Source organism: Pseudomonas japonica, assembly GCF_900188455.1.
Taxonomy (GTDB): Bacteria; Pseudomonadota; Gammaproteobacteria; order Pseudomonadales; family Pseudomonadaceae; genus Aquipseudomonas; species Aquipseudomonas japonica.
Window position 1 is genome coordinate 1 of sequence record NZ_FZOL01000020.1, and the last position, 113,514, is coordinate 113,514.

The window sequence follows — 113,514 nt, forward strand, 5'->3', positions numbered from 1 at the left end:
GGCAAGGCCCTGGCCGAGCTGGAAGACAACTTCCGCTACAACGATGCCGTGATCCGTAACCTGGTCATCCGTCGTGACGAAGCCGTTACCGGCCAGTCCGAGATGCTGAAGGCTGAAGAAAACCGCAGCGAGCGCCGTGAGCGTCGTGACCGTCCTGAGCATGCTGACAGCGCCGAAGGCGATGACAGCAACGACAGCGACAACAGCGATAACGCTGACGAGTAATCCACGGACCTTTTGAGGAGCCTATTACATGGCACGTTTCTTCCGTCGTCGTAAATTCTGCCGCTTCACTGCTGAAGACGTGAAAGAGATCGATTACAAAGATCTCAACACCCTGAAAGCTTACGTATCCGAAACCGGCAAGATCGTTCCAAGCCGTATCACTGGTACCAAAGCTCGTTATCAGCGTCAGCTGGCTACCGCTATCAAGCGCGCCCGCTTCCTGGCCCTGCTGCCCTACACCGACAGCCACGGCCGCTGAGACCGGGTCGTCGACAAGTAGCAAAGGATAAATTGCATGCGGGCCCTGGCTGATTTCATCATGCGCGGTCGCGTGCAGGCCACTCTGGTAGTGGTCGGTTGTGCGGCATTGCCGCTGCTGTTCTGGTTGAGTGCCGCCGCCGGGAGCCTGGTGTTCCTGCGGCGCGGTTTCAAGGATGCCTCCGGGGTCCTTGCCTGGGCTTTGCTGCCGGCTTTGGCCTGGTGGTTCTTCGGCGAGCCGCGCACCTTGATGGTGTTGCTGGGTACGCTGGGCCTGGCTGCGCTGTTGCGCGCCGGGCAGTCCTGGAACCGGGTGCTGTTGTCCAGCATCGCCCTGGGCCTGGTGTATGGCGCTGTTCTGGGTTCGGTGTTCCGCGAACCGATCGACATGCTCGCGCAAGAGATCGCCAAGATCCTTCCGCAGATGCTCGACGGGATCTACCAGAAGTTCACGGTAGAAGAGCGGGGCCGCCTGGAAGGGCTGATCGCACCGGTGCTCACCGGCCTGATCGCGGCCTTGTTGCAGGCCGTCAGTGTGCTGGCCCTGATGTTGGGTCGCTACTGGCAGGCAGCTTTGTATAACCCGGGAGGCTTCGGTCGCGAGTTTCGCGCCGTGAGACTGCCGCTGGCGGCGGCGCTGGTGCTGCTGGTGCTGATCCTGGTCGGACCGAACTTCGGTACCGAACTGGCGATGCTGACACCGCTGTGCACCATCCCGCTGGTCTTCGCCGGACTGGCCGTGCTGCACGGCCTGGTGGCGCAAGGGCGACTGGCGAAGTTCTGGCTGGTCGGGTTGTACGTGACGCTGCTGCTGTTCATGCAGCTGATTTATCCGTTGCTCGTGGTTCTGGCCATTGTCGACAGCCTGATTGATTTTCGCGGACGCGGGGCGTCCAAGGACGCCGATAACGGCTCCGCGAACGGTGAAGGTTAAAAGTTAAGAGGTTTATACCAAATGGAACTGATCCTGCTGGAAAAAGTCGCCAACCTGGGCAACCTGGGCGACAAAGTTAAAGTCAAGTCGGGCTACGGTCGTAACTTCCTGCTGCCATTCGGCAAGGCTGTCTCCGCTACCGCCGCCAACCTGGCTGCGTTCGAAGAGCGTCGTGCCGAGCTGGAAAAAGCAGCTGCCGACAAGAAAGCTTCGGCTGAAAGCCGCGCTGCTCAACTGGCTGAACTGGAAGTCACCATCACCGCTACCGCTGGCGATGAAGGCAAACTGTTCGGTTCGATCGGCACCCACGACATCGCTGACGCCCTGACCGCCTCCGGCGTCGAAGTGGCCAAGGCTGAAGTTCGTCTGCCGAACGGCACCATCCGTCAGGTTGGCGAATACGACGTAGCCGTGCACCTGCACAGCGACGTTGAAGCCACCGTACGCGTGGTCGTCGTCGCAGCCTAAGCTGTATCAACCTGCTGGCCCCCTCGGGGGCAGCCGGTTAACATCGGGCACGATCCTGCATTGCAGGTCGTGCCCTTTGTCTTTTTCAACACCCAGATTTCCAGGTGGCCATGAACGAGATAACCGCCCCAGAGCAATACGATCTGCAAACCGCCGCGCTGAAGGTGCCGCCGCATTCCATCGAGGCCGAACAGGCCGTGCTCGGTGGTCTGATGCTGGACAACAACGCCTGGGAGCGGGTGCTCGATCAAGTCTCCGACGGCGATTTCTATCGGCATGACCACCGCCTGATCTTCCGCGCCATCCACAAGCTGGTCGACCAGAACATCCCGTTCGACGTGGTGACCCTTCACGAACAGCTGGACAAGGAAGGCCTCAGCTCGCAGATCGGCGGCCTCGGCTACCTCGGCGAGCTGGCGAAGAACACCCCGTCGGTGGCCAACATCAAGGCCTATGCGCAGATCATTCGCGAGCGCTCGACCCTGCGCCAGCTGATCAGCATCAGCAACGACATCGCCGACAGCGCTTTCAACCCGCAGGGGCGCAACGCCGAGGAAATCCTCGACGAGGCCGAACGGCAGATCTTCCAGATCGCCGAAGCGCGGCCCAAGACCGGTGGCCCGGTGGGGGTCAACGAACTGCTGACCAAGGCCATCGACCGGATCGACACGCTGTTCAACTCCGACAGCGAGATCACTGGCCTGTCCACCGGCTACACCGACCTCGACGAGAAGACCAGCGGCCTGCAGCCGGCCGACCTGATCATCGTCGCGGGCCGTCCGTCCATGGGCAAGACCACCTTCGCCATGAACCTGGTGGAAAACGCCGTCCTGCGCAGCGACAAGGCGGTGCTGGTGTACTCCCTGGAGATGCCAGGCGAATCGCTGATCATGCGTATGCTCTCGTCCCTCGGGCGCATCGACCAGACCAAGGTGCGTTCCGGCCAGCTCGACGACGACGACTGGCCGCGCCTGACCTCGGCGGTCAACCTGCTCAACGACCGCAAGCTGTTCATCGACGATACCGCCGGCATCAGCCCGTCGGAGATGCGCGCGCGGACCCGGCGCCTGGTGCGTGAGCACGGCGAGATCGGCATGATCATGATCGACTACCTGCAGTTGATGCAGATCCCGGGCTCCAGCGGCGACAACCGGACCAACGAGATTTCCGAGATCTCCCGCTCGCTCAAGGCCCTGGCCAAGGAATTCAACTGCCCGGTCATCGCCCTGTCGCAGCTCAACCGCTCCCTCGAACAGCGCCCCAACAAGCGTCCGGTGAACTCCGACTTGCGGGAATCCGGAGCGATCGAGCAGGACGCCGACGTGATCATGTTCGTCTATCGCGACGAGGTGTATCACCCGGAGACCGAGCACAAGGGCATTGCCGAGATCATCATCGGCAAGCAGCGGAACGGCCCGATCGGCTTCATCCGCCTGGCCTTCATCGGCAAGTACACACGCTTCGAGAACCTCGCCCCGGGCAGCTACAACTTCGACGACGACGAGTAATGAACGCGTGCGACCAATTCCGACCTTCAGCGTCGGAATTGGTCAATTTTTGTGCTATTCTCCGCGCCCGTGATTTTCCTGCCCCCCAAAAAAACCGGTCACTGACATGCAAGCAGCCAAACCACTCTTCGACTATCCCAAGTACTGGGCCGAATGCTTCGGACCAGCGCCGTTCCTGCCGATGAGCAGGGAGGAGATGGATCAGCTCGGCTGGGACTCCTGCGACATCATCATCGTGACCGGCGACGCCTACGTCGACCATCCGTCGTTCGGCATGGCCATCATCGGCCGTCTGCTCGAAGCCCAGGGCTTCCGCGTCGGGATCATCGCCCAGCCGAACTGGCAGTCGAAAGACGACTTCATGAAGCTCGGCGAGCCGAACCTGTTCTTCGGCGTCGCCGCCGGCAACATGGACTCGATGATCAACCGTTACACCGCGGACAAGAAGATCCGTTCCGACGACGCCTACACGCCCGGCGGCCTGGCCGGCAAGCGCCCGGATCGCGCCAGCCTGGTCTACAGCCAGCGCTGCAAGGAAGCCTACAAGCATGTGCCGATCGTCCTCGGCGGCATCGAGGCTTCGCTGCGCCGCATCGCGCACTATGACTACTGGCAGGACAAGGTGCGCCACTCGATCCTGATCGACGCCTGCGCCGACATCCTTCTCTACGGCAACGCCGAGCGCGCCGTGGTGGACATCGCCCAGCGCCTGGCCGCCGGCGAGCGCATCGAGGAAATCACCGATATCCGCGGCACCGCCTTCATTCGCCGCGACACCCCGCAGGGCTGGTACGAGATCGACTCGACCCGCATCGACCGTCCGGGCAAGGTCGACAAGATCATCAACCCCTACGTCAACACCCAGGACACCCAGGCCTGCGCCATCGAGCAGCAGAAGGGCGAGGTCGAGGACCCCAACGAGGCCAAGGTGGTCCAGATCCTCGAAAGTCCGCGGATGACCCGGGAAAAGAGCGTGATCCGCCTGCCGTCGTTCGAGAAAGTGCGCAACGACGCGGTGCTCTACGCTCATGCCAACCGCGTGCTGCACCTGGAAACCAACCCGGGTAACGCACGGGCCATGGTACAGAAGCACGGAGAAGTCGACGTCTGGTTCAACCCGCCGCCCATTCCGATGACCACCGAGGAAATGGACTACGTGTTCGGCATGCCCTACGCGCGGATCCCGCATCCGGCCTACGGCAAGGAGCGGATTCCAGCGTACGAGATGATCCGTTTCTCGGTGAACATCATGCGTGGCTGTTTTGGCGGCTGTACCTTCTGCTCGATCACCGAGCACGAGGGCCGGATCATCCAGAACCGTTCCCACGAGTCGATCATTCGCGAGATCGAGGAAATCCGTGACAAGGTCCCGGGTTTCACCGGCGTCATTTCCGACCTCGGCGGACCGACCGCGAACATGTACCGGATCGCCTGCAAGAGCACGGAAATCGAAACCCACTGCCGCAAGCCGTCCTGCGTGTTCCCGGGTATCTGCCCGAACTTGAACACCGACCACTCGTCGCTGATCAAGCTGTACCGCAGCGCCCGTGCCCTGCCGGGAGTGAAGAAGATCCTGATCGCCTCGGGCCTGCGCTACGACCTCGCCGTGGAGTCGCCGGAGTACGTCCGCGAACTGGTCACGCATCACGTTGGCGGCTACCTCAAGATTGCCCCGGAGCACACCGAGGAAGGCCCGCTGAACCAGATGATGAAGCCTGGTATCGGCAGCTATGACCGCTTCAAGCGCATGTTCGAGAAGTACTCGAAGGAGGCGGGCAAGGAGCAGTACCTGATCCCGTACTTCATCGCCGCGCACCCGGGCACCACCGACGAAGACATGATGAACCTGGCCCTGTGGCTCAAGGGCAACGGCTTCCGTGCCGACCAGGTGCAGGCGTTCTACCCGTCGCCGATGGCCTCGGCCACGGCCATGTACCACTCGGGCAAGAACCCGCTGCGCAAGGTCACCTACAAGAGCGAGGGGGTGACCATCGTCAAGAGCGAGGAGCAGCGTCGCCTGCACAAGGCCTTCCTGCGCTATCACGATCCGAAGGGCTGGCCGATGCTGCGCGAGGCCCTGCAGCGCATGGGCCGTGCCGACCTGATCGGTCCTGGCAAGAATCAGCTGATCCCGCTGCACCAGCCGGACACCGACAGCTACCAGAGCGCCCGGCGCAAGAACTCGACCCCGTCGGGCAGCCACAAGGTGGCCAAGGAACAGAAGATCCTCACCCAGCACACCGGTCTGCCACCGCGCGCGAGCAATGGCGCCAAGCCATGGGACAAGCGCGAGGAAGCCAAGGCCGCCGCCTTCGCCCGCAACCAGGAAGCGGCCAAGGCACGCAAGGACGCCGCCAAGGGTGGCAAAGGCAAGGGCAAGACCAAGCGCCAGCCGGTGTTGCCGCGCTAAGCCCCATGACGGGGCTTGTGCCCCGTCATGACTCCCTCCTCGCACCACCTCAGTGCGTCGCCGGCGAAACCCGTAGGAGCGTGGCTTGCCCGCGAAGGACCGCATCGCGGTCCCCGATGACCCTGCAATGGGGACCGCTGCGCGGTCCTTCGCGGGCAAGCCACGCTCCTACAGGGGCACGCATGAGGCCTGCTTGCTGGCATAAGTCTTGCCGCGTTTGCGCGCATGACTTCCCTGTGAGCACGCCGATGCCCGACCTGCTGGATGCCCTGAACCCAAGCGCCACGACCTGGCATGAAATGCTCGCCGTCGATGGCCGCGTGCGTCCGCACTGGCGGGAGCTGCTTGCCCATCTGCAACGCAGCGGTGCGCAGCAACTGAGCCAGCGCCAGTCCCTGCTCAACCGCCAACTGCGGGAAAACGGCGTCACCTACAACATCTACGCCGACCCGGATGGCGCCGACCGCCCCTGGGAACTGGACCTGCTGCCGCAGGTGATCCCCACGGCGGAATGGGCCGAGCTGGCCCGCGGCATCGCTCAGCGCGCACGCCTGCTGAACGCGCTGCTGGCGGATATCTACGGTCCGCAGCGACTGATCGGCGAAGGGCTGCTGCCCGCGGAGCTGATCTTCGGACACAACAACTTCCTCTGGCCTTGCCAGGGCCTGCAGGTGCCGGAGCAGACCTGGCTGCATCTCTACGCGGCCGACCTGGCGCGAGGGCCGGATGGCCGCTGGTGGGTGACCGCCGACCGCACCCAGGCACCGTCCGGCGCGGGGTACGCCCTGGAAAACCGCACCGTGGTGTCCCGCGCCTTTCCCGAGCTTTACCGGGATCTGCATGTGCAGCATCTGGCCGGTTTCTTCCGCACCTTGCAGCAGAGCCTGGCGCGCCTGGCGCCGAGCGGGCGGGAAGCGCCGCTGGTGGTGCTGCTGACGCCCGGGCGTTTCAACGAAAGCTGGTTCGAGCACCTGTTTCTCGCCCGCCAGCTGGGCTATCCGCTGGTGGAGGGCAGCGACCTGACGGTGCGTGATGGCACGGTCTACCTCAAGACCCTCGGCGGCCTGCGCCGGGTCCACGCGATCCTGCGCCGGCTCGACGACGATTTCTGCGATCCCCTGGAACTGCGCACCGACTCGGCACTGGGTGTGCCTGGCCTGCTGGATGCTGTGCGCCAGGGCCGAGTGCTGGTGGCCAATGCCCTGGGCAGCGGGGTGCTGGAGTCGCCGGGTCTGCCAGGCTTTTTGCCGGCGATCAGTCGACGCCTGCTGGGTGAGGAACTGATCCTGCCGTCCATCGCCAGTTGGTGGTGCGGCGAACCGGCGGCGCTGGAGCAGGCGCTGGAAAAGATGCCGGACCTGCTGTTCAAACCGGCGTTCCCTTCGCAGAGCTTCCAGCCCCTGCTGGGCCGCGACCTTGACGCGGCCCAGCGGCAGGCGCTGGCCGCGCGGCTGAGGGCACGGCCCTACGCCTACGTCGCCCAGGAGTTGGCGCAACTGTCCCAGGCACCGGTATGGCAGGGCGATGGCCTGAAGGACCGACCGGTGGGCATGCGCGTCTATGCCGTGGCCAGTGCCGATGGCTGGCGCGTGCTGCCGGGCGGCCTGACCCGGGTGGCGGCGCAGGCCGATGCCGAGGTGGTCTCGATGCAGCGCGGCGGTGCCAGCAAGGACACCTGGGTCCTCGGCGAACACGCCGCCCGCGGCGAGCAATGGCAGGCCAGTCGCCGGCTCGGCGTGGCCGACCTGGTCCGTGCCGACCCCTATCTGCCCTCGCGGGTAGTGGAAAACCTGTTCTGGTTCGGTCGTTACTGCGAGCGCTGCGATGCCAGTGCGCGCTTGCTGCGGATTCTCCTGGGGCGCTACCTCGATGGCGACTCGCCGCAGGCGCTGGACGCGGCGGTGCGCCTGGCCGAGGAACTGTCCCTGCTGCCCGCGGAGGGGAGCCTGGACACGCGCCTGCGCATGGCCTTGCTCGACCCTGCCTGGAGTTTCAGCCTGCGGGCCAGTCTGCAGCGCTTGCAATGGGCGGCGGGGCAGGTGCGGGGCAAGTTGTCGCGGGAGAACTGGCAGGCCCTGAGCGAATTGCAGCGCGAGGCGCAGCGCCTGGACGACCTATCCGCGGACTTCAGCGAACTGCTGGATTTTCTCGACCGCCTGATCCTGTCCCTGGCGGCCCTGTCCGGCTTCGCCCTCGACGACATGACCCGCGACGAGGGCTGGCGCTTTCTCCTGACCGGCCGCCGGATCGAACGCCTGCACGCCTTGAGCAGCAGTCTCGCTGGTTTTCTGCGGGACCCGGCGGCGACCGACCAGGCCGGCCTGGAGTGGTTGCTGGAGCTGGCCAACAGCAGCATCACCTACCGTTCCCGCTACCTGGCGGTGGCGCAGTTGGTGCCGGTACTGGACCTGCTTCTGCTGGATGAGCAGAACCCCCATGGCGTGCTGTTCCAGTTGCGCTCGCTGTTGCGTTCGCTGGAGCGCCTGCAGAGCCCGGCGGAGAGCGAACTGCTCGGGCTGGCGGAGCGTCTCAGGCATTTCGACCTGCGCAGCCTGGAGCATCCGCTGTTCGGCGAGGCCAGCCTGAGCGCGGTGCTCGACGGGCTGGCGACGATGCTGGAGCGGATCGCCGAAGACGCCGAAGCCGCGGCGCAACGCCTGGCGTTGCGCCATTTCGCCCATGTCGATGTCAGCCAGCAGACGGTGTCCGCCTGATGAGTGCGCGTTACCAGATTCTTCACGATACCCATTATCGCTACGCCAGCCCGGTGTCGCTGGCCCAGCAACTGGTCCACCTGTGGCCACGGGATTGCCCCTGGCAGCGTTGCGAGGAGCGGCTGCTGGAGGTGACGCCGACGCCGACCCGGCGCCGCGACGAACAGGATGTGTTCGGCAATCCCCTGACCCGGCTGGGCCTGGACTATCAGCATGACGAACTGCGGGTCAGTACCCGGGTACGCATCGAGGTCGTGTCGCGTGCGCTGCCGTCGCTATCGGCTTCGCCGGCCTGGGAGCAGGCGCGGGATGCCCTGGCCTACTCGCGACAGACGCTGGCGGCGGCGCTGCTCGACGCCAGTCGCTATCGCTTCGAATCGCCGTTCGTGCGCCTGAAAAGACGCTTCGTGGAGTTTTCCGAACCCTGTTTCGCCGCCGGTGTGCCGTTGCTGGAGGCGGTGCGGGCGCTGATGGAGAAGATCTTTCGCGAGTTCACCTTCGATGCCGGGGCGACCCAGGTCGCTACACCGCTGGTGGAGGTACTGGAGCGGCGTCGCGGGGTCTGCCAGGACTTCGCCCACCTGATGCTGGCCTGCCTGCGTTCGCGGGGGCTGGCGGCGCGCTATGTCAGCGGCTATCTGCTGACCCGGCCACCGCCCGGGCAGGCCCGGCTGATCGGGGCCGATGCCTCGCATGCATGGATCTCGGTGTTCTGCCCGCGCCACGGCTGGGTGGATTTCGATCCCACCAACAACCTGCTGCCGGCGCTGGAGCACATCACCCTTGGCTGGGGTCGCGACTTCGCCGATGTCTCGCCGCTGCGCGGAGTGATCCTCGGCGGCGGCAGTCACGACCCGGAGGTTCGGGTGACGGTGTTGCCGCTGGATCAGCTGGGCGGCTGATCCTTCCATTTGGGCGCTGCCAGCGGCTGCCAGGCGTCCAGGGCATCGAGCAGGGCATCCGGCGCGGCGTCGACCTGCAGCATCGCGCGGTGATGCGGGCGGACGAAGCCCTCGTCGACCACATGGTCGAGAAAACCGGTGAGTTTTTCGTAGAAGCCGTTCACCTCCAGCAGGCCCAGTGGCTTGCCGTGGTAGCCGAGCTGGCCCCAGGTCCACACTTCGAAGAGTTCTTCCAGGGTGCCGAGGCCACCAGGCAGGGCGATGAAGGCATCGGCCAGTTCGGCCATGCGCGCCTTGCGCGCGTGCATGCCGTCGACCACTTCCAGGCGGGTCAGGCCGGGATGGGCGATCTCGGCGCGTTGCAGGCTGACCGGGATGATCCCGATCACTTCACCGCCGGCGGCCAGCGCGGCATCGGCGACGATGCCCATCAGGCCCACGGCGCCACCGCCGTAGACCAGGGTCAGGCCGCGCCGGGCGATGGCTTGGCCGAGGGCGACGGCGGCTTCGCGGTAGACCGGGCTGACGCCGTTGCTGGCACCACAGAACACACAAACGGAACGTAGAGACATGTCTTTCTCCAGGTCGAAAACGGCCACAGGGTACGGACATGGGGCGGGTCTTCCAAGCCCTCTGTCACTCCGGACGGGAGAACTCGCAGGCGGTTCCGCTGGCGCCGCAGGCATAGGCGGCGAGCAGGCTTTGCATGAAATTACTTAGGGACATGTCGGACTACTCCTAAATGAGAGGTTGTCTCATCGTCCTACATGCGGGCATGATGTGGCACGTTGTTTGTATTGATGAATGCCATAGAAGAATTTCACTGCCCGATCAGGGTCTTATCCTTGACCCACATCAGCAGCGCGAAGCGCGGGATGGGGCAGTCTGATTTCAATAAAAAACCTGTCATGGAGATTCACGATGTTTGCCAAATTCGTTGCCGTGTCCCTGCTGACCGTTGCCAGTGCCCAGGTAATGGCCGCCGACTGCAAGGTCACTGTCGAGTCCACCGACCAGATGACCTTCAACACCAAGGAAATCGCCATCGACAAGAGCTGCAAGCAGTTCACCGTCGAGCTGAAGCATGTCGGCAAGCTGCCGAAGAACGTCATGGGCCACAACCTGGTGATCACCAAGGCTGCCGATGAGCAGGCCGTTGCCACCGCCGGCATGGGCAAGGGCGTTGCCGCCGACTACCTGGATGCCAGCGATGCCCGCATCGTCGCCCACACCAAGCTGATCGGTGGTGGCGAGTCCGACTCGGTGAGCTTCGACGTGTCCAAGCTGGCCGCCGGTGAATCCTACGGCTTCTTCTGCTCCTTCCCAGGCCATATCGCCATGATGAAGGGCACCATCGTTCTGAAGTAATCGCTGCGATTGGTCAGCTCCCACGAGGTCCGGCGTAAACCGGCCTCATGGGGGCTTGCCAGCGATGCTTTTCTTTCTTACGGCGCGAACGGCATTTCCCGCTTGTGCTGCGTCTTTTCGTACGTCCGCTTGATGATTTCGAACGCTTCCTCGCTCACTGGCTCGCCATGCAGGAACGCATCGATCTGCGCGTAGGTCATGCCATGCGAAGCCTCGTCCGGCTTGCCCGGGGCCAGGTCTTCGAGGTCGGCGGTCGGCACCTTCTCCACCAGTGATTCCGGGGCGCCGAAGCTGCGCGCGATGGCTCGTACCTGATTCTTCACCAGGCCGCTCAGGGGGGCCAGGTCGCAGGAGCCGTCACCGAACTTGGTGAAGAACCCCATCACCGCCTCGGCGGCATGGTCGGTGCCGATCACCAGGCCGGCGCGAGCGCCGGCGATGGTGTACTGGGCCACCATGCGCATGCGCGCCTTGGTGTTGCCGACGACGAAATCGACCATGGCCGGCTTGCCATCTTCCAGTGCCTTGACCTCGGCCGCCAGGGCGCGCACCGCCGGGGCGATGTTGACTGTGTGGCACTCGTCCGGCTGGATGAAATCGATGCAGGCCTGGGCATCGTGTTCGTCGTGCTGTACGTGGTAGGGCAGGCGCACGGCGATGAACCGGTACTGCTCGTCACCGCTCTGCTGGCGCAGTTCGTTGATCGCCCGCTGGGCCAGCAGTGCCGCGGTCAGCGAATCGACGCCGCCACTGATGCCCAGGACCAGGGTCTTGAGCCCGGCATTCTTCAGGCACTGCTGGATGAAGGCGACGCGCCGGGTGACTTCGGCGTCGAGCTCGGCGCGGTCGGCGAACGGCGGCTGGACCTTGAGCTGCTGCGCGATCTCTCGCTGGACGGCTTGCATGGGTTACTCCTCGCTGGGAACTTGGAAAACGTGACGCAGGTAAGAGACGAAATTCGGGTCGCGGCACTGGGTCTTGGCGGCCTCGTCGGAGATCTTCGCCACCGGCTGGCCGTTACAGTCGGTCATTTTAAGCACGATGCTCATCGGCGCCACTCCGGGGATGTCGCAGGTGAGGTTGGTGCCGATGCCGAAGCTGACATTGATGCGTCCGCGCAGCGCCCGGAAGATTTCCAGTGAGCGGGTCAGGTTGAGACCATCGGAAAACACCAGGGTCTTGGTCATCGGGTCGATTCCGAGCTTGCGGTAGTGGGCGATGGCCTTTTCCGCCCAGATGACCGGATCGCCGGAGTCGTGGCGCAGGCCGTCGAACAGCTTGGCGAAGTACAGATCGAAATCGCGCAGGAAGGCATCCATGGTGATGCAGTCGGTCAGGGCGATGCCGAGCAGGCCGCGGTATTCGCGGACCCAGCAGTCGAGGGCGGCGATCTGGCTGTCGATCAGGCGCGGGCCGAGCTGCTGGTGGGCCATGATCCATTCATGGGCCATGGTGCCCAGCGGCTTGATATCCAGTTTCCATGCCAGGTGCACGTTGCTGGTGCCGACGAAGCGTGCCGGAAACTCGGCCGCGAGCACCTTGACCACGGTTTCCTGGACGCCGTAGGAAAAGCGCCGGCGGGTGCCGAAGTCGGCCACCTGCAGCTCGGCCAGCTCATCGTCGCTGGCATTGGCCCGCAGCCAGTCGAACTTGCGCAGCAGCTGTTCGCGGGCCTGCTCCAGGCGCACCTGTGGATAACGATTGCGGTTGCGCACCTCGCTGATGATGGCCAGCAGCGGCACCTCGAACAGGATCACATGCAGCCAGGGACCGTGCAGGCGCAGGTAGAACTGGTCGTTTTCGATACCCATCTTCAGGTAGCGCAGGTTGAAGCGGAACAGGCCGAGAAAGCGCAGGAAGTCCGGCTTCATGAAGCTGATCTTCTCGAGAAAGCCCAGTTGCTCGTCGCTGATGTTCATGTCGGCGAGGCGCTCGACCTCGGCACGGATCTGCCCCAGATAGGGGCGCAGGTCTTCCCCGTTGCGGCAGCGGAATTCCCATTCGACGTCGACGTTGGGGTAGTTGTGCAGCACGGCCTGCATCATCGTCAGCTTGTAGAAGTCGGTGTCCAGCAGGCTCTGCACGATGCGGTCGGCGAAGGCGCTTTCGCTCATATAAGGCTCCAGTTCCGGCGGGTGCCATCAAGGCTGTTCATTGTGCCAGCGTTTCTGCTCCGGGGTGGCTCGCGTCTCGCGAGTCATTCGGTAGCAGACTACATATAGCGGCGATTTCTCCAACGCGGTCTAGCCTCTTATGGTGCTTGCTGTAGCAGTCGCGCACCACGGATGTGCAGTTCCGTTACGCATGCTGTTACAGGTCGGTTGCACGTAAACACGCATCGGGGTTGCAATGATGGCATGTCTTGGTTGCGCCTTCCTCAAGCGGAAGGTGGCGCTTTATGTCTGGTTCGTGGTTGCACGACCCGGAAAGAATGACCATGGCCGCCTGCCGGCGAACCCTGGTGCGAGTTTTTTTCGAATGAAAAACCTATGGCACGGCCCTTGCTCGGAGCAAATGGCTGAAACAAGTTGCTGAAGTCGTAGTGCCAATCAAAAAAACATCAGGAGCACCACCACATGTCGCAGACGTTTTACAAGAAAGGCTTTCTCGCTCTCGCCGTAGCCACGGCGCTGGGCGTTTCTTCGTATGTCCAGGCCGATCTGAAGATCGGCGTCGCGGGCCCGATGACCGGTGCCAACGCAGCGTTCGGCGAACAGTACATGAAGGGTGCCCAGGCCGCGGCCGATGTGATCAACGCCAAGGGTGGGGTGAACGGCGAGAAGATCGTCCTGGTCAAGGGCGACGATGCCTGCGAGCCGAAGCAGGCCGTGGCGGTGGCCAACCGTCTGGTGGACCAGGACAAGGTAGCGGGCGTGGTAGGCCACTTCTGCTCGTCTTCGACCATCCCGGCGTCCGAGGTCTATGACGAAGCGGGCGTGATCGCCATCACCCCAGGCTCGACCAACCCGCAGGTCACCGAGCGTGGCCTCGGCGCCATGTTCCGCATGTGCGGGCGTGACGACCAGCAGGGCATCGTCGCCGGCGACTACATCGTCGACGTGCTCAAGGGCAAGAAGGTCGTGGTTCTCCACGACAAGGACACCTACGGCCAGGGCCTCGCCGACGCGACCAAGGCACAGCTGGAGAAACGCGGCGTGAAGCCGGTGCTGTACGAAGGCCTGACCCGTGGCGAGAAGGACTTCAGCGCGGTGGTCACCAAGATTCGCGCCGCCGGTGCCGACGTCGTCTACTTCGGCGGCCTGCATCCGGAAGCCGGTCCGCTGGTGCGCCAACTGCGCGAGCAGGGCCTGAAGGACATTCCGTTCATGTCCGATGACGGTATCGTCACCGACGAACTGGTGGCCACCGCTGGCGGTGCGCAGTACACCAACGGCGTGTACATGACCTTCGGCGCCGACCCGCGCCTGCTGCCGGACAGCAAGGAAGTCGTGGAGCAGTTCCGCAAGGGCGGCACCGAGCCGGAAGGCTACACCCTGTATGCCTATGCCTCGGTCCAGGCCCTGGCCGCCGCCTTCGAGGGCGCCAAGTCGAACAAGGGCGAAGACGCCGCCAAGTGGCTCAAGGCCAACCCGGTGAAAACCGTGATGGGCGAGAAGAAGTGGGACGGCAAGGGCGACCTGACCGTCTCCGACTACGTGGTCTACCAGTGGGACGCCAACGGCAAATATCACCAACTGGAAAAACAAAAATAACAATGGCATTCGGCCCGGGCTGCCAACGCCCGGGCCGTTGCCCGGTTCTGCTGTCCCTTCTCGTAGATCTGCACAATCCTGCGCTGCGAGGGCCGCTTCATCCGGGGCCCGCCGTAGTCGGCGCTTGTGCAATCTCAAATACGTGAGATTGCGTTATGGATGGAATTTTCCTGCAGCAACTGATCAATGGACTGACCCTCGGGTCCGTCTATGGTCTGATCGCCATCGGCTACACAATGGTCTATGGCATCATCGGCATGATCAACTTCGCGCACGGCGAGGTGTATATGATCTCCGCTTACCTGGCGGCGATCAGCCTGGCATTGCTGGCCTATTTCGGTATTGAGTCCTTTCCGCTGCTGATGCTGGGAACGCTGTTGTTCACCATCGTCGTCACCGGGGTCTACGGCTTCACCATCGAACGCATCGCCTACAAGCCCCTGCGCAACTCCACCCGCCTGGCACCGCTGATCAGCGCCATCGGTATCTCGCTGATCCTGCAGAACTACGCGCAGATCAGCCAGGGCGCCCGCCAGCAAGGCGTGCCGACCCTGCTCGAAGGTGCGTGGCGCTTCGAAGTCGGCACCGGCTTCGTGCAACTGACCTACACCAAGATCTTCATCCTCATCGCCGCGTTCGCCGGCATGGCCCTGCTCACCTACGTGATCAAGTACACCAAGCTCGGCCGCATGTGCCGCGCCACCCAGCAGGACCGCAAGATGGCCTCGATCCTGGGGATCAACACCGACCGGGTGATTTCCTACGTGTTCGTCATCGGTGCGGTGATGGCCGCGCTGGCCGGCGTGCTGATCACCATGAACTACGGCACCTTCGACTTCTACGCGGGCTTCATCATCGGCATCAAGGCGTTCACCGCCGCGGTGCTCGGCGGCATCGGCTCGCTGCCCGGGGCCATGCTCGGGGGGATCGTGCTGGGTATCTCCGAATCGCTGTTCGCCGGCCTGGTCAACTCCGACTACAAGGACGTGTTCAGCTTCTCGCTGCTGGTGCTGATCCTGATCTTCCGTCCCCAGGGCCTGCTGGGTCGCCCGCTCGTGGCTAAGGTGTGAACATGTCCACTGCCAAAACTGCTTCTTCCGGTTTCGATATCAAACGCACCCTGCTGGAAACCATCGTCGCCGGCCTGCTCGCCCTGATCGTGTTCGGCCCGGTGGTGGGCGTGGTCCTCGATGGCTACGATTTCAACGCCGAGCCGACCCGCGTCGCCTGGCTGGTCGGCGGAGTGATGGCGGGGCGCCTGGTCATCAGCCTGTTCCTGCAGACCGCCGCCGGCCAGCGCATGCTCAGCGGCTTCGAAAGCGGTGGCTCGGGTGTCCACGTGCGGGCGCCGGACTACAAGTCGCGCCTGCGCTACATCATCCCGGCGCTGATCGTCATCGCCATCGTCTTCCCGATCTTCGCCAACAAGTACCTGCTGACGGTGGTCATCCTCGGCCTGATCTACGTGCTGCTGGGCCTCGGGTTGAACATCGTGGTGGGCCTGGCCGGTCTGCTCGACCTCGGTTACGTGGCGTTCTACGCCATTGGCGCCTACGGCCTGGCGCTGGGCTACCAGTACCTCGGCCTGGGCTTCTGGACGGTGCTGCCGCTGGCGGCCATCGCGGCGGCGCTGGCGGGGTGCATACTCGGCTTCCCGGTGTTGCGCATGCACGGCGACTACCTGGCGATCGTGACCCTGGGCTTCGGTGAAATCATCCGCTTGGTGCTGAACAACTGGCTGTCCTTCACCGGCGGTCCGAACGGCATGCCGGTGCCGTCGCCGACCATCTTCGGCCTGGAGTTCGGCCGTCGGGCCAAGGACGGCGGGGTGCCGATCCACGAGTTCTTCGGCTTCGATTACAACCCCAACCTCAAGTTCGTGTTCATCTACGCGGTGCTGTTCCTCGTCGTGCTGGCGGTGCTGTACATCAAGCACCGGCTGACCCGCATGCCGGTCGGCCGGGCCTGGGAAGCGCTGCGCGAGGACGAGATCGCCTGTCGTTCCATGGGCCTCAACCATGTGCTGGTGAAACTCTCGGCATTCACCCTGGGTGCGTCCACCGCCGGCCTGGCCGGGGTGTTCTTCGCCAGCTACCAGGGCTTCGTCAACCCGTCGTCGTTCACCTTCTTCGAGTCGGCGCTGATCCTTGCCATCGTGGTTCTGGGCGGCATGGGCTCGACCGTCGGCGTGGTGATCGCCGCGTTCGTCCTGACCGTGGCGCCGGAACTGCTGCGCAGCTTCTCCGAGTACCGCGTGCTGCTGTTCGGCGTGCTCATGGTGGTGATGATGATCTGGCGACCGCGCGGGCTGATCCGTATCAGCCGTGCCGGTGTAGTCCCGCGTAAAGGAGTGGCGCCATGAGCGACGACGTGATTCTGTCTGTGGATAACCTGATGATGCAGTTCGGCGGGATCAAGGCGCTGAGCGACGTCAGCCTGAAGGTCAAACGCAACGACATCTTCGCCCTGATCGGCCCCAACGGCGCCGGCAAGACCACCGTGTTCAACTGCCTCACCGGGTTCTACAAGGCCAGTGGAGGCAAGATCGAACTGAACGTGCGCGGTTCGCGCACCAACGTGATCCAGCTGCTCGGCGAACGCTTCCAGTTCGGTGACTTCCTCTCGCCGGGTCGTTTCGCCAGCCGTCTGCGCTACAAGATGTTCGGCGGTACCCACCTGGTCAACCGCGCGGGTCTGGCGCGGACCTTCCAGAACATCCGCCTGTTCCGGGAAATGTCCGTGGTGGAGAACCTGCTGGTGGCCCAGCACATGTGGGTCAACCGCAACCTGCTGGCTGGCGTGCTCAACACCAAGGCCTACCGCAAGGCGGAAAGCGACGCCCTCGACCATGCCTTCTACTGGCTGGAAGTGGTGGACCTGGTGGACTGCGCCAACCGCCTCGCCGGCGAGCTGTCGTATGGTCAGCAGCGCCGCCTGGAAATCGCCCGGGCCATGTGCACGCGGCCGAAGATCATCTGCCTCGACGAGCCGGCCGCCGGTCTCAACCCGCAGGAGACCGAGGCCCTGAGCCGGATGATTCGCGTGCTGCGCGACGAGCACGACATCACCGTGGTGCTGATCGAACACGACATGGGCATGGTCATGAGCATTTCCGACCATATCGTGGTGCTCGACCACGGCAACGTCATCGCCGAAGGCAAGCCGCAGGACATCCGCAACAACCCGACCGTGATCGCCGCCTACCTGGGTGCTGACGAAGAGGAGCTGGTATGAGCGCACCCATTCTCGAACTGCAGGATCTGGACGTGTTCTACGGACCGATCCAGGCACTGAAGAAAGTCTCGATGCACATCGAAGAGGGCGAGACGGTCAGCCTGATCGGCGCCAACGGCGCCGGCAAGTCGACCCTGCTGATGTCGATCTTCGGCCAGCCGCGGGCGGCGGGCGGGAAGATCCTCTATCGCGGCACCGATATCACTCACAAGTCCTCGCACTACATTGCCTCCAACGGCATCGCCCAGTCGCCGGAAGGACGGCGGGTGTTCCCCGACATGAGCGTCGAGGAAAACCTGATGATGGGCACCATCCCCATCGGCGACCAGCATGCCGACGAGGACATGCAGCGCATGTACGAGCTGTTCCCGCGGCTCAAGGAACGGCGCAACCAGCGGGCCATGACCATGTCCGGCGGCGAGCAGCAGATGCTCGCCATCGCCCGGGCGCTGATGAGCCGACCGAAGCTGCTGCTGCTGGACGAGCCGTCGCTGGGGCTGGCGCCGATCGTGGTCAAGCAGATCTTCTCCACCCTGCGCGAGCTGGCGCAGAGCGGCATGACCATCTTCCTCGTCGAGCAGAACGCCAACCATGCGCTGAAGCTGTCGGACCGGGCTTATGTGATGGTCAACGGGCAGATCCGCATGACCGGCACGGGGCAGGAGTTGCTGGTGAACGAGGAGGTGCGCAACGCCTATCTGGGCGGGCACTGATAGCCATTGGGGGCCGCTTTGCGGCCCTTCGCGCCGAACCGTCGCGAAGGACCGCAAAGCGGTCCCAAGCTCCATGGGAGCTCCCTCGACTTATCCCCAGTCGGACCCTGTCTTACCGCCTCGACGCTGCACAAGAATCCCCACCGCTCCCTGCTCACCCCTGCGATCCTCGCCTGCGTCCGCTGTTGATCACAGGGTTGTCCACAGAAATGTGGAAAAGTTAGCGAAAGTGCTGCTTGCGATGCGGCAGAAAGTCGCTGTAAGCAGTTGTTTTTCGTAGTGTTGAAGTTGTCCACGGATGATGTGGAAGCGATTGTGGGTAACTTGGTGGTATTTGTCTGGAGCCCTTGTAGAACGTGGCTTGCAGAGTGTTGTTCAATTTTTGAACAGCAACTTTGAAAGACCCGCTTTGCGTATTTGTCAAGTTTGAAGTTGTGCAATGAAGCGCATTTCAAAGAGCATTGAAAGCCTGTGGATAACTCTGTGGGCAAGCATTGGAAAGACACGGCCAGGCAGCGAAATTACAGGCGTTGCGCCAGTACCAGGATTATCCCCAGGCCGGCGACAGCCGATGAACGCGTGCATTGGCGGCATGGCCAGGTCAGTTCCACGCGGTGGGTCGTTCAAGGCTGTGAACAACTCCCCCTGCCGCTGTTATACAGTTGCCCCCCATCGGCGTGGAAAGCCCTGTGGATAAGGTGCGCATACCCTGCTCTGGGCCTTGTTAATCAAGGCTTTGCGAGGTTTGTTCGTTTTTTGTACAGCGGCGCGAAGACTTGCCGTCCCCCCGTGTGCCGGGCATGCTGCAAGGCTTGCCTTTCCTCTTGCCTGTGGGCAAGTCCATCCAAGGAGAACCCCATGACTTCCACCGTATTCATCACCGGTGCCACTTCCGGCTTCGGCGAAGCCTGCGCCCGTCGTTTCGCCGAGGCGGGCTGGTCGCTGGTGCTGACCGGTCGTCGCCAGGAACGTCTCGACGCGCTGTGCGCGGAGCTGGCGCAGAAGACCGAGGTCCACGGCCTGGTCGTGGACGTGCGCGATCGCAAGGCGATGGAGCAGGCGATCGCCAGCCTGCCGCCGTCTTTCGCCAAACTGCGCGGGCTGATCAACAACGCCGGCCTGGCCCTGGGCGCCGATCCCGCGCAGAAGTGCGACCTGGATGACTGGGACACCATGGTCGACACCAATATCAAGGGCCTGATGTACAGCACCCGCCTGCTGCTGCCACGGCTGATCGCCTACGGGCGTGGCGCGAGCATCCTCAACGTCGGTTCGGTGGCGGGCAATTACCCGTACCCGGGCAGCCATGTGTATGGCGGTACCAAGGCGTTCGTCGGGCAGTTCTCCCTGAGCCTGCGCTGCGACCTGCGCGGCACGGGGGTGCGCGTGACCAACATCGAGCCGGGGCTGTGCGAAAGCGAGTTCTCGCTGGTGCGCTTCGGTGGCGACCAGAGCCGTTATGACGCGACCTACGCGGGTGCGGAGGCGATCCAGCCGCAGGACATCGCCGAGACGGTGTTCTGGGTGCTGAACCAGCCGGCGCATATCAACATCAACAACCTGGAGTTGATGCCGGTGAGCCAGGATTGGGCGGGGTTCTCGATCGATCGGTCTGCCCAGAAGAATTGATCTGGCTGGGCGGCCATTTTCTCGTAGGAGCGTGGCTTGCCCGCGAAGGACCGCGTAGCGGTCCCCGATAGCGGTGAGGTCTGGGACCGCTGCGCGGTCCTTTCGCGGGCAAGCCACGCTCCTACGAGGGACGCGCGCAGGTCAGCAGGAGCGCTGCAGCCCCTCCAGACAGGTCGCCAGGTGATAGGGCGTGGTCGATGGCATATCGTCGCGACTCACCACCCCTTGGCCATCCCGGCACTCATGCCAGCCACCTTCATGCAGAAACTGTCGGCGCAATACCTCTAGCTGGGCAGGTATCTTCGCCGCGCCGTCCGCGCGCAGGGTCAGCGCCCGCAGGTACTCGGCCTGGGCCCAGATCCGCTGGGTGGCATCGCGCACATTGCCTTGCGGATCGAGCATCGCCAGCACCGCCCCGTCCTTCACCCCGCGCTCTTCGGCGAACGCGAACGCCCGTTGCAGCGACGCATGCAGCGCCGTGCCCTTGAGCAGCGGTGAGGTCTCCAGCAGATAGAACCATTCGAACTGATGCCCAGGTTCGAACCAGTTATCCACAGCCCCGCGCGGTTTCTCCAGCATCACCCCGTGGTCCGGGTCGATGAAGTGCGCCTGCATGGCGTCGCTCAAGGCGACCAGCGCGTCCCGCACTGCATCGTCCTCACGCACGGCGAGGGTGGCGAGGAACGCTTCGGCCAGGTGCATCAGCGGGTTCTGCAGGGGGCCGCTGCCCAGCGCCTGCCAGTCTTCGCCGAGGCTCGCTTCGTACAGGCCGTCCTCCGTGGCGAAACGCTCGGCGACCACGCTGAGGGCGGCATTCAGCGTCGATTCCACCAGGCTGTCGCGTGACTTCGCCCAGTAGTGGGCGCAGGCGAAGATGATGAAGGCGTGGGTGTAGAGGTCCTTGCGCCGGTCCAGCGGCTTGCCCTGGGCGTCGATGCTGTAGAACCAGCCGCCATGCTCGGCATCGTGGAAATGCCGTTGCAGCGAACGGAACAGCGCGGCGGCGCGCTCGCTGGCCCCTGGCTGCTCGATGCGGCTGCTGAACAGATACAACTGGCGTGCGCAGGCCATGGCCCGGTAGCGCTGCACCGGCAACGGCTGGTGCGTGGTCGCGAGGGCCTCGAACGGCAGGGCCATGTCCGGGTTCCAGCCGGGACCTTGCCACAGCGGCACGATGCGCTGGTCGAAATGGCGCTGGAGTTCAGCGAGCAGGGCGGGCTGGGCTGGGGAAAGTTCGGACATGGAAAAGGTTCGTCGCCGTCGTTGCGTTGGCGCGCATGGTAGCAGGAAATTTCCCCGTGGCACCGGGATCAGACCGGGTTGCCGAGCCCCTGCCAGTGCCGTGCGCCGACGAAGATGAAGCGCAGTTGCTGGGTGATCTTGGCCTGGGCGCTCAACTGCCCCGGGGCCAGCTCCGCTGGCGGGTCGATCAGTTCGGGCAGGGTGGCGAACACGGTCTTCACCACCAGGTCGGCCATCACCGCCAAGGCATCGGCGTCCAGGTGGTGCCAGCGGGTCATGCGCGCCAGGTCGGCGGCGAGGTCCGAGCTGATGCCTTCGCGCAGGCGGGCGATGGCCTGGCGTACCGGCTGCGAGCCACCGTACTGCTCGCGGGCGAGAAACAGGAACTGCGCGCGATTGGCCGTGACCACATCGAGAAAGATGCGCACCGAGGCGTCGGTGATGCCGCCCAGTTCGAATTCGTTGTGGCGGACCCTGCGGATGGTCTGGCGGAAGGTTTCGTTGACTTCGCGGACCAGGGCCAGGCCCAGTTGGTCCATGTCGTCGAAATGGCGATAGAAGCCGGTGGGCACGATACCCGCGGTGCGGGCCACTTCTCGCAGGCTGATGCTGCCGAAACCGCGACCGCTTTCCATCAGTTGGCGGGCGGCGTCCAGCAGGGCGTGGCGGGTCTGTTGCTTCTGTTCGGCGCGCGGCAGCATGGCGGTACGGTTCGTGTGAAACAGGCCTGCACTCTAATGGGCGGGGCCGGAAAAACAAAGCCCGGTCAGTTGACCGGGCCTCGGAGGGGAAGTGCTTGCGCGCGGGTAGCTGTTGTTTTGGCGCATAGGCATCAGCTCACCCGTTGTGCTTGTTCGATGGCGCGGTCGGAACCACCTTCGGCGACACGGTTGGCGCGGTCGATCAGACGGTCGGAACCACCTTCGGCAACACGGTTGGCACGTTCGATGGCACGGTCGGAACCACCTTCGGCAACGCGGTTGGCGCGGTCGATCAGACGGTCGGAACCACCTTCGGCAACGCGGTTGGCACGTTCGATGGCGCGGTCGGAACCACCTTCGGCAACACGGTTGGCACGTTCGATGGCACGGTCGGAGCCACCTTCGGCAACGCGGTTGGCACGTTCGATGGCGCGGTCAGAACCGCCTTCGGCAACGCGGTTGGCGCGTTCGATGACGCGGTCCGAACCACCTTCAGCCAGGGTATTGAGTGGCTGGGAAACCGTGGCGGCGCTGGAGCGGGCTTCGGCGGACAGGTGTTGATCGGCGGCCGGTACGGCGAAGGCGTTGGCGGCCAGGATGGACAGGGTCAGGCTGAGCAGCAGTTGGCGTTTCATGGTCCGTTTCTCCTTGGGGAGGCTGGGAAAGTGGGTACGAGGGCAATGCTACTCTTGGAAATTGGATAGAAAAGTTCATAAAGATAATGGTAACAATCAACGGGATTGATATATTCCGCCGGCCGCTCTAGACCGGGCCTTTCCCGAGTACGGAAGTCGGAATTGCAGCGCTGTTCGAGTGAAATGATCACGCCGCGTTGATGGAAAAAACTGGCGGACACGGCAGGAAAAATCCTCACGACCAGGTGGATCGGGTAAAACCCCTCGGCATTTCGCCAGTCCCAAGTACAAGTGCGTGGCTCACGCACACTGCCTGCCTTGCTGTCACTGGAGAATCGTGCAATGACGCGCCCCGCCAAAATCATCACCGGGACCCTGGCCAGCCTTGCGCTGGTCCTGGCGTTGCTGGTGATCTTCATCGCCACCTTCGACTGGAACCGGGCCCGACCTTTCCTCAACGACAAGGTGTCGCAAGCCCTGCAGCGTCCCTTCTCGATCAACGGCGATCTTGCCGTGCACTGGCGTCGCGAGCCCGAGGATGGGGGCTGGCGGGCCTGGGTGCCGTGGCCGCATTTCACCGCCGAGGACCTGACCCTGGGCAACCCCGAGTGGTTGAAGGAGCCGCGGATGGTCGCTCTGCGGCAGGTGGATTTCCGCCTGTCGCCGCTGCCGCTGCTGGCCCGGCGCATCGTCATTCCGCGTATCGACCTCAAGCAGCCCAGCGCCAGCCTCAAGCGCCTGGCCGATGGCCGGGCCAACTGGACCTTCGACTTCGGCCCCGCGGACGAGCAGGCCGAGCCGTCGCAGTGGGTGCTGGATATCGGTGCCATCGGCTTCGACCAGGGCCAGATCGCGTTCGATGACGCGACGCTGAAGACCAGCGTCCAGGTCCGCATCGACTCGCTCGGCAAGCCGATACCGTTCAGCGATATCGTCGGCAAGTCCACCGCCGAGCGGGTCCGCAAGGAAAATGCCGCGCCGCAGGACTACGCCTTTGCGCTCAAGGTCACCGGCAGTTACAAGGGCGAAGCCCTCAGCGGCGAGGGCAGGATCGGCGGTCTGCTGGCGCTGCAGGACGCCAGCCAGCCGTTCCCGGTGCAGGCGGACATGCGTATCGCCAAGACCCGCGCGATCATCGCCGGCACCCTGACCGACCCACGCAACCTTGGCGCCCTGGATCTGCGCCTGAAACTGTCCGGCGCCAGCCTCGGCAACCTGTACCCCTTGACCGGTGTGACCCTGCCGGACACCCCGCCCTACCAGACCGACGGCCATCTCTTCGCCAGGCTGCACGAGCCGGGTGGTGCGCTGTTTCGCTACGAGGGCTTCAACGGCAGGATCGGCGACAGCGACATCCATGGCGACCTGTCCTTCGTCGCCAGCCAGCCGCGGCCGAAGCTGAGCGGCAAGCTGGTGTCCAACCAATTGCTGTTCAAGGACCTCGCGCCGTTGATCGGTGCCGATTCCAATGCCCAGCAGAAGGCCCGTGGCGGCGCGGCCAGGCAGCCGGGGGACAAGGTCCTGCCGGTGGAAGAATTCCGTACCGAACGCTGGCGGGCGATGGACGCCGACGTCACCTTCGCCGGCAAGCGCATCGTGCAGAGCGCAGAGCTGCCGTTCACCGATCTCGCCAGCCATGTCCTGCTCGAAGACGGCCTGCTGCGTCTTGAGCCGCTGTCCTTCGGTGTCGCCGGAGGCAAGCTGGACATGCAGGTGCGTCTCGATGGCCGCAGTGCGCCGATGCAGGGCCGGGTGCGCCTGAGCGCGCGCAATCTGAAGCTCAAGCAACTGTTCCCCACCTTCGAACCGATGAAGACCAGCTTCGGTGCCCTCAATGGCGATGCCGACCTCAGCGGGCGCGGCAACTCGGTGGCGGCGCTGCTGGGGACGTCCAATGGCGAACTCAAGCTGCTGATCAACGATGGCGCGGTGAGTCGCGGCCTCATGGAGATCGCCGGCCTGAACGTGGGCAACTACGTGGTCGGCAAGCTGTTCGGCGACAACGAAGTGAAGATCAACTGCGCGGCCACCGATGTCGGGATCAAGGACGGCCTGGCGACGCCCCGGCTGTTCGTGTTCGATACCGAGAATGCAGTGATCAATGTGACCGGCACGGCGAACTTCGCGACCGAGCAGCTGGACCTGAAGATCAATCCCGAATCGAAGGGCCTGCGCCTGTTCTCGCTGCGTTCGCCGCTGTATGTGCGCGGGTCGTTCGCCAAGCCGTCGGCGGGTGTGCAGGCGGTGCCGCTGGCGTTGCGCGGGGCGGGGATGGTGGCGCTCGGGGTAGTGGCGGGGCCTGCGGTGGGGTTGCTGGCGCTGATCGCACCGAGCAGCGGGGATGAGCCGAATCGCTGTACGCCGTTGCTGGAGCAGATGCGGGCCGGCAAGGCGCCGAAGACCGTGAAATGAAAGGGGCTTACCAAAATCCCCCGTAGGAGCGCGGCTTGCCCGCGAAAGGACCGCGCCAGCGGTCCCGGACATCGGTGAAGCCGGGACCGCTGGCGCGGTCCTTTCGCGGTGGTTCGGCACTCCGACGAGCCGCGCTCCTACAGGGTCGAGGGGCGTTACAGGCCTTTCAACAGATCCGCCATATCATCCGCATGCTCTTCTTCCTGAGCCAGGATGTCCTCGAAGATGCGCCGCGTGGTCGGATCACTGTCGCCGATGAAGCGCACGATCTCGCGGTAGCTGTCGATGGCAATGCGTTCCGCCACCAGATCCTCCAGCACCATCTCCTTCAGGCTCTTCCCGGCCACGTACTGGGCATGGGAGTTCTTGCTCAGGTTGTCCGGGTTCAGGTCCGGCTCGCCCCCCAGTTGCACGATGCGTTCGGCCAGCTTGTCGGCGTGCTCCTGTTCCTGGTTGGCGTGTTCGAGGAACTCGGCCGCGGCGACGCTGGCCTTGATCCCGCTGGCCATGTAGTAGTGGCGCTTGTACCGCAGGGTGCAGACCCATTCGGTGGCCAGCGACTCGTTGAGCAGGCGCAGGATGGTCTGCCGGTCGGCGTTGTAGCCCTCGGTCACCGCGCCTTGCTCCACATGCTGGCGCGCGCGCTGGCGCAGGGTATTCACATCGGTCAACGTAACGTTGCTCATGACGGTCTCCAGGCTGAAAGACGGGGGCGCCGCGCACTGCCGGCGCGGGCGCTACATCAGGTACGAGTCGCCAGGCGGCGGGAAAGTTTTATCAACCCGACACTGCCTGTTGGTCTTTCTGCCGTTGCTCGCAGGTCTTGAAACCCTTGGCGTCGACATGCCCGGTGGCATCGAAGCGCACGTAGTAAGGCTGTTGATGACCTTCCTGGTTGAGGATGTAGTTGTTGCAGGTCCCGCCGTGGGGCAGGTCGATCACCGTCGACGGGCTGCCGCCGATGGCGATGACTTTCTGCATGGTCATGCCGTTTTCCACCTGCTTGACCAGCGGCTGGTCGCGGTAGGTGACGTAGTCCACCGGATTTTCCGGACGGCTGCCGCAACCGATCAGGGTGGCACCGGCCAGAACGGCGATCAGGGCATGCTTGTACATGGTCGTACTCCCTCGCAATGGGCCTTCGTGGCCCGATACGGCTTTGGAACCGCGCGGGACGGCGGGAGTTCGATTGCGATTGCCATCGTTTCGCTTGTAGGGTGATGGCCTGTCCATGGACCGGGGGTTGTCATGTCGCAAGCGCTTGCCACTCGTTACCCGCTGGTGTTGGTGCCGGGCATGCTCGGTTTCGTCCGGCTGCTGCTCTATCCCTACTGGTTCGGTATCTTCGCGGCGTTGCGCCGGGGCGGTGCGCAGGTGTTTCCGGTGCAGGTGTCGCCGCTGCACAGCTGCGAGGTACGTGGTGAGCAGTTGCTGCGCATCGTCGAGGAGCTGCGGCAGCGCACCGGCGCCGACAAGGTCAACCTGCTCGGTCATAGCCAGGGCGCGCTGACGGCCCGCTATGTGGCGGCGAAGCGCCCGGAGTGGGTGGCCTCGGTCACCTCCATCGCCGGGCCCAACCACGGCTCGGAACTGGCCGATTATTTCGCCCGGGAATATCCCGGCGACTCGCCGCGAGGGCGTTTGCTCAAGGCCCTGCTGCACGGCCTGGCGATATTGATGGGCTGGCTGGAGACCGGCTGGAAAGGCCCGGCGCTGCCCATCGACGTGCATGCCTCGCACCTGTCCCTGACCCGCGATGGCGTGGCCGCTTTCAACCAGCGCTATCCGCAGGGCCTGCCCGAGACCTGGGGCGGTGAAGGGCCCGCCGAGGTCAATGGCGTGCGCTACTACTCCTGGTCCGGCGTGCTCACGCCCGGCATCACCGACCGCGGGCGCAACCGCCTGGACGGCAGCAACCGTTTCTGTCGCCTGTTCGCCCGGACCTTCGTGATCGAGAAGGGCCAGTGCGACGGTATGGTCGGGCGCTACAGCTCGCACCTGGGCCAGGTGATCGGCGACGACTTTCCCCTCGATCACCTGGATATCGTCAACCAGTCCCTCGGCGCGGTGGGCAAGGGTGCGCAACCGGTGAAACTGTTCACCGAGCATGCGGCCCGACTCAAGGCCGCCGGCTGCTAGCGTCCGGCAGGATGTAAAAATTCTTGTCTAAACTCCGGTGACCGCTGCTCCCTCACGCAGCGCTCAGGAGAACTGCCATGAAGATGCTGCACGTGCCGTTGCTGTTGCTGGGAATGCTGATGGCGTCGCAGGGCTTTGCCGCCACCGCCCAGCAGGAAAAGATGAAGACCTGCAACGCCGACGCCACCGCCAAGGCGCTCAAGGGCGACGAGCGCAAGGCATTCATGAGCGATTGCCTGAAAGCCAAGCCGGCCGCGACCCAGCAGGACAAGATGAAGACCTGCAACGCCGACGCCACTGCCAAGGCGCTCAAGGGCGATGAACGCAAGACCTTCATGAGCGACTGCCTGAAGAAAAAATGACCGCCGCCGAACGCGGGTCATTGCCCTGGAGCAATGGCTCGTCGTCCGGTATCGCCCGCCCCTATGCCTGTCCGTCGAAGGCTGGCAGACTGCCGCCTTTGTCGTCTTTGGCTGTCTGAGGTTGTATGACTTTTACCCAGCGTCAGATCGTGCTGGCCAGTTGGATCATCATATTCGCCGGCTTGTTGCTGGTATTGCCGCTCAAATTGCTGCCGAGCCTGCTGGCCGGGTTGCTGGTGTTCGAGCTGGTGAACATGCTCACGCCGAAACTCCAGCACGTGATCGCCGGGCCGCGTGCGCGCTGGCTGGCGGTGGCGCTGCTGGGCACCCTGGTGGTCAGTACGCTGACCCTGGTCTTCGCCGGGGCGATCAGCTTCCTCCTGCACGAAGCGGAAAATCCCGGCGCATCGCTGGACCGCTTCATGCTGCTGGTGGACCAGGCCCGCGGCCAGTTGCCGCCGTTCGTCGATGCCTACCTGCCGGCCAGCGCCGCCGAGTTCAAGGTGGCCATCGGTGACTGGCTGAAGACTCACCTGGGCGAGCTGCAGCTGGTGGGCAAGGGTGCGGCGCACATGTTCGTCACCCTGCTGATCGGCATGATTCTCGGGGCCATCGTCGCCCTGCAGCGCATCCCTGACATCTCCCGGCGCAAGCCGCTGGCGGCGGCGCTGTTCGAGCGTCTGTCGCTGCTGGTCCAGGCGTTTCGCAACATCGTTTTCGCGCAGATCAAGATTTCCCTGCTCAACACCGTGTTCACCGGGGTGTTCCTCGCCGTGGTGCTGCCGATGTTCGGCGTGCACCTGCCGCTGACCAAGACCCTGATCGTGCTGACCTTCCTGCTCGGGCTGCTGCCGGTGATCGGCAACCTGATGTCCAACACCCTGATCACCATCGTCGGCCTGTCGCTGTCGATCTGGGTCGCGGCGGCGGCGCTGGGCTACCTGATCGTCATCCACAAGGTCGAGTACTTCCTCAATGCGCGGATCGTCGGCGGGCAGATCAGTGCCAAGGCGTGGGAGCTGCTGCTGGCGATGCTGGTGTTCGAAGCCGCGTTCGGCCTGCCGGGGGTGGTGGCGGGGCCGATCTATTACGCGTACCTGAAGAGTGAGTTGAAGCGGGCGGAGCTGGTGTGAGTTCGGTGCGGCCTGGGCCGGCTTCATCGCTGGCTTGCCAGCGATTAGCATAGGTATCTACACAACTCCGAAAGCCTGACAGGAAACTGCATCAGGGCCGCCAGGTGCCCGTCTTGAATCTTGCAGCGCCCTGAAGATCGAGCGCCGCCCGCGCGGCGCATCGCGGGCAATCGGAACGCCGCCCGGCCCGCTCCCACATCGGTTGCAACGTACCTATGTCTGACAGGCCATAGTTGTCTGCCTTGTTGGTTCGACTCGATACCGAGTCGAACCAACAGCCTCCCCGCGATGCATCGCCGAAGAAACAAAGGCTGACAACTCAAATCCAACAGGCCATGGCACGTTGCAAAAGATGTGGGAGCGGGCCGGGCGGCGTTCCGATTGCCCGCGATGCGCCGCGCGGGCGGCGCTCGATCTGGAGGGCGCTGCAGGACTCAAGACAGGCACCTGGCAGCCTTGACGCGGTTCCCCGGCAAGCCTTCAAAGATGTGTAGATACCCATGCAGCGATTAGGCACTCAACTGCAACACATCATCAGAATCTGTCAGCCGTAGCGTTTGCGCGCCTCGATCGCCAGCCCGCTGCCGATGCTGCCGAAGATGTTGCCTTCCACGTGCCGCGCGTTCGGCAGCATCGCCGCCACGCTCTGGCGCAGCGCCGGGATGCCGCTGGAACCGCCGGTGAAGAACACCGTGTCGACCTGGTCCACGCCCACGCCGGCCTTGAGCAGCAGCTCGTCGACGCTGCCACGGACCCGCTCCAGCAGGTTGTCGATGGACTGTTCGAACAGTGCGCGGGTCAGGTCGACGTTCAGCTCCTTCTCGATCCGGCCCAGGTCCACCAGGCGATTGTCGGCATGGGTCAGCTCGATCTTGGTCGCTTCCACTTCCATCGCCAGCCAGTGTCCGGCGCGCTGTTCGATCAGCTTGAACAGGCGGTCGATGCCCAGGGTGTCTTCGATGTCGTAGCGCATGCTGCCCAGGGCCAGCTGGGATTTCTGCGAGTACACCGAGTTGATGGTGTGCCAGGTCGCCAGGTTGAGGTGGTAGCTGGTCGGCATCAGCGCCTGGCTCTTCATCCGGCTGCCGTAGCCGAACAGCGGCATCACGCCCTGCAGGCTGAGCTGCTTGTCGAAGTCGGTCCCGCCGATGTGCACGCCGCCGGTGGCGAGGATGTCGTCCTGGCGGTCGTCGAGCATGTGTCGCTCGGGAGCCAGGCGGATCAGGGTGAAGTCCGAGGTACCGCCGCCGATGTCGACGATCAGTACCAGTTCCTCGCGCTCGATGCCCGACTCGTAGTCATAGGCGGCGGCGATCGGTTCGTACTGGAACGACACGTCCTTGAAGCCGATCTTCCTCGCCACCTCGGCCAGGGTGTCCTCGGCCTCCTGGTCGGCAGCCTGGTCGTCGTCGACGAAATGCACCGGGCGACCCAGCACCACCTGTTCGAAGTCGCGGCCGGCGTTGGCTTCGGCGCGTTTCTTCAGCTCGCCGATGAACATCCCCAGCAGGTCCTTGAACGGCAGGGCGGTACCCAGCACGCTGGTGTCGTGCTTGATCAGCTTGGAGCCGAGCAGGCTCTTCAGCGAGCGCATCAGGCGCCCCTCGTAACCTTCCAGGTATTCGTGCAGGGCCAGGCGACCGTAGACCGGACGGCGTTCCTCGATGTTGAAGAACACCACCGAAGGCAGGGTGATCTTGCCGTCTTCGAGGACGATCAGCGTCTCCTCGCCAGGGCGATGCCAACCGACGGTGGAGTTTGACGTGCCGAAGTCGATACCACAGGCACGGGCCGGGGATGCGTGAGTCATGGAAGCGGTTCCGGGGAAAAAGCGGCCGCGCAGTTTATGCCAGTGGCGGACAGAATCAAGACCGATTATCTGCTGCGCGACAAACCCCGGGGTACCTTGAAAGGCTATGCTTGACCCCTATCTTCACAGGCAGTGCATTCAACCGATGGTGATTCCTTAGATGGACTTCAAAGACTATTACAAGATACTGGGCGTGGAGCCGACGGCGGACGACAAGGCGATCAAGACCGCCTACCGCAAGCTGGCGCGCAAGTATCACCCGGACGTCAGCAAAGAGCGTGACGCCGAGAACAAGTTCAAGGAGGCCAACGAGGCCTACGAAGTGCTGGGCGATGCGGCCAAGCGCGCCGAATACGACGAGATCCGCAAATACGGTGGCCAGCACGGCCGGCCGTTCCAGGCCCCGCCTGGCTGGGAAAGTCGTGGTGGCGCGGGTGGTGGTGGCTTTGGCGCCGGCGGTGACTTCTCGGACTTCTTCAGTTCGATCTTCGGATCGGCCGGTCGCGGCAACGGCAATCCGTTCGGCCGCGCTCAACAGCAGCGCAGTGCCGGTCGGCGAGGTCAGGACGTGGAAATGGAACTGGCGGTGTTCCTTGAGGAAACCCTGGCCAACGAGTCGAAGCAGATCAGCTTCCAGGTCCCCCAGCACAACGCCCATGGCCAGCGCACCGGCGACACCACCAAGACCCTCAACGTCAAGATCCCCGCCGGGGTGACGGATGGCGAGCGCATCCGCCTCAAGGGCCAGGGCGCGCCGGGTGTCGGTGGCGGGGCGAACGGCGACCTGTACCTGGTGATCCGTTTCGCACCTCATCCGCTGTTCGATGTCGAAGGTCATGACCTGATCATCACCGTGCCGCTGGCACCGTGGGAAGCGGCGTTGGGCACCAAGGTGGAAATGCCGACCCTGACCGGCAAGGTCAACCTGACCATCCGTCCGGACAGCCAGAGCGGTCAGCGCCTGCGGATCAAGGGCATGGGCCTGGCCAACAAGCAGGGCCAGCGTGGCGACCTGTACGCGCAACTGAAGGTGGTGATGCCGACCCAGTCGGACGCGGCCACCCGTGAACTGTGGAACAAACTGTCGGAGAAGGCCGGGTTCAACCCGCGGACTCAGTGGAGTAAGTGACCATGAGTAGCACCCTGATCGTTCAGCTGGACATGCGCACCTTCTGTCAGGAGGCCGATCTGCCGGCCGACTGCGTGATCGAAATCGTCGAACACGGCATCGTTGAACCGTCGGGGCGAACACCCGAGGACTGGTTGTTCGACGTTCAGTCCCCGGTGCTGGCCAAGCGTGCGGCGCGGCTGCACGCGGAGCTGGAGCTGGAATGGGAAGGGGTGGCCCTGGCCCTGGAACTGCTGGAGGAAGTGCGCCAGTTGCGCAGCGAGAACGACATGTTGCGCCAGCGGTTGGGGCGGTTCGTCCAGTAAATCCGGAACACCGCGATCCCTGTGGGAGCTGGCTTGCCAGCTCCCACAGGGATCAGTGCAAATCATGGATCTCAGGCAGGCGGCAACGCTCCCGGATTCAGCACCAACTGCATGAAGGTCAAATCCAGCCAGCGGCCGAACTTCACCCCCACCTGCGGCATTTCCCCGGTCACCTTGAAGCCTAGCCGCTCATGCAGGCGGATCGACGCCGCGTTGCCGCTCTCGATCGCCGCCACCATCACATGCTTGCCCGCTTCCCGGGCGCGCACGATCAGGGCTTCCATCAGCTTCGGCCCCAAGCCGTTGCCGCGCTGGTCGGCGCGGATGTACACCGAATGCTCCACGGTATGACGAAAGCCCTCGAAGGCCCGCCAATCGCCGAATGACGCATACCCCACCACCTCACCGCCCGCATCCAGCGCGACGATGATCGGATAGCGCTGGGCCTGACGCCCGTCGAACCAGGCCTGACGATTGGCCAGGTCCACCGGCTGCTCGTTCCAGATTGCCGTGGTGTTGAGTACGGCGTCGTTGTAGATGTCGCGGATGCCCGGCAGGTCGGCGGGCACGGCGTCGCGGAGGGTGAAGGTCATGGTGCTCGGTCCGGAAAATCAGTGCAGGCGCCCAGATTAAATGGTTACCAGGTCGCGCACACCTTCGGCCTCCATGTTTTCGCCACGGCCCTGCTGGACGATCTCGCCACGGGACATCACTAGGTACTGGTCGGCCAGCTCGGCGGCGAAGTCGTAGAACTGCTCCACCAGCAGGATCGCCATGTCGCCGCGCGCCGCCAGCTTGCCGATCACCGCGCCGATCTCCTTGATCACCGAGGGCTGGATGCCTTCGGTGGGCTCGTCGAGGATCAGCAGGCGCGGGCGGCTGGCCAGGGCGCGGCCGATGGCCAGCTGTTGCTGCTGGCCGCCGGAGAGGTCGCCACCGCGGCGCTGCTTCATCTGCAGCAGCACCGGGAACAGCTCGTAGATGAACTCGGGCACCTGCTTCGCCTCGCTGGCGCCGAAGCGCGACAGGCCCATCAGCAGGTTTTCCTCAACGGTCAGGCGCGGGAAGATCTCACGGCCCTGGGGCACGTAGGCGATACCGGCCCGGACCCGCTGGTGCGGCTTGAGCTGGGTGATGGCCTGGCCTTCCCAACTGACGCTGCCTTCCCTGGCCGGGACCAGGCCCATCAGGCAGCGCAGCAGGGTGGTCTTGCCGACACCATTGCGCCCGAGCAGGCAAGTGACCTCGCCGACCTTCGCCTCGAAGGACAGGCCACGGAGGATATGGCTGCCGCCGTAGTACTGGTGCAGGGAATCGATTTTCAGCATGTCTTCATCCTTTGATTACGCTGCAGCGCAACGCTCTGTAGGAGCTGGCTTGCCTGCGAAAGGACCGCGCAGCGGTCCCGGATTTGCTCAGCCAACAAGATCTTGGGACCGCTGCGCGGTCCTTTCGCAGGCAAGCCAGCTCCTACACAGAGAGGGGGCGGCATCATCTTCCGAGGTAAACCTCGATCACCCGATCGTCCGCCTGCACCTGCTCCAGCGAACCCTCGGCCAGCACACTGCCCTGGTGCAGCACGGTGACATGGTCGGCAATGCTGCCGACAAAGCCCATGTCGTGTTCCACCACCATCAGCGAATGCTTGCCGGCCAGGCCCTTGAACAACTCGGCGGTGAACTCGGTCTCGGCGTCGGTCATGCCCGCCACCGGTTCGTCGAGCAGCAGCAATTGCGGGTCCTGCATCAGCAGCATGCCGATTTCCAGGAACTGCTTCTGGCCGTGGGACAACAGCCCCGCCGGGCGCTGGCGCGAGGCCTCCAGGCGAATGGTCGCCAGCACCTCGTCGATACGGTCGCGCTGCTCGCCGCTCAGCCGCGCGCCGAGGCAGGCCCACACCGATTTGTCGGTCTTCTGCGCCAGTTCCAGGTTCTCGAACACGGTCAGCGCCTCGAACACCGTGGGCTTCTGGAACTTGCGGCCGATCCCGGCCTGGGCGATCTGCACTTCGCTCAGGCGGGTCAGGTCGAGGGTGTCGCCGAACCAGGCCTTGCCGCTGGTGGGGCGGGTCTTGCCGGTGATGACGTCCATCATGGTGGTCTTGCCGGCGCCGTTGGGGCCGATGATGCAGCGCAGTTCGCCGACACCGATGTACAGGTTCAGCGCGGTGAGGGCCTTGAAACCGTCGAAGCTGACGTTGATGTCCTCCAGGGTCAGCACTGTGCCGTGGCGCGCGTCGAGACCGCTGCCGACCACCTGGCCAAGACCGATGGCATCGCGGCCGCTGCCCGCATCGAGAATGGGTTCGAGCATGAACTCGGGATGGATCGACGGCAGTCTCATTGTTCGCCCCTTTTCTTCAGCAGGCCGACCACGCCCTTGGGCAGGTACAGGGTGACGAGGATGAACAGCGCCCCGAGGAAGAACAGCCAGAACTCCGGAAACGCCACGGTGAACCAGCTCTTCATGCCGTTGACCAGGCCGGCGCCGAGCAGCGGGCCGATCAGCGTGCCGCGCCCGCCGAGGGCGACCCACACGGCGGCCTCGATGGAGTTGGTCGGCGACATCTCGCTGGGGTTGATGATGCCCACCTGCGGTACGTACAACGCCCCGGCCAGGCCGCACAGCACGGCGCTCAGGACCCAGACGAAGAGCTTGAAGCCGCGCGGGTCGTAGCCGCAGAACATCAGGCGGTTCTCGGCGTCGCGCAGGGCGGTGAGCACCCGGCCGAACTTGCTCCGCGCCAGACGCCAGCCCAGGTACAGGCTGCCCGCCAGCAGCGCCACGGTGAGCAGGAACAGCACCGCGCGGGTGCCCTGGGCGGTGATGTCGAAGCCGAGCAGGGTGCGGAAGTTGGTGAAGCCGTTGTTGCCGCCGAAACCGGTCTCGTTGCGGAAGAACAGGAGCATGCCGGCGAAGGTCAGGGCCTGGGTCATGATCGAGAAGTACACGCCCTTGATCCGCGAGCGGAAGGCGAAGTAGCCGAATGCCAGGGCCAGCAGCCCCGGAGCCAGCACCACCAGGCACAGCGCCCAGGCGAAGTGCTGGGTACCGGCCCAGTACCAGGGCAGTTCGCTCCACGACAGGAAGCTCATGAACGCCGGCAGGCCGTCGCCGGCGGCTTCGCGCATCAGGTACATGCCCATGGCGTAGCCGCCGAGGGCGAAGAACAGCCCGTGGCCGAGGGACAGCAGCCCGGCATAGCCCCAGACCAGGTCGAGAGCCAGGGCGACGATGGCGTAGCAGAGGATCTTGCCGACCAGGGTCAGGGTGTAGGCCGAGACCTGCAGGCTGTGCCCGTCGGGCAGCAGTGACAGCAGCGGCAGGGCGATCAGCACGGCCAGGACGACGGTGCCGATGGCCAGGGACAGTCGCGGTCCGGCTTTTTGCGTGGCGGTGACAAGCAGTGGCTGGTTCATCAGTCGATTACCCGTCCCTTGAGGGCGAACAGGCCTTGCGGACGCTTCTGGATGAACAGAATGATCAGCGCAAGGATGAGGATCTTGCCGAGTACCGCACCGATCTGCGGTTCCAGCAGCTTGTTGGCGATGCCCAGGCCGAACGCGGCCCACAGGCTGCCGGCGAGCTGGCCGACGCCGCCGAGCACCACCACCAGGAAGGAGTCGATGATGTAGCTCTGGCCGAGGTCGGGGCCGACGTTGCCGATCTGGCTCAGGGCCACGCCGCCGAGGCCGGCGATGCCCGAGCCGAGGCCGAAGGCGAGCATGTCCACGCGACCTGTCGGAACGCCGCAGCAGGCGGCCATGTTGCGGTTCTGGGTGACGGCGCGCACGTTGAGGCCCAGTCGGGTCTTGTTCAGCAGCAGCCAGGTCAGCAGCACGACGCACAGGGCGAAGCCGATGATCACGATGCGGCTCCACGGCAGCACCAGGTTCGGCAGCACCTGGATGCCACCGGACAGCCAGGCCGGGTTGGCCACTTCGACGTTCTGCGCGCCGAACAGCAGGCGGATGGCCTGGATCAGGATCAGGCTGATGCCCCAGGTTGCCAGCAGGGTTTCCAGGGGACGGCCGTACAGGTGGCGGATCACCGTGCGTTCCAGAATCATGCCGACCCCGGCGCTGACGGCGAAGGCCAGCGGCAGCGCGATCAGTGGATAGAACTCGATGGCGCCGGGGGCGTAGCGCTGCACCAGGACCTGGACCATGTAGGTGGTGTAGGCACCGAGCATGAGCATCTCGCCGTGGGCCATGTTGATCACCCCGAGCAGGCCGAAGGTGATCGCCAGGCCGAGGGCCGCCAGCAGCAGGATCGAGCCGAGGGACAGGCCGCTGAAGGCCTGGCCGAGCAGTTCGCCGACCAGCAGCTTGCGCTTGACCTGGCCCAGGCTGGTTTGCGCCGCAGTGCGCACGCCGGCGTCGCTTTCCACTGCCGGGTCGAGCAGGGCTTCGAGGCGGGTGCGGGCCATGGGGTCGCCGGTTTCGCCGAGCAGGCGCACGGCGGCCAGACGTACCGCCGGATCGCTGGCGGCCAGTTGCAGGTTGGCCAGGGCCAGGCCGAGCGCGGCGTGGACGGCGTCGTCGGTTTCCTGGGCGTACTGGCGGTCGAGGAAGGCGACCTGGGCCGGTTGCGCGCTCTTCTGCAGTTGCTGCGCGGCCCGCAGGCGCAGGCTGGCATCGGCGCCGAGCAACTGGTGGCTGGCCAGGGCGTTGTCCACCAGCCCGCGCAGACGGTTGTTCAGACGCAGCTTGCGGCTGTCGTCGGGGCTGATGCGGCCTTGCTGCAATGAGGTCAGCAGGGGCAGCCGGGCCGGATCGGGTTGCGCCGCCCAGTCCTGGAGCAGGCGGGCCTGGTCACTGGGCTGGGCGCTGGCGAAGTAGTCGGCTTCGCTGGCGTGTGCGGCCATGGGCAGCAGCAGGCACAGGCAGAGCAGGAGATGGTAGAGGGCCTTGGGCATGGTGCGGGGGTCCCTTCGAGGGATTGGATTCATTTGGGGACTGCTTTGCAGTCCTTCGCGGGCAAGCCACGCTCCTACAGTGGACGCGCGGTCATCCGGAGTACGCGGCCATCCGCGACGCGCGTCATCCGGGGGCACGATTTTCCGTAGGAGCGAGGCTTGCCCGCGAAGGACCGCAAAGCGGTCCCCGACGGTCTTGGATCAGTTGCCCTTCACCGCATAATCCGGCCGCTTGTCATTGCCCGGAATGAACGGACTCCACGGCTGTGCCCGCAGCGGCTGCTCGGTCTGCCAGACCACGCTGAACTGCCCGTCATCCTGGATCTCGCCGATCATCACCGGCTTGTGCAGGTGGTGGTTGGTCTTGTCCATGCTCAGGGTGAACCCCGACGGTGCCTTGAAGCTCTGTCCGCCGAGGGCTTCGCGGACCTTGTCGACATCGGTGCTGCCGGCTTTCTCGACCGCCTGTGCCCACATGTGGATGCCGACATAGGTGGCCTCCATCGGATCGTTGGTCACCGCCTTGTCCGCCCCCGGCAGGTTCTTCGCCTTGGCATAGGCCTTCCAGTCACTGACGAACTGGCTGTTGACCGGGTTCTCCACCGACTCGAAGTAGTTCCACGCGGCCAGGTGACCCACCAGCGGCTTGGTGTCGATGCCGCGCAGTTCTTCCTCGCCCACCGAGAAGGCCACCACCGGTACGTCGGTGGCTTTCAGGCCCTGGTTGGCCAGCTCCTTGTAGAACGGCACGTTGGAGTCGCCGTTGACCGTGGAGATGACCGCGGTCTTGCCGCCGGCGGAGAACTTCTTGATGTTGGCGACGATGGTCTGGTAATCGCTGTGGCCGAACGGGGTGTAGACCTCCTCGATGTCCTTGTCGGCCACGCCCTTGGAATGCAGGAAGGCGCGCAGGATCTTGTTGGTGGTGCGCGGGTAGACGTAGTCGGTGCCGAGGAGGAAATAGCGCTTGGCTGCGCCGCCGTCCTCGCTCATCAGGTATTCCACCGCCGGAATCGCCTGCTGGTTCGGCGCCGCGCCGGTGTAGAAGACGTTCGGCGACATCTCTTCACCCTCGTACTGCACCGGGTAGAACAGCAGCCCGTTGAGCTCCTCGAACACCGGCAGCACCGACTTGCGCGATACCGAGGTCCAGCAGCCGAACACCACCGCGACCTTGTCCTGGGTCAGCAACTGACGGCTCTTCTCGGCGAACAGCGGCCAGTTCGAGGCCGGGTCCACCACCACCGGCTCCAGCAGCTTGCCGTTGACCCCGCCCTTGGCGTTGATCTGCTCGATGGTCATCAGCGCCATGTCCTTGAGCGAAGTTTCCGAGATCGCCATGGTGCCCGACAGGGAATGCAGGATGCCGACCTTGATGGTCTCGGCGGCCTGGATGGTCCAGCTCAGGCCCATCGCGGCGATGGATGCGCTGAGGGTGAAGGCCTTGATCAGACTGCGACGCTTCATGGGTGCTCTCTCCGTTGAGTTCGTATTTGGCGGTAAGGCAAATGGCGACTACGGACAGGGAGATAGCAAAGGCTGTGCCTAATTGTGTACAGGCTCTGGCACAAGGGTTTCAGCAGATTGTGAGCGATGCATGCACCGCCCTGGAGCCCAGGACGGTGGCACGGTGCAGGCCACTGCGCACTGATGGTGCGCAATGGCCCGCAGGGCGGGAGATCAACCGCGCGAAGGGTCGATCTGACGGCGTGGCTGACGGCGGCTGCGGACGAACTGGTAAGTCACGGTGAGGATCACGAACCAGATCGGGGTCACGATCAGGGCCTGGCGGGTGTCGGCCTCGAAGCTCAGCAGCACCAGGATGAAGGCGAAGAACACCAGGCACGCCCAGCACATGAAACGGCCGCCGGGCATCTTGTATTTCGAGGCTTCGTGCAGGGCGCTGCGCTGTTTGCGGTAGGTCAGCCAGGACAGCAGGATCAGCGACCAGACGAACATGAACAGGATCGCCGAGACGGTGGTGACCAGGGTGAAGGCCTCCATCAGGTCAGGGATCACGTACATCAGCGCCGCGCCGAGGAGCAGGCAGGTGCAGGAGAAGTACAGGCCGTTGGCCGGGACATCGCGGCTGGACAGCTTCTCGAAGGACTTGGGCGCATCGCCTTCCTGGGCCAGGCCGAAGAGCATGCGGCTGGTGGAGAACACACCGCTGTTGGCCGAGGAGGCGGCCGAGGTCAGCACCACGAAGTTGATCACCGCCGCCGCGGCGGGCAGGCCGGCGAGGATGAACAGCTCGACGAACGGGCTCTTGTTCGGCACCACGTCACGCCAGGGGGTGACCGCCATGATGGCGATCAGGGCGAACACGTAGAACATGATGATGCGCAGCGGGATCGAGTTGATCGCCCGTGGCAGGGTGCGCTCCGGGTCCTTGGCTTCGGCGGCGGTGGTGCCCACCAGCTCGATGCCGACGAAGGCGAACACGGCGATCTGGAAACCGGCGAAGAAGCCCATCAGGCCGTGGGGGAACATGCCCTCGTCATTCCACAGGTTGCTCAGGCTGGCGGTGCTGCCGGCCGGCGACTGGAAGCCGCTGGACACCATGTACAGGCCGGTGCCGATGAGGCCGAGGATGGCGACGATCTTGATCATGGCGAACCAGAATTCGATCTCGCCGAACAGTTTCACGGTGATCAGGTTCAGCGACAGCAGCACGCCGACGCACATCAGCGCCGGTATCCACTGCGGCAGGTCGGGGAACCAGAACTGCGAGTAGGCGGCGATCGCGATCACGTCGGCGATGCCGGTGATGATCCAGCAGAACCAGTAGGTCCAGCCGGTGAAGTAGCCGGCCCAGGGGCCGAGCAGGTCGGCGGAGAAGTCGATGAAGGACTTGTAGTTGAGGTTCGACAGCAGCAGCTCGCCCATCGCCCGCATGACGAAGAACAGCATGAAGCCGATGATCATGTAGACGAAGATGATCGATGGGCCGGCGAGGCTGATGGTCTTGCCCGAGCCCATGAACAGGCCGGTACCGATGGCCCCGCCGATGGCGATCAGCTGGATGTGGCGGTTGGTGAGATTGCGTTGCAGGTGGTGTTCCTGCGGGTCCTTTGAGAGGTCTTGTTTCATTGCATGCATTCCATAAATTGCAGTCTTCTTGTACGTGAAGCGGCGGCTAGGCTACCACGGCAACCCGCGGGCTAGACGCGACAAGATGACTCGACTTTAGGGTAATGCTGTCTGGAACATCAGGAATCTGCGTTGCTCGCGTAGGAGCTGGCTTGCCTGCGAAAGGACCGCAGAGCGGTCCCGAAATCTTGCAGGTTGCGCCATTTGGGGACCGTTGCACGGTCCTTTCGCAGGCAAGCCAGCTCCTACAGGTCTTTCGCAGGCAAGCCAGCTCCTACAGGTCTTTCGCGGGCAAGAGGCGCTGGGTCAGGCCCGCGCCACCAGCATCCGCCGGCCAAACACCCGATCCAGCCCCCACACCACCAGCATCGACACGCCCACCAGCGGAAAGGCCACGCCGAGCACGATCATCACCAGCGTGGCCGTCTTCCAGCGCGGCAGGTCGTGGCGCAGTGGCGGCACGCCGAGGCCGCCCTCGGGACGGCGTTTCCACCACATCACCAGGCCGCTCACCGAGCCAAGCAGGACCATCAGGCAGATCAGCAGGATCAGCAACTGGTTGACCACGCCGAACATCTTGCCTTCATGCAGCATCACGCCCAGCTCCGTGGCCCTGGCCACCGGGCTGTAGTCCTGCCAGCGCACATCCACCAGGACCTTGCCGGTGTACTGGTCGACATGCAGGGTCGCGTCGTTGCGCGGGTCGTCGGCGAACACGGCGATGGTGAACACGCCGCTGCCGGTCTTCGGCAAGGTGATGCTGTAGCCCGGTTCGACGCCGCGCTCGTCGGCGATGTCCTCGACCCGCTGCAGGCTGACCTCCGGCGCCGCCGGGCCGCTGTCCATGGCCTGGTGGCCCTGGTGCTCGGCATGCGCGCCGGCGGACTCCGGCAGCGGCGTGTTTTCCACCGCCCAGGGCACGGTCTGCCGCGCCGCGCTGTTCAAGGTGCGGGCCTCCTGGTCCGAGGTGGGGACGTCGTTCCACATGGCTGCGGGAAAACGGTTCCACAGGTCGGCGTATTGCTTGCCCCAGAACCCGGTCCAGGTCATGCCACTGAGCAGCATCAGCAGCAGGACCAGCGAACCCCAGAAGCCACTGACCGCATGCAGGTCCCGCCACAGCACCCGCCCGCGCGCGCTCATGCGCGGCCAGAGCACCCCGGCCAGGCGCCCGCCCCGTGGCCACCAGAGGTACAGGCCGGAGACCACCAGGACGATGCCCCAGCCGGCCGCCAGTTCCACCACGCGGTCGCCGACGCTGCCGACCATCAGCTCGCCGTGCAGCGCGCGGACCACGGCCTGCAGGTTGCTCTTGGCATCCTGCGCGCCGAGCACCTGGCCGCTGTAGGGATCGACGAACACGTTCAGTTCCTGTCCGTCGCGCTTGACCACGAACTGCGCGCTGCGCTCGCGGGCGGCGGCGGGCAGGTACTGGGTGATGGTCGCGCCCGGATAGGCCGTCTGCACCTGGTGCAGCAGGTGATCGGCCGGATGCCGGTGATGACCCGCCTCGACCACCATCAGCGAGCGGTACATCAGTGGGTCCAGTTGTGGTTTGAACAGGTAGATGATCCCGGTGACCGCCAGCAGGATCATCACCGGGGCGACGAACAGCCCGGCGTAGAAGTGCCAGCGCCAGGCCAGGTTGTAGAAGGAAAACGATGGCTTGCTCATGCAACGCTCCCGAATGAGGGGCGCGGCCTGTGGCCGCGCCCGGGCTGGATCAGAAACTCAGGTCGACCTTGGTCCAGAAGGTCCGTCCCGGTTCGTTCACCGTTTCCGTGCCGGAGTAACCGAAGCCGGCGTTGCCCGCCAGGTTCAGGTGCTCGGCGTAGGCCTTGTCGAACAGGTTGTCGACGCCGGCGCTGAGTTTGAGGTTCTTGCTCACACGATAGGCGCCGTTGAGCGAGAACACGCCGAAGCCACCGGACTTGTCGAAGTCCTTGCCGACGATGTTGCCGTAGTTTTCCGACACCCGGTTCTGTGCCGAAACCAGGCGCCACAGGGCGCCGGCGCTCCAGTCGCTTTCGCTGTAGGTCAGGCCGAGGCGGCTTTCCAGCGGCGGCATCTGCGGCAGGGCCGAGCCATCGCTGCTGTTCTTGCCCCAGGCGTAGGCCAGGGTGGCGTCGGCCTTCCAGTTGGAGGTCAGCTGGTAGGCCACGCCCATCTCGCCGCCCATGATCCGCGCGTCGACGTTGTCGGCACGGGAGACGTTCGCCCCGGCGCGGTAGTCGTAGAGAATGTAGTCGCGAACCTGGCCGATGTAGCCGGAGGCCCAGGCTTCCAGGGTTTCGGTCTTGTACTGGATGCCGAAGTCGAGCTGGGTGGTCTTCTCCGGCTTGATCGCGTCGAAGGCGTTGACCGAGCCCTGCGGGCCGAAGGTCGGCGAGAACAGCTCCCAGTAGTCCGGGAAGCGCTGGGCGTGGCCCAGGCCGACATAGGTGGTGGCCGGGATATCGACCAGGTCGTGCTCGTAGCGCAGGAAACCGCTGGGCAGGGTGTCGGCGCGGGTGTCGCCGCGGGTGGGGTTGGGTCGCGACATCATTCCCGAACCGGTCCTCTGGCGGAAATCCTTCGCCGAGGCGCGATCCAGCCGCGCGCCGCTGATCAGGCGATCCTGGCTGTCCAGCTCCCAGGTCAGTTCGCCGAACACGCCGTAGTTGTGGAAATCGGCGTCCTTGTTCCACGGCTGGTTGCCGTAGGTGTTGACGCCCATGCCCATGCGCTGGCGGTGTTCGTTGCTCTGCGCATCGATGCCGCTGACCAGGGTCACGTCTTCCCAGCGCCAGGTGCCCTTGATCCGTGCACCCAGGGTCCGGCGATCGACGTTGCTGGCCATCGGGCCGGCCATCATCCCGGTGCCGGACGGCGTGCGCAGGCTGTAGTTGTCCATCACATGGTCGGCGTAGTTGTAGTAGACCTGCGCCTCGATCTTGTCGAAGACCTCGCCGAGGTTGGACTTCTCGAAGCGCAGGCCGAGGCTTTCGCGCTTGAACTGCGAGCCGTCCATGCCGCGCCCGGCATAGCGGGCCTCGCCATCGCCGCGCCCGGCGGTGAGTTCCAGCAGGGTGTCGCTGTCCGGGGTCCAGCCGACGGCGACATCGCCGTTCCACTTGTCCCACTTCGACGGCACGGTATCGCCGTGGCCGTCGTCGTAGTCATCGGAGCGCGACTGGTTGCCGACGAAGCGCACATAACCCTCGTGGCCGCCGGCGGCGGCATCCAGCAGCTTGTCGAAGCGGCCGTTGGAGCCGGCCAGCAGGCTGGCATTGACGCGGGTGCCGAGCTCGCCGAATTTCTCCGGCTCGCGCTCGAAGAGGATGGTCCCGGCGGAGGCGCCCGGCCCCCACTGCACGGTCTGCGGGCCCTTGATCACGGTGAGGCGATCGTAGGTTTCCGGCGAGATGTAGGAGGTCGGTGCGTCCATGCGGTTCGGACAGGCACCGAGCATCACGCCGCCATTGGTGAGGATGTTCAGGCGCGAGCCGAACATGCCGCGCAGCACCGGGTCGCCGTTGGTGCCGCCGGAGCGGATCGCCGAGAAGCCGGGGATGGTCTTCAGGTAGTCGGCGCCGTCGCTGGCCGGCACCGGCTGGCGCGGGTCCTTGGGATTGGTGACGATGGTCAGCGGCGAGCTCGGGGCAACCGCGGTGATCACCGTGGGGCTGAGTTCCGCCAGGTCGTGGTCATGGCCTTCGTGGCCGGTTTCCGCGGCCAGGGCGAGCGGGGTGAGCAGGCTGCCGCAGAGCAGCGCGATGGTCCCGCGCAGGGACAAACGATAGACAGGGGTGGAGCTGGACATAGGTTTTCCAACATCGATCGGTCATTGAGGTGCACGCGGACGCAGCACGAGGCCGCTCGCGGAGCACGGGTTGTCAGTGGGTCAGGCGATCGATGGGAAAGGCGGCGCGCGGCTGCGGGCACCGGGGAAGAAGGCCGGGCGCGGCGGGCCCTGGCGAGGATGGACGATGAACTGGCGGCTGGCCGGAGTGGCTTCGCTGCTGAGCAGGCTGAGCGGTTGCGGCAGGGCCGGGCAGTGGAAGAACAGGCTGCAATAGCCGCATTTTTCCCACATCACATGCTGCGAAGCGTCGCCGCCATGGTGGCTGTCGCCGTGATGGTCGCCGCCCATGTCCATGCCCATCGGCATGGACGCCATGTGCTCCATCGGCATCGACTGGGACACCAGCGGACCGATGAAGATCATCAGCATGGCGAACAGGCTCAGCCAGCCAGCGCGTCTGCTCCTGTTGTCAGGACGCGGTGGCCGGTGCCATGGGGTGCGGGCGAAGCTCATTGCGAGCGGTGTTCAGCGATCAGTGCTGGTGGACGCTGGTCCCTTCCGGCGGCTGCTTCTGCACCGCGACTTCCACGGTGACGTCGCCGGCCTTCTCGAAATGCAGGGTCAGCGGGAAGCGCTTGCCATCGGCGAGCAGGCTACGGTCCTTGGGCTGCATGATCATCACGTGGTAGGCGCTGGGGCTGAAGGTCACCTGGCCACCGGCGGGGACGACCACGTTCGGTACCTGTTGCATGCGCATCACGTCGCCCTTCATTACGTGTTCGTGCAGTTCGGAGCGGTCGCTGATCGGTGTGTCGACGCTGAGCAGGCGGTCGGCTTCGTTGCCCTTGTTGTCGATGACGAAGTACGCGGCGACGTTCGGCGCGTTCGGCGGCAACGCCAGCGACCAGGGGTGGGCGATATGCAGTTCGCCGACGTTGTATTCGTGGGCACTGGCGAAACTGGCGGGCAGCAGCAGGGCGGCCAGCAGCATGACGTTCTTGAACATGAAGGATCTCCGGTCGATTCAGATTGTGCGCGATAAGAGCGTAGGTGAATCAGACCGAAGGGGAGGCGCGTGGATTGAGCGAGGGCCAGAGTTGCCGCGGGCCGGGTTGGGCCGGTGGCTGCACGACGGGGATGGCGGCCAGGGCCGGGCTCGGCAGGAACAGGCGCGGCAGGTGGCCGGGCAGGGCCAGCACAGACGGGTTGCCGGAGCAGCACCAGCAATGCTGCATGACCGGGTGATCGTCGCTCTGCTGGCTGTCATCCAGCGTGCCGAGGGAGATGGCAATCAGTTTGGTGCCGCCGGTGGAGCAGAACGCCCCCCACAACAGTTGATCGGCGGGCGCCCTGGCGGCGCTGGCGGACATCGGCATCGCCAGCAGATTGAACAGCACTGCGAAGCAGGCGATCCACGCGTAGGCGAGCCGGTTGGAGGACATGGGGTGATCCGTGGGGATTCGAATGATGGCTATTTAGCCAGAAGCGGCGGGAGATGTAAAAAATGGGGGTGCGATGAAGTGCCGCAGGCTTTGTGTCGATCGTGACGGCCTCATCGCTGCATGGGTATCTACACAAGTGGCCGACACGAACCTTGTGGGAGCGAGCTTGCTCGCGAACGGCGGCGCAGCCGTCGCAAAATCTGAGTTCCGGGTCTGTCTGACAAACTCTGCACTCAGGTTTTGCGACCGCTTCGCGCCCGTTCGCGAGCAAGCTCGCTCCCACAATGACTTCGGCAGCTATCCAGATTGTGTAGATACCCATGCTCATCGCTGGCAAGCCAGCTCCCACAGGTACTGCGCTGTTCTAAAGGACAGTGGAGTACCTGTGGTGGCTTGCCAGCGATGAGGCCCTGGAGCCTTAAGACCTGGTCCGACCGAGCATCCCTCGTACCGCCTCCTGCAGATCCGCCGGCAGCACCACCATCTTGGCGTTGTCGCTCGCCGCCAGACTCTCCATGGCATTGATGTAGCGCTCGCCGAGCAGGTACATGGCCGGCGTCACATCGGTCCCCACCGCGTTCTTCACCAGGGTGATCGCCTGGGCCGACGCCTCGGCCAGGTTCACCTGCGCCGCCGCGTCCAGCTTGGCCGACTCCTGGCGTGCCTGGGCTTCGAGGATCGCCGCCTGCTTGGCGCCCTCGGCGCGGGTCACGTCGGCTTTTCGCTCACGCTCGGCGGCGGCCTGGCGCTCCATCGCCGCCTGCATGTTCGGCGACGGCTTGATGTCCTGGATCTCCACCGAGCGCACGGTGATGCCCCAGTCCTCGGTCTGCTCCGACATCGCCTCGCGCAGCCTGGCCTTGATCTGCTCGCGGCTGGACAGCGCTTCGTCCAGGTCCATGGCGCCGACGATGGCGCGCAGCGCGGTCATGGTCAGGCTGGTCACCGCGTAGGTGTAGTTCTCGACCCCGTACGAGGCTTTCTGCGGATCGACCACCTTGGCGAAGCACAGGGCATTGGCGACGATCACCGCGTTGTCGCGGGTGATGATTTCCTGCTGCTGCACGTCGAGGATGATGTCCTTGGTCGGCAGGCGGTAGGCCACGACGTCCATGTACGGGATGAGGATGTTCAGGCCCGGCTTGAGGGTGGTGTGGTAGCGCCCCAGGCGCTCGACGATCCATTCCTCGCCCTGGGGCACGATGCGCACGCCCTTGAACACCGTGACGAGGACGAACAGGGCGATGGTTGCGGTAATGATCAGACTGGTCATGACAGTTCCTTTGTTGAGGTTCCTGAAGCGGTTGGTCAGGCCCTGGCGACCCGCACGGTATTGCCCTCGATCGCGAGGATGCGGACCCGCTCGCCGGAGGCGATGTCGCCATTGGCGACGCAGATCCACTCTTCGTTGCCGAGGACCGGTTTCTGGAAGCGCACGCGGCCTTTCTGGAATTCCGAGACCGGCGCGACCAGCAGGCCGACTTCACCGATCACTTCGTCCGCGGTCCAGCGATTGTCGGCCTTGCGCGGCTTGAACACCTTGAACCAGAGGGCCACGGTCAGCGACGACAGCAGCACCCAGATGATCAGCTCGCTGGCCAGGCTCAGCCCCGGCCACAGCCCGGCGATCACCCCGACCGCCACGGCGCCGATGCCGAACCAGATGATGAAGAATGTGGGCAGCACCAGCTCCAGCAGGATCAGGGCAAAGCCCAGTACCAGCCAGATCCACCATTGCAGTTCCATAGTCGCAGCCTTGCGTGGAGGGGAAACAAGGCATTGGAAACGCTTGCCCGGGTATTGGCAATACCCGAGCGGATTACAGGGCGTTTCCCTGGTCCAGCGCGGCGAGCAGGGCGGCCGGGTCGCTGAAGTGGCGATCGACGTCGGGCAGCGCCGGGCGGGCGAGGACCAGGACCGGAATGCCGTGCTCGCGGGCCACCTGCAACTTGGGTTCGGTGGCGCCGCTGCCGCTGTTCTTGCTGATCAGCACGTCGATCCGGCGCCGGGCGAACAGCGCCCGTTCGTCGTCCAGGAGGAACGGCCCGCGGGCGCCGATCACTTCGCAGCGCTCGTTGCCGGGGCAGGCGTCGAGGGCGCGCAGGGTCCAGAACTGCTCAGGCGGGATCTCGTCGAGATGTTGCAGCGGCTCGCGGCCGAGGGTGAACAGCGGGCGGCGGAAGGGGCGCAGGGCGTCGATCAGTTCGCCCCAGTCGCGCACCTCGCGCCAGTCGTCGCGGGGTTGCGCGCGCCAGGCGGGGCGGCGCAGGGCCCAGCAGGTGACGCCGGCCAGGGTGGCGGCGCGGGCGGCGTTGGCGCTGATCCGCGCGGCGTAGGGATGGGTGGCGTCGATCAGCAGGTCGATGCCCTCGGCGCGCAGGAACCCGGCAAGACCCTCGGCGCCGCCAAACCCGCCGACCCGCACCTGGCAGGCCAGGTCGTCCGGCACCCGGCCGATCCCGGCCAGGCTGTAGACATGCCCGGGGCCGAGCTGGCGGGCGATGCGCAGGGCCTCGGCGACGCCGCCGAGCAGGAGGATGCGCCGGCTCATTGCACGCCCGCCCGGCCGACGATGCCGCCCTGGCGGTCGATGGCGAAGACTTCCACCTGAACCTGGGCCGGCACCACGCCGCGGGCAAAGGCCAGGGCATGGCCGCAGACGGCGTCGCCCAATGGCACCCCGGCGGCATGGGCCAGGGCCAGGGCCTGCTGGCTGGTGTTGGCGCCGATGATCGCCGCCTGCAGGGTGGCGTCGGCGCCCACCTGCGCGGCCCATTGCGCCAGTTGCGGCAGGTCGATGCTGGAGTGGCGGCTGTGCAGGTCCATATGCCCGGCGGCCAGCTTGCTGATCTTGCCGAAGCCGCCGCACAGGCTCAGGCGCGCCACCGGCACCTTGCGCAGGTGCTTGAGCACGGCGCCGACGAAGTCGCCCATCTCGATCAGGGCGATTTCCGGCAACTGATAGACCCGGCGCATGGTGTCTTCGCTGGCGTTGCCGGTGCAGGCGGCGATGTGTTCGTAGCCATTGGTCTTCGCCACGTCGATGCCCTGGTGGATCGAGGCGATATAGGCCGAGCAGGAAAACGGCCGGACGATGCCGCTGGTGCCGAGGATCGACAGGCCGCCGAGAATGCCCAGGCGTGGATTCATGGTCTTCAGCGCCAGGCTCTCGCCGTCGCGCACGTTCACCGTGACCTCGAAACCGCCGCCATAACCACAGTCCGCGGCGAGCTGCTGCAGGTGTTCGCTGATCATCCGCCGTGGCACCGGGTTGATCGCCGGCTCGCCGACCGCCAGCACCAGGCCGGGGCGGGTCACGGTGCCGACGCCTGCGCCGGCGACGAAACGCACGCCGGGCTCGTCCAGCAAGCGCACCCGGCTGTAGAGCAGGGCACCGTGGGTCACGTCGGGGTCGTCGCCGGCGTCCTTGAGGGTGCCGGCTTCGGCGCCCTGTTCGTGCAACCGGCAGAATTCCAGGCGCATCTGCACCTGCTTGCCCTTGGGCAGGGTGATCCGCACCGCGTCGTCGCGGTGCCCGGTCAGCAGCAGACTTGCGGCGGCGAGGCTGGTGGCGGTGGCGCAGCTGCCGGTGGTCAGGCCACTGCGCAGCGGGGCCGGTTGCTCGGCGCTTTCCTCACGCATCCTTGATGGCTTCCAGCAGGGTGATCGGCAGGGCCTGGCGCCAGGTGTCGAAAGCCCCCAGCGGCAGGGCCTGGGCCACATGGATGCGGGTCAGCTCGCCGCCGTGGCGTTCGCGCCAGTCCATCAGGCGGACTTCGCTCTGCAGGGTCACGGCATTGGCCACCAGGCGCCCGCCCGGGCGCAACTGCTCCCAGCAATGCTCCAGCACCCCGGGGACGGTGACGCCGCCACCGATGAAGATCGCGTCCGGCCGTTCCAGCCCGCCCAGGGCCTCCGGCGCCCGTCCGCGCACCAGTTGCAGGCCGGGTACGCCAAGGGCATCGCGGTTGAGTTCGATCAGTTGCTGACGGCCCTCGTCGGCTTCGATCGCCAGCGCCCGGCACGCCGGATGCGCGCGCATCCACTCGATCCCGATGGAGCCGCTGCCGGCGCCGACATCCCAGAGCAGTTCGCCCGGTTGCGGTGCGAGACGGGCGAGGGTGATGGCGCGGACATCGCGTTTGGTGATCTGTCCGTCATGGCGGAAGGCGCTGTCCGGCAGCCCGGCCAGCGGCGACAGGCGCGGCGCGCCAGGGTCGGCCAGGCATTCGATGGCGAGCAGGTTGAGGTCGGCGATGGCCTCGCCGCTCCAGGTCTCGGCGTGGCCCTGGACATTGCGCTCCGCCGGGCCGCCGAGGTGCTCCAGCACATGCAGGCGGCTGGGGCCGAAGCCGCGCTCGCGCAGCAACGCGGCGATCGCCGCCGGGCTGCCGCCGTCATTGCACAGCACCAGCAGGCGCTGGCCGCTGTACAGATGGGCGTTCAACTGCGCCAGCGGGCGCGCCACCACGGACACGATCGTCACGTCCTGCAGCGGCCAGCCGAGGCGGGCGGCGGCGAGGGCGCAGGACGATGGCGCGGAGATCACCGTCAGTTCGCTGGCCGGCAGTTGCCGCGCCAGGCTGGCGCCGACGCCGTAGAACATCGGATCGCCGCTGGCCAGCACGCACACCGGCTCGCCGCGCAAGGCCAGGACCGGGGCCAGGGAGAACGGGCTGGGCCAGACCAGGCGTTCGGCTTTCAGGCAATGCGGCAGCAGTTCGAGCTGACGCGGGCTGCCGAACACCCTGGCGGCGCCCAGCAAGGCGCGACGGGCCTGCTTGCCAAGGCCGCCGAAGCCGTCTTCGCCAATTCCAACCAGGGTCAACCAGGGCGCCATGCCGTTCCTCTTTTCCGGGGTAATCCGACCGGCAGGCTTGGCCCGCCGCCGGGCAAAGCAGGCATAATACCGCGCCTTCCCGACCACCAGCGCCTTTTGACGATTGACGGGTGACCCCCTTGAACCAGTCCCACCCCGCTCCAGCCATTCGCCCCTCGGCCTGCCCGGGGCTGTGGCGCATCGTCCAGGCCGTGGATGGCGGCATCTCGCGGATCAAGCTCGACGCCGGCCATCTCGAAGCCGACCAGGCGGAAGCGCTGGCCGCCGCCGCCGAGCGTTTCGCCGCTGGGGTGATCGAGGTCACCAACCGCAGCAACCTGCAGATCCGTGGCGTCGGTGATGACCACCGCGGGCTGGTCGCGCAGTTGCTGAGCGCCGGTCTCGGTCCGCGGGAAGCGGCGGGCGACGATGTGCGCAACCTGATGCTCAGTCCCGCCGCCGGCTTCGATCCGGCCATGCTCTTCGACACCCGCGCGCTGGGCGCGCGGATCCTCGACCTGCTGCAGAGCACTCCGCGTTTCCACGAGCTCTCGGCCAAGTTCGCCGTGCAACTGGACGGCGGCGAAGACCTGGCGATGCTCTGGCACCCCCACGATCTCTGGCTGTCGCCGCTGCGCCTGGACGACCAGTTGTGGCTGGCCTTCGGCCTGGCCGGCTGTCCCGGTCACGACGCGCCGCTGGGCGCGGTGCCGCTGGAGCAGGGCCTGGCGCTGGTGCGCGCGGTGCTGGAGCGCTTTCTCGATCTGGCCGACAGCGGCCAGTCGCGCATGCGCCAGTTGCTCGCCGAGCACGATCCGCAGACCTTCCTCGCCGGCCTGCCGCTGGCCCTGCGGCGTGACGCCGCGGTCCTCGGCTGGCGCCGCCCTGGACGTGACCTGGCCCGGCACCTGGGTGTCTATCCCCAGTCGCAGGCCGGACGGGTCGCGGTGGGCGCCATGGCGCCCCTGGGCCGCCTGAGTGCGCGGCAATTGCGTGGCATCGCCGTGCTCGCCCGCGAACTGGGTGACGGCAGCCTGCGCATGACCCCCTGGCAGAGCGTGCTGCTGCCCAACGTCGCCACCGCCCAGGCCGAGCGCGTGCTGGCCGGGCTCACCTGCCTCGGTCTGATCGGCGATGCCGCCGCGCCCCTGGCCGGGGTCGTCGCCTGCACCGGCTCCGCCGGCTGCGCCAAGGCCCAGGCCGACACCAAGGCCGACGCCGTGCGCCTGGCCGCCAGCCTGCGCCGTCGTGGTCCGGTGGCGGGTATCCACCTGAGCGGCTGCACGCGTTCCTGCGCCATGGCCCATACCGCGCCGAGCACGCTGCTGGCGGTCGGTCCCGGGCGCTATGACCTGTATTTTCACGACCCGGCGCAGCCGGGCCCCGGCACGCTCGCCGGGCGCAACCTGACATTGGAAGAAGCGGGCGCCAACCTGGACGTCCGCCACGGAGCAACCTCGATGATTGATTACATCCGCGACGGCCAGGAGATCTATCGCAACTCCTTCGCCATCATCCGCCAGGAGGCCCGCCTGGAGCGGATCCCGGCCGACCTGGAAAAGCTCGCGGTCCGGGTGATCCATGCCTGCGGCATGGTCGAGGTGGTCGACAAGCTGCGTTTCTCCGCCGGCGCCGGCAAGGCCGGGCGCGAGGCGCTGGCCGCCGGCGCGCCGATTCTCTGCGATGCGCGGATGGTCGCCGAAGGCATCACCCGCGCCCGCCTGCCGGCCAACAACGAAGTGATCTGCACCCTGCGCGACGACAGCGTCCCGGAGCTGGCGAAGGAACTGGGCAACACCCGCTCGGCCGTGGCCCTGGAGCTGTGGCGGCCGTATCTGGACGGCAGCGTGGTGGTGATCGGCAACGCCCCGACCGCGCTGTTCTATCTGCTGGAAATGCTCGACGCCGGCGCGCCGAAACCGGCACTGATCCTCGGCTTCCCGGTGGGCTTCGTCGGTGCCGCCGAGTCCAAGGCGATGCTCGCGGCGGACAGCCGTGGCGTGCCGTTCGTCATCGTCGAAGGCCGCCTGGGCGGCAGCGCCATGGCCGCCGCGGCGGTCAATGCCCTCGCCACGGAGGTGGAATGATGCAGGCTCGCGGACGTTTGCTCGGCCTGGGCGTCGGCCCCGGCGATCCCGAACTGATCACCGTCAAGGCCCTGCGCCTGCTGCGCGAAGCGCCGGTGGTGGGGTACTTCGTCGCCAAGGGCAAGCGCGGCAACGCCTTCGGCATCATCGAACAGCACCTGCAAAGCGAGCAGACCTTGCTGCCGCTGGTCTATCCGGTGACCACCGAGGCCCTGCCGGCACCGTTGTCCTACGAACAGGTGATCAGCGACTTCTACGACGAAGCCAGCGTGGCGGTCGCCGCGCACCTGGATGCCGGCCGCGATGTGGCGGTGATCTGCGAAGGCGATCCGTTCTTCTACGGCTCCTACATGTACCTGCACGACCGCCTCGCCGAGCGTTACGACGCCGAGGTGATTCCCGGCGTGTGTTCGATGCTCGGTGGTGCCTCGGTGCTCGGTGCGCCGCTGGTGTACCGCAACCAGAGCCTGTCGGTGCTTTCCGGCGTCTTGCCGCACGAGGAACTGAAACGCCGCCTGGCCAATGCCGACGCGGCGGTGATCATGAAGCTCGGACGCAATTTCCCCAAGGTCCGCCAGGTCCTTGCCGAGCTGGGGCTGGACGGTCGCGCGCTGTACGTCGAACGGGCGACCATGGCCAACCAGAAGATCGTCGCGCTGGATGAGGTCGACCCGCAGTCGTCGCCGTACTTCTCGCTGATCATCGTTCCCGGCGAAAGGTGGCAAGGCTGATGACCCGACGCGCTCCCGCCATTGTCGTGCTCGGCAAGGGCAGCCTGGACACCGCCCGGAAGATCCAGCGCTTCTATCCCGACGCCCTGATCCACGGCCTCGCCGGCCGGGTCGAGGACGTCGACCGCAGTTATGTGGAGTTCGCTGCCACGCTGCGCCAGCTTTATCAGCAGGACACGCCGATCATCGCCCTGTGTGCCGCCGGCATCGTCATTCGCAGCCTGGCCAGCGTGTTGCTGGAGAAGGGCGCCGAGCCGCCGGTGCTGGCGGTGGCCGAGGATGGCAGCGCGGTGGTCCCGCTGCTCGGCGGCCTGGGCGGGGTGAATGTCATGGCCCGGGAAATCGCTGCCGGGCTGGGTGTCGCCGCGGCGATCACCACCAGCGGCGAGCTGCGTTTCGGCACCTGCCTGCTCAATCCACCGAGCGGCTACGCGCTGGCCGATCTGGAACTGGGCAAGCGCTTCGTCTCCGACCTGCTGGCCGGGGAGAGCGTGCGTGTCGAAGGTGCCGCGCCCTGGCTGGAGGAGGCTCGTCTACCTCAGCGTGACGATGCGCGCCTGACCATTCGCGTCGGCTGCGCCGAGCGCGAGGCGGCGGCCAATGAATTGCTGATCCATCCGCGCTGTGTGCTGGTCGCCGTTTCCGCTGTCGTTCCGGCCCTGGCCGAGGCAGTACGCGGTGCATTGCACCAGCAGCAGATCGCCGAAGCCGCACTGGCCTGCCTGCTCGCCAGCGAAGAGGAAATGGCCGATCCGGCGCTGCATGCGGCGGCGGCGGAACTCGGTGTGCCGCTGCGCTTCGCCGCCGCGCAGACCTCGGTCAGCGCGCTGGCCGCCCAGGCGTTGCCGCAGTTGCTGGCCCCGCAGGTGGTGGGCGAGGGCCTTGCCATTGCCGTGGCTGCCGAGCCCATCGATCCGAAGCGGATCGGGCATGCCCGTGGCCGCGTCGCGGTGATCGGCCTCGGTCCCGGTGCGGCCGAACTGATGGCTCCGGCGGTCAAGGCCGAGCTGGCCCGGGCCGACGATGTGCTGGGCTATGAAACCTACGTGCGCATGGCCGGGCCGTTCCGCGCCGACCAGGTGCTGCACTGCACCGACAATCGCGAGGAACTGCAGCGTGCCCGGCATGCGTTCGAGCTGGCGGCGCAGGGGCGCTCGGTGATCGTGGTGTCGTCTGGCGATCCCGGGGTGTTCGCCATGGCCGCGGCGGTGCTGGAGGCGCTGGAGGCTTCCAGCGATCCGGCCTGGCATCGGGTCGAGCTGGAAATGCTCCCGGGCATCTCCGCCTCGCTGGCCACCGCGGCCCAGGCCGGCGCGCCGCTGGGTCACGATTTCTGCGTGATCTCGCTGTCGGACAACCTCAAGCCCTGGTCGATCATCGAAAAACGCCTCGACCTGGCGGCCCAGGCCGACCTGGCCCTGGCGTTCTACAACCCGATTTCCCGCGCGCGTCCGTGGCAACTGGGCCAGGCCCTGGACATCCTGCGCCGCCATCGTGCCGCCGCGACCCCGGTGGTTCTCGGCCGCGATATCGCCCGGCCGGGGCAGTCGCTGCGGGTGGTGACCCTGGGTGAACTGCGCCCGGAGATGGTCGACATGCGCACCATGGTCCTGGTCGGCTCCTCGACGACCCGGACCTTCCCCCGCCCCGACGGCGGCGAATGGGTCTACACCCCGCGCTGGTATCCACAGCCGGAGTGAGTGCTGAGGGGAAAGGTTTCGTTCCTGACCCCCTGGCAGTTGCAACGTACCTTTGGGCTCCCTCCAGCAGGAGGGAACAGCCAAGAAAAGGACTTTGCAATGACCTCTGACAACGACCAATCCCTGAGTATCAGCTCCGCCGCGGTGGTGGAAAGCTCGCTGATGGCCTTCGGTGCCGGCATGTCCGTACAGAACCGCCAGGACGCGAAGAACGCGGTGTTGTTCGCCACCCTGGCCGCCAATCGCCAGTTCGATCAACTTATCCACAGCGAGGAGTGGTTCGGCCTCTTCCTCAGCGTCATGCGGACCTGTGGCTGGACCGCGGTCCATCGCACCCACGAAAAGGAGACCTCCAGCGGGCAATCCCTGACGGTTTCCAACGTGGTGGTCGAGGCGGTGCAGGTGGCCGCGTCGGGCCTGATCCAGGGTAATCCCGTGGGCCAGGTATTCAGTACCCTGGCCGAGCAGGCGATCCAGGGCGTGAGCAAGGACGACAAGGCGCTGACCCTGTTCAAGCGCAACATCAAGCAGCGTTCCAATGTCGTGGTCGGCCTGGCCTCCTGCATCGAGACGGCGCAGGGCGAGGTGGTCATGGCCCTCGGTGCGATCCAGCGCTCGGTGCGCGATGAAGACCTCGACGTGCTGGTATTCGACTGGCATAGCGCTAGCACGACCTCCTACAAGGGCAGCGCGGCGCTTTCCTTCAACAACCAGCTGTACGACGGCCTGCGCGCCACGGTGGAGAAGAAGCTGGGCGACAAGGCTCGCAGTCAGATCCTCGACTACGAAATCTGACGCGCGTTCGGGGCGGCGGCTTGCAGGAGGAAAAGGACATGGATGTCGAAGGCTACACAATGTGGATCAGTGGCGGCAGCCTGGTGCTGGTCGCCCCCGGGGTCGCCGACCTGGAATGTCGCAACGCGCTCGCGTCGCTGCGCCACGCGCAGTCGCTGGCTGACGCCCTGATGGGGCCGCGTTTCGACGGGCACCGGCAATGGTACCGGGCCTATCGCAACGCCCTTGGCCGGCGCGGCTGGCGGGTGACCTACAGCTGCCAGAGCATCGAGAGCGCCGGCTATCGCACCTTGCTCGCGCCGACCCAGCCGTTGTTGCTGTGGCTGGTCAGCCAGCACCCGGAACTGGGGGATGTGCTGGACCTCGGCGTCGATGCGTTGAGTCTCGACCGGCAGGGGCTGCGGCAGTTGTCGCAGCATGCCCTGCAGGTGCTGGCAGCGCCCGCCGGTGGTACGCGGATCGTGCTGGAACTGGGCGTCTTGCGCCCCGGTTCGCAGTTGAGCCTGTGCAGTGTCGCCCTGGAAACCAGCCAGGCGCTCGACCCGGACTGGCTGAGAGTGCCGCTGGAGGGCATCCACCTGCGCGGCGATCTTTATTTTCAGAGCCTGACGGCCGAGTCCGCGCCGGAACTGCGGGAAGCCGGCAACGATGGCTTCGCCCGCCTGCGGCTGGTCGCCAGCGACCGTCAGACCCTTCATTGAGGCAGCAATCATCATGACCAACCAACCCCGAACGGCTGTGGTGGGCCACGCCCTGCTGTCGTTCTTTCCGGAAATCGACGCCAGCACCCGCGAGCAGGTGCAGACGGCCCTGCTGTTCGCCCAGCGGGCGACCGACGACGTGCTCGCCGACGGCCTGGTGGAGGACGGCTACGGCTACTACCGCAATCAGCTCAAGAGCCTGGGCTGGGATGCCACGCCACCGCCGCTGGCCTACGCCCCGGACCTGCTGCGTTGTCGGATGCTGGATGCGGCACTGGCGCAGATCGGCGCCGTGACCGACCCGCGGATGGCGGAGGTGACACGGTTTTCCATCGACAAGCTGCAGCACAGCAGCAAGGCCTTGCTGCGTTTCGAAAAGCGTTCGCTGGAGCGCTCGGCCTTCCAGTTGCTGCCCTGTCGGGTGAGCCAGCCGGGTTATGTGGATCTGGTGCTCTATCACCAGACCCTGGAGTCAGCGGACCGCTGCCGCGGCTTTCTGTTCTTCGAACGTGTCGTCACGGGTGCCAGGGCCGACCTGGTGCGTTTCAACCCGCGCCTGTTCGAGGCCACCTATGCCGCGCGGGTTCGCGAGCGCCTGACCCGGGCGCTGCTGGAGGATGTCCACGAGCTCTGACGCCGTGGCTCAGGACACCAGGTAACCCTTGATCCCGGTAAAGATGATCTGTGCCGCCAGGGCGCAGACGAACAGGCCCATCAGCCGGCTGACGATCTGCAGACCCTGGTCGCCGAGGATCTTCTCGATGCGGTTGGACAGGTACAGCACCAGGCCGACGGTGACGCTGGCCAGGGCGATACTGACGATCGCCAGCGCCTTGTCGTCCCAGTGCGGCTGGCTGACCCCCATCACCAGCAGGGCGCCGATGGTGCCGGGGCCGACGGTGAGGGGAATGGTCAGCGGCACGATGGTCACGTCCTGCTGCACGTTGTCGGTCTGCACCGCCGACTTGCCCTGGGCCATGCCCAGCGCCGAAATGAACAGCACGCTGCCGGCACCGATGCGGAATGCATCCGGGGTGATGCCGAACACGCCGAAGATCACGCGCCCGAACAGGTACAGCAGGACGCTGGCCACCAGCACGCCGGTCGCCACCTTCCAGGCCAGGTGCTTGCGCTCCTTGCTGGAGTAGCCGCGGGTCAGGCTGATGAAGCAGGACAGAACGAAAAACGGGCTGTAGAGCACGAGCATCTTCAGGTAAACGCTGAACAACTCATGGAGCATGGTCTGGGCTCGCGAAAGGACAAGGGCGGGAAGTGTATCAGTGTGACGCCGGTGCGCCTGCGGCGGCGCGTGCCTGTTCGCGACGGGCGATCCAGTGCTCGACCACTTCGCGCAGTTGCGACAGTTCCACCGGCTTGGACATGTGCCCATCCATGCCGGCCAGGCGCGCGCGCTCCTTGTGCTCGGCGAGGATATGCGCGGTCAGCGCCACCACCGGCGTGCGCGGGCGCTCCATGGTGGCCTCCCAGGCACGCAGTTGCTGGGTGGCGGAGAAGCCGTCGAGGATCGGCATTTCGCAGTCCATCAGCACCAGGTCGTACTGCCTGGCCTTCATTGCCTTGAGCGCTTCCTCACCGTTGCTGGCGGTGTCCGGCTCGATGCTGAGCTTGCCCAGCATGCCGCGAATGACCTTGGTGGAAATGCTGTTGTCCTCGGCGACGAGAATACGGAAATCCGCCGGCAGCTCGATCGGTACCGGTTTCGGCGCCGGCGCCAGGCCTGGCGGTGGCGCCTTGCTGCGCTGTGCCAGTTCTTCGGCGAGGGTGGTCTTGAGGGTGTAGCCGGCCACCGGCTTGGCGAGGATGCGTTTGACCCCGGCATTGCGCGCGATGATCTTGCTCGGCGCGTTGCTGATGCCGGTGAGCATGACCAGCAGGATGTCGTGGTTCAGGCTCGGGTCTTCCTTGATCTTCGCGGCCAGTTGCATGCCGGTCATGCCGGGCATGTTCTGATCCAGCAGCACCGCATCGAAGTAATCGCGCAGGTGCGCCTTGGTCCGCAGCAGGGCCAGCGCTTCCTTGCCCGACGGCACTGCACTGACGTTCATGCCCCAGGCGCCGCACTGCTGCACCAGGACCTTGCGACAGGTGTCGTTGTCGTCCACCACCAGGACCCGCGCACCGCGCAGCGAGGCGTCGAGGTCGGTGGCCGGCTGTTCCAGGCGCTGCGAGTCGAGGGGCAGGGTCAGCCACAGGGTGTTGCCCTGGCTGTGGCTGGTCTTGATGCCGAACTCGCCCTGCATCAGGTTGACCAGCTGCTTGGCGATGACCAGGCCGAGGTGGCCGCCGAGCTTGTTGCTCGACAGGAAGTGCTTGCTGTGCAGCTCGGCCTGCAGCAGGGCATCGCGCTCGGCTGGCTGCATGGCTTCGCCGCAGTCCTGCACGGCGATGCGCAGGCGCGGGCGGTCGCCGCGCTGGTCGAGGGCCACCACCAGCAGGATCTCGCCGTGGTCGGTCTTCTTCAGGGCATTGTCGAGCAGGCTGAGCATGGCCTGGCGCAGGCGGGTCGGGTCGCCGCTGATGACCCGCGGCACCTGGGGCTGGGTGAAGCTGATCAGTTCGATGTTCTGCTGCTCGGCCTTGGCCCGGAAGATACCCAGGCAATCCTCGATCAGGGCGTTGAGGTCGAACTGCACGTCGTCCAGCTCGATCTGCCCGGACTCCAGCTTGGAGATGTCGAGGATCTCGTTGATCAGGGTCAGCAGCTCGTTGCCGGCACTGTGGATGGTCTGCACGTAGTCGCGTTGCTTGACCGACAGCGGCGTGCCCAGGAGCAGTTCGGTCATGCCCAGCACGCCGTTCATCGGTGTGCGGATCTCATGGCTGATCTTGGCCAGGAACTCGGCTTTGGCGTTGATCTCGGCGTTGCTCGCCGCCTGCTCGCGGCTGGCGCTGAAGCGTGCCTCGCTGATGCTGCGCAGGCGTTCGCTGACCGACAGGTTGAGCAGCAGGCCGCTGAGCACGGTGAGGCCGAGCAGAATGAACAGCAGGGTCTGGGTCGGCGTGCGGGTGAGGCCGAGCAGGGCCGGCAGCACCACCAGGCAGCCGAGGTTGAAGATCAGCATGGCCAGGGCGAACAGGCGCGCCGGGGCGAAGCCCTTGTACCAGTGATAGCTGGCGACCCCGAGCATGCTCAGGCAACCCAGGGCCACCAGGGCGTAGGTCATCAGGTTCAGGGGCAGGGTTTCGACGAACAGCAGCAACAGCCCGCAGAACACCACCAGCAGCATTTGCCCCTGCAGCAGACGATTGACCCGCGAGGGGCCGAGGGGGGCGAAGAAGCGCTGGGTGAAGGACAGTCCGCAGAGGGTGGCGAGCATCACCGTGAGGTAGGCCGCCGGGGTCTGCGCGGCGTGCCAGAGGTTCCACGGGCCGCTGAGGTTGAGCAGGATCAGCGCGCTGAGCAGCATCAGCAGGTGATAGCCGGCCAGCCACAGGCTGCTGGCCGAGCGGGAATAGGCGAAACGGGTCAGGTTGTGCAGGACGAGCATGCCCAGGCAGCCGAACAGCAGACCGAACAGCAGCGCGCGGCGCTGGTCGGCGGCGGCCTCGACCGCGGGCAGCAGGCTGATGCCGGGGCGCAACTGGTGCTCGGACACCAGGCGCAGGTAAACGTCCAGCGCCACGGGGCTGGCGGGCAGGGAGAGGAGCTGGTCGTTGCTGCTCAGGGTCAGCAGGCCGCTGTCGCTGCGTCGCCCGTTGTGGGTCTGCTGCACCAGGTTGTTGCCGTCGAGTACGTAGAGGTCCAGGCGCGACAGGTCCGGGGCGAAGACGCGGATCACCTGTTCCTGCTGGCCGGGGGGCAGGCGGTAATGCAGCCAGAGCGCCTGGTTCGGGGCGGCGGCGTCGAGCTGGTTGAGATCGATGGGGCTGAACTGGTTGCGGTAGCGTTCGGAACGGATGTCGCCGAGTTGCAGATTGGCCTGGTTGTCGAGCAGAACGGCCCAGCCGCTGCCGGACTCGGCCATGGCCGGGGGCAGGCAGAACAGGGTCAGCAGGCTGACGAGGGTTCCAATGGCAATCCTGAGCCAACGCACGACTATATCCCTTCCTCGCGTGATGCCGGTGTACAACTATGCGCGGCGTGCCAAGGCGAAGGCAAGGCCCCGCCGGGGCCCTGCCGAGGTGCCGGGCGCCGCGCCACAGGGGCGCCGCGCTCCCGAACCCGCGGATTACTCCTGATGCTCGCCACGCTCACGGGCGATGGCGCGATAGCCGATGTCCTTGCGGTAGAACGCGCCGTCCCAGTCGAGCTCCGCGGCCAGGCGGTAGGCCTGCTGCTGTGCGGCTTCGACGGTATCGCCCAGGGCGGTGGCGCAGAGCACGCGACCACCGCTGGTGACGACCTGGCCGTCCTTCAGCGCGGTACCGGCATGGAACACCTTGCCCTGCAGCGCGGCGGCGGCCTGCAACCCCTTGATCGGTGCACCCTTGGCGTAGTCGCCCGGGTAACCGCCGGCGGCCAGCACCACGCCCAGGCTCGGGCGCGGGTCCCAAACGGCTTCGATCTTGTCCAGGGCCTTGGCCAGCGCGGCCTCGACCAGCAGCACCAGGCTCGATTCCAGACGCAGCATGACCGGCTGGGTTTCCGGGTCGCCGAAACGGCAGTTGAACTCGATGACCTTCGGGTTCCCGGCCTTGTCGATCATCAGACCAGCATAGAGGAAACCGGTGTAGACGTTGCCTTCGGCGGCCATGCCGCGCACGGTCGGGTAGATCACCAGGTCCATGACGCGCTGGTGCACGTCGGCGGTGACCACCGGTGCCGGGGAGTAGGCGCCCATGCCGCCGGTGTTCGGACCGGTATCGGCGTCGCCGACGCGCTTGTGGTCCTGGCTGGTGGCCATCGGCAGCACGTTGGCGCCGTCGACCATGACGATGAAGCTGGCTTCCTCGCCATCGAGGAACTCCTCGATGACCACGCGCGAACCGGCGTCCCCGAAGGCGTTGCCGGCGAGCATGTCGCGCACGGCGTCTTCGGCTTCGGCCAGGCTCATGGCGACGATCACGCCCTTGCCGGCGGCCAGGCCGTCGGCCTTGATCACGATCGGTGCGCCTTTTTCACGCAGATAGGCCAGGGCCGGCTCGATCTCGGTGAAGTTCTGGTAGTCGGCGGTCGGGATCTTGTGACGCGCCAGGAAGTCCTTGGTGAAGGCCTTGGAGCCTTCCAGCTGGGCGGCGCCGGCGGTCGGGCCGAAGCAGTCCAGGCCGCGCTTGCGGAACAGGTCGACGACACCGGCGACCAGCGGTGCTTCCGGGCCGACGATGGTCAGGGCGACGTTCTTCTCGGCGAAGTCGGCCAGTTGCTCCAGGGCCAGGACGTCGATGGCGACGTTCTCGCACTTGGCTTCAGTGGCGGTGCCGGCGTTGCCCGGGGCGACGAAGACTTTCTCGATGCGCGGGTCCTGGGCGACTTTCCAGGCCAGGGCGTGCTCGCGGCCGCCGCTGCCGATGATCAAAACGTTCATGTCAAAACCTCGATGACGCTAATTCTGTTGGGGGGCATGGGAAAAGGCCGGAGGGCAAGGTGCCCGGTCCGGCCTCATCGCTGGCAAGCCAGCTCCCACAGGGGGCGTATTAGTGGCGGAAGTGGCGCATGCCGGTGAAGACCATGGCGATGCCCGCTTCATCAGCGGCGGCGATGACTTCGGCATCGCGCATCGAACCACCTGGCTGGATGACCGCGGTGATACCCACTTTAGCTGCGTTGTCGATGCCGTCGCGGAACGGGAAGAAGGCGTCCGAGGCCATGACCGCGCCCTGCACCTGCAGGCCGGCGTGCTCGGCCTTGATCGCGGCGATGCGCGCGGAGTTGACGCGGCTCATCTGGCCGGCGCCGACACCGATGGTCTGGCGATTCTTGGCGTAGACGATGGCGTTGGACTTGACGAACTTGGCCACTTTCCAGGCGAAGATCAGGTCGTGGATTTCCTGCTCGCTCGGGGCGCGCTGGGTCACGACCTTGAGGTCGCCCTCGGTGATCATGCCGATGTCACGGCTCTGCACCAGCAGGCCGCCGGTGACGCGCTTGTAGTCCCAGGCCGCGGCACGTTCGGCCGACCATTCGCCGCAGGCCAGCAGGCGCACGTTGGCCTTGGCCGCGACTACGGCGCGGGCTTCCTCGCTGACGCTCGGGGCGATGATGACTTCGACGAACTGGCGCTCGACGATGGCGCGGGCGGTTTCGCCGTCCAGCTCGCGGTTGAAGGCGATGATGCCGCCGAACGCCGACTCGGTGTCGGTGGCGTAGGCCAGCTCGTAGGCCTGGCGAATGCCGCCTTCAGGGCTGACCGCGACGCCGCACGGGTTGGCGTGCTTGACGATGACGCAGGCCGGCTTGACGAAGCTCTTCACGCATTCCAGCGCGGCGTCGGTATCGGCCACGTTGTTGTACGACAGTTCCTTGCCCTGCAGCTGCACCGCGGTGGCGATACCGGTTTCCGACGGCTTGGCCTCGACATAGAACGCCGCGCTCTGGTGCGGGTTCTCGCCGTAGCGCATTTCCTGGGCCTTGATGAACTGGCTGTTGAAGGTGCGCGGGAATTCGCTGCGGCCTTCGGTGCTCAGGGTCTCGGCGGCCTGGTTGCCGGCCTTGAGGTTTTCCAGGACGCTGGCGTAGTCGCTGGCGTTGACCACGATGGCCACGTCCTTGTGGTTCTTGGCCGCGGAACGGACCATGGTCGGGCCGCCGATGTCGATGTTCTCGATGGCGGTCGGCAGGTCGCAACCCGGCTTGGAGATGGTGGCTTCGAATGGGTACAGGTTGACGGCGACCAGGTCGATCGGCTTGATCCCGTGCTCCTGCATGATGGCGTCGTCGGTGCCGCGACGGCCGAGGATGCCACCGTGGATTTTCGGATGCAGGGTCTTGACCCGGCCGTCCATCATTTCCGCGAAGCCGGTGTAGTCGGCGACTTCGACCGCGGCGACGCCGTTGTCCTGGAGCAGCTTGAAGGTGCCGCCGGTAGACAGGATCTCGACGCCAAGGCCTTGCAGCTCACGGGCGAATTCGAGGATCCCGGTCTTGTCGGAAACGCTGATCAGGGCACGGCGGATCGGCAGGCGGGTAGTCTGGTCGGTCATTTCAGATTCCATAACGCGGTGGAGTCAGCAAAAAAGGCGACCTCACGGTGGAGTCGCCTTTTCTGGTTGGGATTCATGCTTACAGCAGGTCGTACTGCTTGAGTTTCTTGCGCAGGGTGCCTCGGTTCAGCCCCAGCAGCTCGCTGGCCTTGGTCTGGTTGCCCTTGACGTAGTTCATCACGCTTTCGAGCAAGGGGGCCTCGACTTCCGAGAGCACCAGGTTGTACACGTCCGTGACAGCAGCGCCTTCGAGGTGGGCGAAATAGTTGTGCAGCGCCTTCTCCACGCTTCCGCGAAGGGTCTGGCCCTCTTCGCTGGGGGTATTGAGGTGCTGTTTCAGGTTGACGTTGTCGCTCACGGGCGTTGTTCCACTCACTAAAGTCTCGGTCATCGTCGTCATGCGGCCACCCCTTGTCCGTCCTCTGTCTCAAGGCTCTGTTGCCGTTCGCTGAAGAACAGGCGAACGTCGGCGCATTGCGCGTGTGTGTCTTCCAGACGATTGAACCGGGCGCGAAACTCCCTTGCCCCCGGTAACGTCGCCAGATACCAGCCAACGTGCTTGCGGGCGATGCGTACGCCCATTACATCGCCATAGAAGGCGTGCAGCGCTGCCAGGTGTTCCAGCAGAATCCGTTCCACCTCGCCCAGCGCCAGCGCCGGCAGCGTCTCGCCGGTGCGCAGGTAATGCTCGATCTCGCGAAAGATCCAGGGGCGCCCCTGGGCGGCACGTCCGATCAACAGGCCATCGACGCCGGTGCTGTCGAGCACCTGGCGGGCCTTTTGCGGCGAGGTGATGTCGCCATTGGCGAATACCGGGATCGACACCGCCTGCTTGATCGCAGCGATGGTGTCGTATTCGGCTTCGCCGGTGTACAGGTCGGCGCGGGTACGGCCATGCACGGCCAGCGCCTGGATCCCGGCCTGCTCGGCGATCTTCGCCACGGTCAGGCCGTTCTTGTTGTCGCGGTCCCAGCCAGTGCGGATCTTCAGGGTCACCGGCACCTCCACTGCGGCGACCACCGCGTGGAGGATTTCACTGACCAGCACTTCATCTTTCAATAAAGCAGAGCCTGCAGCCTTGTTGCAGACTTTTTTTGCCGGACAGCCCATGTTGATATCGATGATCTGCGCACCCAGCTCGACGTTGGCGCGGGCCGCCGCGGCGAGCATCTGCGCGTCGCCACCGGCGATCTGCACCGAGCGCGGCTCGGGGTCGCCTTCGTGGATCATGCGCAGCCGCGATTTGCGGCTGTTCCACAGGCTCATGTCGCTGCTGACCATTTCCGACACCACAAGACCCGCGCCCATCCGTCGGCAAAGCTGGCGAAAAGGCTGGTCCGTGACCCCGGCCATCGGGGCAAGGATCAGGTTGTTCTGCAGTTCGTATGGGCCGATGCGTACCGCCGACATAGGAGTTCCCTGTTGTGGGGCCGGATCATGAGAGTTCGAAAAAGGGTGGGCATGATACCCGCTCTCGATGACCGGATAAAGATGAATCTGGATAAAATCTGAACAGTTGCGCCTATGGGAGGGGCCGCAATCGACGTGTGCCCGACGCCGGAAAGCCGGCGTCGGGCAGCGGTGATCACTCGGGCGAGCGGAAGCTGAGGCTGTAGTTCACGGCCTTGGGCCCCGGATCGAGAATGTCCAGGGCGATGTGGATCGGGGTCTGGCTGGGCATCTCGGCCTTGCCGGCCAACTCGCCGCTGAGGTACTCGGCGGGCTTGAAGCGACGGCTGGCGATCAACTGGCCGTTGAGGTCGGCGAAACGCAGCTCCAGCAGCGGAAAAGGCTGCGAGAATGGCGCCCGGTTGTAGATGATCGCGTCCACCACCAGCGCCCCCTTGAAGTCGGGATGGCTGCGCACCACCAGGTTGCTGCTCTTGATCCTGGCGATATCGACCTTGGACGGCACTTCGCAGCCGAGGGTCGGGCAGAGCTCCTGGAACCACGGGCGGTACTGGTCCTGGCGGGCCAGTTCGTCGTAGTGGTACCAGATGTACTGGCCCGCCAGGGCGGCGGCGGCCAGCAGGATCAGCAGCAGCCAGAGCAGACGCTTGCCGAGGTTGCTGCGCGGCTTCTGCCAGTCCAGTTGCAGCGGGTCGTCGACCAGGTCGATCAGGGGTTCCTTGCGCGGCGACCGGGACGGTTCGGCGAGCGCCCCGAGCGCGGGGTCGCGACGCTCGTCGGCGGCGATGTCGTCCTGGTCATCGTCGTCGCGGGCCGACAGGCGGGGCGCGCCGTCGGTCGGATCATCGTCATCGGCGGCGAGGGGCGCCGAGCGCGTCGGCGGGACGTCGTCCTCCGCTGCCGTCAGGTCCAGGGACAGTGATGGCTCGGTGCGTTCGTCCGTCAGCGGTTCGTCGATCAGCGGCGTCGCGGTTTCCACCTCTTGCAGCGGCGGTTCGTCGAGCGTTGGTTCGTGGACCTCGGGTTCGCTGCCGGCAGCGCCGAACAGGCCATCTTCGAGCAGTTCGTCGGCGCGCGGGTCGTCGCGCTGGGCGCTGAGGCTGTCGTCGCGCCGCGGGGGCGCGTGAAAGTCCACGCTGGGCTGGATTTCACGCTGTTCGAGACGGGCCAGCTCACGGTCGAGGTCGAGCTGGTCGAGGTCCAGGTCGGCCAGTTCGACGTCGTTCCAGTGCTTCGTTGCCGCTGCCGGCGGCTCCGGCGCCACCTCCGGCACGGGCGGCGGGGCGGCGGGCGGCGCGATGGGCGCGGGCGCGGGATCAGCGGCGGGCGCCGGTTGCAGCGCGGCATTCTGCTCCAGCAACTGGCGGGCGGCGTTGAACACTTGCAGGCAATTGCCGCAGCGGACGACACCACGAGCCACGCTCAACTGATTGTGGCTGACGCGAAAGCTGGTCTGGCAATGCGGGCACTGGGTGACGAAACTGTCGGTCATGCGGCGGTCCGGAGGGGTGAGCTGAAAACTAGTCTAGTTAACGACGATGACCGCTGATGCGCACCCAGCCATCGCGGACGACGATCGGGTCGAGGTCGAAGTCCGCCGCGTAGGCCGCGGCCACTTCCTCGCCCTGTTCGGCGAGGATGCCGGACAGCGCCAGCAGGCCGCCCGGACGCACCAGGCCGCTGAGCTGCGGCGCCAGCGACACCAGCGGGCCGGCGAGGATATTGGCGACCAGCACGTCGGCCTGCATGGCCGGCATCTGCTCGGGCAGGTAGAGGTCGAAGTCCGCTTCGGCGATGCCGTTGCGTCCGGCATTGTCACGCGAGGCCTCCAGGGCCTGCACGTCGATATCGGTACCGGTGGCGCGGCGCGCGCCCAGCAGCAGCGCGGCGATGGCGAGGATGCCCGAGCCGCAGCCGAAGTCGAGCACGTTGGCCCCGCTCAGGTCCTGACCGTCCAGCCATTCCAGGCACAGCGCGGTGGTCGGGTGGGTGCCGGTGCCGAAGGCCAGGCCCGGGTCCAGCAGCAGGTTGACCGCGTCGGGTTCCGGCGCCGCATGCCAGCTCGGCACGATCCACAGGCGCCGGCCGAAACGCATCGGCTGGAAGTTGTCCATCCAGCTGCGCTCCCAGTCCTGGTCGGCGATGACCTCGGCGTGGTGCTCCGGCAGTTCGGCGCCGGTCAGCAATTGCAGGTGGGCGAACACCGCCTCGGGCTCGGCATCGGCCTCGAACAGCGCCAGCAGGTGAGTGTTGGACCACAGTGGCGTGGTGTTCAGGTCCGGTTCGAAGATCGGCTGGTCTTCGGCGTCCATGAAGGTCACGGAAACCGCGCCCACTTCCAGCAGGGCGTCTTCATAGGTTTCGGCCTGTTCCGGAGTGATGGCCAGACGAACTTGTAACCAGGGCATGGAGGTACCTTCACCAAGGAGATTCAGCGCAGTGCTGCGAAAGCCCGCCAGTGTACGCCAGCCGGGCGGCAAAGTGGATAACGAACGCCTGGCGTCCCGGCGCTAACTATCTATCACCCGTGCCCGGCCTGCCTCGCTCACCCTCGACGGCCTCATTCAACAAGGAGTCAGATGATGAGCATCGATCTAATCGACGGGCCAGGGCGCTTGTCGCTGCTGGAGCTGACGCGCTGGGAGCTGTGGATACGCCGGTTCTTCGACGGGCAACCGTTCTTCGAACCGTTCGCCCGTGAACGCCTGATGGTGCATCTGCGTACCTACTACCCCCATGAAGACGTGGCGCCCTCGTTTCCCGAGTCGCTGCTGCAGGCGTTGCTGCAACGGCTGGTCGACGGCCAGTTGCCGTCGTTCGAGGAGCAGCGGCAGGGTTCCGCGGAGCGCTTGGCGGACGAGTTGCCCGCGACGGCTGACCCGGAGCAGGCCGAAGAGCGCCGGCAGACCCTCGTGCAGATCATCGAGGGCGTGGTTTCGGGCCTGGTCAGCGACTACTGCCAGTCCTTGCAGCGGCAGTGGCAGCGGCGTCCGGCCGGGCTCGACGGCGAGAGTATCGTCGGCGCGAGATTCCGCGAGCGCCTGGAGGCGCACTGTGCCGCGCTGACCGCGCTGTTCTCCCTGGAAACCCTGAAACGGTTCGATGGCCAGACGCTGCGCCAGTACATCCTGGCCATGGAAGCGCGCTGGCGTGAATCGTTCGACGGCGGCGGCGGGCTGCCCGACAAGGAGCGCCAGCAGATCGACGGGCTGATTCGTACCGCCCTGGGCGACTGGTTCGCCGGATTGAACCGCGACGACCTGGACACCCTGCGGGATTTCCAGCAGCACGCCGCGCTCCTGCGCGAGCAGGCCCGCCTGCTGCTGGAGGACGTGGAGTCGCTGCATGCCCACGCCAGGGTGGAAATCATCGCCTGGACCCGTGCCCTGCTCGGCGTGGAACTCGAACCGGACGAGCTGCGCGTGGAGACGCGGCTGAACCACCCGGATTACCCGGCGACGCGCACCACCCGGCTCGCCGAACTGGTGGCGGAGGGGCCGTTCGACGCGGATACGGGCAAGTCACGCAGCTTGTCGCGAGTACATGGCGCGCTCAACCGCAGGCTGCCCGAGGACTTCCTCGACAGCCTCCTGGCGGCAGTCGATCCGCGCTCCACCTACCACCAGCGACTCGCGGAACGCTATGGCCGCCCCGATGTGCTCGCCGCCCTGTACGACCTGAACGACCTGTGTCTGCAGCAGAGCGCCTACATCGCCCGCTGCAAGGGGCACCTGAGCAGCGAGGGACATGACCTGGTCATGCGGGTCCGGGCCGGCAATGGCGTCGGTCGGGACGAGGCCGGCGAAAAAGTGACCGGCATTTCCCAGTTCCCCGACGCGCCACTGGCGCAGCTGCTGCTGTTCCATGCCCAGGACGACAGCGGACGGGTCTCGGGCCTGGTGCTCTACGCCCCCGGCAAGCCCGACGGCCAGGAGTGGATCGAGTTGCCGTCGCTGCGCGCGCTGGCCGCGGAACTGGGGGGCTGGCTGCGCGACGAAGCGGGGACGCGCTACCTGCTCGACCGCCTCAACGTCAGCGGGCAGGGCAAGGCCGAGACCTTCTACGCCGGCGTGCGCGAGCGGCCCGACACCTGGGACCTGAGCCGTGACCACCGTGGCCAGCACTACGGTTACGCCGAGTGCAGCCGCCACCTGATCGAGCTGGGGCGGGACAATCACCTCGACCAGGTGGCGTGGTACGAGGCGCCGCGCTGGCTGCAGGAACTGCCAGCGAGCAAGCGCCGGTTGATTGCCGGGCTCAACGAAGACCTGCGCCTGCTCAACGAGGCGATGCAGCAGCGGGTGGGCGAGCAGGAAAGCTTCCTGGCGTTCTCCCGGCGGACCACTCAGGCCGGCCTTGCCCGCTATCTCAAGGACTGTGGCGTGGTCGGCGATGTCGACCCGCAGACCATCCTCTTCGATTTCGTCCCGGGACTGGACTCGTCGGTAAAGATCACCCGCACCCTGCTCGACCTGGCCATGTACGGCCATGACGACAACTGGGGCCTGGATAACCCGCGGATGCCGGTGCGTTCGTCCGTCGGGCAGGACCTGAGCAGGGTGCGGGCCTCCGACCTGGCGACCTGGCTGCGCAGTGCCTACCTCGGCGAGCACTACGCGCAATCGCTGCGCAAGGCATTCCTCGATGCCAGTCATCCACAGTACGCCGGGCGTCGCGCCCTGCACTTGCGCCTGGCCCGAACGACCCTGCGGCGTGATGTGCATGCCACCCATGGCAAGGGGATGCTCCAGGCCGATGAGCGCGACTGGTTGCTGGGCGAGATCGACAGGCTGGACGAGGTCCGCGGGGAGCAGGGCGACTCGGCGGACAATATCGCCGGCAACGGCGTGTTCCGCTTCACCCTCAACGGGCGCCAGAGTGTCGGCCTGTACGTGTTCCGGCGTATCGTCGGCGATGTCGCGCAGGACTGGCTGTACACCCCGCAGGCCCCCGACGGGCTGACCCTGCGCAAGTACCAGGGCTTCGTTGGTAGCGAACGGGGGGCGATGCACGACTGGTATCTGCAGCACCTGCGTTTCGTCGATCGTCCGGCGGTGTCGCAATGGCTGGTGCAGTTGGCGAGGGGCGAGCGCACCCGCGACGCCCTGCGCGAGGGCAGCCGGGTCAGCGACTTCACCGCCGAGTACGACGAGCACCTGAACAGCCATATCAGCGACATCGAGGCGGTGACCCGCAGCCGCCACGAGGTGATCGTCGAGCAGGTGACCAAGGGCCTGTTGTATGCCGCCTTCCCCTTGAGCCTGGCGTTTCCGCCGCTGGGTTTCGCCCTCGATGCGGTGTTCCTGGCCATCGGCAGCGCCAAGGCGATCGCCAGCCACATCGCCGATGATGACTCTGCCGCGCTGGGGCACTGGCTCGGTGTGGCCGCCGGACTCTGGGGCATCGCCCTGCCGGGGGCATGGGGCGCACTGATGCATGCCTCGCGCGCCGGGGTGCGCAAGGTCAGCGAGATCAGTCGCTGGAACCAGGTCACCGATCAGGCCCGGCCGGGCGTGCGTCAGGGCGAGCGTGCGGTGATCAGCGTGATGGACGAGCAGCGTGCGCTGAAAACCGTTCCGGACAACCTGCGCAGCATGGAAAAGGGCGGTATCTGGCGCGGCGTGTTCCAGGGCGGGGGCGACAGCGGGCAGGTGGCGTTCTACGTCCGCGATCGCGGTCGCTACTTCCAGGTGGTCCATGATCGCGACTACCAGACGCTGCGCCTGGTCGATCCGCAACATCCCCAGGCACAGTACCGGGTACCGATACGCCTGGGGCCGGGAAACCGTTGGCAGTTCAACCCGCAGGTCGGCTTGCGCGGGGGCGCGCCGACCGTCTACCTCGGCCAGGTGCGCGAGGTCTTCGAGGCTTTCCCGGCGCGGGTCAATCCCTTGCCGGAGCGCGGCGTGCTGCAGGGCGAGGGGCTGATTGCCGGCTTCAATCCGGCCCTCTCCGACAACTACCTGTACTCGCTGAACATCGAAAGCTGTGTGGTGGCCTGCCTGTACAACCCGGCCACGCAGCGGGGGGCGATGATCCATATCGATCACAATATTCGCGGGCTGATCGAGGATGCGCTGGACTCGGCGCTGAGCGGTATCCGCCAGGGCGGCGGGGAGGAGCGGATCGCCGCGACGCTGGTGGGTGGCGACTGGCTGTCGAGCGGCGCGGACATCGGCGGACCGGTTCGCTCGGCGCTGGCCCGCCGGGGGATCACGGCGGATTGGGATCACTGGTCGTATTCGTCGTGCTTCGGCAACATCTACGGGGTTCGCCTCGACCTCGCCGATGGCGCGGCCAGCGTCTTCACCAGCACGCGGTCCAGCGTGCAGCGGGTGATCGACCCGATCCTGCTGGATGCCACCCGCGGTGGCCAAAGCGACCTGGCCCGGCGTGCCATGCGCTTCCTCCAGCGTTTTCGCGAGGATCCGCTGGTGCAGACCGGCACGGGCGCCATCGCGACGCTCGGCGGCAAGCCGGCAAGTGCCTCGCAGATCGAGGCGCAGGCATTGCTGCTGACCAACCTGGGCAGTTGAGCCCAACGAAAAAGCCCCGAACCTGGGTTCGGGGCTTTTCACATTCAACGCGAGGTGCAACCGGCGGGATTACTCCGAAGCCAGCTTGTGCTCCAGGTAGTGAATGTTGACGCCGCCCTTGCAGAAGGCTTCGTCACGGACCAGATCACGGTGCAGCGGGATGTTGGTCTTGATCCCGTCGACGACGATTTCGTCCAGGGCATTGCGCATGCGTGCCATGGCTTCGTCGCGGTCCTTGCCGTAGGTGATCAGCTTGCCGATCAACGAGTCGTAGTTCGGCGGAACGGTGTAGCCGCTGTACAGGTGCGAATCGACGCGAACGCCGTTGCCGCCCGGAGCGTGGAAGTGCTTGACCGTGCCTGGGCTCGGGATGAACTTCTTCGGATCCTCGGCGTTGATCCGGCATTCCAGGGCGTGACCGCGGATGACCACGTCGTCCTGGGTGAACGACAGCTTGTTGCCAGCGGCGATGCTGAGCATCTCCTTGACGATGTCGATACCGGTGACCATTTCCGAAACCGGGTGCTCTACCTGCACGCGAGTGTTCATCTCGATGAAGTAGAAGCGGCCGTTCTCGTAGAGGAACTCGAAGGTGCCGGCGCCACGGTAGCCGATCTCGACGCACGCCTGGACGCAGCGATCGAAGACTTCCTGGCGGGCCTTCTCGTCGATGCCCGGAGCCGGAGCTTCTTCCAGTACCTTCTGGTGACGGCGCTGCAGCGAGCAGTCACGGTCGCCCAGGTGCACGGCGTTGCCCTGGCCGTCGGAAAGAACCTGGACTTCCACGTGACGTGGGTTGGTCAGGAACTTCTCCAGGTAGACCATCGGGTTGCCGAAGGCGGCACCGGCTTCGGTACGGGTCAGCTTGGCCGAGGAAATCAGGTCCTCTTCCTTGTGCACCACGCGCATGCCGCGACCACCACCGCCACCGGCGGCCTTGATGATCACCGGGTAGCCCACCTGACGAGCGATCGCCAGGGCGGTCTCTTCGTCTTCCGGCAGCGGGCCGTCGGAGCCCGGTACGGTCGGCACGCCGGACTTGATCATGGCGTCCTTGGCCGACACCTTGTCGCCCATCAGGCGGATGGTGTCGGCGTTCGGGCCGATGAAGGCGAAGCCGGATTTCTCTACCTGTTCGGCGAAGTCGGCGTTTTCCGCGAGGAAGCCATAGCCAGGGTGAATGGCGGTGGCACCGGTGACTTCGGCGGCGGCGATGATCGCCGGGATGTGCAGGTAGGATTCCTTGGACGAGGCCGGGCCGATGCACACGGACTCGTCAGCCAGGCCCAGGTGCATCAGCTCGCGGTCGGCCGTGGAGTGTACGGCGACGGTCTTGATGCCCAGTTCCTTGCAGGCACGCAGGATACGCAGGGCAATTTCGCCGCGGTTGGCGATCAGAACTTTTTCCAACATCGCAGGCTCTCCGCGGTTCAAACGATGGTGAACAGCGGCTGGTCGAACTCAACCGGCTGACCGTCTTCCACCAGGATGGCGTCGATGACACCGCTGACATCGGCTTCGATGTGGTTCATCATTTTCATGGCTTCGACGATGCACAGGGTGTCGCCTTTCTTCACGCTCTGGCCGACTTCGGCGAAGGCTGCCGAGGTTGGCGAAGCCTTGCGGTAGAAGGTGCCGACCATTGGCGAGCGAACCACGGTGCCTTTCAGCTGTGGCGCAGCGGCTTCGGCAGCCGGGGCGGCAGCGGCAGCGGCGACAGGCGCGGTAACCGGAGCGACGGCGGCGGCCATCGGGGCCGGCGCGTAGAACTGCTGGGCTGGAGCCTTGCTGTGGCGGCTGATGCGCACGGACTCTTCGCCTTCCTTGATCTCCAGCTCGTCGATGCCGGACTCTTCCAGCAGTTCGATCAGTTTCTTGACTTTACGAATATCCATTAATCATCAACTCCCAAGATTTGGTCAGGGTCGTATGAACGTGATTCAAACGTTCTTGTAAGCCTGGCGACCGCCAGGCTCGCGTTATTCAGGATTTTGCGCCGGCAGCCAGTTGCTCCAGGGCGGACTCCAGGGCCAGGCGGTAACCGCTGGCGCCCAGGCCGCAGATCACTCCCACGGCGACATCCGAAAAGTAGGAGTGGTGACGGAATGGCTCGCGCTTGTGCACGTTGGACAGATGCACTTCGATGAATGGGATGCTCACTGCCAGCAATGCGTCACGTAATGCGACGCTGGTATGTGTGAAAGCCGCCGGATTGATCAGGATGAAGTCCACGCCTTCGTTGCGCGCGGCATGGATCCGGTCGATCAGTTCGTATTCGGCGTTGCTTTGCAGGTATTGCAGATGGTGGCCGGCGGCGCGGGCGCGCTGCTCCAGGTCCTGGTTGATCTGCGCCAGGGTCACGGCACCGTAGACGCCAGGTTCGCGCGTTCCGAGCAGGTTCAGGTTGGGGCCGTGCAGCACCAGTAGGGTTGCCATCTGCGCATCCTTTGATTTTGTAGGACATGATTACAAGCGCGGCGACTATGCCGCAAAGACCCGAGCACTGTCCAGTTACCTGCAATAGCCAGCACGTTGAGCGAGATTCGCGCAAAATATGTGACTATTTTATTAATCCCGGTCATTGGCAGCGCTTTCCGGCGGCCCCGGGAAGTTATAGACGCAGATCGGCGCGAATGCGCTGCAGATGTTCGGCGAATTCGCCGGCGTTGGTCTCGCCTACCACGCGAGCGGCGTTGTTTTCGCTGCCGTTCGCGGCGAAGAACAGCAGCGCCGGTGGGCCGAACAGTTGGTAGCGGTCGAGCAGGGCGCGCTGTTCGGCGCTGCTTTGGGTGATATCGAAGCGCACCAGCCGGTATTCCTTGAGCAATGGCAGCACGTTCGGCGCATTCAGCACTTCATGTTCGATGACCTTGCAGCTGATGCACCAGTCGGCGTACCAGTCCAGTACCAGCGGCTGGCCGGCGGCCTTGGCTTCGGCGAGGACCCGGTCGAGTTCGGCGGGGCTGTCGATGGTCTGCCAGTCCTGATTGCCGGCCTGGGTGACGGCCGCGCCATTGCCAGCAACGGGCAACGGGCGCAGCGGATCGCTCTGGCCGCTGAGGGCGCCGTACCAGCAGGCCAGGGCGTAGACCAGCAGGAGCAGACCGAGCAGTTGCGCCAGGCGCTGGCGCGGGGTCTTCACCACGAATTCCAGGGCGCCGAGGAACAGCGCCACACCGGCGGCCAGCAGGCCCACCAGCACCAGGGTGACCTGGCCTGGCAACACGCGGCTGAGCAGGCCGACGGCCAGGCCCAGCAGCAGCACGCCGATGGCGTTCTTCACCGTGACCAGCCACGGCCCGCTTTTCGGCAGCCAGGCCGCGCCGCCGGTGGCCACCAGCAACAGCGGGGCGCCCATGCCCAGGCCCAGGGCGAACAGCTTCAGCGCACCGCCCAGGGCATCGCCGCTGGCGCTGATGTAGAGCAGGGCGCCGGCCAGCGGCGCCGAGACGCAGGGCGAGACCAGCAGGCTGGAGACCACGCCGAGCACCGCGGCACCGAGCAGCGAACCGCCCTTGGTCTGGCCGGCGACGCGGTCGAGACGGTCATTCAGGGCGCGCGGCAGCTTCAGTTCGAACAGGCCGAACATGGCCAGGGCGAACACCACGAAGAACAGCGAGAAGGGCACCAGCACCCAGGCCGACTGCAGGCGCGCCTGCAGGTTGAGGCTGGCGCCGAACAGGCCCATCAGGGCGCCGAGCAGGGCGAAGCAGGCGGCCATCGGCAGCACGTAGGCCAGCGACAGGGACAGGCCGCGCCAGCCGCCAACCTGGCCGCGCAGGACCACGCCGGAGAGAATCGGCAGCATCGGCAATACGCAGGGGGTGAAGGTCAGGCCGACACCGGCGAGGAAGAACAGCGCCAGGCTTTTCCAGGACCATCGTTCGCTGCTGCCGGGATCGCTGGCGGCTGGCGTCGTGGCGCCCGTGCCGGCGATGCTCAGGCGCTCGGTTTCCGGTGGGTAGCACAGACCCTTGTCGGCACAGCCCTGGTAGGTCACCACCAGGGTGAAGGGGCGTTTGTCGTCGCCGCGTGGCAGGTCGATATCGAGAATGCCGTGGTAGACCTCGACATCGCCGAAGAACTCATCGTGCTTGGCCTCGCCCGGCGGCAGTTGCGGGGTGCCCAGGGCGATGTCGGCCGGTTCGGCGCGGAACTGGAAGCGATGGCGATAGAGGTAGTAGCCCTCGGCGGGAACGAAGCGCAGCTTGATGCCCTGGGCATCGCCCTGGATCAGGTTGAGCTTGAAGGCTTCGCGGACCGGGAGAAAGTCGGCGCTGTTGTTCAGCGAGGGCGCGCCGAGGGTGGCGCTGGGGCGGCTGTCGAGCAGGCCGGCGCCCAGGGCGGGCAGGGCCAGGGCCAGCAGCAGGAGGCAAAGCAGACGACGCATGATGGTCTCGCGGGGGGGCGTAGGTGTCCGCATGATAGCGGAGTCTCGGCGGGGATGCGCAGGTGGTGGGCGTGCATGACCTCACCGTAGGAGCGCGGCTTGCCCGCGAAACGGGCGCGCAGCGGCCGCAAGATTGCTACCGCCGGCATGGCTTCAGATCGGGAACCGGGACCGCGATGCGGTCCTTTCGCGGGCAAGCCGCGCTCCTACGAGGGGGCGCGTGAAATCGATCAGAGGCGGAAAGCCCGCACCGCCGTATTCAGCTCCCCACCCAGGCGCAACAGCTGCTCGCCCTGGTCGCGCCCCTCGCCGATCCGCTGCAGATTGTCCTCGCCCAGATCATGAATCCGCTCGCTGTGGTCACGAATCTCGCTGACCGCGCCACTCTGCTGCGCCGTCACATCGGCAATCCGCACCGCGGTATCGGCGATGGTCTGGATCGCCGTGACGATCTCGTCCAGCGCACCATCGGCGGCCTGGGCCTGGTCGGCGGTGGCCTCGGCGTGTTCGAGCTGGATGCGCATGCCGTCCACCGACTCGCGCGCGGCCTGCTGCAGGCGGGTGATCAGGGTCTGGATCTCGCCGGTGGCACCGGTGGTGCGCTGGGCCAGCGAGCGCACCTCCTCGGCCACCACGGCGAAGCCGCGACCCATTTCCCCGGCCCGCGCCGCCTCGATGGCAGCGTTGAGGGCGAGCAGGTTGGTCTGTTCGGCGATGGCGCGGATCACCGTCAGCACGCCACCGATGGTCGCCGATTCCTGGGCCAGTTCCTCGATGGCTTGGGCGTTGCCCTGCACCTCGTCGACCAGCTTGCGCAGGCCGGTGAGGCTCTGGCCGATCACGGCCTGGCCCTGTTCCACCGCGAGACCGGCCTGGCGACTCGCATCGGCGGCCTGGCTGGCATCGCCGGCGACCTGCGTGATGGTCGCTTCCAGCTCGCCCAGGGCATCGCGGATCTGCGCGGTATCGCCAGCCTGGCGCTCGGCGCCGTCGTGCAGCGCGCTGCTCATGCCCGCCAGGGCACGGCTGCTGCCGGCGACCTGTTCGGCGTTGCTGCGAATGGTCCCGACCAGTTCCACCAGGTAGTCGCGCAGGCGGTTCAGCGAGTCCTGGATATCGTGCATCTCGCGGTTGCTCGGCGGCAGGTCGATCGGCTTGCTGAAGTCGCCGCCGGCCCACTCCGAGAGCGCCGGGTCGAGCGCCGTGAGCACCCGCGCCAGGCGCCGTTGCAGGCGGTCGATGACCAGCGCGATCAGCAGGATCAGGGCGATCATCACCCCCTGCATCAGGCGCACTTCACTCTGGATCTGGCCGTGCTGGCTGCGCACGCCCGGCTCCAGGTCGGCGATCGCCTGCTGCACCGCGGCGATTCGCGACTGGGTGGTGGCGGCCAGCTCGCTGCGCCGCTGGATCAGTTCGCGGGTGCGCTGCAGTTCCGCCGGGTAGCGGCCGATCAGGCTGTTCAGTTCGCGGCGCAGGCCGATGGCGTTGTCCTCGGCCTCGCTCTTGCTCTCGCTGGCCAGGCCCATCATCGCGGCGAAATCGTCGGAGCCGGAGGCGCTGGCGTCCTTGACGCCAAGCAACGGCAGGGCGTCGAGAACCTTGGCCTGCGCGGCGATCAGGTTCAGTTCCCGCTCGACTTCCTCCGCCAGTTCGCTGCGGCCGCTGCTGACCAGCTTGTCGCGTGCCAGGGACAGGCGGCCGAGGTGCAGGCCGGCCTCGACCAGCGCCGGGGTATAGCGGTCGCCTTCCGGGTTGCCGCTGTTCTGCGCGTAGCGCAGCCACTGTTCGAGGTTGGCGCCCATCTCGCGTTCGGCCTGCAGCAGCAGTGCCTGCGGATCGCCGGCCAGCTTGCCGGCGGCGAGCAGTTCGTTGCTGGCGAACAGGGCCAGGTTGTCCAGGCTCGGGCGTACGCTCTGGGCCAGTTCTTGTGGCAGTTGTTTCAGCTCTTCCTGGAGATCCTGGGTGGCCTGCAGGGCAGTGGCGTGCTGCAGCGCGTCACCGCTGCCGAGATAGGTCTGGATATTGCGCGCGACCTGGTTCTGGAACTGCTGGGACAGGCCCAGGTAGCGTTCCATCAGCAGATAAGGGCGCTCCAGCGCCTTTTGCGACCACCAGAGGGTGGCGCCAAGGGCGATGCAGACGAGGACCAGCAACAGGGTGTTGAGATTGGTGAGCAGCTTCAGGCGCATGTGCGTGACTACCGACGGCTGTAGGCAAGCCACTGAACTTATTGCGTTTTTATTGCATTGTTATGACGAACCGGGCGACTCGGTCAAAAAAAGTGGCCATTTGATTTCATTGCTCCACGCGCTGCACCCGATTGCGCCCGGCGCCCTTGGCCCGATACAGCGCCTCGTCGGCGGCGGTGGCCATGCTCAGGGCGTCGAGGTCGTCGCTCAGTTCCACCACCCCGGCGCTGAAGGTGCAGGACAGATCCTGCGGCTGGGCGGGGTAATGGATCTCGGCGAAGCGCCGGCGAATCTCGTCGAGCACCTTGTGCGCGGCGTTGAGATCGGTATTGGGCATGACGATGGCGAATTCCTCGCCGCCGTAGCGCCCGATGAAGTCGGTCTTGCGCAGGCGCTGCTTGAGAAACAGCGCCAGGCTCTTGATCACCCGGTCGCCCATGGGGTGGCCGTGGCTGTCGTTGACCTTCTTGAAGTGGTCGATATCCAGCATGGCGAAGCTCAGCGGCCGGCTCTCGCGACGGGCGCGGAAGCTGCAGTCTTCGAGCAGTTGCAGGATATGGGTGTGGTTGTACAGGCCCGTGAGGCTGTCGCGAACCATCCGCGCCTTGAGATTGCGCGCGCGCGCGGCCCGGGTGCGCACCGTGGTGATCAGGTGGCGCGAGCGGATCGGCTTGGTCAGGAAGTCGTCGCCGCCCTCGCTCATCGCGTCCAGTTGCTTGTCCAGGTCGTCCTCGGCGGACAGGTAGATGATCGGCACGCTGACATAGCGGTCGTTGTGACGGATCACCTTGGCCAGCTCGGGGCCGGTGCAGGCTGGCATGTACATGTCGAGGATGATCAGGTCGGGCTGGAAATCGGCCAGCTCGGCCATGGTCTGGATCGGGTCGGTGAGGGTGCGGGTGACGATCCCGGCATTGTTCAGCAGGCGTTCGGTATGCAGGGCCTGGGCTCGCGAGTCGTCGATGATCAGCACGCGGAACGGTTCGTACTGGGTGACGCTGGTGAGCAGTTCGACCTTTTCCAGCAGGCTCGACGCTTCCAGGGTGCCGGTGAGGAACTCCTGGCCACCGGCGCGTACCGCGGCGAGGCGGGTCGGGGTGTCGGTTTCGTGGAGGCTGAAGAACAGCAGCGGGACACGCTGCTCCAGTCCCTGCTGGGCCTGCTCCGCCAGTTTCAGGCCAAGACCGCTGCCACCGAAGTCCACGTCCATGACGATGGCCGAGGGCAAACGCTCGCTCATCGAGGCGCGGAAGGCGTCGGCGGTGTACAGCGGTTCCACGCCGAGGCCGAAGAATTCCAACTGCTTGGCCAGGCGTTCGGCGCGGTCGTGGTCCTGCAGCATCACGTACACCGGCTTGCGCAGCGGCGGCAGGGTCGTCTGTTCGAGACGGTCGCCCTGGCGCAGACCGGTGCGCGACAGGCGCTGCATCAGGCGGTTGAGCTCGCTGATCAGGCTGCTGCTCAGGCGCGCGCTGTTGGCCTCGACCGCCGCCAGGGTCTGGCCGATGGCTTCGGCCAGTTGGGTGTGCTCCGGTTGTTCGAAGCGCTCCGCATAGCGTTGCAGGCGCAGGTTGGCCTCGCACAGTTCGCCGAGGTCGCCGCTGGACCATTCGTTGCGCTGCAGGCGCTGCCAGATTTCCAGGATTTGCCGGGCCTGGTGAATGACCCGCTGGGCAAAGTGTTGCTTCAGTCGCTCGCGATTCGGGTCTTCTGGCTCGGTCATGTCCTGACTACTTATTAGAAATGAGGCAGTTCGAGTGATGGCTCTATGCTAGCACCACTTTTCGCGCAGACGAGTGCCCTGCATCAATTTATTGACGCCGGAGAACATTCATTTCGTGACCCCAGAGTCGCTTATGCGATCCGCCGCCCTTGCTTTATAGTTGCTGCCACCCTGGTCGCCGCCGACGCCGGCACCGCGATGTCCTGGCACCAATGCCCGGCCGCCGCGGTCGAACCCTGGAAACGCACTGACTGAAATAAGGACTACGCCATGCTGGACTGGAAAAACCGTACAGGCGGCACCGAGTCGCGCGAGGAGCGCAGCGCCGGCCGCGCCACGGCGAGCGGCAGTTACTTTCGCGGGCTGCTCAGCCGTTCGCTGGGCGCGCTGATCGGCCTTTATCTGCTGGTGACCATCGCCCTGGGCTGGTACTGGAGCCAGGAGCCCGAGCTGTTCCCGGTGCAGCAGAACGCCCAGGCCGCCGCCGAACGTGGCGGCCAGCAGATGGTGGTCGGCTACACCACCGTCGAGACCCTCAAGACCGTCGCCGGGACCCTGCTCAACAAGCCGGGCGGCTACATCTCCAACGACCGCTTCCCGCCGGGCCTGTGGATGGACAACATGCCGAGCTGGGAATACGGCGTGCTGGTTCAGGTCCGCGACCTGTCCCGTGCCCTGCGCAAGGATTTCGCCCGTTCCCAGTCGCAGTCCACCGAAGACGCCGACCTGGCCAAGGCCGAGCCGCGCTTCAACTTCGACAACAAGAGCTGGATCCTGCCGTCGAGCGAGTCCGAGTTCGAGGAAGGCATCAAATCCCTGACCCGCTACCAGGCCCGTCTGGCCAGCGGTGATTCGGGCGCGATCTTCTATACCCGCGCCGACAACCTGAACAACTGGCTGGGCGATGTCGCCACCCGCCTCGGTTCGCTGTCCCAGCGCCTGTCGGCGAGCGTCGGCCGGGTCAAGCTGAACAGCACCCTGAAGACCGAAACCGTGATCGCCGGCCAGGCGCCGCAGCTCGACGAAGAACTGGTGGAAACCCCGTGGCTGCAGATCGACAACGTGTTCTACGAGGCCCGTGGCCAGGCCTGGGCGCTGTCGCACCTGCTGCGCGCGATCGAGGTAGACTTCGCCGACGTGCTGGCGAAGAAGAACGCCACGGTCAGCGTGCGCCAGATCATCCGTGAGCTGGAAGCCTCGCAGGAAGCGCTGTGGAGCCCGATGGTGCTGAACGGCAGCGGCTTCGGCATGTGGGCCAACCACTCGCTGGTCATGGCCAACTACATCTCCCGGGCCAACGCCGCGGTCATCGACCTGCGCCAGTTGCTGTCGCAAGGCTGATGAGCATCAGCGCAGCGGAGGCGGCGCATCGGGCCGCCTCGGACCGGGAGCAGGTCGCCTGGGTCGACGAAGACGACAACCTGCTCGGCGCGTTGCCCCGCGCCGAGCTGCGCGAGCGCGGCCTGATCGGTCGCTGCACCTTCATCCTGCTGTTCAACGGCGCCGGCCAGCTGTGCATCCACAAGCGCACCCTGAGCAAGGCGCTGTATCCCGGCTACTGGGATGTGGCGGCCGGCGGCATGGTCGCGGCGGGCGAGGATTACCCCGAGTCGGCCGCCCGCGAGCTGGCGGAAGAACTGGGCGTGAGCGGTGTCGAGCTGCGCGCCCACGACCGCTTCTTCTTCGACCAGCCTGGCAACCGGCTCTGGTGCGCGGTGTTCTCGGCGGTCTGGGACGGGCCTTTGCGCCTGCAACCGGAAGAGGTCAGCGAGGCCCGTTTCGTCAACCTGGAAGTGGTCTGGGAAGAGTCGTCGATAATGGCCTATTGCCCCGACTCGCTGGCAGCGCTTTCCCGGGCCTTCGGCCGTCAAGCCTGATGTCGCGAAAATTGCCCGAAATGGCGCAGTTCTGTACTTAGCAAGCGCGACATTTGCCGTTACACTGCGCGGCCTTTTCACCCTGCCGCGAAGCCATTCGCGGCAGGTGCGCTGCCCCTGCCAGAGTGGGGCTTCGCGGTCGTTGTCCCGCCCGGGTCCGCGACCAGTTTTTTGTCCTCAAACCCGAGGATCAAAAGTGGCCAAGAAAGCCTCGTCATTCTCCGCCCTGGGCGGTCTGGTGTTCTCCACCGATGCGGGTCGGCACTGTCCGGACTGCAGCAAACCCATCGATGCCTGCATCTGCAAGCAGACGCTCATCCCGGAAGGCGATGGCATCGCTCGCGTGCGCCGCGAAAGCAAAGGTCGTGGCGGCAAGACGGTGACCACCATCACGGGCGTGCCGTTGCCTCTGGAACAGCTCAAGGAACTCGCCGGCGCGCTGAAGCGGCGCTGCGGCACCGGTGGCGCGTTGAAAGACGGCGTCATCGAGATCCAGGGCGACCATGTCGAGCTGCTGCTCGGCGAGCTGGTCAAACAGGGCTTCAAAGCGAAGAAATCCGGCGGCTGATCGCCTGCTTCCCGGTCTTTTGTCCGTCGCGTGCAGCGCGCGGGCGCGGAACGGGGCACCCGGGGCTTTTCGCCCAGCGTCTAAACTCGTTGCCTTGTGAAGGGTCCAAGCCCGAACAGGGAAAATCGTCATTTTCATTTTGTACACTGCGCCTTCCCGCATGGCTGGTGTTATCCGACTTTTTATAGGGGACTTCGATGTCCGTACGACGCACACGCAAAGACGATGGCAGCCAATGGACCGTGGCCGACAGCCGCAGTGTTTACGGGATTCGCCATTGGGGCGCGGGCTATTTCGCAATCAATGAAGCCGGGCGCGTCGAAGTGCGCCCGAACGGTCCGGGCAGCGCGCCGATCGACCTGTACGAGCAGGTCGACGAACTGCGCAAGAGCGGCCTGTCGCTGCCGCTGCTGGTGCGTTTCCCCGACATCCTGCAGGACCGCGTGCGCCAGCTGACCGGCGCGTTCGACGCCAACATCGCGCGCCTGGAATACCAGAGCCAGTACACCGCGCTGTACCCGATCAAGGTCAACCAGCAGGAAGCGGTGGTGGAAAACATCATCGCCACGCAGAACGTCTCCATCGGCCTCGAAGCCGGTTCCAAGCCGGAACTGCTGGCGGTGCTGGCGCTGGCGCCGAAGGGCGGCACCATCGTCTGCAACGGTTACAAGGACCGTGAGTTCATCCGTCTCGCGCTGATGGGCCAGAAGCTCGGCCACAACGTGTTCATCGTCATCGAGAAAGAGTCGGAAGTGGCCCTGGTGATCGAAGAGGCCGCCGAGCTCAAGGTCAAGCCGCAGGTCGGCCTGCGCGTGCGCCTGTCGTCGCTGGCGTCGAGCAAGTGGGCGGATACCGGGGGCGAGAAGTCCAAGTTCGGTCTGTCCGCGGCGCAGCTGATTTCCGTGGTCCAGCGCTTCCGTGATGCCGGCCTCGACCAGGGCATCCGCCTGCTGCACTTCCACATGGGTTCGCAGATCGCCAACCTGGCCGACTACCAGCACGGCTTCAAGGAAGCCATCCGTTACTACGGCGAGCTGCGTGGTCTGGGCCTGCCGGTCGATCACATCGACGTCGGTGGTGGCCTGGGCGTCGACTACGACGGCACCCACTCGCGCAACGCCAGCTCGATCAACTACGACATGGACGACTACGCCGGTGTCGTGGTCGGCATGCTCAAGGAGTTCTGCGATGCCCAGGGCCTGCCGCATCCGCACATCTTCTCGGAAAGCGGCCGCTCGCTGACCGCGCACCACGCGATGCTGGTGATCCAGGTCACCGACGTCGAGAAGCACAACGACGAAGTGCCGACCATCGAGAACAAGGAAGCCCTGCCGGAAACCGTGCAGTGGCTGGCCGATCTGCTGGGCCCGACCGACCTGGAGATGGTCACCGAGACCTACTGGCGCGCCACCCACTACATGAGCGACGTGGCCGCGCAGTATGCCGACGGCAAGATCAGCCTGTCCGAGAAGGCCCTGGCCGAGCAGTGCTACTTCGCCGTGTGCCGGCGCCTGCACAACTCGCTGAAGGCCCGCCAGCGCTCGCACCGCCAGGTGCTGGACGAACTCAACGACAAGCTCGCCGACAAGTACATCTGCAACTTCTCGGTATTCCAGAGCCTGCCGGACACCTGGGCCATCGGCCAGGTCCTGCCGATCATCCCGCTGCACCGCCTCGACGAAGAGCCGATGCGTCGCGCCGTGCTGCAGGACCTGACCTGCGACTCCGACGGCAAGATCAACCAGTACGTCGACGAGCAGAGCATCGAGACCAGCATGCCGGTGCATGCGGTCAAGGAAGGTGAGGACTACCTGCTGGGCGTGTTCCTGGTCGGTGCGTACCAGGAGATTCTGGGTGACATGCACAACCTGTTCGGCGACACCGACTCGGTGAACATCTACCAGAACCCGAACGGCAGCGTGTATCACGCCGGTATCGAGACCCATGACACCATCGAAGACATGCTGCGCTACGTGCACCTGTCGCCGGAGGAGCTGATGACGCACTACCGCGACAAGGTGGCCAGTGCGAGCATCAGCGAACGCGAGCGGACACAGTTCCTCGATGCGTTGCGCCTGGGTCTGACGCGGTCTTCGTACCTGTCGTCGTAAGGTTTAGGCGATCTCACAAGGCCCGCCCCGGGAAACCAGAGGCGGGCCTTTTTCGTCAAAGCGACGCACCCACAGGGGACGCGTCGCCCATGCTTTTCATGAGTGATACACAAACCACCCATCCCGCCGCTGCAACCACCACCCCATCACCCCCAGCGTCACCCCGCGCACCGCCATGAACAGCAGAAACGCCAGCCACAACCCATGGTTGCCCAGGTCCCGCGCCAGCCAGGCGAAGGGCAGGGCGATGAGGACGCTGAGGAGCATGGCATCGCGCATTTCCCGGGCGCGGGTGGCGCCGATGAACAGGCCATCGAGCAGGTAGCTCCACACCGCGATCAACGGCAGCAGCGCCAGATATGGCAGGTATTCGAACGCGGTTTCGCGCACGCTGGGGATATCGGTCTGCATCTGGATGAACAGGTGCCCACCCAGCAGGAACAGTACGGCGAACCCCACACTGGCGAGCAGCGACCAGCCACCGGCGACCACCAGCGCCCGACGCAAGGCCGGCCGGTCGCCGGCGCCGATGGCATGACCGCACAGCGCTTCCACCGCATGGGCCAGCCCGTCGAGGGCATAGGCGGTCACCAGCAGGCCATTGAGCAACAGGGCATTGGCCGCCACCGTGGCTTCCCCCATGCGCGCGCCCTGCACGGTGATGAGGAAGAACACGCCCTGCAGGGCCAGGCTGCGGATGAAGATGTCGCGGTTGACGCTGAGCATCGGCCGCCAACTGCGCCAGCGCGCCAGCAGCGGCCAGATCACCTTGCCCGGATAGGCGCGCAGCGACGGACGGGTCAGGGCCAGGCCGAGCAGGGCCGCGGCCCATTCGGCGATCACCGAGGCCCGCGCCGATCCCGCCACGCCCCAGTCCAGGCCCAGCACGAACCACAGGTTGAGGACGATGTTCAGCAGGTTGGTGGTGAGCAGGATCGCCAGCGGCGCGCGGGCGTTCTGCGTGCCGAGGAACCAGCCGACCAGGGCATAGGTGGCCAGCGCCGCCGGCAGGCCGAGCAGGCGGATGGTGAAGAACTCGCGAGTGCCCTGTTCCAGCGCCGCGCCGGGCTGGATCAGGTTCAGCGCCAGATGACTGAGAGGAATTGCCAGCAGACCGAGGAGCAAGGCGAACAGCAGCGCGAGGATCAGGCCCTGCGCCAGCACCTGGCGCAGGCCGTTGCCGTCGGCACGCCCGGCGGCCTGGGCGGCGAAGCCGGTCGAGCCCATGCGCAGGAAACCCAGGACCCCCACCAGCAGGGTATACAGGCTGGCACCCACCGCCACCGAGCCGAGCTGGTGGGCATGGGGCAGGTGACCGATCACCGTGCTGTCCACCAGGGCGACCAGCGGCACCGAGATATTCGACAGGATCATCGGTGCGGCCAGGGCCCAGACCTTGTGGTGGGTGGGGCGGTCGCGCCAGGCGCTGAGAAGTGCGGGCATGCGGGGATCCTGGGTTGGTGCTGACTGGGGCCGCCGCGCGGCCCTCGACGGAAACCGCGCATTCTACCCCTACAACGGCACTCTGCCGGGTGAACCCTGTCTCACCTCGGCACCGCTTCCCGGTGAAACCGTTGACCTTGATATATAGTTTCCCGTCTGCCCCTGCTGCCGAACGAGTTTCCTCTCCATGTTGAACAAAGGATTGTGGCTGGCCTGCGCCCTGGCGCTGCTCAGCGCGTGTGATTCGTCCTCCGTCGACAAACCCGCTCCGGCGGAAAAAGCCGCCGCCAGTGCTCCCGCGGCCGCCACGGCGGTGGTCGACGAGGCCGCCCTGGCCCAGCGCTACGCCGGGCGCGAGCTGAATGTGGTCGATGTCTCGGAGGTCCAGGTCGAGGGCGCCAGTGCGCTGTCGGTGACCTTCTCCGCACCGCTTGCCGCCGACCAGCGCTTCGACGAGCGCCTGCACCTGGTCGACACCACCAAGGGCAAGGTCGACGGCGCCTGGGAACTCTCCGACAACCGCATGGAACTGCGCCTGCGCCACCTCGAACCCAAGCGCAAGCTGGTCCTGACCCTCGATGCCGGCCTGCGCAGCGTCAACGGCAACCAGCTCGCCAACGAGTACGTCAGCCGCCTGGAAACCCGCGACATGGAGCCGAGCATCGGCTTCGCCAGCCGCGGTTCGCTGCTGCCGACGCGACTGGCCGAAGGCTTGCCGGTGATCGCCCTGAACGTGGCGAAGGTCGATGTCGAGTTCTTCCGCATCAAGCCCGAGTCGCTGCCCGCTTTCCTCGCCGCCTGGGGGCGCAGCAGTTCGCTGCAGAGCTATGAAGCCCGCGACCTGCTGCCCATGGCCGACCTGGTCTATGCCGGACGCTTCGATCTGAACCCGGCGGCCAACACCCGCGAAACCCTGCTCCTGCCCATGGCCGGGATCAAGCCGCTGCAGGAAGCCGGCGTGTACCTCGCGGTGATGCGCGAGTCCGGCACCTACAACTATTCACAGCCGGCGACCCTGTTCACCCTCAGCGACATCGGCCTGTCGCTGCACCGCTACAGCAACCGCCTGGACGTGTTCACCCAGGCACTCGAAGGCGGCAAGGCCCTGAGCGGCATCGAACTGGACCTGCTCGACAACAACGGCAAGATGCTCGCCCAGGGCAAGACCGACGGCAGTGGCCACGCGCAACTGCCGCTGCCGCCCAAGGCCGATGTGCTGCTGGCCCGCCAGGGCGAGCACACCACCCTGCTGCGCCTGAATACCTCGGCGCTGGACCTGTCCGAGTTCACCGTCACCGGCCCGCAGGCCAATCCCCTGCAGTTCTTCGTCTTCGGCCCGCGGGATCTCTATCGTCCCGGCGAGACCGTGTTGCTCAACGGCCTGCTGCGCGACCGCGACGGCAAGCCGGTCAAGCCGCAGCCGATCAATGTCGAGGTGCGCCGTCCGGATGAGCAGGTCAGTCGCCAGTTCGTCTGGGAGGCCGACGCCAATGGCTTCTACCAGTACCGTCTGCAACTGGATGGCGAGGCACCGACCGGTCGCTGGCAACTGCTGTTCGACCTCGGCGGTGGCAAGCGCCAGGTCTTCGAAGTGCTGGTCGAGGACTTCCTGCCCGAACGCCTGGCCCTCGAACTGAAAGGCAGCGATACGCCGCTGAGCCCGGATCAGACCGCGGAAATCGAGGTCAACGGGCGCTACCTGTACGGCGCCCCGGCGGCGGGCAACCGCCTGAGCGGCCAGGTCTACGTGCGCCCCCTGCGCGAAGCGGTGCCGGCACTGCCCGGTTATCAGTTCGGCTCGGTCACCGAGGGTGAACTGAGCCACGACCTCGACCTTGAGGAAAGCACCCTCGATGCCGACGGCAACGCGCTCATCAGCATTGCCAGCGAATGGGCCGAGGCCCGCTCGCCGTTGCAACTCACGGTGCAGGCCAGCCTGCAGGAGTCCGGCGGCCGGCCGATCACCCGTCGCCTGGAACAGCCGATCTGGCCGGCCGAGCGCCTGCCGGGGCTGCGCGGTCTGTTCGACGGCGAGGAAACCGACGGCGACGCGCCGGTGGAAATCGAGCTACTGGTGGCCGACCGCGACGGCAACAAGCTGGCCGCTGACAACCTGCGGGTACGTCTGGTCCGCGAACGTCGCGACTACTACTGGAACTACTCGCAGAGCGACGGCTGGAGCTACAACTTCAACGAGAAATACCTCACCGAAAGCGAGCAGACCGTCAGCGTGCCGCAGGGCAGTACCACCAGGCTGAGCTTCCCGGTGGAGTGGGGCCCGTACCGCGTCGAAGTGGAAGACCCGGCCACCGGCGTCACCAGCAGCCTGCGCTTCTGGGCCGGTTATCGCGCCCAGGACAACGCCGATGGCGGGGCCGTGCGTCCCGACCAGGTGCGCCTGGCCCTGGACAAGCCGGCCTACAAGGACGGCGAGACAGTCAACGTGACCGTCACACCGCCGGCAGCGGGCAAGGGTTATCTGATCGTCGAGGGCAGCGATGGTCCGCTGTGGTGGCAGGAAATCGACGTGCCCGCCGAAGGCAAGGCGTTCGCGGTCAAGCTCGATCCGCAATGGGCCCGGCATGACCTGTACCTGAGCGCCCTGGTCATTCGCCCGGGCGAGCGCAAGGCCAATGTCACGCCCAAGCGCGCCGTCGGCATTCTCCACCTGCCGCTCGATCGCGCCGAGCGCAAGCTGACGCTCACCCTCGATGCTCCCGAGAAGATGCGGCCGAAACGCCCGCTGACGGTCGCCATCCAGGCGCGCAATGCCGACGGCAGCGTGCCGAAGCAGGTCCAGGTGCTGCTCTCCGCGGTCGATGTGGGCATCCTCAATATCACCAGCTACGTCACCCCCGACCCGTTCACCGGCATGTTCGGGCGCAAGGCCTATGGCGCCGACCAGCTGGACATCTACGGGCAGCTCATCGAAGCCGGCCAGGGCCGGCTGGCCAGCCTTGCCTTCGGTGGCGACGCGGCCATGGCCAAGGGCGGCAAGCGGCCGGACACCAGCGTCACCATCGTCGCGCTGCAGAGTGCGCCGGTGACCCTCGACGCCGAGGGCAAGGGCCAGGCCACGGTGGACATCCCCGACTTCAATGGTGAACTGCGCCTGATGGCCCAGGCCTGGAGCGAGGACCGCTTCGGCGTCGCCGAAGGCAAGACCGTGGTCGCCGCGCCGCTGGTGGCCGAGCTGTCGGCACCGCGCTTCCTTGCCGGCGGTGACCGCACCAGCCTGGCGCTGGATCTGTCCAACCTCTCCGGGCAGGCGCAGAACCTCGCGGTGACTCTGGCCAGTGAAGGCCAGCTCGATCTGCTGGGCAACGCCCATCAGGCAGTGAAACTCAAGCAGGGCCAGCGCCTGACCCTGCAGATTCCGGTGCAGGCCCAGGGTGGTTACGGCCAGGGCCGCATCACCGTGCGGGTCGATGGCCTGGTGCTGCCGGGCGAGAGCGACACCGGCTTCACTCGCGAATGGACGCTTGGCGTGCGCCCGGCCTACCCGGCGCAGCTCAAGCACTACCGCGTGGCCCTGACGGGCGAGCCGTGGAGCCTGCCGGAACAGGACCTGGCCCTGTTCGAGCCGGCGGGACTGGAGGGCAGCCTGGTGTTGTCCAGCCGGCCGCCGCTGAACCTCGCCGAACAGATCCGCGCGCTCAAGGCCTACCCCTATGGCTGTCTGGAGCAGACCACCAGCGGCCTGTACCCGTCGCTGTATGCCGACGCCGCGACACTCGAGCGCCTTGGCATCACGGGCGAGCCGGCCGACGAACGCAAGCGCAAGATCGAAATCGGCATCGAGCACCTGCTCGGCATGCAGCGCTACAACGGCAGCTTCGGCCTGTGGAGTTCCGACAGCGACGAGGAATACTGGCTGACCGCCTATGTCACCGACTTCCTCCTGCGTGCCCGCGAGCAGGGTTTCGCGGTCCCGCCCGAGGCCTTGAAGAAGGCCAGCGAGCGCCTGCTGCGCTACGTGCAGGAACGCAACCTGATCGAGGTGAACTACAGCGAGAACATCGAGCACACCCGCTTTGCCGTGCAGGCCTATGCCGCGCTGGTGCTGTCGCGCAGCAAGCAGGCGCCGCTGGGGGCCTTGCGCAGTCTGTTCGAGCGGCGCGCCGACGCGCGCTCGGGGTTGCCGCTGGTGCAACTGGCGATCGCCCTCGACACCATGGGCGACAAACCGCGCGGGCAGGAGGCCCTGCTGGCGGGACTGGCGGTCAATCGCGACAAGGACTGGATGGCCGACTATGGCAGCCCGCTGCGTGACCAGGCGCTGATCCTGGCGCTGCTCGATGAATACAAGCTGGCGGGCGACAGCGTTGCGGATCGTCTGTTCAAGCTGTCCGATCAACTGGCGGCGAGCCCGTGGCTGTCGACCCAGGAGCGCAATGCCCTGTTCCTCGCCGGCCGTGGTTTTGCCCAGCAACCGGAAGGGCAATGGCGTGCGCGCCTGGACAGTGGCGACCAGGTCCGCGAACTGAGCCCGACACGCTCCGGTGTGCACCTGCAGGGTCCGTTGCTGGCCGCGCCGCTGAGTGTGCGCAACGAAGGCGAGCAGACCCTGTATCAGCGCCTGACCCTTTCCGGTTATCCGCGGCAGGCACCGCCGGCCAGTGGCAACAACCTGAGCATTCGCCGCGAGTACCTGGGCATGAACGGACAGGCGCTGGATCTGAAGGCGCTGGAAAGCGGCGATCTGGTCCTGGTGCACCTGGCGATCCAGGCCAAGGCGCGGGTACCGGATGCGCTGGTGGTGGACCTGTTGCCGGCCGGCCTGGAGCTGGAAAACCAGAACCTCGCGCAGAGCGCCGCCAGCCTGGAAAACGCCAGCAGCGCGGTGAAGCAGTGGCGCGAGGCGATGGAGAACGCCAATGTGGCGCACCAGGAGTATCGTGACGATCGCTACGTGGCGGCGCTGAACCTCGACGGCTATGGCACCACGCACCTGCTGTACCTGGCGCGGGCGGTGACCCCGGGCAGCTACCGGATTCCGCCGCCGCAGGTGGAGTCGATGTATCGGCCGGAGTGGCAGGCGGTTGGGGAGACGGCGGGGGAGATGGTTATCAAAGGCCGGTAAAGGGCCATTGGGGTCTTGGTGCCTGTCTTGGGTCTTGCAGTGCTCTGAAGATCGAGCGCCGCCCGCGCGGCGCATCGCGAGCACGCTCGCTCCTACATTTTTTGCAACGTGCCATGGCCTGTGAGAGCGGCGTTGCCAGCTTTTGGTGCTTGGCGATTTATCGCGGGGAGCTGTTGGGTCGACGCGATACCGCGTCGTGCACACAAGGCGATCAACCATGGCCTGTCAGACATAGGTACGTTGCAACAAATGTAGGAGCGAGCGAGCTCGCGATGCGCCGCGCGGGCGGCGCTCGATCTTCAGAGCGCTGCAAGACTCAAGACTTTCATGCACCGATAAGAGCACCACCAATGTTCAATGCACCACCCAACTCAACACCCACAACCCCAACAACGCCCAGATGATCCCCGCAATCACCGAAGCCCGCATGAACGCGCGCACCGCCGAATACAGCAGCAACAGACCGATGAGCAGAATCAGGATGCTGATGAGCGAGGTATCCATCCCCAGCGTCTTCGCCAGCCCGTCGATGAAATTCCCCCCGGCGTTGGCCAGCAGGGCGAACAGCCCGGTCAGGGCGTCCACCACGAAACGGATCGCCGCGCCCAGCACCTGCCCCAGCCACTCGAAAAAACCTTCTACCCGCATGGTCGTATCCTGATGTTCATCACAGCATTCGCGCTGCATTCCAGCCTTTGGCCATTGTCGGGCCGTCGCGGTTCCCCGACGCGGTGCGGCCCATGTTCAGCGTAGCCCTGCCGCGCGGGCGCACGACCCGCTGGCTGAGCTTCACGGCGCTGGGGGTTGGCGGGCTGCTGGCGGTGCTGTGGCTGGCCGACCGCCTCTGGCCGCTGCCGCTGCCCGCCGATGATCTGGCCCGGGTCGTGCTCGCCGAGGATGGCACGCCGTTGTGGCGTTTCGCCGATGCCGATGGCGTGTGGCGCTATCCGGTGTCGCTCGACGAGGTGTCGCCGCTGTACCTGCAAGCGCTGCTGACCTACGAGGACCGCTGGTTCTACCGCCACCCGGGGGTCAATCCTCTGTCCCTCGGTCGCGCGGCCTGGCAGAACCTCAGTGGCGGTCGCGTGCTGTCCGGCGGCAGCACGCTGTCGATGCAGGTGGCGCGCCTGCTCGATCCGCATGCCCGGACCCTGCCAGGCAAGCTGCGCCAGTTGTGGCGCACGCTGCAACTGGAATGGCACCTGTCCAAACGCGAGATCCTCGAGATCTACCTCAACCGCGCGCCCTTCGGCGGCACCCTGCAAGGCGTGGCCGCGGCGAGCTGGGCTTACCTGGGCAAGTCGCCGCAACAACTGACACCCGCCGAAGCGGCCTTGCTTGCGGTGCTGCCTCAGGCACCCAGCCGCCTGCGCCCCGACCGCCATCCGCAGCGGGCTGCTTTCGCGCGCGACAAGGTGCTGCAACGCCTCGGCGACTACGCGGTCTGGCCCGAGCAACTGATCCGCGAAGCCATGGAAGAACCGCTGTTGCTGGCGCCACGCCAGGAGCCGGCGCTGGCGCCGCTGCTGGCTCGGCGGTTGAATCGCGCGGACAGCCCGCCCTTGATTCGCACCACCCTCGACGCGAGCCTGCAACGCCGCCTCGAAGACCTGCTCGGCGGCTGGCGCGCGCGCCTGCCCGAACGCACCTCGGCGGCCATCCTCGTGGTCGAGACGCAGAGCATGGCGGTACGCGCCTATCTCGGCTCGGTGGACCTCAACGACGAGCGCCGTTTCGGCCATGTCGACATGATCAGCGCCTGGCGCTCGCCGGGCTCGACCCTCAAGCCGTTCCTCTACGGCATGGCCATGGACGATGGCCTGATCCACTCCGAATCGCTGCTGCAGGATGTGCCGCGGCGCTATGGCGACTACCGCCCCGGCAACTTCTCCATGGGCTTCAGCGGACCGGTGGCGGCCAGTTCAGCGCTGTCGCTGTCGCTCAATCTGCCGGCGGTGCAGTTGCTCGAAGCCTACGGACCCAAGCGTTTCGCCGCGCAGCTGCGCGCGGCCGGGGTGCCGATCAGCCTGCCGGCGCTGGCCGAACCCAATCTGTCGCTGATCCTCGGCGGCGGCGGCAGTCGCCTGGAAGATCTGCTCAGTGGCTACAGCGCCTTCGCCCGCGATGGCATGAGCGCCAGCCTGCGCCTGCAGCCGGATGCGCCATTGCTGGAGCGGCGCATGCTCTCGCCCGGCGCGGCGTGGATCATCCGGCGCATCCTCAGCGGCCAGGCCCGCCCCGACCGCGATCCCCATGCCGAACTGGTCCAGCGCCCGCTGCTGGCCTGGAAGACCGGCACCAGCTACGGCTTCCGTGATGCCTGGTCGATCGGCGTCGGTCCGCGCTACCTGATTGGCGTGTGGATCGGCCGTCCCGACGGTACCCCGGTGCCGGGGCAGTTCGGCCTGGCGTCGGCGGCGCCGCTGATGCTGCAGGTCCACGATGTGCTGAGCAACCGTGACAGCCAGCGCGGGATTGCCGCGCCGGTTCCTGCGGTGCCGGCCTCTGTCGGGGTCGCGGCGATCTGCTGGCCGCTGGGCCAGCCGCTGGCGCGCAATGATCCCAACTGCCGACGGCAACGCTTCGCCTGGACGCTGGACGGCACCACGCCGCCAACCCTGCTGGCGCAGGACCAGCCGCTGGGTGTCGGCCTGCTGGAGCGGGTCTGGGTCGATGCGCGGGGGCGGCGGGTCGATGCCGCCTGCACGGGCGCGCGGGTGCGTGACGTGGCCATGTGGCCAGCACCGCTGGAGCCCTGGCTGACCCGGGCCGAACGGCGCGAGGCGCGCTTGCCGGCAGTGGCGCCGGAATGTCCGCCGCAGGTGCCGGCCACCGCGCCGCCCCTGTCGATCGTCGGGGTTCGCCAGGACGATCAGTTGCGTCGTCCGGCCACCAGTCGCGAGGCGCTGCAGGTGGATGTCTCGGCGCTGGGCGGAGAGGGCCAGCGCTGGTGGTTCCTCGATGGCGTGCCGCTGGGCGAGACCGCCGGCCAGGAGACGCTCAAGGCGCGCCTGGACGAGGCCGGGCAGCATGAACTGAGCGTGCTCGATGCCAGCGGCCAGACCGCGCGGCTGACCTTCCAGGTCAGCGACTGACGATCAGAAGCGCCGGATCATCCACACGCCGGCGAGGATCAGCAGCAGGCCGGCGATCTTGCCCAGGGTCGCCGGCGCTTCCTTGAAGCCGGCCCAGCCGAAGTGATCGAGGGTCATGGCCATCGCCAGTTGTCCGGCGAGCACCAGCGCCATGAACAGCATCGCGCCGATTCGCGGGCCGGCGAAGGCCGCCGTGGTGATGAAGAAGGCGCCCAGCAGGCCACCGCTCCAGTGCCACCAGGTGAGCCCCTTGAGGGCCGCCAGGCCGGGCATTTCCCGCTGGCTCATGACCAGCGCCAGCAAAGCCACGCTACCCACGGCGAACGAGATCAGCGCGGCGGCCAGCACGCTGGATACCTGCTTGGCCAACTGGCCGTTGATGCCGGCCTGCAAGGGCAGGAAGGCACCGGCGATCAAGGGCAGGCAGAGCAGCCACCAGGCGGGCGTGGTCATAGATTTCTCCTGAAAAAAAGGCGCGGAGTATACGGCGAGCCGGCGTCAGATACCCGTCAAATGGTTATAGCGCGAAAGTCGAAGTGCCACTATCCGGCCCTTGGCTGTAGCGCAACTCATTGATCAGGTTTGATTTTTTTTGCCATCACGGAGGTATAGATCGGGTTAATACCAATCTCAGAATTGTTACACCACGCGCGCCGGACTGAGATAGCTGCACCGAGGCGGGGGATTTTGTCAGGAAACCTCCGCATCCATAAAAGCAGCGGCAGCGAAAGCAATGGAGTCGCCATGAAAACTCAAGCGTGGATCAAGGCAAGTACGGCATTGGCAATGGTCATGGCCATGACCCTGTCTGCGGGATGCAGCAGCGGTGGTGGTGGTCATCACAGTTCGGTGGACGGCTCTTCCCCGAGTGATGCCGGGGCGGGGGGCGGCGATGCCGGTAGCGGAGGCGGAACCGGCGGTGGCGATGGTGGCACTGGCGGCGGCACCGGAGGTGGAACGGGCGGTGGCGATGGCGGTACTGGCGGCACCGGCGTCGGAACCGGTGGTGGCGATGGCGGTACTGGCGGCACTGGAGGCGGAACCGGCGGTGGCGATGGCGGTACTGGCGGCACCGGCGGCGGAACCGGCGGTGGCGATGGCGGTACGGGCGGCACCGGCGGCGGAACTGGCGGTGGCGATGGCGGTACTGGCGGCACCGGCGGCGGAACTGGCGGTGGCACAGGCGGCACTGGTGGCGGAACCGGCGGTGGCGATGGCGGTACGGGTGGCACCGGCGGCGGAACCGGCGGCGGCGATGGCGGCACGGGCGGCACTGGCGGTGGTGATGGCGGCACCGGAGGCGGCACTGGCGGCGGCACCGGAGGCGGAACAGGTGGTGGCACTGGCGGCGGTACCGGAGGTGGTACAGGCGGTGGCACAGGGGGCGGCACTGGCGGCGGCACCGGAGGCGGAACAGGTGGTGGCACTGGCGGCGGCACCGGAGGTGGTACAGGTGGCGGCACCGGCGGCGGCAATGCGGGCGGCGGCAATACCGTCAATCCGCTGATCGTCGGTCAGGTCGTCGATCAGGTGGGTACCGGCGTGTCCGGACTGGGCACCGGCCTGGGCGGCCTGGCCCCGGTGGTCAACTCGCTGCCGGTGCTTGGCGCCACCAACGCGGGCGGACTGGTCAGCTCCACTGGACAAGCCGTCAACCGCATCGGCGCGGGTCTCAGCGGCGGCCTTGGCCAGCTGGGTACCGGGGGCAACGCCATCGGCACGACGCTGTCCGGTGTCGGTGCGGGCGTCGCGGCGCTGGGCAACGGTGTCCAGGGCGTGGCGGGCAGCCAGGCCATCGAACAGGTTCCCTTGGTGGGCGGTCTGGTCGGTCAGGTCGGACAGACGGTGACCATGCTCGGCAACACCCTGAGTGCCCAGAGCACCAGCGGCGCCCTCGGCAGCCTTGGCCAGCAGGCGAGCAATGCGCTGGTGCCCGTGGTTTCGCTGGTGGAAAACACCACTACCAACCTGGGTAGCAAGACCGGCCTGGGGACTCCGCTCGACTCGGTGGTACAGAGCGTCGGCGGCGCGCTCGACAAGGTCGGCGACACGGTCACCAGCGCGGGTAATGGCAACCCCGTGACCACGGCGGTGGGCGGACTGGTCAGCAGTGTCGGTGGCGGCACCGGTACCGCGGGTGGCCTGGTCGGCAATGGCAGCGCGGGTGGTTCCACCGGCCTGCTGGAAACCGTCGGCGGCGTGGTGGCCGGGGTCGGCAGCGGGCTCGATGCCGGCAGCAGCAATGGCGTGGTCAGCACCGCGGGCAGCACGACCAGCGGCCTTGGCAACACCGTGGCCTCGCTGGGCACCGTGCTCGGTGGCAATGGTGTCGCCAGCAGCGGCGCGGCGGCACCTGCCGCGGCCCTGGCCAGCAATGTCGGCTCGACGCTGACGCCAGTGGTGAACACGGTCGCCGGCGTGACTCAGCAGGTGGGCGCGACCACTGGCCTGGGGGCACCGGTCAACGGTCTGCTCAATCAGGTGGGGGGCGCGGTCAGCAGCCTGGGTAACCAGGTGGGCGGTGCCACGAGTAATCCACTCGTCGATCAGGTGGGCGCGACGGTCAGTGCGGTCGGTGCGACCGTGGCGCAGGCCGGTGGTCTGGTCAACGGGCAGTCGGGCGGTGATGTCGGCGCGGGCCTGGGCGGTGTGGTGACTGCCGTGACCAGTACCCTGGGCAGTGCGACTGGCGGTGCCGCCGGCGGTGTCGGTGGAACGCTGGGTGGTGTGGTGAATACCGTGGCCGGCACCCTGGGCGGCGCGACTGGCGGAACCACGGGCGATGTCGGCGGTGCGCTGGGCGGCGTGGTGAATACCGTGACCAGCACCGTGGGCGGCGTGACTGGCGGAACCACGGGCGGCGCCGGTGGTGCGCTGGGCGGTGTGGTGAACACCGTGACCAGCACCGTGGGCGGCGCGACTGGCGGAACCACGGGCGGTGTCGGTGGCGCGCTGGGTGGTGTGGTGAATACCGTGACCAGCACCCTGAGCAGCACGACAGGTGGAACCACGGGCGCCGCCGGTGGTGCGCTGGGCGGTGTGGTGAACACCGTGACCAGCACCGTGGCCGGCGCGACTGGCGGAACCGCGGGCGGTGTCGGTGGCGCGGTGGGTGGTGTGGTGAACACCGTGACCGGCACGCTCGGCAGCACGACAGGCGGAACCACGGGCGGCGGCGGTCTGCTCAATGGCGTGACCGGTGGTCTGCTCGGTGGCAGGCAGTGAAAACCAGCCCACAGCGTTAGACGATTTTCCTGGCAACACCTACGCTTGAGTCTGACGAGGGAACCGTCTTGGTTCCCTCGTACTTTTCAGGACATGGAGTGCCCTATGCGATCGATGGCAGTCGCGCTAGTGAGTCTTTCCTGGGTTGGTGTGCTGCAGGCCGAGCCGCTCCCAAGCTATCTGAACAGCAACGAAACCGAACGCAACCTGCCGGCTCCGAACCTTCCCGCCGACGCCTTCAGACCGGCCACTCCCCAGTTGCAAGTACCGTCTCCCGCCGCAACCCAACCTCAGCCACTGACGATGAATACCCGGGTGCTGATCCGCAAGATCCGTATCGAGGGCGGCACCATCTACCCGCTGAGCGAGCTGCGCGACAACTATCAGGACCTGATCGATCGCGAAGTGACGGTGGGCGATCTGATCGAGGCCACCCGGCGTCTGACCCAGCGCTACCAGGCGGATGGCTACCTGCTGTCCTACGCCTTCCTTCCGGTCCAGGACTTCGCCGAGGGCCGGCTGCGCGTGGTGCTGGTCGAGGGCTATATCCACGACTACGAGTTGCAGGGCGACATTGGCCGGGTCTCGGGCTATCTGGACAAGCTGGTGGCCAAGCTCAAGGCCGAACGCCCGCTGACCCGCAAGACCTTCGAACGCTACACCTCGTTGATGAGCCGCGTGCCGGGCCTCACCCTGCAGGCCCAGGTGCCGCCGCCGGGCACCACCGACGGCGCGAGCAAACTGATGGTGCAGGCGTCGCGCAAACCTTTCACCACCACCATGAACCTGACCGAAAGCAGCCGCGACGACCTCCAGGCGCTGTTCGGTGCCAACAGCAACGCGCATACCGCGGTGGCCGAGCAACTGAGCGTCAGCGCGCTGTTTCCGCCGGGCGACGACAAGGAGCATTACTTCCGTGTCGACTACGCGCAGAGCCTCGACAGCGAAGGCACCCAGTTGCTGCTGTCGGCGTCCCGCTATCGCAGCGATCCCAGCGCGGTGGTGCGCCTGCAGAACGGCATCGACCTCAAGCAGCACCGGGAAAACGATCGCTACTCCATCGGCCTGAGCCACCCGCTGATTGCCTCGCCCAATGAATGGCTGAGCCTGTCGGCGCGTTTCTACGCGGTGGACGACACCACCGATTACCGGGTGATCGGCTTTCCGCTGAAAGTCAGCACCAATACCGATATCCGCGCGTTCGCCTTCGAGGGCGACTGGCGCAAGGCCACCGACACCCGCCTGCGCATCCTCAGTGCCGGGGTGTATCAGGGTGTCGATCGATTCGGCGCCAATACCGATGCCGGCTACGACCTCGATTTCTTCCGCCTGCGCTTCTCGGGGGTACAGAGCGACCGATTCTTCGAGAGCTGGCAGGGTGTGGCGTCGGCTGCCCTGTACTGGACCGACGACAACTTGCCCGACAGCGAGCGCGCGGTGTTCGGCGGGCAGAACTTCGGCCGCGGCTATCCGGTGGACCAGGCCTCGGGCGACAAGGGCTGGGGCGCGGCCTACGAGGTCAACTACAGCTTCAAGCGCGACGGCGACTGGGTGAAGCTGCTGCAACCGTACGTGGTGCTGGACGCCGCGCGGACCTGGTTCAACGAGCTGGAGGTCCGCGATTCCAAGCTGTCGTCGGCGGCGCTGGGCCTGCGTTTCGGCGATGCGCGCTACTACAACATCTCGCTGGAGATGGCCAAACCGATGTCCGACATCGCCCTCGACAGCTTCAACCGGCGCCCCCGCTTTACCGTGAGCTTCAGTTATCAGCTGTAGGCGCAGGCAAGCCCCGCGGGTGACGGGGCAGAACGAGTGAATAAAGGAAGGAAAACCACACAGGCGGTGCTATTGCACCGCCTGTTCGCTGTACGCCATCTCCAGCGGAAACAGGTTGCCCAGGGTTTCCAGGAGGCGGGTGTGGTAGATGGGCTTGCGGAACAGATCCAGCACTTCCAGTTTCATCAACTCGCCAAGGGCATCGAGATTGGCGTGGCCGGTGGTGACGATCACCGGCAGATACTGGCGTGCGGTATGTATACGCAGGCGTTTGATCAGGGAGATGCCGGACTCTTCCGGCATGTTCAGGTCGGTAATGACCAGGGCGATATCCGGATACCGGGTCAACTGCTGAAGGGCGAGCTTCACAGACGTCGCGCAGTGGCAACGAAAGCCCTCTCCCTCCAGCAGTTCAGCCAGCTCCAGCAACGCTTCCTCTTCATCATCCACCAGCAGCAACTGTTGACGCGGATGGGAAGCTCGCATGGCGCAGTCCTGTTACGCAGTGGCGTCGTTTACTCCTGGGTAAAGCGGGGCCCATGGCCTGTGCCCGCGATCAGCCGCCGGTGCCTCCGCTGGTGCCGCCACTGGTACCACCGCTGTTGCCACCGGTGGAGGTAGAGGCGGCGGGCAGGGCGGTTTTGAGCTGGTTGAAGACGTTATTCAGGCCGTTGTTCATATCGCCCATGAAGCCTGCGATCACTACGGCCACCATGGCGGCGACGATCGCGTATTCGATACCGGAGGCGCCATCCGTGCGCCGAGCGAATCTCCGTATGGATTGCATGATTTTCGACATTTGCATGATGTTGCTCCTTGCGCCTCGGCGCGGGTGACACGGGGCTCGCTGATACCCCTTTGCCATCAGAGCATCGTCAAGAGTTAACCCCTGAGCAAATGTAAGAAAGCATTAACTCGAAAGTGATAATGAAAAACCGCCGTCAATAAGCTGTTGTTTTACGAGTGTGACGGCCGTCACAGAGAAATTTTCCTGGCTCGGTAATGGCGTTTTGTCCTAGCTGGACTACCGTCAAATAGCGAAATAGTTACTTCGAATTGTGTATTTGTGAGCCTGTCAACAAGACGTCACAGGCCAAGGGGATGAGCGGCAAGGGAGGGGCCAGACATGAGCAGTCGCATCACCTTGGTTCTTGCGGGACTGTTTCTGTTGGGGGCCATCATTGCCGGTTACTGGGGCCTGGCCCTGAGCAAGCAACCCGAACCTCCGGCTCTCCAGCCGACACCGGCAGCACCGCCGGTGACCCAGGTCGTCGACACCGCCGAGGACGAGCTGCGCCAACCGGTGGTGGTGCTGCGCCGGGATGTCGCCGCCAATGTCGCGCTGCAGAACGATGACCTCGCCGTGGAGCGCCTGCGGGTGGCGCCGGCCGGCAGCTTCCAGACCCTCGATCAGGTAGCCGGGCGCAGCCTGTGGCGCGACCTGCCCGCCGGTACCTGGCTGGACGAGCGCAGCTTCGACGCCGGCGGCCCGCTGGCACGGATGATCCAGCCGGGCGAACTGGCGCTGACCCTCGGGGTCGACGAGGTCAGTGCCGCCGGCGGGCATCTGCGGCCGGGCGACTATGTCGATGTGCTGCTCTACCTGCGCAACGAACAGGACAACCCCCAGGCCAGTGTCCAGGTGATAGTGCCGGCCCTGCGCCTGCTGGTGGTCGGCCAGCAGATGGGCCTGGGCAACGACGGCCGTCCCGCCGAGCCCGTCGATCCCGATCCCAAGGTGCGTGCCGAACAACGCCGCGCGCTGCCGCGTACCGTGGTGCTGGCGGTGCCCGAGGCACTCGCCAGCCGCCTGACCCTCGCCGCCCAGGCCGGCAGCCTGCGCCTGGCGGTGCGCAGTGCCGAGGAGAAGCACCTGGCCCGCTACTGGGCGGACCCCAAGGCCAGTGCCGCGGTCGTCGAGCAGACCAATCGCCAGCTGTACCGCTTCAACCAGCTGGCCATGGCCTCGCCGGCGTCGACGCGGGTTGCCGGAGCGCCAGCAGCCCCCCGTGGCATCGAGATCATTCGCGGCGCGCAGACCGCCGAGCCCCCTCACTGAATCAGCAAGGAAGCCCTTCGATGACCAGCCGTTCCTCGCGGATTACTTCCTCCACGCTGCTCGCCTCGCTGCTGGCCTTGCTGCCGCTGCTCCAGGCGCAGGCCGCCAGCAGTGGCTGCGCCGCGCTGCCGCAGGTGCCGGCGACCCTGGAAATCGACCAGGGACTGCAGCAGGAAGTCCGCCTGCCGGTGAAGATCAGCCGCGCGGCGGTGGGCGATCCGCGCGTCGCCGATGTGCACCCGCTGGGCAACGATGCGGTCCTGATCACCGCCATGGGCGCGGGGGCCACCAGCCTGAGCCTGTGGACCAACTGTGCCAGCGGACCACGGCAGACGATGGTGTTCGTGCGTGGCCGGGCCGCGGCGGACCTGGCCTCGACCGCGCTGCCGCCGTCGATGGACGGGGAGTTGCCCAACCAGATCCAGGCGGATATCCGCTTCGTCGAGGTCAGCCGGACCAAGCTCAAGGAAGCCGGCGCGCGCCTGTTCTTCAAGGGCTCGAACAATTCGCTGATCGGCTCGCCCGGCACGGTGCCGCTGACCACGGTGACACCGGGCAGCGTGCCCAATGCCAAGCCACTGATCCCGCTCGACAACGACGTGTTCAACATCGTCTGGGGCGGCGGCAGCAGTCGTTTTCTCGCCGCCATCAATGCCCTGGAAACCACCGGCTTCGCCTACACCCTGGCGCGTCCCAGCCTGGTGGTGCTCAGCGGCATGACCGCGAGTTTCCTCGCCGGCGGCGAGATTCCCATCCCGGTACCCAGCTCGGGCAGCGACAGCCTGTCGATCGAGTACAAGGAGTTCGGCGTGCGCCTGGCCCTGTCGCCCACGGTGATCAGCCGCGATCGCATCAATATCAAGGTCGCTCCCGAAGTCAGTGAGCTGGACTACACCAATGGCGTGCAGATCGCCGGCACCACGGTGCCGGGCCTGAAAGTCCGACGCACCGATACCAGCATCTCCCTGGCCGATGGCGAGAGCTTCATCATCAGCGGCCTGATCAACACCTCGAACCGCTCCGGCGTGAACAAGTTCCCGGGGCTGGGCAATCTGCCGGTCATCGGCGCGCTGTTCCGCGACTCGACGCTGCAGCGCGAAGAAACCGAACTGCTGATGGTCGTCACCCCGCACCTGGTCCGGCCGCTGGCGGCCAATGCGCAACTGCCCGAACTGCCCGGCGAGCAACTGCGCAACTACGACCCGAGCTGGGGGCGTCTGTTCTTCCTGGAAAACGGCGACTTTGACCGTCGCAGTGGGTTATCCCGATGAGCGAAAGCCTGAGCCAGACCTTCCTGGCCATTACCCGCAACGAGAGCGATCTGCAATGGCTGCAGTCCGCGCTTACGCCGCTGGGGCAAGTGGTCGGTGCCGGCAGCGGCAGCCTCGACGAACTGCTTGCGCTGATCGACGTAACCTTCGCCAACCTGGTGTTCGTCGGCCTCGATCGCGAGCATGTGGTCAACCAGTGCGCCCTGATCGAGGGGGTGCTGGAGGCCAAGCCGATGCTGGCGATCGTCGCCCTCGGCGACGGCATGGACAACCAACTGGTGCTCAATGCCATGCGCGCCGGCGCGCGCGACTTCGTCGCCTACGGCTCGCGCGCCAGCGAGGTCGCCGGGTTGGTCCGGCGCCTCAGCAAGCGCCTGCCACCGGTCACCGCCAACCCGCATCTGGGCGGCCTCACCGTGCTCTACGGCACCCAGTGCGGTTCCGATGGCGCGCTGCTCACCGTGCATCTCGGCCAGGTGGTGCAGAAGAGCGGCCAGCAGACCCTGCTGCTCGATCTCGGTCTGCCGCGGGGCGACAGCCTGGCGCTGCTCGGTGTCGAGGCGTCGTTCCACTTCGGCGATGCCCTGCGCCATCTGCGGCGCCTCGACAGCACCCTGATCGACAGCGCCTTCGCCCGCGAAGGCAGCGGTCTGCGCCTGCTGGCCTATGCCCCCGGCGACGAACCGCTGGAGCGCACCAGCGCCGCCGAGCTGTACATGCTGCTCAGCGCCTTGCGTCAGCATTTCCAGCACATCGTCGTGAACCTCACCGGGCAGGCCGATTGCGAGGCCCTGCGGACCTTCGTCAGCCATTGCGACAAGCTGATCTGGTACACCGACCAGAACGTCATCGAATGCCGGCGCAACCTCGAGGTGCTGAATACCTGGCGTGAGAAGGGCATGAACCTGGAGCACGCCAAGCTGCTGGTGGATCGCTACCTGCGCAGCGTGATCCCCGATGCCGACGCCCTCGGCAAACGCTTCGCCCTGCCGCTGCTGACCGAGCTGCCGGCCAGCGCGGAGGTGCGTCTGAACTCGCGCAACCAGGGCCTGAGCCTGTTCGAACTGGCACCGCGCGACCATCTCACCCAGGGCCTCAAGGCGCTGGGCGAACGGCTGGCGCGGCGCTCGGAAAACCTCAAGCCCAAACCCGACAACTGGCTCAGCCGGCTCTGGGGACACAAGCATGAGCAGTGACGAGCTGTTCGGCGGCCCCCGGCACAACCTCGCGGCCGATCCGCAGGCGCTCAAGCGCGCGCTGCACCGCTACATCATCGACGCCATCGAAGACTCCGGACGCAACCTGCTGGAAGGCTCGCGTCCGGCGCTGGCGCAGTTCGTCGTCGAGCACGTCGGCGAGTACATCGCCCGCCTGCACCTGGCGCTGTCGCGCTATGAAATGGAGCGCATGGCCGAGGAACTGGTGGACGAGCTCACCGGTTTCGGCCCGCTGGAAGTGTTGCTGCGCGACAGCAGTGTCACCGAGATCCTGGTCAACGGGCCGTTCCGGGTGTTCGTCGAGCGCGCCGGGGTGCTGCACCAGACCGACCTGCGCTTCATCGACGCGCACCATGTCGAGCGGGTCATGCAGCGCATCCTCGCGCCGCTGGGCCGGCGCCTGGACGAGTCGTCGCCGATGGTCGACGCGCGCCTGCCCGACGGCAGCCGGGTCAACGCGATCATTCCACCGGTGGCCCTGGACGGGCCCTGCCTGTCGATCCGCAAGTTCCGCAAGGACATGCTCAAGAGCGTCGACCTGCTCGCCAGCCGGGCCATCGACCCGACCATCCTGGCGTTTTTCGAGCTGGCGGTGAGCAAGCGCTGCAACATTCTGGTCAGCGGCGGCACCGGCACCGGCAAGACCACCCTGCTGAACATTCTCAGCCAGTTGATCAGCCCCCTGGAGCGCCTGGTGACCATCGAGGACGTCGCCGAGCTGCAACTGGATCATCCCCATGTGGTGCGCCTGGAGACCCGGCCGCCGAACGCCGAGGGGCATGGCGAGGTCAAGGCCAGTGAGCTGATCCGCAACGCCCTGCGCATGCGTCCCGACCGCATCCTGCTCGGCGAGATTCGCGGGGTCGAGGTGATCGACGTGCTCACGGCGATGAACACCGGCCATGACGGCTCGATGAGCACCGTCCACGCCAACACCGCCCAGGACGCGCTGCTGCGCCTGGAGACCCTGGTCGGCCTGACCGGGCGCCAGGTGGCGGAGAAGACCCTGCGGCAGATGATCTGCGCCGCCCTCGACGTGGTCATCCAGCTGACCCGCCTGCCCGATGGCCGGCGCTGCATCAGCGAAGTGCTGGAGGTGGTCGGCATTCGCGACGATGTCTATGTCACCAATACCCTGTTTCGTTTCGATCGCCGTGCCGGTGGCGGCTTCCTCCGCGAGGCGGTCAATCCCGCCGGCGACAAGCTGCGCCGCGATGCGCTGGAGCCGGCGCCGTGATCGCCGTGGTCCTCGGACTGTTCGGCCTGGCGCTGCTGGCCGCGTCCGTCGGCCTGTTCTACAGCGGCGTGCGCAAGTCCGCCGCGGAGCGCACCCTGCAGCGTCTCGGCCAGTTGCCCGAGCCGGTGCTGGTCGAAGCGCCGGCGCGGGGCTGGCTGGAGTTGCTGCTGTTGCGCGCGGGGTTCGATCGCCGGGCCGACCGGTTCATGCTTTGGGGCTCGGCCTGGCTGCTGTCTATCGCCCTGGCCGGGATGCTGGCGGGATGGCCGGGGGCGGCGCTGACGACGCTGCTCTGCCCGACGCTCTGGCGCCTGTACATGAGCTGGCGCTATCACCGACGCCTGCGGCGCATGATCGAACAACTGCCGACCCTGCTCGACCATGCGGTGCGCAGCCTGAAGGCCGGGCGCACCCTGAGCGACGCCGTGCTGGGCGCGGTGGATGTCTCCGCCGACCCGCTGCGCAGCGCCATGCAGCGGGTCCAGCGCAACGTGCAGATGGGCGTGAGCCTGGATGAAGCCCTGCAGGACTTCGCCGAGCTCTACGACCAGGACGAGTTCCGCGTGCTGGCCCTGGGCTTGCGCATCAATCACCGCTACGGCGGCAATGCCAGCGAGCTGCTGGAGAATCTGGTCAAGCTGATCCGCGAGCGCGAGCAGGGCGCGCGCCAGTTGCGCGCGCTGACGGGCGAGACGCGGATGACCGCGGGCGTGCTGGCGTTGTTGCCGGTGGCCATGGCCGGCTACTTCCTGCTGGTCAACCCCGACTACCTGCTGTCGATGTGGAACAACGCGGACGGCCGCTCGATGCTGCTGGCCGCCTTCGCGCTGCAGGTGCTTGGCTGCCTGGCGCTGTGGCGCATGCTGCGGAGTATCTGAGATGGCCTTGCTGATCAGCGCCACGCTGTTCTTCCTGACGTTCGTCCTGCTGGTGAGCGTGCTGGCCCGCCAGCATCGTCGCGAGCGCCTGGTGGCCCTGCGCTTGCAAGGCCGGCCGCTGGAAGAAGCGGAGCAGGATGGCTGGTTGCAGCGCCTGGGCCGCAGCCCGCTGGCCCAGCGCTCGCTGACCCTGGACAGCGAAACCCGCATGCTGCTGGACCGTATCGGCTGGCGCCGGACCCGCCAGCGCTCGCTGTTCGCCGCCTTGCAGATCGGCGTGCCGTTGCTCGCGCTGGGCAGCGCGCTGCTGGTGCAGCAGCTGTTCTACCCGGACAGTGGCATGCCCTGGGTGTGGCCACTGTTCGGCCTGGGCCTGGGTTACCTGCTGCCCAAGCGCATCCTTGCCTGGTCGGCGGCGCACCGGCAGCGTCAGGTCGCCGAAGAAGTCATCAGCTTCATTCCGCTGCTGCGCATCCTCTTCGACTCGGGGCTGGCGGTGGAACAGAGCCTGCGCATTCTCAGTACCGACGGACGACAGTTGCTGCCGGTGCTGAGCGCGGAGTTGCGTTTGATCCTGCACCGTGTCGACTCCGGCCTGGCCCTGGCGCCGGAACTGGAGCAGACGGCGAAACTGCTGTCGGTGGACGAGTTCAACGACACCTGCGTGATCCTCCAGCAATTGCTCACCCAGGGCGGCGGCGCGATGAAGTCGCTGCTGGCGCTCAAGCAACTGCTCGACGATCGGCGCCTGACCCGCCTGCAGGAACGGATTTCGAAAATGTCCGGGAAGATGTCCATCGTCATGATGGTCTTTCTCTTTCCCGCCTTGTTGATCGTCCTCGCCGGCCCGGGGCTCAGTGCCCTGGCGCGGGCCTTCGGATCCTGAAAGGGGAGTGCTGCATGAAAGTCGCTGGATTGATGGTCGCCGTGCTCCTGCTGAGCGGCTGTGCCGGGCAGAACGGCGCGCCGTGGTTGGCCCTGCAGGGCAATACGGCGAGTTGCGTGAAACCGGATGCGTCCCAGGAGCTGGCGTTGAGCATGGCCGACCAGATGCTCGGCGACGGCCGCCCCCATGCCAGCCTGGCGCACCTGGAAGAGATGCCGGGTGACCTGATCCAGGTGCGTGTGCGCAAGGCCAAGATCCTGCGCCTGCTGGGCAGCAGCGAGGCCGAGCCGTTGTATCGCAGCCTGCTGGGCAGTTGCGTGGGCGCGGAGGCGGAACACGGCCTGGGGCAGTTGGCGGTCGCGCGCGGCGACAATGTCCAGGCCCGCCAGCACCTGATGCGTGCCGCGCGGCTGGCGCCCACCGACGAGAGGATCCGCAACGACCTGGGGGTGGTCTACCTCAACCTGGGTGACCTGGAGAAAGCCCGTTTCGAGTTTCTCACCGCCATCGAACTGAAGGACAGCGACCGCCTGGCGGCGGTCAACCTGGTGACCCTGCTGCTGTATCAGGACAAGTGGCAGCAGGCTGCCGACCTGGTCAGCCGTCTTGGCCTGAGCGCGGCGCAGTTCAACGAAGCCCAGGCCCGTGCCGAGCAACTCAAACCCGGCGGCGAGCAGCCGCCCCGGAGGCCGTCATGAACGTTCGCATCCTTGCCCTGATGCTGCTGGCCAGTGCGCCCCTGGGCGCCTCGGCGATGCCGCCCGGTCCGTCGTCCAAGGCCCAGCTGACCACCGAAACCTGGCTGCAACTGCAGTCCCGCGGCCTGCATGCATCGGACAAGCCGCAGAACGCCACGCCGCGGGAGTACGACAAGAGCACGGAGCGCTGGCTGAAGGCGTATGACTACAAGATTCCCGAGGTTTTCAAGTGGGACAAGATGAGTTCGGGGAGTTCCGGGGGATCGGGGGGGCAGTAGATCTGGTGGTGCTGGTGCCTGTCTTGGGCTTTGCGGTGCCCTTGAGATCGGGCGCCGCCCGCGCGGCGCATCGCGAGCGCGCTCGCTCCTACATTTTTTGCAACGTACCATGGCCTGTGAGAGCGGCGTTGCCAGCCTTTGGTGCCTGGCGATTCATCGTGGGGAAGCTGTTGGGTACGACTCGATATCGTGTCGTACCAACAAGGCGGACAACCATGGCCTGTCAGACATAGGTACGTTGCAACAAATGTAGGAGCGAGCGCGCTCGCGATGCGCCGCGCGGGCGGCGCTCGATCTCGAGGGCGATGCATCCATCACGGCGAGCCCTTCAGGTTCCGCAACTCAATGCTCCGTCACCCGCTGGCGCAACGCCGAGCTGCCCGGCGACAAGGCCAGCGCCAGCTGCGTGCGGTTGTGCATGTGGGTCAGGCGCAGTACCTGCGACACATACAGCTTCACCGTGTTCTCGGTGATGCCCAGTTCACAGGCGATCTGGTAGTTGGTCTTGCCCTGGCCGACCAGGCGCGCGACGTCGAGCTGGCGCGGCGACAGCGGGGCGAAGATGGTCGGTACGGCATCGCTGTCCTGTTCGCCTTCCTCGTTGTCCTCGGCCTTGGGCGGTACCTGGGCGCGAGCCTTGTCGAGGTCCTGGTAGAGGCCGTCGATGGACTCGGCCAGGCACTTGAGCTTCTGGTTCAGGTGGCCCAGTTGGTGGAAGTCCTTGTGCCGCGCGAGCAGGGCGGTTTCCTGGCGCTTGAGGCCTTCGAGCAGCTCTTCCAGGTCCACCGGCTTCTGGTAGTAGTCGGCGAAACCCTCGCGCAGGGCCTTGATGACGTCCTGCTTGTCGGCGCGCCCGGTGAGCATGATGGCCTCGAAGATGCGCTCGGGGCCGGCGACGGCCTTCAGTGCCTTGACCAGCTCGATGCCGTCGTACTCGGGCATGTGCAGATCGCACACCACCAGGCCGATCGCCGGATCGGCACTGAAGCGCTCGATGGCGTTGACGCTAGAATGGCATGGAATGCAGCGGTAACCGCTGCTTTCGAGAAATTCGCAAAGTTCTTCGACGATCAACGGCTGGTCATCGACGACCAGGACTTTCACTTGGCTGGCTGGCATGTTCACACGCGACTCCCTGCTGACGTGCCCTCCCTGAATGCTGCCAAGGAGCGGTCCCGGGTCACGGTGGGGCACTAGCTAAAAAGTAGTCGCTCCTTTCAACTATTTACAAGGAGTGACTACAGGGTTGGGGGTTCGAGGCGACTAATGGAGCCATAGAATTGCCAGCAGGAAGCCGCCAAGCAGGAACGGCGCGAACGGTTGGCGGCTGGCCATTTCCTCGCGCAGGGCCAGCACACGCTTCCTAAGCTTTTGATTGAGCAGGGACCACAGCCAGCGCCGGCCGAGCAACCAGGCCAGCAGGGTCAGGCCGGCCCCGATGAATGTGCCCAGCAGATACCACTGGTCGGTTGCCAGGGCCAGGGCCCCCAGCAGTTTCACGTCACCGGCGCCCAGCCGGCCGAGGATATAGCCGGGAAGCGTTAGTAGCATCACCAGGGCCAGCGCCAGCGCGGCATCCGCCGGTTCGGCACCGATCCAGGTGTGGCCGGTGAGAAACAGGTAGACCAGGGCGAAGGTGGCTGCGCCAAGGGTCAGGGTGTTGGCGATCTGCCGTTCACGGACATCCTGTTCGGCACACAGAGCGAGCCACAACAGCAGGACGAGACTTTGCATTGGCGAAATGCCATCCCTTGGTCTGATTGATTCTATGCTTGTCTGAGAGGTGTCATTGTCAGGGTAGACGCGATCATGAAAGCAAGCCTCGCGAGACGGCAAAAAGGTGCGGTGGCCATCGAGTTCGCCGTGGTCTTCGTGATGTTCTTCGCAGTGTTCTACGGATTGCTCAGCTATGGCTTGCCCATGCTGATGGTGCAGTCGTTCAACCAGGCCAGCAGCGAAGCGGTGCGCCGCTGCGTGGCCCTGGACCCGAACAGTGCCACCTGGAACGCCGACGTCAAGAACCTCGCCCGGCAGACCCTGGAGCAGCAACTGGCCTGGCTGCCGGGTTCGCTGGCGTTCCAGTTCTCCAGCGATGCCACGGTGAACCTGTCTTCGGGCAATCTGCTCACGGTGAGCATCCACTACAGCAAGAGCAAACTGACCTCGACCTTGCCGGTACTGGTCCTGCCAGGTCTGGGCGAGGTGCCGAAGCTGCCGGCGACCCTGGGCACCCAGACGAGCCTGCAACTTTGAACGGCGGTCCGGGACTCTTCGAGCGCTGGCGCGCCCGCGCCGGCGAAACCCGCGACCTGAGCCCGACGCCGGCGCCGCCCGCGGTCGGCCTGCAACTGTGGCTGGACGACCTGGGCCGGGTCCTGCGCCTGAGCGGTCCGTTGCGCACCGCCCTGGCCCTGCCGGCACAGCTGTCGGCGCATCTGCACGACTATGTGCAGCCCGACAGTCTGCTGGCCCTGGAGGGACAGCCGGCGGACTGGCAGACGCATCCACTGGATCTGGATTTTCGTGCGGCCGGCGGGCGCACCCTGCATACCCGTGGCTGGCTCCTGGCTCAGGCCGAAGGCTGGCTGCTGCAGGTGTTCGACATCGGCGACCTGGTCCACACGCAACGCCAGGGCCTTGCCGCGCAGCAGCGGCAAACGCTCGCCGGGCAGATCGCCACGACGATGCGCGGCTGCAGCCTGGAGTGTCTTGTCGAGGAAACCGGCGAGCAGTTGCGGCGCCTGGCCTGGCACTGGCAGAGCGGTTGGGCGGTGCTGCTGTTGCCGCTCGATGGTGCCTGGAAACCCTACGCCCGGAGCGGTGCCGACCTGCCCCTGCGCGAGCAGCGCCTGGGCGCCCTGCTCGGCGGGCTGCCCAGCGGCCACCTGCTGCACAGCAGCGGCCGGCCGGACCTCAATGCGCTGGCGCTGCCGTTCTACCTGATGCCGCACTCCCAGCAGCATGAGGTGCGGGCCTGGCTGCTCTGCGAGGACAACGGTCAGCCACGCCTGGACGATGACGCGCTGCTGCTCGCCGATGCCCTGATCGAGCCCTTGCTGGCGCGCCTGGCCAGCGATCGCCTGAAGGCCAGCCAGCAACGCCTGGATCACGTCCAGGGGCTGCTCGGCGCCGGCTGGTGGGAGTGGGCCCCGCATGACCCGTGCCTGCACCTGGCGCCGGGGCTGGCCGCCAGTTTCGGCGTGGCGGCGCGGGTGCCGCTGAGCGACTGGCTGGCGCTGGTGCATCCGGCGGACCGCGAAGCGACCCTGCTGACCTTTTCCGCGGTGCAACGGCAGGAAGGCAGCCTGCAGCTGTGCCTGCGCCTGATCGGTCATCCGCCGCGCTGGTACCGCCTGAGCGGTGAAGTCAGCGGTCAGGGCGAGGCGCGCCGGCTGCGTGGCTTCATGCTCGACATCAGCGACATCAAGCAGCATGAACAGCAAGCCGACGCCGCCCATGCCCGCCTGGAAAACCTGATCGCCAGTTCGCCGGCGGTGATCTACATCCAGCGTTACGCCGAGGGCGCCCTGCACGCCGAATTCTTCAGCGCCAGCCTGCAACCGCTGCTGGGCTGGCAGGCGGCCCCTGGCGAAACCCTGCAGCCGGCGCAGTGGGTGCATCCGGACGACCTGCCCTTGTGGCTGGAACGCACCCGCACCCTGCTGCGTGAAGGCCAGGCGCGCGGGCGCTACCGGCTGCGTGACCGGGATGGCGACTGGCACTGGATCCTCGACGAGGTCCGGCTGCTGCGTGACGACCTGGGCATGCCGGTGGAGGCGATCGGCATCTGGCTCGACACCACCGAGGCGACCCTGGCCGCCGAGCGCGTGCGCCAGAGCGAGGAGCGCTACCGGGTGCTGGTCGAGGATTCGCCGGCGATGATCTGTCGCTATCGCCCCGATCTCGAACTGCTCTATGGCAACCGCCCGCTGGCGGACTACCTGGAATGCGTGCCGGCGCAGTTGCCGGGGATGAACCTGGGCGAGTGGATGTCGCCGGCGCAGCGCGTGCTGTTCCTCGAACGCATTGCCCGTCTCAGCCCCGAGCAGCCGTTGAGCAGCGACGAGGTCTGCATGCAGTTGCCCGGGCGCCAGCATGCCTGGTGGGTATGGTCCGATCGCGGCCTGTTCGACGAGCAGGGGCGGCTCCTGGAGATCCAGGCGGTGGGGCGCGACAACACCGAGGTACGGCGCAGCCAGCAACTGGTGCTGCAGAGCGCGAAGATGGCGACCCTTGGCGAAATGTCCACGGGCCTTGCCCATGAGCTCAACCAGCCGCTCAATGTCATGCGCATGGCCGTGGTCAATGCGCTCAAGCGCCTGGAAAACGGCGATGCCGATCCGCAGTACCTGCAGGAAAAACTGCGCCGCATCGACAGCCAGGTCCTGCGGGCGTCGAAGGTGGTCGATCACATGCGGGTCTTCGGTCGTCGCTCCGAGGTCGAGCAGGCCTTGTTCGAACCCTGGCAGGCGGTGGAGGGCGCGCTGTCGCTGCTGGCCGAGGGGCTGGCCGGCAAGGGTATCGCCGTGCAGCTCGGCGAGCCCGTGACGGGATGCCCGGTGCTCGGCCATCAGGACCAGCTGGAGCAGGTGCTGATCAACCTGATGGTCAATGCCCGCGACGTGCTGCTGGAGAAAGCCATCGAACAGCCCTGGATCGCCGTGCGCGCCGAGCACGACCGGCAATGCCTGCGGCTGTGGGTGGAGGACAACGGTGGCGGCATCGAACCGCGCCTGCTGGAGCGGATCTTCGAGCCGTTCTTCACCACCAAGTCGGTCGGCGTGGGCACCGGCCTGGGGCTGTCGGTGAGCTACCGGATCATCGAGAGCATGGGCGGTAGCCTGGCGGTGGAGAATGGGCCGCGGGGGGCGCGGTTCAGGGTCGAGTTGCCGCTTCAGATCACCAGTTGAGCGCGGCCACAGTCCATGTTGACGCCAACGTCGACCACCATCAGGTCGATGCCGAGGACTTTCAGCAGCGAGTTGATCAAAGGGTCGGCGAGGCGGCCGAGCAGAGTGGTGAGCTGCGGCAGGAGGATGTTCTTCACGGTGGTCAACAGGCTCGTGGCAGAGGTCACCACTTCACCTAAGGGATTGCTGCCCATGGGTTTGTAGGTCAGCAGCTCCACGCCGGTGAGTGTGCCGTTCAGGCTGCTCACCAGATTGAGGTTGCTGGTTGCGGTTTTGTAAACCGCGCGCTGAGACAGGCCTGGCGGGGCATACTCCCCCGAGAAAACGACATCATTGGCCGCGTCGGGATTGGTGCTGCTGCTCAGCACATGGGTGTTGATCACGAAACCTACGCCACCTCCGACCAACGGTACCCTTGTCCCGCATGAGGTGCCCAGCCCGAGGATGCTGGTGCAGACATTGGTGCCGAAATCGATCAACGGGATCGCCTTGACGCTCGTCACACCGTCGTTAAAAAAAGCCTCCGGCGGGTTGAAGGTGCCAACGGCCACATGCAGCGCGGAGCTTTTGGTTGCAGCGGTCAGTTGCTTGTTCGGTGTGCAGCTGTAGTCGCTCACCTTGCTGCTGGCCTGGGCGATTTCCAGTCCGATCTGAATGCTCTGCACGCCAGGCATCAGTTTGATATCGCTGACCTTGCACGGTACCCCCAGCGCACAGCCGAGCGACTGCAAGGTGCCGTTGAGGTTCAGGCTGAGCAGGTTGTTGATCAGGGTCGTCAAGGGCGAGGCCAGGCTCAGCACGGCGTTAGTCAGGCCGGTGAGGGTGTTGAGGATGGGCAGGTTCAACGAAACCAGCGCATGAACCTGGGCAGTATGCACCTCGATATCGTCGGTAGCGGGATTGCCCACGGCGGATAACTGCTCCGGCTCGATCACCTTGAGGCGAATCGTACCGCTCACCAGGCCGAGCAAGTTCAGCGGAATCTGTACTATCGCCGCGCTGTTTTTCGCCGCCAGCAGTGCCGTCGCCTGGATCAGGTCGATGACTTTGAGCGAGGCATCCAGTCCGGCGGCGGCAGTACCGTTCTGCAAGTCGAGGATGTCGCCGAGCTGGATCAGCGTGCTGTTGTCGGCACCGACCACGATCCTGCCCAGGTTGGTCACCACGTCGGCAGCGGCGCTGCTTTGGGCGAGCACCGTGGCGGCGGCCTGTATGAGTTTGGTGGCCGTGATTTTCTTGGCCAGCAGTTCGTCGTAGTGGCCGGCACCGACATTGACGTCGATCGCCAGTTGATCGAGGAAATCCAGCAGCTTGATATCGGTGTTGGCGATGCCTTGCCAGCCGACCGCATCCAGGCTGATACGGCCGCCCAGAGGGTCTAGCAGGGCATTGAGCAGTACCGATTTTTGCGTATCCATGGTCGCAAGGGTCGAACGCAGGCGCAGCATGGCCTTTGGTATCGCGGTAGCCACCGCCTGGGCATGCAGTACGGTTGTGCTGGACAGATTGCGTCCGGCCATCAAGTCCCTGATTCCG

The 113,514-nt window shown here is 65.9% G+C and carries 93 protein-coding genes and 2 pseudogenes (1 of these 95 only partly in view); 47 read left to right on the forward strand and 48 right to left on the reverse strand.

Annotated features, from left to right (window positions below; all coding sequences use genetic code 11):
- The 8 genes from CHB99_RS21530 to CHB99_RS21565 form a co-directional block, all read left to right on the forward strand.
- On the forward strand, window positions 1–225 hold a 225-nt coding region (locus CHB99_RS21530), incomplete at its 5' end, for a 30S ribosomal protein S6 (RefSeq protein WP_428977850.1).
- A 28-nt stretch (window positions 226–253) separates the two neighbouring features.
- Window positions 254–484 carry a 30S ribosomal protein S18 gene (gene rpsR, locus CHB99_RS21535; RefSeq protein WP_009403887.1) on the forward strand — a complete coding sequence of 77 codons (231 nt, stop codon included), beginning with the start codon at window positions 254–256 and terminating at the stop codon, window positions 482–484.
- Window positions 485–520: 36 nt separating this feature from the next.
- Window positions 521–1,417, forward strand: coding sequence for a YybS family protein (locus CHB99_RS21540; RefSeq protein WP_042120278.1), 897 nt, complete (start codon window positions 521–523; stop codon window positions 1,415–1,417).
- A gap of 21 nt (window positions 1,418–1,438) precedes the next feature.
- Window positions 1,439–1,885 carry a 50S ribosomal protein L9 gene (gene rplI / locus CHB99_RS21545; RefSeq protein WP_042120276.1) on the forward strand — a complete coding sequence of 149 codons (447 nt, stop codon included), beginning with the start codon at window positions 1,439–1,441 and terminating at the stop codon, window positions 1,883–1,885.
- A 110-nt stretch (window positions 1,886–1,995) separates the two neighbouring features.
- The gene (gene dnaB / locus CHB99_RS21550; RefSeq protein WP_042120275.1) at window positions 1,996–3,393 is read left to right on the forward strand and encodes a replicative DNA helicase; all 1,398 of its coding nucleotides are present in this window, start codon (window positions 1,996–1,998) and stop codon (window positions 3,391–3,393) included.
- Between the two features lie 106 nt (window positions 3,394–3,499).
- On the forward strand, window positions 3,500–5,803 hold the full coding sequence (locus CHB99_RS21555; protein ID WP_042120274.1) for a YgiQ family radical SAM protein: 2,304 nt from the start codon (window positions 3,500–3,502) through the stop codon (window positions 5,801–5,803).
- Between the two features lie 248 nt (window positions 5,804–6,051).
- Window positions 6,052–8,517 (forward strand): circularly permuted type 2 ATP-grasp protein, encoded by a 2,466-nt coding sequence (locus tag CHB99_RS21560; RefSeq protein ID WP_042120649.1) that lies wholly within the window; start codon window positions 6,052–6,054, stop codon window positions 8,515–8,517.
- The gene (locus CHB99_RS21565) at window positions 8,517–9,419 is read left to right on the forward strand and encodes a transglutaminase family protein (RefSeq protein WP_042120272.1); all 903 of its coding nucleotides are present in this window, start codon (window positions 8,517–8,519) and stop codon (window positions 9,417–9,419) included. Before CHB99_RS21560 ends, CHB99_RS21565 begins: the two co-directional genes overlap by 1 nt.
- On the opposite strand, the gene CHB99_RS21570 is transcribed toward CHB99_RS21565, so the two are convergent.
- The gene (locus tag CHB99_RS21570) at window positions 9,404–9,991 is read right to left on the reverse strand and encodes a cytokinin riboside 5'-monophosphate phosphoribohydrolase (RefSeq protein WP_042120270.1); all 588 of its coding nucleotides are present in this window, start codon (window positions 9,989–9,991) and stop codon (window positions 9,404–9,406) included. The genes CHB99_RS21565 and CHB99_RS21570 overlap by 16 nt on opposite strands.
- A 349-nt stretch (window positions 9,992–10,340) precedes the next feature.
- Here CHB99_RS21570 and azu point away from each other — a divergent pair, with 349 nt between their 5' ends.
- Entirely contained in the window at window positions 10,341–10,787 is a 447-nt protein-coding gene (gene azu, locus CHB99_RS21575; protein WP_042120269.1) for an azurin, read from the forward strand.
- A gap of 77 nt (window positions 10,788–10,864) precedes the next feature.
- Here azu and nadE read toward each other — a convergent pair whose 3' ends face one another.
- Together nadE and pncB are read right to left on the reverse strand one after the other, a co-directional pair.
- Window positions 10,865–11,692, reverse strand: a complete 828-nt coding sequence (gene nadE / locus CHB99_RS21580) for an NAD(+) synthase (protein WP_042120268.1) — start codon at window positions 11,690–11,692, stop codon at window positions 10,865–10,867.
- A gap of 3 nt (window positions 11,693–11,695) precedes the next feature.
- Window positions 11,696–12,901, reverse strand: coding sequence for a nicotinate phosphoribosyltransferase (gene pncB / locus CHB99_RS21585; RefSeq protein ID WP_042120266.1), 1,206 nt, complete (start codon window positions 12,899–12,901; stop codon window positions 11,696–11,698).
- 462 nt (window positions 12,902–13,363) lie between these two features.
- On the opposite strand from pncB, the gene CHB99_RS21590 reads away from it, so the two are divergent.
- The 6 genes from CHB99_RS21590 (at window position 13,364) to CHB99_RS21615 (ending at window position 20,076) form a co-directional block, all read left to right on the forward strand.
- Window positions 13,364–14,500 (forward strand): branched-chain amino acid ABC transporter substrate-binding protein, encoded by a 1,137-nt coding sequence (locus tag CHB99_RS21590; protein ID WP_042120265.1) that lies wholly within the window; start codon window positions 13,364–13,366, stop codon window positions 14,498–14,500.
- Between the two features lie 155 nt (window positions 14,501–14,655).
- A complete protein-coding gene (locus CHB99_RS21595; RefSeq protein ID WP_042120264.1) occupies window positions 14,656–15,570 on the forward strand; it encodes an ABC transporter permease subunit in 915 nt (304 codons plus the stop codon).
- 2 nt (window positions 15,571–15,572) lie between these two features.
- Entirely contained in the window at window positions 15,573–16,862 is a 1,290-nt protein-coding gene (livM, locus tag CHB99_RS21600; RefSeq protein WP_042120263.1) for a high-affinity branched-chain amino acid ABC transporter permease LivM, read from the forward strand.
- Window positions 16,859–17,734, forward strand: a complete 876-nt coding sequence (locus CHB99_RS21605; RefSeq protein ID WP_042120261.1) for an ATP-binding cassette domain-containing protein — start codon at window positions 16,859–16,861, stop codon at window positions 17,732–17,734. Before livM ends, CHB99_RS21605 begins: the two co-directional genes overlap by 4 nt.
- Window positions 17,731–18,447, forward strand: a complete 717-nt coding sequence (locus tag CHB99_RS21610) for an ABC transporter ATP-binding protein (protein ID WP_042120259.1) — start codon at window positions 17,731–17,733, stop codon at window positions 18,445–18,447. Before CHB99_RS21605 ends, CHB99_RS21610 begins: the two co-directional genes overlap by 4 nt.
- 858 nt (window positions 18,448–19,305) lie before the next feature.
- A complete protein-coding gene (locus CHB99_RS21615; protein WP_042120258.1) occupies window positions 19,306–20,076 on the forward strand; it encodes an SDR family oxidoreductase in 771 nt (256 codons plus the stop codon).
- Window positions 20,077–20,217: 141 nt separating this feature from the next.
- Here the strand turns inward: CHB99_RS21615 and CHB99_RS21620 are convergent, their stop codons facing one another.
- From CHB99_RS21620 to CHB99_RS21630, 3 genes are all read right to left on the reverse strand, one after another.
- Window positions 20,218–21,318, reverse strand: coding sequence for an AGE family epimerase/isomerase (locus CHB99_RS21620; protein WP_089266623.1), 1,101 nt, complete (start codon window positions 21,316–21,318; stop codon window positions 20,218–20,220).
- 68 nt (window positions 21,319–21,386) lie between these two features.
- A complete protein-coding gene (locus tag CHB99_RS21625; protein ID WP_042120256.1) occupies window positions 21,387–22,019 on the reverse strand; it encodes a TetR family transcriptional regulator in 633 nt (210 codons plus the stop codon).
- Between the two features lie 131 nt (window positions 22,020–22,150).
- Window positions 22,151–22,654, reverse strand: coding sequence for a hypothetical protein (locus CHB99_RS21630; RefSeq protein ID WP_042120255.1), 504 nt, complete (start codon window positions 22,652–22,654; stop codon window positions 22,151–22,153).
- 342 nt (window positions 22,655–22,996) lie between these two features.
- Between CHB99_RS21630 and CHB99_RS21635 the strand changes: the two genes are divergently transcribed.
- Window positions 22,997–25,066, forward strand: coding sequence for an AsmA family protein (locus tag CHB99_RS21635; protein ID WP_042120254.1), 2,070 nt, complete (start codon window positions 22,997–22,999; stop codon window positions 25,064–25,066).
- 155 nt (window positions 25,067–25,221) lie between these two features.
- Here CHB99_RS21635 and CHB99_RS21640 read toward each other — a convergent pair whose 3' ends face one another.
- Together CHB99_RS21640 and osmE are read right to left on the reverse strand one after the other, a co-directional pair.
- Complete coding sequence (locus CHB99_RS21640) at window positions 25,222–25,752, reverse strand: ferritin-like domain-containing protein (RefSeq protein WP_042120252.1); 531 nt, start codon at window positions 25,750–25,752, stop codon at window positions 25,222–25,224.
- A 91-nt stretch (window positions 25,753–25,843) separates the two neighbouring features.
- Entirely contained in the window at window positions 25,844–26,182 is a 339-nt protein-coding gene (gene osmE, locus CHB99_RS21645) for an osmotically-inducible lipoprotein OsmE (protein WP_042120250.1), read from the reverse strand.
- Window positions 26,183–26,314: 132 nt separating this feature from the next.
- On the opposite strand from osmE, the gene CHB99_RS21650 reads away from it, so the two are divergent.
- From CHB99_RS21650 to CHB99_RS21660, 3 genes are all read left to right on the forward strand, one after another.
- A complete protein-coding gene (locus CHB99_RS21650; RefSeq protein ID WP_042120249.1) occupies window positions 26,315–27,205 on the forward strand; it encodes an esterase/lipase family protein in 891 nt (296 codons plus the stop codon).
- A gap of 77 nt (window positions 27,206–27,282) precedes the next feature.
- Entirely contained in the window at window positions 27,283–27,567 is a 285-nt protein-coding gene (locus tag CHB99_RS21655) for a PsiF family protein (protein ID WP_042120246.1), read from the forward strand.
- A gap of 125 nt (window positions 27,568–27,692) precedes the next feature.
- Window positions 27,693–28,700 (forward strand): AI-2E family transporter, encoded by a 1,008-nt coding sequence (locus tag CHB99_RS21660; protein ID WP_042120244.1) that lies wholly within the window; start codon window positions 27,693–27,695, stop codon window positions 28,698–28,700.
- A gap of 544 nt (window positions 28,701–29,244) precedes the next feature.
- Here CHB99_RS21660 and CHB99_RS21665 read toward each other — a convergent pair.
- Window positions 29,245–30,510, reverse strand: a complete 1,266-nt coding sequence (locus tag CHB99_RS21665; RefSeq protein WP_042128067.1) for an Hsp70 family protein — start codon at window positions 30,508–30,510, stop codon at window positions 29,245–29,247.
- Window positions 30,511–30,670: 160 nt separating this feature from the next.
- On the opposite strand from CHB99_RS21665, the gene cbpA reads away from it, so the two are divergent.
- Both cbpA and CHB99_RS21675 read left to right on the forward strand, forming a co-directional pair.
- Window positions 30,671–31,639, forward strand: a complete 969-nt coding sequence (gene cbpA, locus CHB99_RS21670; protein ID WP_042128065.1) for a curved DNA-binding protein — start codon at window positions 30,671–30,673, stop codon at window positions 31,637–31,639.
- 2 nt (window positions 31,640–31,641) lie between these two features.
- On the forward strand, window positions 31,642–31,944 hold the full coding sequence (locus CHB99_RS21675; protein WP_042128063.1) for a chaperone modulator CbpM: 303 nt from the start codon (window positions 31,642–31,644) through the stop codon (window positions 31,942–31,944).
- 71 nt (window positions 31,945–32,015) lie between these two features.
- Here CHB99_RS21675 and CHB99_RS21680 read toward each other — a convergent pair whose 3' ends face one another.
- The 17 genes from CHB99_RS21680 to CHB99_RS21760 all read right to left on the reverse strand — a co-directional run bounded on the left by CHB99_RS21680 (window position 32,016) and on the right by CHB99_RS21760 (window position 50,021).
- Window positions 32,016–32,537 (reverse strand): GNAT family N-acetyltransferase, encoded by a 522-nt coding sequence (locus CHB99_RS21680; RefSeq protein WP_042128061.1) that lies wholly within the window; start codon window positions 32,535–32,537, stop codon window positions 32,016–32,018.
- Window positions 32,538–32,573: 36 nt separating this feature from the next.
- A complete protein-coding gene (gene urtE, locus CHB99_RS21685; RefSeq protein WP_042128059.1) occupies window positions 32,574–33,272 on the reverse strand; it encodes an urea ABC transporter ATP-binding subunit UrtE in 699 nt (232 codons plus the stop codon).
- Window positions 33,273–33,435: 163 nt separating this feature from the next.
- Window positions 33,436–34,287: an urea ABC transporter ATP-binding protein UrtD gene (gene urtD, locus CHB99_RS21690; protein ID WP_042128057.1), complete on the reverse strand. Its 852-nt coding sequence runs from the start codon at window positions 34,285–34,287 to the stop codon at window positions 33,436–33,438.
- Window positions 34,284–35,363 carry an urea ABC transporter permease subunit UrtC gene (urtC, locus tag CHB99_RS21695; RefSeq protein WP_042128055.1) on the reverse strand — a complete coding sequence of 360 codons (1,080 nt, stop codon included), beginning with the start codon at window positions 35,361–35,363 and terminating at the stop codon, window positions 34,284–34,286. The genes urtD and urtC overlap by 4 nt, the downstream gene beginning before the upstream one ends.
- The gene (gene urtB / locus CHB99_RS21700) at window positions 35,363–36,862 is read right to left on the reverse strand and encodes an urea ABC transporter permease subunit UrtB (protein ID WP_042128053.1); all 1,500 of its coding nucleotides are present in this window, start codon (window positions 36,860–36,862) and stop codon (window positions 35,363–35,365) included. The genes urtC and urtB overlap by 1 nt, the downstream gene beginning before the upstream one ends.
- 201 nt (window positions 36,863–37,063) lie before the next feature.
- Window positions 37,064–38,329 carry an urea ABC transporter substrate-binding protein gene (gene urtA / locus CHB99_RS21705; protein WP_042128051.1) on the reverse strand — a complete coding sequence of 422 codons (1,266 nt, stop codon included), beginning with the start codon at window positions 38,327–38,329 and terminating at the stop codon, window positions 37,064–37,066.
- A gap of 213 nt (window positions 38,330–38,542) precedes the next feature.
- Entirely contained in the window at window positions 38,543–39,955 is a 1,413-nt protein-coding gene (gene cycA / locus CHB99_RS21710; protein WP_042128049.1) for a D-serine/D-alanine/glycine transporter, read from the reverse strand.
- Between the two features lie 306 nt (window positions 39,956–40,261).
- Window positions 40,262–41,629 carry a PepSY-associated TM helix domain-containing protein gene (locus CHB99_RS21715; RefSeq protein WP_042128047.1) on the reverse strand — a complete coding sequence of 456 codons (1,368 nt, stop codon included), beginning with the start codon at window positions 41,627–41,629 and terminating at the stop codon, window positions 40,262–40,264.
- Between the two features lie 49 nt (window positions 41,630–41,678).
- Window positions 41,679–43,757, reverse strand: a complete 2,079-nt coding sequence (locus CHB99_RS21720) for a TonB-dependent copper receptor (RefSeq protein WP_042128045.1) — start codon at window positions 43,755–43,757, stop codon at window positions 41,679–41,681.
- 81 nt (window positions 43,758–43,838) lie between these two features.
- Window positions 43,839–44,252 (reverse strand): DUF2946 domain-containing protein, encoded by a 414-nt coding sequence (locus CHB99_RS21725; RefSeq protein WP_042128043.1) that lies wholly within the window; start codon window positions 44,250–44,252, stop codon window positions 43,839–43,841.
- A gap of 19 nt (window positions 44,253–44,271) precedes the next feature.
- Complete coding sequence (locus CHB99_RS21730) at window positions 44,272–44,745, reverse strand: copper chaperone PCu(A)C (RefSeq protein ID WP_042128041.1); 474 nt, start codon at window positions 44,743–44,745, stop codon at window positions 44,272–44,274.
- 49 nt (window positions 44,746–44,794) lie between these two features.
- Window positions 44,795–45,181 (reverse strand): DUF2946 domain-containing protein, encoded by a 387-nt coding sequence (locus CHB99_RS21735; protein WP_042128038.1) that lies wholly within the window; start codon window positions 45,179–45,181, stop codon window positions 44,795–44,797.
- A 418-nt stretch (window positions 45,182–45,599) separates the two neighbouring features.
- On the reverse strand, window positions 45,600–46,454 hold the full coding sequence (locus CHB99_RS21740) for an SPFH domain-containing protein (RefSeq protein ID WP_042128036.1): 855 nt from the start codon (window positions 46,452–46,454) through the stop codon (window positions 45,600–45,602).
- Between the two features lie 35 nt (window positions 46,455–46,489).
- A complete protein-coding gene (locus CHB99_RS21745; protein WP_042128032.1) occupies window positions 46,490–46,927 on the reverse strand; it encodes an NfeD family protein in 438 nt (145 codons plus the stop codon).
- A gap of 73 nt (window positions 46,928–47,000) precedes the next feature.
- Window positions 47,001–47,732 (reverse strand): cobalt-precorrin-6A reductase, encoded by a 732-nt coding sequence (locus CHB99_RS21750; RefSeq protein WP_042128031.1) that lies wholly within the window; start codon window positions 47,730–47,732, stop codon window positions 47,001–47,003.
- Window positions 47,729–48,823 (reverse strand): cobalt-precorrin-5B (C(1))-methyltransferase, encoded by a 1,095-nt coding sequence (locus tag CHB99_RS21755; protein WP_042128030.1) that lies wholly within the window; start codon window positions 48,821–48,823, stop codon window positions 47,729–47,731. Before CHB99_RS21755 ends, CHB99_RS21750 begins: the two co-directional genes overlap by 4 nt.
- Window positions 48,816–50,021 carry a bifunctional cobalt-precorrin-7 (C(5))-methyltransferase/cobalt-precorrin-6B (C(15))-methyltransferase gene (locus CHB99_RS21760; RefSeq protein WP_042128029.1) on the reverse strand — a complete coding sequence of 402 codons (1,206 nt, stop codon included), beginning with the start codon at window positions 50,019–50,021 and terminating at the stop codon, window positions 48,816–48,818. Before CHB99_RS21760 ends, CHB99_RS21755 begins: the two co-directional genes overlap by 8 nt.
- 119 nt (window positions 50,022–50,140) lie before the next feature.
- On the opposite strand from CHB99_RS21760, the pseudogene cobG reads away from it, so the two are divergent.
- The 7 genes and pseudogenes from cobG (at window position 50,141) to CHB99_RS21790 (ending at window position 56,648) form a co-directional block, all read left to right on the forward strand.
- Window positions 50,141–51,468, forward strand: a pseudogene (gene cobG, locus CHB99_RS21765) (precorrin-3B synthase).
- Window positions 51,461–52,087 (forward strand): precorrin-8X methylmutase, encoded by a 627-nt coding sequence (locus CHB99_RS29965; RefSeq protein ID WP_212555919.1) that lies wholly within the window; start codon window positions 51,461–51,463, stop codon window positions 52,085–52,087. The pseudogene cobG and the gene CHB99_RS29965 overlap by 8 nt, the downstream one beginning before the upstream one ends.
- Window positions 52,087–52,818 (forward strand): precorrin-2 C(20)-methyltransferase, encoded by a 732-nt coding sequence (locus CHB99_RS21770; protein ID WP_042128027.1) that lies wholly within the window; start codon window positions 52,087–52,089, stop codon window positions 52,816–52,818. Before CHB99_RS29965 ends, CHB99_RS21770 begins: the two co-directional genes overlap by 1 nt.
- Window positions 52,818–54,518 (forward strand): precorrin-3B C(17)-methyltransferase, encoded by a 1,701-nt coding sequence (gene cobJ, locus CHB99_RS21775; protein ID WP_042128025.1) that lies wholly within the window; start codon window positions 52,818–52,820, stop codon window positions 54,516–54,518. Before CHB99_RS21770 ends, cobJ begins: the two co-directional genes overlap by 1 nt.
- A 99-nt stretch (window positions 54,519–54,617) precedes the next feature.
- Window positions 54,618–55,313 carry a hypothetical protein gene (locus CHB99_RS21780; protein ID WP_042128023.1) on the forward strand — a complete coding sequence of 232 codons (696 nt, stop codon included), beginning with the start codon at window positions 54,618–54,620 and terminating at the stop codon, window positions 55,311–55,313.
- A gap of 38 nt (window positions 55,314–55,351) precedes the next feature.
- The gene (locus CHB99_RS21785) at window positions 55,352–56,014 is read left to right on the forward strand and encodes a hypothetical protein (RefSeq protein WP_042128021.1); all 663 of its coding nucleotides are present in this window, start codon (window positions 55,352–55,354) and stop codon (window positions 56,012–56,014) included.
- 13 nt (window positions 56,015–56,027) lie between these two features.
- Window positions 56,028–56,648 (forward strand): hypothetical protein, encoded by a 621-nt coding sequence (locus CHB99_RS21790; RefSeq protein WP_042128019.1) that lies wholly within the window; start codon window positions 56,028–56,030, stop codon window positions 56,646–56,648.
- Between the two features lie 9 nt (window positions 56,649–56,657).
- On the opposite strand, the gene CHB99_RS21795 is transcribed toward CHB99_RS21790, so the two are convergent.
- The 8 genes from CHB99_RS21795 to prmA form a co-directional block, all read right to left on the reverse strand.
- Window positions 56,658–57,254 (reverse strand): MarC family protein, encoded by a 597-nt coding sequence (locus CHB99_RS21795; RefSeq protein ID WP_042128018.1) that lies wholly within the window; start codon window positions 57,252–57,254, stop codon window positions 56,658–56,660.
- A gap of 37 nt (window positions 57,255–57,291) precedes the next feature.
- A complete protein-coding gene (locus CHB99_RS21800; RefSeq protein ID WP_042128016.1) occupies window positions 57,292–60,069 on the reverse strand; it encodes a hybrid sensor histidine kinase/response regulator in 2,778 nt (925 codons plus the stop codon).
- A 135-nt stretch (window positions 60,070–60,204) separates the two neighbouring features.
- The gene (gene purD / locus CHB99_RS21805; RefSeq protein ID WP_042128014.1) at window positions 60,205–61,500 is read right to left on the reverse strand and encodes a phosphoribosylamine--glycine ligase; all 1,296 of its coding nucleotides are present in this window, start codon (window positions 61,498–61,500) and stop codon (window positions 60,205–60,207) included.
- A 109-nt stretch (window positions 61,501–61,609) separates the two neighbouring features.
- Window positions 61,610–63,115 carry a bifunctional phosphoribosylaminoimidazolecarboxamide formyltransferase/IMP cyclohydrolase gene (gene purH, locus CHB99_RS21810; RefSeq protein ID WP_089266625.1) on the reverse strand — a complete coding sequence of 502 codons (1,506 nt, stop codon included), beginning with the start codon at window positions 63,113–63,115 and terminating at the stop codon, window positions 61,610–61,612.
- A 79-nt stretch (window positions 63,116–63,194) separates the two neighbouring features.
- The gene (gene fis, locus CHB99_RS21815) at window positions 63,195–63,515 is read right to left on the reverse strand and encodes a DNA-binding transcriptional regulator Fis (RefSeq protein WP_042128011.1); all 321 of its coding nucleotides are present in this window, start codon (window positions 63,513–63,515) and stop codon (window positions 63,195–63,197) included.
- Complete coding sequence (gene dusB / locus CHB99_RS21820) at window positions 63,512–64,525, reverse strand: tRNA dihydrouridine synthase DusB (RefSeq protein ID WP_042128009.1); 1,014 nt, start codon at window positions 64,523–64,525, stop codon at window positions 63,512–63,514. Before dusB ends, fis begins: the two co-directional genes overlap by 4 nt.
- Before the next feature lie 175 nt (window positions 64,526–64,700).
- Window positions 64,701–66,017, reverse strand: coding sequence for a DUF3426 domain-containing protein (locus CHB99_RS21825; protein ID WP_042128007.1), 1,317 nt, complete (start codon window positions 66,015–66,017; stop codon window positions 64,701–64,703).
- A 37-nt stretch (window positions 66,018–66,054) separates the two neighbouring features.
- Complete coding sequence (prmA, locus tag CHB99_RS21830) at window positions 66,055–66,933, reverse strand: 50S ribosomal protein L11 methyltransferase (RefSeq protein WP_042128005.1); 879 nt, start codon at window positions 66,931–66,933, stop codon at window positions 66,055–66,057.
- A gap of 174 nt (window positions 66,934–67,107) precedes the next feature.
- Here prmA and CHB99_RS21835 point away from each other — a divergent pair, with 174 nt between their 5' ends.
- Window positions 67,108–71,061 (forward strand): dermonecrotic toxin domain-containing protein, encoded by a 3,954-nt coding sequence (locus tag CHB99_RS21835; RefSeq protein WP_042128003.1) that lies wholly within the window; start codon window positions 67,108–67,110, stop codon window positions 71,059–71,061.
- A gap of 69 nt (window positions 71,062–71,130) precedes the next feature.
- On the opposite strand, the gene accC is transcribed toward CHB99_RS21835, so the two are convergent.
- From accC to CHB99_RS21865, 6 genes are all read right to left on the reverse strand, one after another.
- The gene (gene accC, locus CHB99_RS21840) at window positions 71,131–72,474 is read right to left on the reverse strand and encodes an acetyl-CoA carboxylase biotin carboxylase subunit (RefSeq protein WP_042128001.1); all 1,344 of its coding nucleotides are present in this window, start codon (window positions 72,472–72,474) and stop codon (window positions 71,131–71,133) included.
- A 17-nt stretch (window positions 72,475–72,491) separates the two neighbouring features.
- Window positions 72,492–72,956 carry an acetyl-CoA carboxylase biotin carboxyl carrier protein gene (gene accB / locus CHB99_RS21845; protein ID WP_042127999.1) on the reverse strand — a complete coding sequence of 155 codons (465 nt, stop codon included), beginning with the start codon at window positions 72,954–72,956 and terminating at the stop codon, window positions 72,492–72,494.
- A gap of 88 nt (window positions 72,957–73,044) precedes the next feature.
- The gene (aroQ, locus tag CHB99_RS21850) at window positions 73,045–73,497 is read right to left on the reverse strand and encodes a type II 3-dehydroquinate dehydratase (protein ID WP_042127997.1); all 453 of its coding nucleotides are present in this window, start codon (window positions 73,495–73,497) and stop codon (window positions 73,045–73,047) included.
- 175 nt (window positions 73,498–73,672) lie between these two features.
- Complete coding sequence (locus tag CHB99_RS21855; RefSeq protein ID WP_042127996.1) at window positions 73,673–75,451, reverse strand: protein-disulfide reductase DsbD; 1,779 nt, start codon at window positions 75,449–75,451, stop codon at window positions 73,673–73,675.
- Window positions 75,452–75,681: 230 nt separating this feature from the next.
- The gene (locus CHB99_RS21860; protein ID WP_042127995.1) at window positions 75,682–77,643 is read right to left on the reverse strand and encodes a methyl-accepting chemotaxis protein; all 1,962 of its coding nucleotides are present in this window, start codon (window positions 77,641–77,643) and stop codon (window positions 75,682–75,684) included.
- A 106-nt stretch (window positions 77,644–77,749) separates the two neighbouring features.
- Entirely contained in the window at window positions 77,750–79,366 is a 1,617-nt protein-coding gene (locus tag CHB99_RS21865) for a response regulator (protein WP_042127994.1), read from the reverse strand.
- Window positions 79,367–79,636: 270 nt separating this feature from the next.
- On the opposite strand from CHB99_RS21865, the gene CHB99_RS21870 reads away from it, so the two are divergent.
- The 4 genes from CHB99_RS21870 to speA all read left to right on the forward strand — a co-directional run bounded on the left by CHB99_RS21870 (window position 79,637) and on the right by speA (window position 83,922).
- A complete protein-coding gene (locus CHB99_RS21870) occupies window positions 79,637–80,707 on the forward strand; it encodes a DUF2333 family protein (RefSeq protein WP_042127993.1) in 1,071 nt (356 codons plus the stop codon).
- On the forward strand, window positions 80,707–81,243 hold the full coding sequence (locus CHB99_RS21875) for an NUDIX hydrolase (protein ID WP_042127992.1): 537 nt from the start codon (window positions 80,707–80,709) through the stop codon (window positions 81,241–81,243). The genes CHB99_RS21870 and CHB99_RS21875 overlap by 1 nt, the downstream gene beginning before the upstream one ends.
- Window positions 81,244–81,439: 196 nt before the next feature.
- Window positions 81,440–81,811 carry a translation initiation factor Sui1 gene (locus tag CHB99_RS21880; RefSeq protein WP_042127990.1) on the forward strand — a complete coding sequence of 124 codons (372 nt, stop codon included), beginning with the start codon at window positions 81,440–81,442 and terminating at the stop codon, window positions 81,809–81,811.
- Between the two features lie 197 nt (window positions 81,812–82,008).
- Window positions 82,009–83,922 carry an arginine decarboxylase gene (speA, locus tag CHB99_RS21885; protein ID WP_042127988.1) on the forward strand — a complete coding sequence of 638 codons (1,914 nt, stop codon included), beginning with the start codon at window positions 82,009–82,011 and terminating at the stop codon, window positions 83,920–83,922.
- A gap of 96 nt (window positions 83,923–84,018) precedes the next feature.
- Here speA and CHB99_RS21890 read toward each other — a convergent pair whose 3' ends face one another.
- Window positions 84,019–85,365 (reverse strand): MATE family efflux transporter, encoded by a 1,347-nt coding sequence (locus tag CHB99_RS21890; RefSeq protein ID WP_042127986.1) that lies wholly within the window; start codon window positions 85,363–85,365, stop codon window positions 84,019–84,021.
- A 187-nt stretch (window positions 85,366–85,552) separates the two neighbouring features.
- Between CHB99_RS21890 and CHB99_RS21895 the strand changes: the two genes are divergently transcribed.
- Window positions 85,553–90,448, forward strand: coding sequence for an alpha-2-macroglobulin family protein (locus CHB99_RS21895; protein WP_089266627.1), 4,896 nt, complete (start codon window positions 85,553–85,555; stop codon window positions 90,446–90,448).
- A 354-nt stretch (window positions 90,449–90,802) separates the two neighbouring features.
- Here CHB99_RS21895 and CHB99_RS21900 read toward each other — a convergent pair whose 3' ends face one another.
- Window positions 90,803–91,096: a hypothetical protein gene (locus CHB99_RS21900; protein ID WP_042130135.1), complete on the reverse strand. Its 294-nt coding sequence runs from the start codon at window positions 91,094–91,096 to the stop codon at window positions 90,803–90,805.
- A gap of 92 nt (window positions 91,097–91,188) precedes the next feature.
- Between CHB99_RS21900 and pbpC the strand changes: the two genes are divergently transcribed.
- Window positions 91,189–93,543 (forward strand): peptidoglycan glycosyltransferase PbpC, encoded by a 2,355-nt coding sequence (pbpC, locus tag CHB99_RS21905; protein ID WP_042130132.1) that lies wholly within the window; start codon window positions 91,189–91,191, stop codon window positions 93,541–93,543.
- Between the two features lie 3 nt (window positions 93,544–93,546).
- On the opposite strand, the gene CHB99_RS21910 is transcribed toward pbpC, so the two are convergent.
- A complete protein-coding gene (locus tag CHB99_RS21910; RefSeq protein WP_042130131.1) occupies window positions 93,547–93,996 on the reverse strand; it encodes a DMT family transporter in 450 nt (149 codons plus the stop codon).
- A 291-nt stretch (window positions 93,997–94,287) separates the two neighbouring features.
- On the opposite strand from CHB99_RS21910, the pseudogene CHB99_RS30675 reads away from it, so the two are divergent.
- A pseudogene (locus CHB99_RS30675) lies at window positions 94,288–96,273 on the forward strand (collagen-like triple helix repeat-containing protein); the annotation flags it as partial.
- Between the two features lie 600 nt (window positions 96,274–96,873).
- Complete coding sequence (locus CHB99_RS21920; protein WP_042130129.1) at window positions 96,874–98,544, forward strand: ShlB/FhaC/HecB family hemolysin secretion/activation protein; 1,671 nt, start codon at window positions 96,874–96,876, stop codon at window positions 98,542–98,544.
- 69 nt (window positions 98,545–98,613) lie between these two features.
- Here CHB99_RS21920 and CHB99_RS21925 read toward each other — a convergent pair whose 3' ends face one another.
- Both CHB99_RS21925 and CHB99_RS21930 read right to left on the reverse strand, forming a co-directional pair.
- The gene (locus CHB99_RS21925; protein ID WP_042130126.1) at window positions 98,614–99,030 is read right to left on the reverse strand and encodes a response regulator; all 417 of its coding nucleotides are present in this window, start codon (window positions 99,028–99,030) and stop codon (window positions 98,614–98,616) included.
- A 70-nt stretch (window positions 99,031–99,100) separates the two neighbouring features.
- Window positions 99,101–99,349, reverse strand: a complete 249-nt coding sequence (locus CHB99_RS21930; RefSeq protein ID WP_042130124.1) for a Flp family type IVb pilin — start codon at window positions 99,347–99,349, stop codon at window positions 99,101–99,103.
- 321 nt (window positions 99,350–99,670) lie between these two features.
- Here CHB99_RS21930 and cpaB point away from each other — a divergent pair, with 321 nt between their 5' ends.
- The 8 genes from cpaB to CHB99_RS21970 are packed head-to-tail and all read left to right on the forward strand — an operon-like array spanning window position 99,671 to window position 107,068.
- On the forward strand, window positions 99,671–100,603 hold the full coding sequence (gene cpaB / locus CHB99_RS21935; RefSeq protein ID WP_042130122.1) for a Flp pilus assembly protein CpaB: 933 nt from the start codon (window positions 99,671–99,673) through the stop codon (window positions 100,601–100,603).
- A 20-nt stretch (window positions 100,604–100,623) separates the two neighbouring features.
- Entirely contained in the window at window positions 100,624–101,874 is a 1,251-nt protein-coding gene (locus CHB99_RS21940) for a type II and III secretion system protein family protein (protein WP_042130120.1), read from the forward strand.
- Window positions 101,871–103,070: a CpaE/TadZ family protein gene (locus CHB99_RS21945; RefSeq protein ID WP_042130119.1), complete on the forward strand. Its 1,200-nt coding sequence runs from the start codon at window positions 101,871–101,873 to the stop codon at window positions 103,068–103,070. The genes CHB99_RS21940 and CHB99_RS21945 overlap by 4 nt, the downstream gene beginning before the upstream one ends.
- Window positions 103,060–104,328, forward strand: a complete 1,269-nt coding sequence (locus CHB99_RS21950; protein WP_042130117.1) for a TadA family conjugal transfer-associated ATPase — start codon at window positions 103,060–103,062, stop codon at window positions 104,326–104,328. Before CHB99_RS21945 ends, CHB99_RS21950 begins: the two co-directional genes overlap by 11 nt.
- Window positions 104,325–105,206, forward strand: a complete 882-nt coding sequence (locus tag CHB99_RS21955; RefSeq protein WP_042130115.1) for a type II secretion system F family protein — start codon at window positions 104,325–104,327, stop codon at window positions 105,204–105,206. The genes CHB99_RS21950 and CHB99_RS21955 overlap by 4 nt, the downstream gene beginning before the upstream one ends.
- A 1-nt stretch (window position 105,207) precedes the next feature.
- Entirely contained in the window at window positions 105,208–106,092 is an 885-nt protein-coding gene (locus tag CHB99_RS21960; RefSeq protein WP_042130114.1) for a type II secretion system F family protein, read from the forward strand.
- Window positions 106,093–106,106: 14 nt separating this feature from the next.
- Window positions 106,107–106,790 carry a tetratricopeptide repeat protein gene (locus CHB99_RS21965; protein WP_042130112.1) on the forward strand — a complete coding sequence of 228 codons (684 nt, stop codon included), beginning with the start codon at window positions 106,107–106,109 and terminating at the stop codon, window positions 106,788–106,790.
- Complete coding sequence (locus tag CHB99_RS21970; RefSeq protein ID WP_042130111.1) at window positions 106,787–107,068, forward strand: DUF3613 domain-containing protein; 282 nt, start codon at window positions 106,787–106,789, stop codon at window positions 107,066–107,068. Before CHB99_RS21965 ends, CHB99_RS21970 begins: the two co-directional genes overlap by 4 nt.
- Before the next feature lie 342 nt (window positions 107,069–107,410).
- Here the strand turns inward: CHB99_RS21970 and CHB99_RS21975 are convergent, their stop codons facing one another.
- Window positions 107,411–108,187 (reverse strand): response regulator transcription factor, encoded by a 777-nt coding sequence (locus CHB99_RS21975; RefSeq protein WP_089266631.1) that lies wholly within the window; start codon window positions 108,185–108,187, stop codon window positions 107,411–107,413.
- Between the two features lie 144 nt (window positions 108,188–108,331).
- Window positions 108,332–108,802 (reverse strand): prepilin peptidase, encoded by a 471-nt coding sequence (locus CHB99_RS21980; RefSeq protein ID WP_042130540.1) that lies wholly within the window; start codon window positions 108,800–108,802, stop codon window positions 108,332–108,334.
- A gap of 75 nt (window positions 108,803–108,877) precedes the next feature.
- On the opposite strand from CHB99_RS21980, the gene CHB99_RS21985 reads away from it, so the two are divergent.
- A complete protein-coding gene (locus tag CHB99_RS21985) occupies window positions 108,878–109,321 on the forward strand; it encodes a TadE/TadG family type IV pilus assembly protein (RefSeq protein WP_042130541.1) in 444 nt (147 codons plus the stop codon).
- Window positions 109,318–111,978: a PAS domain-containing sensor histidine kinase gene (locus CHB99_RS21990; RefSeq protein WP_052419576.1), complete on the forward strand. Its 2,661-nt coding sequence runs from the start codon at window positions 109,318–109,320 to the stop codon at window positions 111,976–111,978. Before CHB99_RS21985 ends, CHB99_RS21990 begins: the two co-directional genes overlap by 4 nt.
- Here CHB99_RS21990 and CHB99_RS21995 read toward each other — a convergent pair.
- Window positions 111,963–113,514 carry the 3' portion of a pilus assembly protein TadG-related protein gene (locus CHB99_RS21995; protein WP_042130543.1) on the reverse strand. The gene runs 392 nt beyond the window's last position, so only the last 1,552 of its 1,944 coding nucleotides appear in the window; the start codon falls outside the window, past its right edge; its stop codon occupies window positions 111,963–111,965. The genes CHB99_RS21990 and CHB99_RS21995 overlap by 16 nt on opposite strands.

What these genes read in the sequence shown, in the direction of transcription:
- rpsR (WP_009403887.1), top strand. Translation starts at nt 254, where the DNA reads ATGGCACGTTTCTTCCGTCGTCGTAAATTCTGCCGCTTCACTGCTGAA.
- CHB99_RS21540 (WP_042120278.1), top strand. Translation starts at nt 521, where the DNA reads ATGCGGGCCCTGGCTGATTTCATCATGCGCGGTCGCGTGCAGGCCACT.
- rplI (WP_042120276.1), top strand. Translation starts at nt 1,439, where the DNA reads ATGGAACTGATCCTGCTGGAAAAAGTCGCCAACCTGGGCAACCTGGGC.
- dnaB (WP_042120275.1), top strand. Translation starts at nt 1,996, where the DNA reads ATGAACGAGATAACCGCCCCAGAGCAATACGATCTGCAAACCGCCGCG.
- CHB99_RS21555 (WP_042120274.1), top strand. Translation starts at nt 3,500, where the DNA reads ATGCAAGCAGCCAAACCACTCTTCGACTATCCCAAGTACTGGGCCGAA.
- CHB99_RS21560 (WP_042120649.1), top strand. Translation starts at nt 6,052, where the DNA reads ATGCCCGACCTGCTGGATGCCCTGAACCCAAGCGCCACGACCTGGCAT.
- CHB99_RS21565 (WP_042120272.1), top strand. Translation starts at nt 8,517, where the DNA reads ATGAGTGCGCGTTACCAGATTCTTCACGATACCCATTATCGCTACGCC.
- CHB99_RS21570 (WP_042120270.1), bottom strand. Translation starts at nt 9,991, where the DNA reads ATGTCTCTACGTTCCGTTTGTGTGTTCTGTGGTGCCAGCAACGGCGTC.
- azu (WP_042120269.1), top strand. Translation starts at nt 10,341, where the DNA reads ATGTTTGCCAAATTCGTTGCCGTGTCCCTGCTGACCGTTGCCAGTGCC.
- nadE (WP_042120268.1), bottom strand. Translation starts at nt 11,692, where the DNA reads ATGCAAGCCGTCCAGCGAGAGATCGCGCAGCAGCTCAAGGTCCAGCCG.
- pncB (WP_042120266.1), bottom strand. Translation starts at nt 12,901, where the DNA reads ATGAGCGAAAGCGCCTTCGCCGACCGCATCGTGCAGAGCCTGCTGGAC.
- CHB99_RS21590 (WP_042120265.1), top strand. Translation starts at nt 13,364, where the DNA reads ATGTCGCAGACGTTTTACAAGAAAGGCTTTCTCGCTCTCGCCGTAGCC.
- CHB99_RS21595 (WP_042120264.1), top strand. Translation starts at nt 14,656, where the DNA reads ATGGATGGAATTTTCCTGCAGCAACTGATCAATGGACTGACCCTCGGG.
- livM (WP_042120263.1), top strand. Translation starts at nt 15,573, where the DNA reads ATGTCCACTGCCAAAACTGCTTCTTCCGGTTTCGATATCAAACGCACC.
- CHB99_RS21605 (WP_042120261.1), top strand. Translation starts at nt 16,859, where the DNA reads ATGAGCGACGACGTGATTCTGTCTGTGGATAACCTGATGATGCAGTTC.
- CHB99_RS21610 (WP_042120259.1), top strand. Translation starts at nt 17,731, where the DNA reads ATGAGCGCACCCATTCTCGAACTGCAGGATCTGGACGTGTTCTACGGA.
- CHB99_RS21615 (WP_042120258.1), top strand. Translation starts at nt 19,306, where the DNA reads ATGACTTCCACCGTATTCATCACCGGTGCCACTTCCGGCTTCGGCGAA.
- CHB99_RS21620 (WP_089266623.1), bottom strand. Translation starts at nt 21,318, where the DNA reads ATGTCCGAACTTTCCCCAGCCCAGCCCGCCCTGCTCGCTGAACTCCAG.
- CHB99_RS21625 (WP_042120256.1), bottom strand. Translation starts at nt 22,019, where the DNA reads ATGCTGCCGCGCGCCGAACAGAAGCAACAGACCCGCCACGCCCTGCTG.
- CHB99_RS21630 (WP_042120255.1), bottom strand. Translation starts at nt 22,654, where the DNA reads ATGAAACGCCAACTGCTGCTCAGCCTGACCCTGTCCATCCTGGCCGCC.
- CHB99_RS21635 (WP_042120254.1), top strand. Translation starts at nt 22,997, where the DNA reads ATGACGCGCCCCGCCAAAATCATCACCGGGACCCTGGCCAGCCTTGCG.
- CHB99_RS21640 (WP_042120252.1), bottom strand. Translation starts at nt 25,752, where the DNA reads ATGAGCAACGTTACGTTGACCGATGTGAATACCCTGCGCCAGCGCGCG.
- osmE (WP_042120250.1), bottom strand. Translation starts at nt 26,182, where the DNA reads ATGTACAAGCATGCCCTGATCGCCGTTCTGGCCGGTGCCACCCTGATC.
- CHB99_RS21650 (WP_042120249.1), top strand. Translation starts at nt 26,315, where the DNA reads ATGTCGCAAGCGCTTGCCACTCGTTACCCGCTGGTGTTGGTGCCGGGC.
- CHB99_RS21655 (WP_042120246.1), top strand. Translation starts at nt 27,283, where the DNA reads ATGAAGATGCTGCACGTGCCGTTGCTGTTGCTGGGAATGCTGATGGCG.
- CHB99_RS21660 (WP_042120244.1), top strand. Translation starts at nt 27,693, where the DNA reads ATGACTTTTACCCAGCGTCAGATCGTGCTGGCCAGTTGGATCATCATA.
- CHB99_RS21665 (WP_042128067.1), bottom strand. Translation starts at nt 30,510, where the DNA reads ATGACTCACGCATCCCCGGCCCGTGCCTGTGGTATCGACTTCGGCACG.
- cbpA (WP_042128065.1), top strand. Translation starts at nt 30,671, where the DNA reads ATGGACTTCAAAGACTATTACAAGATACTGGGCGTGGAGCCGACGGCG.
- CHB99_RS21675 (WP_042128063.1), top strand. Translation starts at nt 31,642, where the DNA reads ATGAGTAGCACCCTGATCGTTCAGCTGGACATGCGCACCTTCTGTCAG.
- CHB99_RS21680 (WP_042128061.1), bottom strand. Translation starts at nt 32,537, where the DNA reads ATGACCTTCACCCTCCGCGACGCCGTGCCCGCCGACCTGCCGGGCATC.
- urtE (WP_042128059.1), bottom strand. Translation starts at nt 33,272, where the DNA reads ATGCTGAAAATCGATTCCCTGCACCAGTACTACGGCGGCAGCCATATC.
- urtD (WP_042128057.1), bottom strand. Translation starts at nt 34,287, where the DNA reads ATGAGACTGCCGTCGATCCATCCCGAGTTCATGCTCGAACCCATTCTC.
- urtC (WP_042128055.1), bottom strand. Translation starts at nt 35,363, where the DNA reads ATGAACCAGCCACTGCTTGTCACCGCCACGCAAAAAGCCGGACCGCGA.
- urtB (WP_042128053.1), bottom strand. Translation starts at nt 36,862, where the DNA reads ATGCCCAAGGCCCTCTACCATCTCCTGCTCTGCCTGTGCCTGCTGCTG.
- urtA (WP_042128051.1), bottom strand. Translation starts at nt 38,329, where the DNA reads ATGAAGCGTCGCAGTCTGATCAAGGCCTTCACCCTCAGCGCATCCATC.
- cycA (WP_042128049.1), bottom strand. Translation starts at nt 39,955, where the DNA reads ATGAAACAAGACCTCTCAAAGGACCCGCAGGAACACCACCTGCAACGC.
- CHB99_RS21715 (WP_042128047.1), bottom strand. Translation starts at nt 41,629, where the DNA reads ATGAGCAAGCCATCGTTTTCCTTCTACAACCTGGCCTGGCGCTGGCAC.
- CHB99_RS21720 (WP_042128045.1), bottom strand. Translation starts at nt 43,757, where the DNA reads ATGTCCAGCTCCACCCCTGTCTATCGTTTGTCCCTGCGCGGGACCATC.
- CHB99_RS21725 (WP_042128043.1), bottom strand. Translation starts at nt 44,252, where the DNA reads ATGAGCTTCGCCCGCACCCCATGGCACCGGCCACCGCGTCCTGACAAC.
- CHB99_RS21730 (WP_042128041.1), bottom strand. Translation starts at nt 44,745, where the DNA reads ATGTTCAAGAACGTCATGCTGCTGGCCGCCCTGCTGCTGCCCGCCAGT.
- CHB99_RS21735 (WP_042128038.1), bottom strand. Translation starts at nt 45,181, where the DNA reads ATGTCCTCCAACCGGCTCGCCTACGCGTGGATCGCCTGCTTCGCAGTG.
- CHB99_RS21740 (WP_042128036.1), bottom strand. Translation starts at nt 46,454, where the DNA reads ATGACCAGTCTGATCATTACCGCAACCATCGCCCTGTTCGTCCTCGTC.
- CHB99_RS21745 (WP_042128032.1), bottom strand. Translation starts at nt 46,927, where the DNA reads ATGGAACTGCAATGGTGGATCTGGCTGGTACTGGGCTTTGCCCTGATC.
- CHB99_RS21750 (WP_042128031.1), bottom strand. Translation starts at nt 47,732, where the DNA reads ATGAGCCGGCGCATCCTCCTGCTCGGCGGCGTCGCCGAGGCCCTGCGC.
- CHB99_RS21755 (WP_042128030.1), bottom strand. Translation starts at nt 48,823, where the DNA reads ATGCGTGAGGAAAGCGCCGAGCAACCGGCCCCGCTGCGCAGTGGCCTG.
- CHB99_RS21760 (WP_042128029.1), bottom strand. Translation starts at nt 50,021, where the DNA reads ATGGCGCCCTGGTTGACCCTGGTTGGAATTGGCGAAGACGGCTTCGGC.
- CHB99_RS29965 (WP_212555919.1), top strand. Translation starts at nt 51,461, where the DNA reads ATGATTGATTACATCCGCGACGGCCAGGAGATCTATCGCAACTCCTTC.
- CHB99_RS21770 (WP_042128027.1), top strand. Translation starts at nt 52,087, where the DNA reads ATGCAGGCTCGCGGACGTTTGCTCGGCCTGGGCGTCGGCCCCGGCGAT.
- cobJ (WP_042128025.1), top strand. Translation starts at nt 52,818, where the DNA reads ATGACCCGACGCGCTCCCGCCATTGTCGTGCTCGGCAAGGGCAGCCTG.
- CHB99_RS21780 (WP_042128023.1), top strand. Translation starts at nt 54,618, where the DNA reads ATGACCTCTGACAACGACCAATCCCTGAGTATCAGCTCCGCCGCGGTG.
- CHB99_RS21785 (WP_042128021.1), top strand. Translation starts at nt 55,352, where the DNA reads ATGGATGTCGAAGGCTACACAATGTGGATCAGTGGCGGCAGCCTGGTG.
- CHB99_RS21790 (WP_042128019.1), top strand. Translation starts at nt 56,028, where the DNA reads ATGACCAACCAACCCCGAACGGCTGTGGTGGGCCACGCCCTGCTGTCG.
- CHB99_RS21795 (WP_042128018.1), bottom strand. Translation starts at nt 57,254, where the DNA reads ATGCTCCATGAGTTGTTCAGCGTTTACCTGAAGATGCTCGTGCTCTAC.
- purD (WP_042128014.1), bottom strand. Translation starts at nt 61,500, where the DNA reads ATGAACGTTTTGATCATCGGCAGCGGCGGCCGCGAGCACGCCCTGGCC.
- purH (WP_089266625.1), bottom strand. Translation starts at nt 63,115, where the DNA reads ATGACCGACCAGACTACCCGCCTGCCGATCCGCCGTGCCCTGATCAGC.
- fis (WP_042128011.1), bottom strand. Translation starts at nt 63,515, where the DNA reads ATGACGACGATGACCGAGACTTTAGTGAGTGGAACAACGCCCGTGAGC.
- dusB (WP_042128009.1), bottom strand. Translation starts at nt 64,525, where the DNA reads ATGTCGGCGGTACGCATCGGCCCATACGAACTGCAGAACAACCTGATC.
- CHB99_RS21825 (WP_042128007.1), bottom strand. Translation starts at nt 66,017, where the DNA reads ATGACCGACAGTTTCGTCACCCAGTGCCCGCATTGCCAGACCAGCTTT.
- prmA (WP_042128005.1), bottom strand. Translation starts at nt 66,933, where the DNA reads ATGCCCTGGTTACAAGTTCGTCTGGCCATCACTCCGGAACAGGCCGAA.
- CHB99_RS21835 (WP_042128003.1), top strand. Translation starts at nt 67,108, where the DNA reads ATGAGCATCGATCTAATCGACGGGCCAGGGCGCTTGTCGCTGCTGGAG.
- accC (WP_042128001.1), bottom strand. Translation starts at nt 72,474, where the DNA reads ATGTTGGAAAAAGTTCTGATCGCCAACCGCGGCGAAATTGCCCTGCGT.
- accB (WP_042127999.1), bottom strand. Translation starts at nt 72,956, where the DNA reads ATGGATATTCGTAAAGTCAAGAAACTGATCGAACTGCTGGAAGAGTCC.
- aroQ (WP_042127997.1), bottom strand. Translation starts at nt 73,497, where the DNA reads ATGGCAACCCTACTGGTGCTGCACGGCCCCAACCTGAACCTGCTCGGA.
- CHB99_RS21855 (WP_042127996.1), bottom strand. Translation starts at nt 75,451, where the DNA reads ATGCGTCGTCTGCTTTGCCTCCTGCTGCTGGCCCTGGCCCTGCCCGCC.
- CHB99_RS21860 (WP_042127995.1), bottom strand. Translation starts at nt 77,643, where the DNA reads ATGCGCCTGAAGCTGCTCACCAATCTCAACACCCTGTTGCTGGTCCTC.
- CHB99_RS21865 (WP_042127994.1), bottom strand. Translation starts at nt 79,366, where the DNA reads ATGACCGAGCCAGAAGACCCGAATCGCGAGCGACTGAAGCAACACTTT.
- CHB99_RS21870 (WP_042127993.1), top strand. Translation starts at nt 79,637, where the DNA reads ATGCTGGACTGGAAAAACCGTACAGGCGGCACCGAGTCGCGCGAGGAG.
- CHB99_RS21875 (WP_042127992.1), top strand. Translation starts at nt 80,707, where the DNA reads ATGAGCATCAGCGCAGCGGAGGCGGCGCATCGGGCCGCCTCGGACCGG.
- speA (WP_042127988.1), top strand. Translation starts at nt 82,009, where the DNA reads ATGTCCGTACGACGCACACGCAAAGACGATGGCAGCCAATGGACCGTG.
- CHB99_RS21890 (WP_042127986.1), bottom strand. Translation starts at nt 85,365, where the DNA reads ATGCCCGCACTTCTCAGCGCCTGGCGCGACCGCCCCACCCACCACAAG.
- CHB99_RS21895 (WP_089266627.1), top strand. Translation starts at nt 85,553, where the DNA reads ATGTTGAACAAAGGATTGTGGCTGGCCTGCGCCCTGGCGCTGCTCAGC.
- CHB99_RS21900 (WP_042130135.1), bottom strand. Translation starts at nt 91,096, where the DNA reads ATGCGGGTAGAAGGTTTTTTCGAGTGGCTGGGGCAGGTGCTGGGCGCG.
- pbpC (WP_042130132.1), top strand. Translation starts at nt 91,189, where the DNA reads ATGTTCAGCGTAGCCCTGCCGCGCGGGCGCACGACCCGCTGGCTGAGC.
- CHB99_RS21910 (WP_042130131.1), bottom strand. Translation starts at nt 93,996, where the DNA reads ATGACCACGCCCGCCTGGTGGCTGCTCTGCCTGCCCTTGATCGCCGGT.
- CHB99_RS21920 (WP_042130129.1), top strand. Translation starts at nt 96,874, where the DNA reads ATGCGATCGATGGCAGTCGCGCTAGTGAGTCTTTCCTGGGTTGGTGTG.
- CHB99_RS21925 (WP_042130126.1), bottom strand. Translation starts at nt 99,030, where the DNA reads ATGCGAGCTTCCCATCCGCGTCAACAGTTGCTGCTGGTGGATGATGAA.
- CHB99_RS21930 (WP_042130124.1), bottom strand. Translation starts at nt 99,349, where the DNA reads ATGCAAATGTCGAAAATCATGCAATCCATACGGAGATTCGCTCGGCGC.
- cpaB (WP_042130122.1), top strand. Translation starts at nt 99,671, where the DNA reads ATGAGCAGTCGCATCACCTTGGTTCTTGCGGGACTGTTTCTGTTGGGG.
- CHB99_RS21940 (WP_042130120.1), top strand. Translation starts at nt 100,624, where the DNA reads ATGACCAGCCGTTCCTCGCGGATTACTTCCTCCACGCTGCTCGCCTCG.
- CHB99_RS21945 (WP_042130119.1), top strand. Translation starts at nt 101,871, where the DNA reads ATGAGCGAAAGCCTGAGCCAGACCTTCCTGGCCATTACCCGCAACGAG.
- CHB99_RS21950 (WP_042130117.1), top strand. Translation starts at nt 103,060, where the DNA reads ATGAGCAGTGACGAGCTGTTCGGCGGCCCCCGGCACAACCTCGCGGCC.
- CHB99_RS21960 (WP_042130114.1), top strand. Translation starts at nt 105,208, where the DNA reads ATGGCCTTGCTGATCAGCGCCACGCTGTTCTTCCTGACGTTCGTCCTG.
- CHB99_RS21965 (WP_042130112.1), top strand. Translation starts at nt 106,107, where the DNA reads ATGAAAGTCGCTGGATTGATGGTCGCCGTGCTCCTGCTGAGCGGCTGT.
- CHB99_RS21970 (WP_042130111.1), top strand. Translation starts at nt 106,787, where the DNA reads ATGAACGTTCGCATCCTTGCCCTGATGCTGCTGGCCAGTGCGCCCCTG.
- CHB99_RS21975 (WP_089266631.1), bottom strand. Translation starts at nt 108,187, where the DNA reads ATGCCAGCCAGCCAAGTGAAAGTCCTGGTCGTCGATGACCAGCCGTTG.
- CHB99_RS21980 (WP_042130540.1), bottom strand. Translation starts at nt 108,802, where the DNA reads ATGCAAAGTCTCGTCCTGCTGTTGTGGCTCGCTCTGTGTGCCGAACAG.
- CHB99_RS21985 (WP_042130541.1), top strand. Translation starts at nt 108,878, where the DNA reads ATGAAAGCAAGCCTCGCGAGACGGCAAAAAGGTGCGGTGGCCATCGAG.